The organism is Pseudomonas fluorescens (genome assembly GCF_902497745.1).
In the GTDB taxonomy this organism is placed as follows: domain Bacteria; phylum Pseudomonadota; class Gammaproteobacteria; order Pseudomonadales; family Pseudomonadaceae; genus Aquipseudomonas; species Aquipseudomonas fluorescens_BM.
In genome coordinates this window covers 1-115,343 of record NZ_CABVHJ010000002.1, presented here as the reverse complement: position 1 = coordinate 115,343, position 115,343 = coordinate 1, and the positions used below count along the sequence as shown (strand labels likewise).

Sequence of the window (115,343 nt, the reverse complement as noted above, 5' to 3'; positions counted from 1 at the left end):
CGTCGCACGACCGTACGGTGTCTGGCGCGATTGGCTGATGACGCGCGCCGGTCAGGGTCGGCTGTCGAGGTTGCTCTGGGACAGCATCGCCCTGGTCAGTTTTCAGGTGCCGATCTATGCGGCAATCATTGCCTTCAGTGGTGCATCGGGAGAAGGTCTGGTGCGCGGCACGCTGGGTGCGGCGGTGATGATGCTGGTGCTGGGTCGACCTTATGGGGCGTTTCTTAACGGGGTGCGGAGGCTGTTTGGCTTGCCTCCGGGTGGGGAAAAACCGATGTCGTTGAAGGGCTGAATCAACAGCCGAAAGCAGTCGCTCGAGAAATACCGCCGACGCAGCTTCTTGATGAGCAGAAAACATCTTGCCAGTCCTAAAATCGGGGCGGTGGTTCATGTCCAGCATTTATCTGTGAAAAGACATAGGCAGGGTCTGCCTGGCACCAATATCTGAACAGTAGGCGAGGTTCGGAATCTGCAAAATACTGACTCAGACTGCTTTCGGCGGGGATCGTCAATTGGGGTTCAGGCCATTGCTGAGCTAAAACACCTATGTGTTTGCCCGACGAGCAAATAATCCACGTCGCCTCGCCTCCACTGATGGCAGGCAAGTAACCCATACCTTGGATCGCTTCGAACAATGCGCGCAGTGTCAGAGTCGGATCAAGCCCGATTGTTGTCCTGTGACTGTCCAGATCATCCCCTGCATGCACGCTATCCCGATCAATGCCTATGACCAACATGTATGTTCCTTGCTAACGTTGTGCAGTTGCTTGAATGCTAGCCCCCCATCGACCTTATACCCCTTCCCCGGCGCGAACCTATGATTGTCCTGCAAGCTGCAAATGGCCATTTACTCATCGAGTTCGGTGAGTTGTCGGATGCCGACTGGAAGGCGCTGGAAAGCAAACTGGTTAATGTCTGGGGCTTTCGACGTGTTGGCGAAGTCGTTGTAGGCCTGGACGAAACAATTTGTCCCGACTTCGAGCGCGCAGATCTGACGCTTGCTGCAGGTTGGGACATCTGGTCAGGGTATCACCTGCTTTCCGAGTGCGCCGCCGGGGACGAGTTCTTGCAAAGAATGTGTGATGAGCTGCAGTTTTGAGACATCGATTTTTGAGGTTTCAGAGGAAATTTCAGGGACAGACCACATCAAGAAAACATTGGGCCAGACCATCAGAGTTGACGACCTTTGCCCCAGTGCTTATGCGCCATGCAGAGGACTGGCCCACTGCCCGATAAAGCCGCCAACTTTGCGCTCAATGTCACTCTCAACTGTGCGCAGCCGCAGAATGGGAATGCCACTTCTAGCCAGAATCTCATTTTTCATGGCGTCCCGAGCTGCCTGTACGGGGTGGTCGTGGTACCCGCCATCGACCTCGATCACTCCTATCGGTTGCTTGCCCACTTTGAAATAGATCACGAAATCGCAACTGGCACGCCGCATGAACGCCCGCTGGGGCTCCGTCCAGTCGAGGCCAGCCGGCGATGCAAGCTTATCCAGCTGGATCTGTGTGTGGTACTTCAATGCCTGGCACGCCGGGGCGCACAGCGCGTCGCGCAGCAACTGCGCCACGATCTGTTCGGACTTGTAGCGCGAATCCTCAGGCCGCAGGCGGGCGTCCAGGCGTGCCAGAGACTGATCGTACTCGCGGTATAACAAGTCGAATGCCGACACCACCGGCGCGCGCACGATGTGCTGGTCCTGCGCGTAATAGCTGATGTATCGGATCAACGCGGCGATGTGGCCATTGTTGTCAGTGAACACCTCGTCGCCGGTCACCAGGGTGAAGCGCTGTTTGGCCCGCGAAACGGCCACGTTGATCATGCGGGGGTCGTCGACGAAATCCAGGCGTGTACGCGCCTGGTTGTAGCGTTTCTTGTCCAGCACGGTGGAGAAAACGATCTCGTCGCATTCGCGCCCCTGAAACTTGTGCACGGTGTCCTTGACGAAGTCTGTCGGCAAGTGCGTGCCGGACAAGTTGACTTGTGCCCTGAACGGGGCAATGTAACCGCGGCCTTCGCCGTCCATTCCGACGGGCTGCCCCTCCTCCTCAAGCACCTTCAGCAGGGAGTCCAGCTCCCGAAGGTTGGTGTTCTTCCTGGCGTGGTTGCCCTTGGCGGTCACCACCAGGCGCAGAGGCTCTTCGCCGTTGTCCTCGGTCATCGGCACCAGTGCATTGTCGTAGAACTGCTGGTTGCAGAACTGGATGATCCGGGGGTGGCAGCGGTAATGCTCTTTCAGCAGGGTTCTGGGCACCGCGTCCTGAAACACGGCAATGCACGAATCCAGCAAGCTGTAGCGCTCGCAATCGTAGGCCTCGGCCGGCGCTTGAAGTCCCAGTGCCACGGGGATATGCGGCAACTGGCGGTTGTCACCTACGACGATCAGGTTCTTGGCGCAGCCCAGTGGCAGGATACCCGGCACGATGTCCTGCAAAGAGGCTTCGTCGATGATCACGTAGTCGAGGACCGCTCCCGGCGCGATCGAATTGACGATGGAGTGCGTGCCGCTGCCCAGGATAGGGAAGCGCTGCATGAAGGCATCGAAATGCTCGCGGTAGGTTTTGACATCAAAGCTGTCCGACTGCGGTACATGAAGTTGCAGATGGCGCTTCAGATGCTGCATCGATGCGACTGTCAGCTCTTTCAGCAGGGCCGTGAAGTTCGCGCGCGCCAACGAATCACGGCACGCCCGCAGCTGCGCTTCCTTGTCCCGCAGCGACTTGTCGTAATAATGCATTTGCAGTGCATGGAAAACGGCCATGCGCGCCTCGCCCCCGGCGAACGGCTTGGTGCGAAATATCCTGAATTTGAACAGTAGCTCGATCCGGTCTTTGAGATGAATGCGCTGCTCGCCGAGGTAAGCCAGGTAGGCCATGAGGTCCGCAGTCTTGCGCGGAGTCAGGCCGTACTTGTCGAGCGAGCCTGTGGCCTGCACATCGTTTTCTGCCTGCCACTGTTGCAGGTAGCGCCGCTCGATGACCAGCTCGTCCAGCTCGATTTGCAGTTGCGCCGCCCTGTTGTGGTCTTGCAGGTGCTGCTTCAAGCGGGCGAGCAAGTTCTGGATCTCATCCAGGGACGGTTCTGGCTCGGTCGCACTGGATGGCCACGCAGGGAGGTCTGCGAAGAAGGCCTTGCGTTTGTCCTGGTTGCCAAGCTTGGCGACCAAGTGGCCCAGGCCGTATTTCTCCAGCTTTTCGTAGACGTTTTCCACGGCAGCGTTGTTGTTGGACAACACTGCTACCGTCTGCCCGCGTAACAGAATATTGGCGAGGATGTTGAGGATCGTCTGGGTCTTGCCGGTCCCTGGCGGGCCTTCGATCACGCTGACTTGCGCGCTGAACGCCCGTTCGACTGCCTGAAGCTGACTCTCGTTGAGCCCGAACGGATAGATGAGTCCCTGACCCGGCGCCAGCGTGCTGTTGCGCCCCGCACAATAGGCTTGCAAGGCAGTGCCAGCGATGGCGGGCAGTGTTCCGAGCTGGCGCACCACATTCTCGGCAATTTCACGATCCGTCTGCGACTCAGCGTGATCCTGTCGGGCATTCGCCACGGTCGTGAAATAGCGGAAGACTGCCGTGTCCTTCATCAGTGTCGGAGCGCTAAAGCCAATGCTGTCCATCTTGTAGACATAGGGCTTTTTGCTGCCCGGATAGTGCACGACGGCATAGCGTTCGCCGTAAATCGTAGCGTTGGCAATGGGCTTGGTGCTGCCGCGCTTGTGCAGCAATACATTGGTCAACTCGCGGGTGGGCGAAACCAGACAATTACTGAGTGGGCGGGTGTATTTTTTCCTGGAGGGGAATTGACAGGTCAGTTGCAGAAATTCGTCCTTGTCGCTCCAGCGAATCGCCCAGTCGCTGATCTTTGCGGTCTTGTCCTCACCATCCACCTGAATCGAAACCATATTCCTCATCCCTGAATGCTATTTCTCCTGAAGTGGCCATATTGCCATCATTGCCTACAGGGTCGATAGCCGGTTCATGCGTTAAGTCATGCCGGAATCCTTCATTCTGGCTGTTATTGGACCGGAGACAAGATCAATGCAGTTGCCGCTGCCTCTGCAGTTCCCTCTTCAACCAGGTGCTCGCCGGCTCCAGGCTTTCCTGGCATCGCACTTCATAGGCGCGGCCACTCAGGCTGCTTTCGGTGGCTGCAAGATCGATGAAATCTTCCGCAGTGCTCACTCTGTTTTTGCCTTCCAGATATTCCAGCTTCTGCTGCAGATGCGCCCGAGCGCGGGATGCCGGGTATTCAAGTCCGTTGCGCACAAACTGGCACTCACTGCGTTCGACAAAATCCAGCAAGGCCTGTATCTCTTGGGTGGCTTGAGGGGTAGTTTGACTCAGCGCATCCGGGACGATGGCGATGAGGCCGCTGCCCGCAACCACTAGCAACAGGCTGAAAAGCCGCGTCGTGCACCTCATCGCCACACCCTCTTTCTGACCGTGAAAGCATCAGGATGACCGCCAACCACTGCCACGGAGCACAGCGGACATAGCCTTCACAACATCCGCTCCAACCCGATCGTGCCGCTCAGCCACGCATTGAAGTGCCGCCACCAACTCCCCGGTTCCTTGGTCAACGTATGCTGTTTGCCGTCATCCTCGGTGACCCAGACCATTTGATTCTCTTCCAGCACGGTGTGGTAACTGAGCGCCGGAGCCATACCTTCCAGGGCCAGTTCACGCACCCGTCCGGCGAGTTGCGGATCATCGACCAGCACCCCGACTTCGGTGTTCCACAAGAGTGAGCGCGAGTCGAAATTGAACGAGCCGAGGAATGCTTTCTGCTGGTCGAAAATCATCGCCTTGCTGTGCAGGCTGGAGTCGGAACTGTTGGAAGATCCGCTGTGAAACAGGCGCGGCCCGCCGCCTCTGTCGTCGCTGTCACCATTGGCGCCGGATTGGCGCCGTAGCTCGAACAACTGCACGCCATGCTCCAGCAAGGTTTGCCGATACGGGGCGTACGCACCATGCGCGGCGGGCACATCAGTGGCTTCGAGTGAGTTGGTCTGCAAGCTGATCGACACGCCGGCGTCGGCGCGGTCGGTCAAGTACACCACGCCCGGCTGACCGGGCACCATGTAGGCTGACACCATGATCAGCTCCTTACTGACCCCGTTGAGTTCAGGCGCCAACTGGGTGGCCAACAGCAAGTGCGGGGCGGGTTCGCCCTTCGCCAAGACCTTGCTCGGTGCATCCCACATCGCTGTGTTCCAGGCCCAGATCAGCTCCTGACGCCAGATATGCAGACGTGGATGCGTGGTGTAGGTCATCAGTTGCTGGTAAAGCGCATGATTCTGCTTGCGCGTTTCCTCCAGGGACTCGTCCAGCCGGGTGCGGCTGTTTTTCAGGTCCGTGATCGACGGTCTGATCGAGAGAAACTGCTCGATGGGCTTGCTCAGCGCACTGTTCCAATACTGGTCAAAACTGTGCCCCAGATGCTCTGCAACCGGACCAACACTGAGCATATCGATGTCTTTGAAATTCTTGTCGGGCTGCGCATCAAAATACTCGTCGCCCAGATTGCGCCCGCCGACGATGGCCACGCAGTTGTCCACCACCCACAGTTTGTTGTGCATGCGTCGATGTTGCTGCGACAGATTGAACAGTCGGCCCATCGTTCGTGTCACGACGGTGCTGCGGCCCAGGTGCAACGGGTTGAACACTCGAACCTGAATCAGTGGGTGCGCAGCCAGCGTCGCAATAATCCGGTCGAGGTCATCGCTGGTGGTGTCATCGAGCAAAATCCTCACGCGCACGCCGCGGTCGGCGGCGTTGAGCAACTCGCTCACCAGTATCCGCGTGCTGATGCCGTCGTGGACGATGTAGTACTGCAAGTCGAGGCTGCTTTGCGCGTTGCGAATCAATTCAGCGCGGGCCGAGAACGCCTCGGCACTCTCGGATAACAAGCGAAAGCCCGATTGCCCCTGATGAGGAGCGGCCTGGGCCTGGATAGAACGACCGAACGCCGAAACGCTCGCTGGCAGGGCCTGTTGGTTCCCTCCATCGTTTTGGTTGTCTCGACCGTGCGCATTGTTTCTTCGATCTGCGGGGTTGTTTCTGGAGCGTAGTTGATCCGCTGACAATCGCGGGAGCTGCCAAGATGGAAAACAGCGTGTCGACCGCAAGAGGGATGAAAAAAGCGCAACTGCCAAAGCTGATAAAAATGACACCGCGACTAATTTTCGTATCCACGAAAACTGCTCAGTGTGGGCTGCAAAGAGATTCCAGGTACAGACCACATTTATAAAACATTTTGGCTGACAGATTTATTTGCGGAAAAATGTATAGCCGATAATGTAAGAGCCTAGTTTATTAGTGCGAGCCGTGACCCATACGGCATATATACCGCGACCAATTCGCTCGTTCAGCTCTGTTTTGTTTGTGCAGAGTTCAATCCTGCGATGGGTGTTTGGATCGTTGATCCATAGACCTGCCTCACAATATCTGGACGGCCCCGGATAGGTAACTTCATACTCTGACTCATAACTAACAACTTTGCCAGGCAACAGATAGGCACAGACATCATAAAAATTTATAGAGAAAAACAAACTAATGCAAAACCCACCCCCAAAAGATTGTATTGCCCCTTTTGCTGTTTCGCCGGCGCGGATTGCCCGACCCGCAAAAACGATACCGACAAGAGCACCAAAAATCAGGCATGTCGTAAACTCGGGGAGTTCCGGCATTAAAATGGTTCGTGCTGAAATGCCAGCGGCCCAACAAAAATAATAAATCCAACCCCCCGCAAGCAAACACACAATAGCTGCAATCGCTTGCTTCCTAAATTTTTTCTTTGGTGAGCCAGTGTTCATTTCTTGCATGCTGTTCCACTTGTTACCTGGGTCGTTTGTTAAGCACTTCTATCAAATTACCTGAAGTTTCTCGACGCCGGAGAAGCGCCATATTAGCAGCTCTCCCGCTGGACATACATTCGGAAGTTGGCAATCGTCTTGAGGTTCGGCATTAACCGCCCGGCCAGGCTGGAGGACTTGAAAATAATGGAACGGGTGAAGGGAATCGAACCCTGGTTATCACCATGGAGACGGCACCCGACGATAGGCTATACGCTGAGCACCAGCTCCCGGTTGGCCCTGCGCAGAATAGCCTCTACGATTTCTCGGCGAACGTAGACTTTATTCCAGTGAGCGGTAAACATGGACTCGGTAGGGAATCCGCGGCGTTGCCACAGTTGCCTGCCATTGATCAACTGAATTTCAACATATTGTCCTTGAGGATCGTCCCGACGTTGCGAATTGACAATTCGGCCGGTCATCCGTGCAACACCGCTGAGTTCGTACTTCCAGTAAATATTTTCCAGGTTGTTAATATCCCAAGCGACGACAGGTTCACTTAGTTCAATGGTAGCGGACCCATCAACGGTTTCATGTGTCATAAACTTCAGGATCTTGTCCACCGAGTCACAAGCTTCAGCGGCAACGCGAATCGTATCGAATGTAGCGTTAAGTGCGGCATCTCCATTGACCACACCGAACATAAATCCCAGACTCGCCTCAAAACGATGCCGGATACGTTTGTAGCCACAAGCTTCGAGTGCAATAATTTCGCGTCCAAGAATGGTTGGCCTGCCGCCTCCCTTAGTGCTCCACAGAAAACTTTTATCCAGCCCGGTTTTATAAGCCAGATAAAATACGCAAAGGCGATGGACACCTCCCAGTAGCCAACAGTCATTCATCAGTGGCCACCAGAACTTTTCGGACAATATGCTGCCGACGTGCTGAATTTCCCAGCTTCCAGGCGTCGAAAAAAAATCGGCGGTGTGCTTGTCCGGGGTATAAGACGTCGTACCGAAATTGGTAAACAATGACGCACCACCCTCTTTCCTGAGTTTCTTCAAGCCGCCAAGAATTAATGCGTTGAGTGCGTTTTTGTAGGCATTCTGGTAGATCACCCAACCATACTGACTTGCGTAAGATTTCTGGTTTCCTTCCTTGAAATAGGAGTTCTTGTCCTCTACAGATAATCTCTTGTAGCCTTCGATGGCTCGAACTTGTCCGTAAAAATTATTCTCATAGTAGTTCGGTTGCAGTGTAGAAAAGTAGTCCCATCCTTGCTTAATGGCCTCGTCGAATTGGGCTTCGTTGTACATACCCTTTCCTCCTTGTATGAGTCGATTCAGCATAGCGATGGTTACGGGTTAGCGCCAATGACCGGTTCGACGGCCAAGCCGTTCCCAGCGCCTGATTTCGCGCCAACAATCGCGTTCATCCATCCCGCACCTCACAAATACCACCGATACTCCCTCGCCCCAATCTCCTGCATAAACGCCAAATGATCCTGGCGTTTATTCTCGCAATACACATCGACAAACTCCGCGCCCAGCCCCTCACGCAACTGCGGCTGATGCTGCATCGCACGCACGGCCTCGAACATCTCCTTGGGAAAATCGATCCCGCTGTTGCGATCTTCATTCAGCGGTGCAATCGGTTCCTTGCCAGACTCAAGTCCATGCTCCAGCCCCACCAGAATCGCCGCCAGCACCAGATACGGATTGGCGTCCGCGCCCGCCAAGCGATATTCAACCCGCAGATTCTGCGCGTCCGACTCCGGAATCCGCAAACACGCATCACGATCCTCAAAGCCCCAACTGGCGTTGGTCGCGGTGTTCACTGTACCGCCCAAGCGGCGCATCGAGTTCTGGTTCGGCGCAAAGATCGGCATGCTGTGCGGCAGCAATTCCAGGCACCCAGCGACCGCATGGCGTAGCGGCTGCTGCTGATTCGCGGCCAGCAGATTATTGCCCGCCGAATCGTAGAGGCTGACATGCACATGCATGCCACTGCCCGGATGCTGCAAGTACGGCTTGGCCATGAAACTGGCGCGATAGCCATGCTTGAGTGCCACCCCGCGCGTGCTGCGGCAGAACAACGCCGCCCAATCCGCCGCACGCAGGCCATCGTCGAGATGGCCGAAATTGATTTCAAACTGACCGGGGCCGAGTTCAGCCGTAATTACGGTGGCGTCGATACCCTGCGCCCGCGTCGCTTCGACCATGTCATCCAGCACCGGTGCAAAGCGTGAGAGGCGTTCGATGTGCAGGTTCGGTTGATCATCGACGTCGTCAGTCAGGTCGTCGCGGGGGAATTGCGGCAAGCCATCGCGCAGCTTTTTGTCGAACAGGTAGAACTCCAGCTCGAACGCCACCACCGGATAAATGCCTTTGCGCGCCAGGCGCTTGAGCACTTGCGCGAGGACTTCACGGGGTTCGAATTCGATCGGTTTTTCGGTGCCGTCCGACGTGATCAGCATCTGCCCCAGCGGGCTCGCTTCCCACGTCACCGGCTTCAGTGTGCCCGGCACGAGTCGGCGCACGGCATCCGGGTCGCCGTCGTTGAAGCAGTAATCGCCGATCGGGAACAAACCACCCTGCACGCCAAGCAATACGCAGTTCTGCGGCAGTTTCAGCACACTGCCCGCCGCGACTTTTTCGAGCATGTCGACCGGATAGCGTTTGCCATAAAAGTGCCCCGGTATGTCCAGGGAAATCAGGTCGACATAACGCACCTCGGGGTAGCGTTGGCGAAACGCTCGTACTTCGGCGAGCAGGTCAGCGCAGACAGCGTCCATCGTGTTCATCCTTTGTGGTTATCAGGTGTAGACCCAGAGCACGCGGGTGAGCTGCTCGGTGAGGTTGCCGTAGCGGCAGCGGGTATGGCTGTCGAACTGGAAGCTGTCGCCGGCCTTCAGCGTGACGGGTTCTTCATCGTCGCCCAGCCACAACGTCAGTTCGCCTTCGAGGACGTAACCGCCCTGCTCCGAGCTGTCGGTCAGATGCCGGTCGCCGCTGCTCGCGCCGGCGTTCAGATGGCTTTCGAGCATCGAGAACGACGCACGCATTTGCGGCGACACCAGAATGTCAGTGATGCCGTTGGCGTAATACAACGTGCGGCGCTCGTCCGGGCGCGTCACCCACGGCAGCTCCTTGGGCTTGGGCAGACTGTAAAAATAGGTGGTCGGCACGCCGAAGGTTTCGCTGATCGCGGTCAGGTCCGCCACCGTCGGCCGCGACATGCCGCGTTCGACTTGCGAGAGAAACCCCACCGAACGACCGATCTTGTCGGCCAGTTCTTTCAACGTCCATTTCTTATGCTTGCGCAGGTCGTGGATGAGGATCGCCAGCGCGGCGATTTCTTCTTGCTTGTTCATGGTCGCGATTCCGAAAAAAGTCTCATCAAATGCTGTCGCGCAGTCGATACCAGGCTTTGCCGATAGCTTCCAGCGGTGCCGCGAAGTGCTTGCCGCCGGGGAAACGGCCATTGCTCAAGCTCTGATACAACGCCAGTTCATCCGCCTCGCCGAGAATCGCGTCAGACACCGCGCGCGCAGCGGCCAGGGTCGGCAACACGCCGTGGCCCGAATAGCCTTGCAGCCAATAACGATTACCCTCGCCGCCAACATCCGGCGTGCGTTTGATCGTCAGGTCGATGTGCCCGCCCCAGGCGAACTCGATGTCCACGCCCTTGAGCTGCGGAAATACCCGCTCAAGAAACGGCCGCGTCGCCGCCGCAATGTCCTTGGGCATGCCGCCGAGATAAGTGCAGCCACCGCCGAACAACAAACGGTTATCCGGCGTGCAGCGGAAGTAATCGAGGACGAACTGGTTATCGGTGACGCAGACGTTGCGCGGCAATAGTGCGTTGGCTTGCTCGGGTGTCAGTGGCGCGGTGGCGACTTGATAAGTGCCCACCGGCAGAATGCAGCTGGACAGTTGCGGATCGAGATCATCGAGATAGGCGTTGCACGCCAGCACCAGCACATCGGCGCGCACCGAACCGCGCTCGGTGTTGACCCGCAAACCACCGCCCTGCTCCTGATAACTCAACGCCTTGCTTTGTTCATGAATGCGCCCGCCGGCGCGCTCGATGGCGGCTGCCAGGCCCAGCGCCAGTTTCAAGGGATTGAGGTGCGCGCCCTCAGGGTCGTAAAGCCCAGCCTGATAGCGATCGGTGGCCACCCATTCCGACAGTTGTTCACGAGGGATGAACTGCAACCCATCGTGGCCCCACTTGTGGCTGGCTTCGTGTTGCCATTCGCTGAGCAGGCTGACCCGGCGCGGCATCACCGACGTCCATAAATGCCCGGGCCGATAGTCGCAATCGAAACCATGCCGTCCGGGCAACTCGCGCAATTCGTCGGCCGCCCAGCGCATGCCGTCCCAAAGCCGTCTGGCCAGTTCATGGCCAAGCGCAGCTTCCAGCGGCGGCATATCGCACGACCAGCCGAGAATCGCCTGCCCGCCATTACGCCCGGAAGCCGCCCAAGCCACGCGACTGGCCTCCAGCACGATCACACGTTTGCCCGCCAGGGCCAGGCGCAGCGCCGTGTGCAGGCCACTGAAACCGGCACCGATGATCACCACGTCAGCGTCGTGCTCACCTTCCAGCCCCGGCCGATGGCTCAGAATTTCGGCGCAACTGTGGGCGTAATAGCTGTCGACGTGTTGGCTGGATTGCTGAAACATTCGCGACCTCATGAAATTTATTTCTTATAATTTCATGAAAATCTACAGAATAAATTTCACACAGGCAACTCCACGTTCGCTATCAACCCTCCGCTCCTGCGATTGCTCAGCGTCAGTTCACCACCCTGTTCACGGACTATCGCGCGTGCTGAGGAAAGACCTAGTCCCACGCCACCCGTGTCGCGATTGCGCGAAGCTTCCAGACGAAAAAACGGATCGAACACCTGCTCCAGCGCCGCTTCGGGAATACCGGGGCCTTCGTCGCTGACTTCGATGCGGATCGAATGGTCGTCGCGCCTCAACGTAATGACCGGACACTGCGCATATTTCAGCGCATTCTCCAGCAAATTGACGATCACCCGCTTGATCCCCAGCGGTCGACCTTCGTACACCAGATGCGCGGGGCCTTCGAAGTCGATGTGCAGGTGTTGATCGCGGTAATCGTCGACGATGGTCTGCAGCAGCTCCGACAGATCGAACGCGGTGGTCTGCTCGCGGTGCGTGTCTTCGCGGAAGAACGCCAGCGCGGCGTTGATCATCGACTGCATCTCTTCAACGTCGCGAATCAGTTTGCCCTGATGATCGAGGTCTTCCATGAACTCACTGCGCAAGCGCATGCGTGTCAGCGGCGCACGTAAATCGTGGGAGATCGACGCCAGCATGTGCGTGCGCTCGGCGATAAAGTGCTGGATCTGCGCCTGCATGGTGTTGAAGGCGATGATTGCCTGACGGATTTCGTCGGGGCCTTCGAGCTTGATCGGCGGTGCCCGTAGATCGGTGCCGAAGCGTCTGGCGGCGCGGGCGAAGCGCTGCAAAGGGTTGGCCAGTTGGTGGGTGGCGACCCAGGCAACCAGCAACGTGGCAATCAGTCCCAAGGCGATGACGATCGCGATACGCACGCCAAACTCCAGGCCCCAACTGCGCTCCGGCGGGATAAATGACAACCAGCTGCCATCGACCAATTGCACAACGGCGGCGTAATGCGCCTGGGGACTGCCGTTCGGCCAGTCGCCTGGGCTGAATACCTCGATTTTTCGATCATTGCCCAGCAGTTGTTGCAGCACCGGCACCCTGCTCGCTGGCAGCCGAAGGCCGTCATTGGGCAGGTCGAAGTCGGCGCGCTGCGCTTGCCACGACACATGCAGCATGGCGCTGCTCGCCGCCGCGGCCAGTTGCGGGCGCAGGCTGGCCGGGGCCGCTTCGATCACCCGCGAGGTCGCGGCGATCTGCTCCAGCAGGCCGGTGCGTTCGATCGGCGGCCGCGCCCAGATCCCGGCGACTTGTACGAACAGCGCATTCAACGCCAGCGAAGCGACCATCGCGGCAATGATGGTCAGGGCAATGCGCCGGCTCAGGGTGTCGCCGCGCAACAGTCGGCGGATCACGAACGGCTGACCTTGGCGGTGAACAGATAACCGCCATTGCGCACGGTGCGAATCAGGTCCGGGCGTTTGCTGTCGGGTTCGATCTTGCGACGCAGACGGCTTACTTGCACATCGATGCTGCGGTCGAAGGCGTCATGGCCATGGCCGTGAGTCAGGTCGATCAACTGCTCGCGGGTGAGGATGCGCTGCGGATGATCGAGGAACACCACGAGCAAATCGAACTCGCCGCCGGACAGCGGAATCATCACGTTTTCCGGGGAGCGCAGTTCGCGACAGGTAATGTCCAGATGCCAACCGGCGAAGCCGATCACCGGGCGTGAAGGCTCAACTGCCTGGCGCTGTTCACCGGCGCGACGCTGCAAGGCACGCACCCGGGCGAGCAATTCCTGCGGGGCAAAAGGCTTGGTCAGATAATCGTCCGCGCCCAGTTCCAGCCCGACAATGCGATCACTCAACTCGGCCATGGCCGTGAGCATGATGATCGGAATGCCCAACTGCGCGCGCACCTTCTGACACAGGCTCAGGCCGCTTTCGCCGGGCATCATCAGATCAAGAATGATCGTGTCCGGACGGTTCAGCGCGATTGCCGCCCACATCGCTTCGCCGTGGGACGCCACGTCGACTTCATAGGCGTGCTGCACGAAAAACTTCTTCAGCAGCGCGAGGATTTCCACGTCGTCGTCGACGAACAGCAGTCTGCTCACAGTTACAGATCCATGCGGCGAAAAAAAGCCAATCTAAAGCCATTTCGCCGCCCGGGTCATTTATTTCAATCGAGCAACATTTCTACGCGCCAGACATCAAGCGGACATTCTCTGGCAAAACCTCGCGGGCATTCTGCAGCTATTTCAAGCAGGGGGATTGGCATGAAGGTATTGAACAGCAAACCGGGGATCACTCAGCACAATGGCAATCGGCCGTTGATTCTCAGCCAGCGCACCGCCGCGCTCGGCCCGGATACACCGGTAGTGTTTCAGGAATCGTGCCTGGGGGTTTCCACTGATCAGAGCACGGTAGTGCTGCGCCGGTACTTCGAGCATTTCAGCCCGACCAATGCGCACTGGGTGGAATACGTGCATAGCGTCAACACCGCCGATCTCATGAACTGGATCATGGCCCACGGTCGATTGCACATCGAATGCTCGGACAACATGACGCAAAACAAGGAAGCCGTTTGATGTCGCGCATTCGTTCAATGTCGCTGTCCATTGTCGCCACGCTGAGCCTGGCGGCGTGCAGCAGCAAAACGCCGGAACACAGCGGCTTTCTGCGTGACTACAGCGTGTTGACCGAGCGCCGGTCGCCGTCCGGTCAGCCCGTGTTGGCGTGGGTCAGCCCGGCCCTCGCCCGGGGTCGATACACGCAGGTTTATCTGGCGCCGAGTCAGTTCTACCCGAGTGCCGAGCCGACGCAACGGATTCCGCTGAGCACGCTGTCTGGCGTTACTGACTATTACGACGCGGCGCTGCGTCTGGAATTGAGCAAAGTGATGCATCTGGTCAATCAACCCGGGCCGAACACCCTGATAGTGCGCCCCGCTATCACTCAGGTGGCGACCAGCACTCAGGGTTTGCGCTTTTATGAGTGGCTGCCGGTCACCCTCGTCGCTGCGGGCGTAAGCACGGCGACCGGAATCCGTGATCAAGACAGTGAGGTTGCCACCGAGGTGTCCTTCGAGGACGGTTCGACCGGCGAAGTGATTGCCGAAGTGGTGCGCAAAGGCACCGGCGTGCCACTGGAGAACGACAAGCAGGTACTGACTGCCGACGACGTCAAGGTCGTGCTGGATGGCTGGGCCAGTGACCTCGGCAAATCCTACGCCAGCCTTCGCCGGTAGCGGCATTCCCCTGTAGGAGCTGCCGAAGGCTGCGATCTTGTTGGGACGCGGAGCGTCCCCGGCTGCATTCCCACGCAGAGCGTGTGAATGATCAAGCAAGATCAAAAGATCGCAGCCTTCGGCAGCGCCTAAACAGGTGCGCTAGGAAAAAAAGCGCCGGGCAGTGAATTATTTCGTGTCCTCATGTATCTGAGCCAAAGAGTACGCGCCATCAAATAGATGGCATCTACGCGGCACGATGGATCAGCAAAGAGAAGACCCGGATGAAATCACGCAAGAAAACCGTCAAGCCGATCGGCCTGAAAGACATCACCATTGTCGACGACGCCAAGATGCGCAAGGCGATCACCGCCGCCGCACTGGGCAATGCCATGGAATGGTTCGACTTTGGTGTCTACGGCTTCGTCGCCTATGTGCTCGGCAAAGTGTTCTTCCCCGGCGCGGACCCCGGCACGCAGATGATCGCCGCGCTGGCGACATTTTCCGTGCCCTTCCTGATCCGGCCGCTGGGCGGCTTGTTCTTTGGCGCGCTGGGTGACAAGTACGGGCGCCAGAAAGTGCTCGCCGCGACCATCGTGATCATGTCGCTCAGCACGTTTGCCATCGGCCTGATCCCGTCCTATGCCTCGATCGGCATCTGGGCGCCGATCCTGCTGTTGCTGGCGAAAATGGCCCAAGGCTTCTCGGTCGGTGGCGAATACACTGGCGCGTCGATCTTCGTCGCTGAATATGCGCCGGACCGCAAACGCGGCTTCCTCGGCAGTTGGCTCGACTTCGGCTCGATTGCCGGTTTCGTCCTCGGTGCCGGTGTGGTGGTGCTGATTTCCACGACGCTCGGCGAAGCAAAGTTCGAAGAATGGGGCTGGCGTCTGCCGTTCTTCCTCGCCTTGCCGCTTGGCATGATCGGGCTCTACTTGCGTCACGCCCTGGAAGAAACCCCTGCATTCCAGCAGCACGTCGAAAAACTTGAGCAAGGCGATCGCGAAGGCCTCGCTGGTGGCCCGAAAGTCTCGTTCAAGGAGGTCGCGACCAAACACTGGCGCAGCCTGATGACCTGCATCGGCGTGGTGGCGGTGACCAACGTCACCTACTACATGCTGCTCACCTACATGCCGAGCTACTTGTCGCACAACCTGCATTACAGCGAAAACCGTGGTGTGCTGATCATCATCGCGATCATGGTCGGCATGCTGTTCGTGCAACCGGCGATTGGTTTTATCAGCGACAAGATTGGCCGCAAGCCGTTCATCGTCGTCGGCAGCATCGGTTTGTTCATTCTGGCGATTCCGGCGTTCATGCTGATCAACAGCGGCAAGATCGGTTTGATCTTCGCCGGCCTGTTGATGCTGGCGGTGTTGCTGAACTTCTTTATCGGCGTCATGGCCTCGACCCTGCCGGCGATGTTCCCCACGCACATTCGCTACAGCGCGCTGGCGGCAGCCTTCAACGTCTCGGTACTGATCGCCGGCCTGACCCCGACCGTAGTCGCCTGGCTGGTCGAGAGCACCAACAATCTGTACATGCCGGCGTATTACCTGATGGTGATTGCCGTGGTCGGTCTGGCCACCGGCTTAACCATGAAGGAAACCGCCAACAAGCCGTTGCGTGGTGCCGCGCCGGCGGCCTCTGACCTTGAGGAAGCGAAAGAACTGCTGCAAGAGCACCACGACAACATCGAGCAGAAGATCGAAGACATCGACGCCGAAATCGCCGCGCTGGAAGCCAAGCGCAAGGAACTGGTGCAGCAGCACCCGCGCATTAACTGAGCAGGATGCCCGGTCAGGCAAAGCGCCTGACCGCGGCATCGATGAACTGACGAACCTTCGCCGTCTTCTGCCGATGCGCCGTGTACAGCAAATGCATCGCTCTGCTCGGCGCCTCAAAGCCCTCCAACAACCTCACCAATTCCCCCCTGCGCAACGCCGGTTCAAGAAAATCGGCAGGCCCCAGCACAATCCCGAAACCATCGACCGCCGCTGACAACAACGCCTTGCTCTCGTTGACGTGCAAGCGACTGCTCACCGGCACGCGCTCGACCTGTGCGCCGTTGAAAAACGACCACTCGTGATCGGCGGGCCGTGACCAGTAGGCATAGCCCAGGCACTCATGCTGTTGCAGATCGGTGGGCACTTGCGGCGTGCCATGTTCGGCCAGATAGCGTGGCGCCGCACAGACGATCAAGCGGTACGCAGCCAACGGTCTGGCGGTCAGACTGGCCGTGGCCAACGGGCCAATCCGAAAAGCGACCTCAAACCCCTCCTCCACCAGATCCACGGCGCGATCGGTCAAGTGCAGGTCGATTTCCACCTCGGGAAACTCGCGCAAGAACGCGGTCACAAACGGCATCAGGGTGTAGGAGCCAAACGTCACTGGCGCACTGACCCTGAGCTTGCCGCGCGGCGTATCGTTCATGATCTGCGCCAGCGAATCAGCGGCCTGCGCCTCACTGACAATGTGCTTGCAGCGCTCATAGTAGGCTTGGCCCAGTTCGGTCAGGCTTTGCCGGCGCGTGGTGCGATTGAGTAGTCGTGCGCCGAGCCGCTGCTCAAGGGCAGCCACGTGTTTGGCGACCATTTGCGCGGACATGTCGAGGCGTTGCGCGGCGCTGGCATAGGAGCCGGCTTCGGCCGCCATCACAAAAGCCGCCATGCTGCTCAGCCGATCCATTCGAAACTCCTGTTAGCGAAAGTAAGTAACAGAGTGCGATTTATCTGCATCTGGTCAGCAATCATCATAGTGGCTTCCCACCTGACAGAGGAACACACCATGCGCATTGGAATCGTTGGAGCCGGCTTCATCGGGCGTGCCGTCGCGCAAATCGCCCTCGCTGCCGGGCATGAAGTGATGCTCAGTAACTCGCGCGGCCCGAAAACAATGAGCAGCGTGCTCGCCGGCATCACCGGCTGCCAGATAGGCACAGCCGAACAGGCCACGCAATTTGCCGACGTGGTATTGGTGGCCATCCCCTACGAGCACCTGCCGAGCCTGCCGCCAGCCTGGTTCGAGGGCAAAACCGTGCTCGATGCCAACAACTATTACCCGGATCGCGACGGCCATATCGCTGCGCTCGACACCTTTCAGACCACCACCAGCCGTTTGCTCGCCGAACATTTGCAGGGCGCCACGGTGGTCAAAGTGTTCAATGCCATCCTCGCGGCGGACTTGCTTACTGATGCCCGCCCGCACGGCTCCAGCGAGCGGCGTGCCTTGCCCATTGCTGCGGATGACGCGCAGGCCAAGGCGTTGGTCGTGGGTTTGCTGGACGAACTCGGCTTCGATGCGGTCGACGCCGGAGGCCTCGATGAGAGCTGGCGATTCGAGCGGGCGAAACCGGCTTACTGCGCGCCGCTGGACAAGTCCGGGCTGGAGATAGCCTTGGCGGCTGCCGAGCGCGAGGTCGAATTACCCTTGGGCAGCTGGCGGCGCTGATAAAGCCTGAACAGCGTCCAGCCAGTCGTGCTCCGGGTGCAACAGCGTCAAATGTCGAAGCAACCACACGCGCTCCTGCGCAGACATCAGCGGTAAAGCCATGGCGAAATCGCTGCGGTCTTTGGCGCGCGTGTGCTTGGCTTTGAACAAGAGAACGGCAGCAGGTCGCAGATACGGAATGCCGGCCGTGCTGCACAGCACCATGTCGGCGCGTGGACAGGTAATCGAAAGATCGCGTTTATAAACCCAGGTGTCCGGCGTGCCTGGTTCGATCATCACATCCACGCGCCACGCCTGTGCGGCGCGGTCGTATCCCCAGACCTGAAAAATGTCTGCGGCGGGCAAGCAATTCGCTGACAGAAACTGGAACTTACCGTCCTTCACCGCATAGAAATCGAGATCGCTCAGCGCCTGGCGAAAACAGGCGAAATCCGCCCGCAGCACGGTGAATTCCAGATCGCTGTGAGTCCGGGTTTGCCGCCCATGCCACAAGTCCAGCGCCCAACCGCCGACCACGCACCACGGGCGATTGACAGTACTCAGATGTGTCGCCAACTCCTCAGGTGTCCAGGGTCGCCATTGCTCTTGATCGGGCACCAGCGGCTGGGCTGTCGTCATGTATCTGGCTCGTTGTTCTATTGATGGATAACGGGAGTGGGCCATTCGAACCGCTTTCACCACCCGGCTCAAGATTTTTATCAGCTAGCCTTGAATCCGGTCCGGCTTACGCCGTGGCGGCCGTGGCATGCTCGTGCGGATGCAACCCTGGGTGGCGAAAGCCTGATCAAGGCGCGTTGACCACCACATACGTCACATCACTGCCCTGATACTGCGGCTGGTACCAGGTCGAGCCGCACTGCATATAGGCGACGTTGTACTGAATCACCTGCACACAACTGCTGGGCATTTGCGCCGGGGTAAAGATCGCCCCTACCACCGCCGCAGTGGCCGCGACGGTTGCCGTTACCGCCACTGCGGCCGCCACCGGATGGTAGTGATCGTCGTAGCCATAACGGCCATGGCCGTCGACATCAATGTCGACATCGCGACTGTTATCGATGTTGACGTTACGGTTGCTGTTATTGACGTTCGTGCGGTTGCCGACGTTATTGCCGGCATTGACCCGGTTGCCCGAATTGACCCGGTTGCCGGCACTGACATTGTTGGTGCGTTGCGGCGCATTGATCCGCTGCGCCCGTTGCGCATTCGGCGCCGGCGCGCGGTTGACGTTGGCGCGGGCATGTCCCTGAGCGCGTTGCCCCCGGGCATCAGCTTCGGCGACATAACCGGCGGTCAGCAGCGTGGCGGCGGCCAGCGACAACAACAGACTCCACGTCATCGACTTGTTCATGTCACTGCCCTCCCTGATCGCTGGCTTTTTTAAACGCAATCGCCACATCGCCCTTGCCTGGTTTGAAGGTGAATTGCGTGTCCGGGATGGTCGGTTTGAGGTTCCACTGATACACCGCGCTGTACTCGGGAAAGCTCTTATCGTCGGTGGTGGTGATCACCAGTTTGCACGGCAAGGGTTTGTCGGAGCGGGTGAGCCACAATTGCCAGTCGATACCTTCCTGGCGAAACGCCAAATGGTCGCAGAGCTGGCCCTTGATGACCGACGGGCCAACGTACAAGGCGGCTTTCAAGGCATCGATCTGCGCCTGATCACTGCCGAACAGAAACAGGTCCTCCATCGGCACCTGCACACCGTAGAAGTTCTCGACCTTGTGCAGGGTTTCCGCGACGGTGGCCGGCGCATCAACGGTGGTGTAGTACTTCAGATAAGGCGAATACTGGGTGAGTTTCTTGCCGTTGTAGAAGAACTCGCGGGTGCGCACGTCGCCTTCGCTTTTCGCATACAAACGATCGTGGCCGACCACTTTCAGGGTGTTGGCGGATTCGGTCTTGATCTTCTGCCCTGACTCCAGAACCGTGTCCCGCGAGACTTGGGCATCGACCTGGAATTTCGGCAGGCTGCGCAGGTAGTTGCCCATGTCGATGAGCTTGTCGACCACTTGCGGGTTGATCAACGGCGCATCGTCCGTGGACTCGGCAGCGGTCGCTACCGGCGGGTCTTCAGCACGGGCTCCCGGCGCGAGAACCAACGTGAACATCAGGCAGACAATACTGGCTGGGGCTTTCATCGGTTCCGCTCCTGTCCCTGCGTGGGCGTTGCGCCCGAAGGCGACTGACTGACCAGCCTAGACCTCAGTGTGGGGGTACGCCAATGCGTCAGCGAGAGGGATGAGTGTCACGGCAGATTTTCTTTGCGCTGGCTCTCCAGAAGCTCGGTGACATCTGCCGGTTGATACACCCAGCCGATAAACAACTCATAACCGACGGCGAGAATCACCGGCCCGGTGAACAAGCCGATAATGCCGCTGGTGACCATGCCCCCGAGCGCACCGATCAGCACGACCGGCATCGGCACCGCGACGCCGCGCCCCAGCAGCATCGGTTTGAGCACGTTGTCGGCAAGCCCGGCAATCGCCATCCACACCGCAAAGATAATCGTGCCAGCGCTGACCCCGTCCACGGCGAAGACATAAATCACGATGGGCAGCGTGATCAGCAGCACCGGCAATTGGGTAATGCCCAGCAGCAGCACCATCAAGGCGAGAATGCCGGCCGCCGGTACGCCCATGATCACCAACGCGACGCCCACCAGCAGCATCTGAATAAAGGCGATGCCAACCACGCCCTGCGCCACGGCGCGGATGGTTGCCGTGCACAGTTCGGCGATCTGCGGGCCGCGCACCGGCCCGGAAATACGTGTGGTGATGGCTACCGCTGTGCGGTGGCCGCGCTCGCCGTGGTGCATGATCAGCCCGGCGACGATCAAGGCAACCACGAACACCACAATGCCCGCTCCGACACCGGCGGCTTGATGCAACACCACTTTGCTCCAGTCCTTGAGGTGCGGCGCCAGTTCCTGAAACACCCAGCTCAGATCCTGTGACGCATGCGTCCAGATGCCGTACAGCGGCGCGCCAATCAGCGGCCAGCCTTCGACACTGGCCGGTGGCGGCGGTATCTCGAATTGCCCCGCTTCGAACGTGTGCATGCTGCCCTTGATCGAATCGGCGATCGAAGCACCCAGCAGGCTCAACGGCAGCATCAGAATCACCAGGCCCACCAGCACCAGAATGATTGCCGCCCAGCCGTAGCGATTACCGAGTTTCGCGCCCAGCAGCTGATTCAGCGGATACAGCGTGACGGCCAGGATCAGCGCCCAGAGCATGACATTGAGAAACGGATGAAAAATGTCGTAGCAGAACAGCACCAGAATAGTGATCAGACCTGCGCGTATGAGCACGTCCAGCAGCGCTCTGGAACTGTTAAACGTGATCAGCGGTTTGTCTTCCATGTCGGCGCTCCTGGGTGGGCCATCGATGAACCGCTCTGAGCCTAGTTCACTTCCGGCACATCGTCTTTTTGCCTTAGAGCTCCAGCATCCCGTGACACAACAGATTCAAAACCCCGCGCATGTGCAAGGCATGCGCGGGGCGGTCCGGATTTTCCTGCGTGGCCAGGCGAATAAACGCCATGTTCGCGTACTGGTTGAACAGCGTCGCCACCACGTCGATATCGATCGATTCGCGCACTTTTCCCGCTTGCTGAAAATGCAGAAGCAGCGCTTTGGTTTCTTCGATCACGGCCGCGTTCCATGGACTCATCGCCTCGGCCAATTCTCCGGTTAACAGAAACGGCGCCAGTTCCCGCCACAGCGACGCCGGCATCGCCTGTAGCTGGTAATCGGTCATCAACCCTTCGAACTCGCACAACGCCTCCAGCGGATCGCTGTCCTCGTCCAGATTCGCCCTCGCCTCGCGCATGGCTTGCTCGTCGGGTTGTTTGAGCAAGGCCAGCAGAATCTCCTGCTTGCCGCCGAAGTAATTCACCACCGTCGGTGCGGAAACCCCCGCCTGCACGGCGATCTGGTCCAGCGTGGTAGCCGCAAAGCCGTTGCGCTTGAACAACTCGAGCGCCGCCTCGGCAATCACCTGCCGGCGCTGTTCCTTCTGCCGCTCTCTGAGTCCGCTCATGTTGCCTCTGATGATACTTGCCAATGGTCCTCAGCCTACGGATATCTTTTTTCATCGACAAATATTTTCTTTACAAAAATATTTTTAGATGACAAAACTTTGTCCGTGCAGCGCTGCGACGAACGCACTCACTTGCCCTTTTCTCTGGAGATCCGCCATGTCCGCCGAATTCGATTCGACCCGCAGTACCAGCGATTACCAAGCCTCTGACGCCGCTCACCACATCCACGCGTTCGTTGATCAGAAGGCCCTCAACGAGGAAGGCCCGCGGGTGATGGTCAGCGGTGATCGTCTGGCGTTGTGGGACAACGACGGCAATCGCTATCTGGACGGCATGTCGGGTCTGTGGTGCACCAACCTCGGCTACGGGCGCAAGGATCTCGCCGCTGCCGCGACCGCGCAGCTGGAACAACTGCCCTACTACAACATGTTCTTCCACACCACTCACCCGGCGGTGATCGAGCTGTCCGAGCTGCTCTTCAGCCTGCTGCCCAAACACTACAGCCACGCGATCTACACCAACTCCGGTTCCGAAGCCAACGAAGTGCTGATCCGCACCGTGCGCAAGTTCTGGCAGGTGATGGGCAAGCCCGAGAAGAAAGTCATGATCGGCCGCTGGAACGGCTACCACGGCTCGACCCTGGCCGCGACGGCGCTGGGCGGGATGAAATTCATGCACGAGATGGGCGGCACCATTCCTGATGTGGCGCACATCGATGAGCCGTACTGGTTCGCCCATGAAGGCAACCTCAGCCCGGAAGAATTTGGCCTGCAGGCCGCGCGACAACTGGAAGACAAGATTCTCGAACTGGGCGCCGACAAGGTCGCCGCGTTCGTCGCCGAACCGTTTCAGGGCGCGGGCGGGATGATCATTCCGCCGGCGACTTACTGGCCGGAGATTCAGCGCATCTGTCGTCAATATGACGTGCTGCTGTGTGCGGACGAAGTGATTGGCGGGTTTGGCCGCACCGGTGAATGGTTCGCCCATCAGACGTTCGGTTTTGAACCGGACACGCTGTCGATCGCCAAGGGCCTGACCTCCGGTTACATCCCCATGGGTGGCCTGATTCTGTCGCGGCGCATGGCCGAAGCATTGGTCGAGAAAGGTGGCGTGTTTGCCCACGGCCTGACCTATTCCGGGCACCCGGTTGCGGCCGCCGTGGCGATTGCCAACCTCAAGGCCTTGCGTGATGAAGGTGTGGTCGCGCAGGTGAAATCCGATACCGGACCGTATCTGCAGAATTGCCTGCGCGAGGTGTTCGGCAATCACCCGTTGGTCGGTGAGATTCAGGGCGTTGGTCTGGTGGCGGCGTTGCAGTTTGCTGAGGACAAAGCGACGCGCAAGCGTTTTGCCAATGAAAACGATATCGCCTGGCGTTGCCGCACGATTGGTTTTGAGGAAGGGCTGATCATTCGTTCGACATTGGGGCGGATGATCATGGCGCCGGCGCTGGTTGCTACGCGTACGGAGCTGGATGAGTTGATCGACAAGACGCGGATTGCGGTGGATCGGACAGCGCGGGAGTACGGGGTTTTGTAAATGGAATGATGGGTTGTTTGGGCTGACGCCTTCGCGAGCAGGCTCGCTCCCACATTTGGAATGCATTCCACTTTGGCAGCCTGGTAGCCTGTTTGAAATGCGATCCCTGTGGGAGCGAGCCTGCTCGCGAAGAGGCCAGTCAGAGAGAAAATCGGTGGCAGATTGATCCCGCCGATTACTCCGCGCGCCGCTTGGTGTTAAATAGGCGCCAGTCTTAACCTTGTCGCTTATAGCTGTGCAACGAGAACCGATATGAACACCCATTCCAGGAAAAACACCCAAATTCAAACAGCGGTGAGCGCATGATCGAAGTCACCGAAGTTTCCATTGCCCAACTGCGTGCCGCGTTGGAATCCGGGCAGACCACCGCAGTCGAGCTGGTGCAGGCCTATCTGGCGCGTATCGATGCCTACGACGGCGCCGACACGCCAACGGCGCTGAACGCGGTGGTCGTGCGCAACCCTGAAGCGCTCAACGAAGCCAAAGCCTCCGATGCTCGCCGTGCCAAAGGCGAAACCCTCGGCCCGCTCGACGGCATTCCTTATACCGCCAAGGACAGCTATCTGGTCAAAGGCCTGACCGCCGCGTCCGGCAGCCCGGCTTTCGCCGATCTGGTCGCCCATCGTGATGCCTTCACCATCGAGCGCCTGCGCGCAGCCGGGGCGATTTGCCTGGGCAAGACCAACATGCCGCCGATGGCCAATGGCGGCATGCAGCGCGGCGTCTACGGTCGCGCTGAAAGCCCTTACAATACCGACTACCTGACCGCGCCGTTTGCCTCCGGCTCGTCGAACGGTGCTGGCACCGCCACCGCCGCGAGCTTTGCCGCGTTCGGTCTGGCTGAAGAAACCTGGTCGAGCGGGCGTGGCCCGGCGTCGAACAACGGTTTGTGCGCCTACACCCCGTCGCGCGGGGTGATTTCGGTGCGCGGTAACTGGCCGTTGACGCCGACCATGGACGTCGTCGTGCCTTACGCACGGACCATGGCCGACCTGCTCGAAGTCCTCGACATCGTCGTCGCCGAAGACCCGGACACCCGTGGCGACCTCTGGCGCCTGCAACCGTGGGTGCCGATTCCTCGCGTCAACGAAGTGCGCCCCGCCGCCTACGCCGATCTGGCCGCCGACGCCAAAGCACTCGCCGGCAAGCGTTTCGCCGTGCCGCGCATGTTCATCAATGCCGACCCTGAAGCCGGCACCAGCGAAGCACCGGGCATCGGTGGCCCGACCGGCCAGCGCATCAACACTCGCGAGTCGGTGATCGATCTGTGGAAGCAGGCGCGTCAGGCCCTCGAAGCCGCCGGTGCCGAAATCGTCGAAACCGATTTCCCGCTGGTCTCCAACTGCGAAGGCGATCGCCCCGGTGCGCCGACTGTATTCACCCGTGGTCTGGTCTCGAAAGAGTTCCTTCACCATGAGTTATGGGATCTGACCGCTTGGGCGTTCGACGATTTCCTGCAAGCCAACGGTGACCCGAAGCTGAATCGTCTGGTCGACGTCGACGGGGCAAAGATCTTCCCGCACGAACCGGGCACCCTGCCCAACCGTGAAGGTGATCTGGTGGCGGGCATGGATGAATACGTGCGTATGGCCGAGCGCGGCATCACGCCGTGGAATGAAATTTCCACAGTGCCCGACGGCCTGCGCGGTCTCGAGCAGACTCGACGTATCGATCTTGAGGACTGGATGGACACGCTGGGCCTCGACGCCGTGCTGTTCCCGACGGTCGCTGATGTTGGCCCGGCGGACGCCGATGTCAATCCTGAGTCAGCCGACATCGCCTGGAGCAACGGCATCTGGGTGGCCAACGGCAACCTCGCGATCCGCCACCTCGGCGTGCCGACCGTCACTGTGCCGATGGGCGTCATGGCCGACATCGGCATGCCGGTCGGCCTGACCTTCGCCGGCCGCGCCTACGACGACTCGAACCTGCTGCGTTTCGCCGCTGCGTTTGAATCGACCGGCAGCAAACGCCAGATCCCGCCACGCACACCGCCGCTGGCGTAACACGCTTAAAACTGTAGGAGTGAGCCTGCTCGCGATAGCGGTGTGTCAGCCTGAATAAACTTGACTGACACGCCGCCATCGCTGGCAAGCCAGCTCCCACAGGTTTCAGCTCCCGCCACAAAATCCTCATTCAACCCAAATCCCTGTGGGAGCGAGCCTGCTCGCGATGGCGATGTGTCAGGCTCGATAAATTTGACTGATACACCGCCTTCGCGAGCAGGCTCGCTCCCACAGGTTTTGTGTAAGCCCGTAAATTCAGCACATCCACTCAATCCCCTGTCCTGCAGTTCCTCGATCATCCCGGGCATCTTAATTGCCGCTGGCCACCGACCATGATCGACCGCAACCCCTCGCGCCTCACCCTGCTCGCGCTGCTCTGCGGTCTGACCACTACCGCCCACGCCAGCGGTTTTTTCGACGACGCCAAAAGTGAAGTGCTCAGCCGCAACTTCTACCTGAGCAACGATTACCGCTCGCCCTCAGCGTCCGGCAAAAACTACAAACAGGAATGGGCTCAGGGCTTTATCGGCACCTTCTCATCCGGTTTCACATCCGGAACGGTCGGCTTCGGCATTGATGCCCACGCTTTCGCCGGACTGAAACTGGACGGCGGCAAGGGCCATTCCGGGACGGGCCTGCTGCCGGTCGACAGCGATGGCCGCAGCGAAAACGATTACTCCAGTGCCGGCGGTGCGCTCAAATTGAAAGCCTCGCGCACCACCCTCGCCTTCGGTGAAATGACCGTGGAAACCCCGGTGTTCGACACCTCCGACAAACGCCTGCAACCGGAGTACGCCAGCGGTTTTCTGCTCAACAGCGCCGAGTTCGATCACGTCAATCTGGTCGCCGGGCATTTCACCGCGTTCAAGAATCAGGACAGCTCATCCGGCAGAGGCGACTTCTATGGTTATGGCGCCAATACCGAGGCTGGCGGGATCAGTTTTCTCGGCGCCGACCTGTTCACCGACAGCCCGGTCGGCGGCGCGTTGTACGCCTCGGAACTCACAGACACCTGGCATCAGTACTACGGCAATCTGCACTTCAAGCAATCCGGCGTACTGCTCGACGCCAACCTCTACCACACCCGCGACACCGGCCGAGCGCTGGCCGGTTCCATCGATAACACCGCGTTCAGCCTGTCCGGCAAATACGCCTTCGGCCCCCACGCGGTGATGCTCGGCTGGCAACGGATCAAGGGCGACACGCCATTCGATTTCGTCGGCGGCGACTCGATCTACCTCGCCAACTCGATCAAATACGCCGATTTCAACGGCGCCAACGAACGTTCCTGGCAAGCGCGCTACGACCTCGACCTCGGCGCCTTGGGCATTCCCGGCCTGACCTTCATGACCCGCTACGTCAGCGGCAGCCACATCGACGGCACCCACGCACCAAAGGGCGGCGCCTACAACCCGTTTGATCCTGACAGCGACAGTTATCAGCCGCAGCAAGGTGACGGCGGCAAGCACTGGGAACGCGATATCGATTTGAAATACATCGTCCAGTCGGGCGCGGCGAAGGATCTGTCGGTGCAGCTCTCGCATGTATCGCACCGGGCCAATGAAGCGCAAGCTGGCGATGACATCGACCGGATCTACGTGGTGATCCAGTACCCGCTGGGTTTCTAACCCACCGCCTATCCGATTTGAAACGCTATCCCCTGTAGGAGCGAGCCTGCTCGCGATGGCGTCTTTTCAGCAACATTCATGCTCACTGATGCACCGTTATCGCGAGCAGGCTCACTCCCACAGGTTTGAGTTTCAGCCAAACATCCGTGTACGCAACACACCTTTCACGGCTAGCCAAATGCCATCACCTCCCTTATTCTGCGCACCCGCCAAAAACGCCAAGCCAGGAAGGCATCAATTGACCTTCCTGTTTGCCGCTAATCAACACACGCAGATTCAGGGATGTACATGTTCCAGTTATTCAAACTCGGCGCCGCGCTTGTGCTGGCCGCGACGCTCAGCGGCTGCATTACCGAAAGCGCTTCATGGGTCAGCGAACCTCTGCAACCTAAAGCCAACGAGCCGGTCAGCTACCTCGTCGGCTCGATCGGGCCGCAGTCAGTCAAATTCCCTGCCGCTGACAACCAGCGCATTTTCTTCCGCAAACGCGGTTCCGAATACGGCGCCGCCGGTATCTGGAAACTGGCCGGTGCCTACTCGACGCCTCAGGACATTCAGGATGGTGTCGGCGCAGCGAGCGTATTCGTGCTGCCCCTGAAACCGGGCGACTACGAGTTCTATGACTTCCAGTTCTTTTCCGCCCGCTACCAGCCTGGGCTCGGCACGGTTTTCACCTCGGCCGAGGCGCGAGAAAAATTCAACCTGCCGATGCGCCTTGAGCGCGGCAAGGCTTACTACATCGGCGAATTTCGCTCGTTTTGCCTGACCGCCGGGTTCTGCGCGTTCCGCTGGAGCGATCAGAACGCCCGTGACGCAGTGATCGCTCAGCGCATGACCCCAGGGTTGCCAACGCTGCAACCGCTGAAACTCGATCTGAAACGCGCCGAACCCTACATCTTTACCGGCCCCACTCCGAGTGTGGCCGTGGACGTCAAACCATGAAAAAAATCATCGCCCTCAGTACCGCCGCGCTGTTAACCGGCTGCACAGCCACCAACACCTTGCCTGAGCGCACCCTCGCCGACGGTCAGGATTATCTGGCACCGATCCACGTCATGGTTGATGACCCGATGAACTCGTCGACCCTGCGCAACTATCTGCGCCAGACCGGCGTGTTCCGCGAAATCCAGACCGGCACCGCCAAAGGTGACGAGTACAGCGTGCAGATCAAACTGAACATGCAGCGTGAGTTTCCGCCGTTTCCGCTGGTGATGCTCAGCTGCCTAACCCTGTTCACACTGCCGTTGTCCAAGGAATACAACACTGAGGCGCAGTTCTCCGTGTATCAGGGCGACAAGCGTCTGAAGCAATACAGCTATCGCAACACCACGCAGAAATACACGTGGCTGCTGGATCAGGGTGGCGAACTGGAAGGCCAGAACCTGAGTCGCATCGCCCGCGCGTTTGCCCAGGACGTCCAGCATGATCGTCTGATCCCTGCCGACGGGGCTGCGCAATGAACCTCAACGTCATCAAGTCTGCCGCCTTGCTCTTCGCCCTGCTGACGCTGGGTGGCTGCGCCAACACCCTGCAACCGCTCGACTATAAGGCCAGCACCGCCTACGTACCGGTCACACTCGGACTCGGCCCGGCCTACAGCCGAATCGACGAACAGCATCAACGCGAAACCATCAGCGCCCTGAAAAACACCGGCGCCTTTTCCATGCTCGATGGTGGCTACAGCCGCAACGGCTACAGCCTGTTGATCACCGAACCCAACGACGGCAAGGTCAATTGGTTGGCATTGATGAACGTCTTCACCCTGTTCACCTTCCCTATGCCTTACCACTACAAGGACAACCTGCGCGGCTCCGTCTTCAAGGACGGCGAACTGCTCAAGACCTACAACTACTCGCGCGAAGGCTGGAGTGTCATCACCTGGTACGTGCCGATTCCAGCGTTTGAAAACAAGCGGCAGATGCTTGATCAGTTGCTAGTGGAAATGGACAAAGACAAGGTGATTCCGTATCAGCCGTGACGGGATGAACGCGGATTCAACTGGAACAACGCAACCCCCTGTGGGAGCGAGCCCTTTATCAGGGACAGACCCCGTTTGCTCCCAGAGAAAAGGGTAAAGATTTATTTAACCAGTGATTTAAACAGTGGGGCTTGATCGACGTTTTCTGCTGACCGGGATGGCCCTTTCGCGAGCAAGCTCGCTCCCACATCTGGAATGCGTTTCCCTGGGAGCGAGCTTGCTCGCGAAGGGGCCAGTGAAATCAGCGCAAATCACCTTTTAAACTCAGGTGTTTAAAAGACACCTCTGGACACGCCTTCAAGGCTACAAATTCTTGCGCCATTGCCTACAGCTACGCCAGAATCCGCCGGCTTGTGCGCCATGGGGGTGGGCTCTATTGTGGGTCGGTCGCTGACGAATCAGCGATCGGGTTTCGCAGCCCGGACCAATCAAGGCGCACAGCGCTCCCAATCGTTGCTATCAAGATTTATGCAACGGTGCTTCATGGCAGCTGTGCGCGGGATACCTTCGGGTATGCCGGGTACCTTGATTCCCGGTCTGCGAACCTGCGTACAGCTGCCACCTCTCTTCGTTTCGCAGCGAAATGTGTCAGCTCCAGCAATCAAGGAGCTTTACCCATGATCAAACCAACACCCAACCCGCCCGAAATCGACCTCGCTTCCCCCTACGAATCCCTCGATTCAAAAAAGCTCAACGACGCCGCCGAGCGCGCCCTCGATCACTACCTTTGCCCACCCGGCTCCACCCCTCCGCCACGCAAAACCCGCCGGATGTACGCCGTTACCGCCGACTTCAAAAACGAGGAACTGCTGGCCGATGCCAGCGAAACACTCGCCTCAGCCAGAACCATCGCCCATGACTTCGCTCACCTCATACCCGCGTCGCAGCGCAGGACGCTGCTGGGCATCGCGCAGCTGATCATGCTTGGCGAACTCGCGGTGAATCGGGTGATGGATAATCTGGAGTTGCCCCAGTAGCACGGGCTGTGACAAGCCTTGAATGAGTCGGTGCAGCGGCTGACGTCTTCGCGGGCAAGCCCACTCCCACAGGGAAACGCATTCCAAGTGTGGGAGTGAGCTTTCTCACGAAAGGGCCAGTGAGGTCAGCGCAAATCGGCTTTTAAACTCAGGCGTTTAAAAGACACCTTCAGACACGCCTTTCAGGCTACAAATTCTTGCGCCATTGCCTACAGCTACGCCAGAATCCGCCGGCTTGTGCGCTTTGGGGTCGGGTTCTATTGTGGGTCGGTCGCTGACGAATCAGCGATCGGGTTTAGCGATCCGATACCTTACAGACGCTCAATCCCCTGTCTCAATTGCAGCTTTGTCTATCTGCACTTGGCGTCATGGTGGCTGTGCGTGGGAGACCTTCGGGTCTACCCGGGGTTTCTGTGACCCGGATCGCTAACCTGCGTACAGCCGCCACCTTTACTTGTTTAGCGATGAGCCGTGGCGGCTAAATCAACCACGGAGTCTCACCATGATCAAACCAACACCCAACCCACCCGAAACCGATCTCACCTCCCCCTACGAATCCCTCGATTCAAAAAAACTCCACGAAGCCGCCGACCGCGCTCTCGATCACTACCTCTGCCCACCCGGCTCCACCCCACCACCCCGTAAAACCCGCCGTATGTACGCCGTCACCGCGGACTTCAAAAATGAGGAGCTGCTGGCCGATGCCAGCGAAACACTCGCTTCGGCCAGAACCATCGCCCATGACTTCGCCCACCTCATCCCCGCATCGCAGCGCAGGACGCTGTTGGGAATTGCGCAGCTGATCATGCTCGGCGAGCTGGCGGTGAATCGGGTGATGGATAATCTGGAATTGCCGCAGTAGCACGGTTCTGTGACAAGCCCTGAATGAGGCTTTGTGGCTGCTGACGTCTTCGCGGGCATGCCCGCTCCCACAGGGGATTTCTGTCGCTAACGCGGCTAAGGTTCTACCGCCAATTTTGTGGGAGCGAGCCTGCTCGCGAAGGCGCTAGGTCAGTCAGTGAGATGTTGACTGAAAAACCGCATTCGCGAGCAGGCTCGCTCCCACACTGGATCGCGGTCGTCCTGAACAAGAACTGGCGGAAGGCAGCCGGAGTCGAACCTGCCCGGGAACGGATGCCGTCCCCAACCGGGTTTGAAGCCCGGCCGCGCCACCGGGCGCGATTGCCTTCCTTGAACTCATTGGGCGTCGGCGTGGGCCAGCGCGTTGTCGGGGCGGATCTGGCGGGATTCGCCGAGGCGTCGGGTCAGGCCGACGCGATCAAAATATTCCAGATACTGAATACAGCGTTTGCGTCCCAAGCCTAGCGCATCGCGGAAGGTTGTCACCTGGATCTGCGGATTTTCCTTGGCCAGTTTGAGCAGCACGTCGGCCATTTGGCGCAGTTGCACGTCACTCAAAAACAGGTCGCGCACCACTTGATGCATCAGACCGAGCCGCGCCAGCTTGCGTAGCAGCAGGCGTACGACGGCGTCGTCCTGACCGAACATTTTCGCGATGTCGCGTACCCACGGCGGGTCGAATCCGGCGTTTTCGAACAGCGGTCGTAATGCCTGCCAGAGGGTTTCGTCCTCGGCATTCAGGCGTACCTGATGATCTGGCAGGTGCAGCCATGGGCCGCTTGCCTGAATCGATCCGGCCGCCAGCAATTCATCCAGCAAACTCACGAACGTCGGACGCTCCAGCATCAGACCACTGAAGCGCCGCAAGCGATCGCGATCCGGGCCCATCTGGTCGGGTTCCAGTTCATGGAACTGTGCGAGTTGTTCCAGCAGGGTGAACTTCAGTTGCGCCCAGCGCTGCACGTTGAACAGCACCGGGCCTTGGCGGGTATCGATCAGGCGCACGTTTTCCGCTAACGCCCAGGTTGAGCGCGGGCGATTGAACTGACGTTCTAGCCTTAGCGGATCGAGGCCACCGGCGCTGTAGTTGAGCAGCACGGCCAAGACGTGTTCGAGTTTGTCGCCAGAGTTCAAGGCGCGCAGTTGCGCCAGACGTTCGGGGCTGCGGCGTTGTCGCGCCGGGGCAAACGGGTCGAGGACCTGGCCGCCACCCAAGGTGCGTTGCGCGCTCTGGTCGCGCAGGATCAGTCGATCCCCCTTCACCGCGTGCACCGGCGCATTGATCAGCAGTTGCGCAAACATCCGCTCGCCAGGACTCAAGCGTGGGCCTTCGAGCAGAGCCACCCGAGCGATAACATCCTGCGTGCCGAGGTGCACGTGCACGGGATGGAAGTGTTCGAAGGTGCGCTCGCCGGGCAGCAGTTGAAATTCAATATCGACCCGTTGTGTCGGCGCATGCAGCCATTCGCTGAGCAGCCACTGCCCGCGATGGATCTGCGCCAGTTCGAGGCGTTCGCCGGTGAGGTTCAACGCCACCCGCTGGCCGGCGACGGCGTGTTCGGCGGGTTGATTCTGTGCATGCAGGCCGCGCACTCGCACCGTTTTCCCGGAAGGCGCCATAACCAGTTTGTCGCCAACCGCAACCGTCCCCGACAACGCTGTGCCCGTGACCACAATCCCCGCACCTGCGACGCTGAACGCCCGATCAATCGCCAAACGAAAACCGCCCTGAAAACTGCGCGCCTGCACCTCGTTTTGCACCTGCATCAGCGCCGCGCGCAATTCATCAACCCCCTTCCCGCTCACACTCGATACCGTAAAAACCGGCGCCTCGGCAAACGGCCCCGGGGCGAGCAGATCCAGCACCTGGCGTTGCACTTCTTCCACCCTGCCCGCTTCGGCGCGATCGCATTTGGTAACCGCCACCACGGCGCGCGGGATGCCAAGCAATTCAACAATCGCCAGATGTTCACGGGTTTGCGGCATCACGCCGTCATCCGCCGCGACCACTAGCAACACCAGATCGATGCCTTGCGCGCCAGCGAGCATGTTGTGGGTGAATTTCTCGTGACCGGGCACGTCGATAAACCCGGTCAACCCCGCGCCCGGTTCGAGTTCGGCATAGAGATAGCCAAGGTCAATGGTCATCCCGCGCTCGCGTTCCTGCGGGCGGCGGTCGCCGGTTTGTCCGGTCAGCGCTTGCAGCAGCGAGGTCTTGCCGTGGTCGATGTGCCCTGCCGTGCCGACGATCACGGGTCGACCTGCAGGTGGGGCAATTGCCCGAGCCACGCCGGTTCATCGTCGAGCTGACGCAGATCCAGCCAAAGCGCATCGTCGTCAATCCGCCCGAGCACCGGGATCGGCAAGGCGCGCAACGCCGCTTCCAGATTCAGCAGGCAACGCCCGCGCAAACGCTTGGAGACCTGCGGCCGCATACACAATGCCGCACTCGGCAAACGCGCCACCGGTTGGCTGCCGCTGCCGATCATGCCCAAGGCCTCGACTGCGCTGACCTGCCAGATCTCGCCTAATACTTGAGCCAGCATTGGTTGCAGGCGTGAAGCCTGGGCGAAGATGTCAGCCTGCGGGCGAGTCAATAGACGCAAACTCGGCAAACGTTCAGCCAGTCGATCCGGATCGCGATACAAACCCAGCACCGCCTCCAGTGCCGCCAAGGTCAACTTGTCCACCCGCAGCGCGCGTTTCAGCGGGTTTTTCTTGATCTTCGCGATCAGCTCTTTGCGCCCGACGATCAACCCCGCCTGCGGACCGCCGAGCAACTTGTCGCCGCTGAAGGTGACGATGTCCGCGCCATCCAGCAGCGCTTGCCGCACGGTCGGTTCCGCCGGCAAACCCCAACGGGTCAGATCCAAAAGGCTGCCACTGCCCAGATCTTCCAGCAACGGCAAGCCATGCCGATGCGCCAACTCCGCCAGTTCAGCGGTCGGCACGCGAGCGGTAAATCCTTCGATGCTGTAGTTGCTCGCATGCACGCGCATGATCAAACCGCTGCGTGGGCTGATCGCCGCTTCGTAGTCGCGAGCATGGGTGCGATTGGTCGTGCCGACTTCGTGCAGGCGCACACCGGCGCGGGCCATGATGTCGGGGATGCGGAAAGCGCCGCCGATTTCGATCAACTCACCGCGCGAGATGATGCCTTCCTTGCGCGCGCCCAGACTGTTGAGCGTTAGCAGCACGGCGGCGGCATTGTTGTTGACCACGGTGACGGCTTCGGCGCCGGTCAGTTCGCGGATCAGGCCTTCGATCAGGTCATCACGATCACCGCGTTTGCCACTGGCCAGATCGAATTCCAGATTGAGCGGATAACGCGCGGCCATTTGCACCGCTTCGATGGCTTCGTCGGGCAACAAGGCGCGGCCGAGGTTGGTGTGCAGGACGGTGCCGGTGAGGTTGAACACCCGACGAACCTGACTGCGCTGCTGTTGCGCCAAGCGTTCGCCGACTCGGCCGGCAAGGACTTCGGCGCCGATTTCAACGGCGGACAAGTGCCCGTTCAACACGCCGGGCCGCAGCTCATCGAGCAACTGACGCAGCCCCGTCAGTAACGAATCCCGGCCGTAACGCTCGGCCAACGGCGCGCACGCCGGGTGACGCAACAACCCGTCAATAGACGGCAAACGCAGGGCAACGCTGGAAGACATCAGCCACTCCTGATTCAACTGAAACAGCCCCTTCGGGAACAAGCTCCCTCCCACAAGGGTTTCAGAAGTGTAGACGCACTGTGGGAGCGAGCCTGCTCGCGAAAGCGGTAAGTCAGTCAAAGCTGATGTGGCTGAAATGGCCCCTTCGGGAGCAGGCTCCCTCCCACAGTTTTGCTCTCGTCAATCGTCTCCCGGTGCCAGCAACAGATTCGGTGCCAGCCGCTGATAACCGTCCTGCGCCAGTCGCATGTCCAGCAGCAAACTGGAGAGATCCGCCGACAAGGCTTCGGCGTCAGCATCGTTCTCCAGATACACCAGTTTCAGATAACTGTTACAGCCCGGACAGACCTCTGCCCTAAGCGGCGCCTGATTCGCAGCATGGCGATCGTCCTCAAGGCTCAGATAATCGAGGCCCTTGCTCGACTCGCAGTACACGCACTTGACCCGCACCACATGCCATTCACAGGCACACAGCGAGCAGACCAGATAACGCAAACCGTTGTGCTTGCCGCGATGGCGGATTACCCCGGCCATCGCCGGCGAACCACAGGCCGGGCATTGGCTGAGGCTGTCACCCGGTTTGAGTTGCAGATTCGGCGTGCTGAGCAGCCAGTGACTCCACGCCACTTGCAGCGCGGCGCCGAGAAACGGCACCAGTTGCGCTGGCACCATCGAATATTGCCCGCTGACCAACGCCACGGCCCACGCGCGCAACTGGCCGGGACTGGCGGAACGCAAGGTGTCCACTGCATCTACAACGGCGGGTTGTTCAACCGGCGCATAGCGTTTCAATAAAGCATCAAGATAAGCCTGCCAACCCTCTTCACGCACCAAGGTGTCAGCCGCAAACGGCGGCAAACCATGCTGCTGACAGGCCTCGATCCGTTGCTGATCAAACGGCGCCGTCAGCGGCGGATCGTCGAATACCTGTTGCTGAATCCGGCACAACCCGGCGATCAAGCGTAAGTACTCGGCCAACGGATGCCCTTGCGCCAAAAACTCTAGACGATCAGCGCGCAGGGTGAACAGGTTATGCGGTGGCAGATGCAGAAACGGCGGCGAACTCGCCGCCGCTTCGATTTCCCCAGGCTCAAGAATGGTTGGCAAAAGTCAGCCCTTTTTGGTGATCGGTCGCTCCGGCACGTCCGCTTGGCGTTCATCGCGGGTCACCTCGCGATACCAGAGTTCATGGTGTTTCTTCGCCCAGGCGCGGCTGACCCAGCCATGCATCATCGCGTCCACCGAGCCTTTGATCCACAGCCCGGCGTAGATGTGAATGATGATGCTCAGCACCAGAATGAACCCGGCCAGCGCATGCAACAGCATCGCCCAGCGAATCACGGTGATGTCGAAATACGCACTGAACCAGGCGCGCCAAATGACCAGTCCGGTGAACAGCAAACCGAGCATGCACAGCAGTAAAGTCCAGAACAGCAGCTTTTGCCCGGCGTTGTACTTGCCCACTGGCGGCACGCTTTCCTCGTCATTGACCAGCACCCGGTCAATGCGGCGCATCCACTTGCCGTCGTTGCTGATAAAGAAGTTGGCGCGCCAGAAACTCAGCACCAGACCGAGGAAAAACACGAACATGGCGATGCCCATGTACGGGTGCAGAATCCGCGTCCACGGCCCGCCGCCGAACAGGTTGCTCAGCCAGAACAGCGACGGGTGAAACAACGCCAGTCCGGACAGCCCGGCCATGAAAAACAGGATCGCCACCAGCCAGTGATTGGTGCGTTGGTTGGCGGTGTAACGCAGGATCGTCTTGTTGCTCATGGCCGCTCCTCCCCGCGTGGATCGAAGGTGTGCACGGCCGGATCGACAACGTGCACCGAGGTGTCAGGTGGAGTCGGATGTTCATCCTCCTCGACCCGGTTCGGCCCGATACGCACGTAATGGAAGAACCCGGCCAACACCGCCGCGCCCATGGCCAGCAGGCCCAGAGGTTTGCTGATGCCCTTCCACAGGCCCACCAACGGGCTGATCGCCGGATCCTGCGGCAGGTTGGCGTAGATGGTTGGTGTATCGGCGTGGTGCAACACGTACATCACATGCGTGCCGCCAACACCGGCCGGGTCATACAGACCAGCGTTTTCGAAGCCACGGCTTTTCAGATCGACGATGCGTTCGGCGGCGTGTTCCTTCATGTCTTCCTTGGTGCCGAAGACGATGGCGCCGGTCGGGCAGGTTTTCACGCAGGCCGGTTCCAGCCCTACAGCGACCCGATCCGAACACAAGGTGCACTTGTAAGCCTTGTGATCCTTCTGCGAAATGCGCGGAATATTGAACGGGCAACCGGTGATGCAATAACCGCAACCGATGCAGTGATCCTGATCGAAATCGACGATGCCGTTGGCGTGCTTGATGATTGCGCCGGGACTCGGGCACGCCGCCAGACAACCGGGCTCGGCGCAGTGCATGCAGCCGTCCTTGCGAATCAGCCACTCGAGGTTGCCGGCGTCGGTTTCGTGCTCGGTGAAACGCATCAACGTCCAGGTTTCGGCGCTGAGGTCTTGCGGGTTGTCGTAGGTGCCGTGGTTGTGGCCGACCTCGTCGCGCAGCTCGTTCCATTCCGAGCAGGCGACCTGACAGGCCTTGCAGCCGATGCATTTAGTGGTGTCGATCAGCTTGGCGACCGCCTCCTGATTCCTCACCGATGGCGGCACCGTGGTGGTGGCCGAGCGGGCAATAATGTCTTGGCTGGCCATTTACAGTTTCTCCACGTTGACCAGGAATGACTTGGATTCCGGGGTCTGTGTATTGCCATCGCCGAGGAACGGCACCAGGGTGTTGGTCAGGTAACCGTGACGCGTCAGGCCGGTGAAACCCCAGTGCAGCGGGATGCCGATCTGATGCACGACCTGGCCGTTGACCTGCAGCGGCCGGATCCTTTTCGTCACCACCGCCACCGCTTCGATAAAGCCGCGCTTGCAACTGACGCGCACGCGATCACCGGCAGCGATGCCCTTCTCTTTCGCCAGCACTTCACCGATTTCGACGAACTGCTCGGGTTGAGCAATCGCGTTTAACTTGCAGTGCTTGCTCCAGAAGTGGAAATGCTCGGTGAGCCGGTAACTGGTGCCGGCGTACGGGAAGTCCTTGGCCTCGCCGAGGGTTTCCCAGACCGAATCGAAGATCCGCGCCGCCGGGTTGCTGGTGGCTTTCTTGTTTTGCGGGTGCAGCGGGTTGATGCCGATCGGCGTTTCGAACGGCTCGTAGTGCTCGGGGAATGGCCCCTCGTTCATCTTGTCGACGGCGAAGAACCGCGCGACGCCTTCGGGATTCATGATGAACGGGTTCATCCCGGCTTCCGGCGGTACATCGGCTTTGTAGTCCGGTACATCGGTGCCGGTCCAAGCCTTGCCGTTCCACCACACCAGGCGTTTTTTCGGATCCCACGGTTTGCCGGCGACGTCCGCCGAAGCACGGTTGTAGAGAATCCGCCGGTTGGCCGGCCACGCCCACGCCCAGCCCAGATGCTGATGCATACCGAATGGGTCGGCGTTGTCGCGGCGGGCCATCTGGTTGCCGGCCTCGGTCCAACTGCCGGCGAAGATCCAGCAACCGGACGCGGTACTGCCGTCATCCTTGAGCAAGCCAAACCCGGCCAGTTGCGAACCGGCCTTGACCGCAACGCCCGCGGCATCGGTGAAATCAGCCACGGCACTGCCGTTGATTTCCTTGGCCAACTCTTCCGGCGAAGGCTCGTCGGGGATCTTGTACGGCCACGTCAGTTTCAGCAGCGGATCAGGGAATTTGCCGCCCTCGGCCTGATAGCGCTTGCGCAGGCGCAGGAACAATTCGCTCATGATGCGAATGTCGGTTTGCGCTTCGCCCGGGCCGTCGGCGCCTTTCCAGTGCCACTGCAGCCAGCGGCTGCTGTTGACCAGTGAGCCGTCCTCTTCGGCAAAACAAGTGGTCGGCAGGCGAATGACTTCGGTCTGGATTTCGTCGGTTTTCACATCGTTATACGGCCCGACGTTGTGCCAGAACTCCGAGGTTTCTGTCGCCAGCGGATCCATCACTACCAGCCATTTCAGCTTGGCCAGTGCGCCCATTACGCGGTTCTTGTCCGGTAGTGCAGCGATCGGATTGAAGCCTTGGCAGAAGTAGCCGTTGACCTTGCCCTGGCTCATCAGGTCGAACATCTTCAGGACGTCGTAGTTGGGGATGTCGAGTTTCGGCAAATGGTCGTAGCACCAATTGTTCTCGACGGTCGCGTTGGCGCCGTACCACGACTTCATCAGGCTGACGTGGAATTTGCTGTAGTTCTGCCAGTAGGACAACTGCCCCGGTCTAAGCGGAACCTGCGTGCGCTTGTGGATGAACTGACCGTAGTCCTGCTCGCTGTCGCTGCCCAGCGTCAGGTAACCCGGCAGTGCGTTGGAGAGTAAGCCAAGGTCGGTCAGACCCTGAATATTCGAGTGACCGCGCAAGGCGTTGACCCCGCCACCGGGCATGCCGACGTTGCCCAACAGCAGTTGCACCATCGCCGCGCTGCGAATGATCTGCGCGCCGATCGAGTGCTGGGTCCAGCCGAGGGCGTAGAGAATCGTCATGGTCTTGCCCGGAATCGAGCAGGTGGCGATCTCTTCCCAGATTTTTTGCATGGCGTCGACCGGCATGCCGCAGATCTGGCTGGCGAGGTCGATGTTGTAGCGGCTGTAATGCTGCTTCATCAATTGATAGACGCAGCGCGGGTCTTGCAGGGTCGGGTCGACTCTGACGAAGCCGTCCTCGCCCAACTCGTAACCCCAGCCGGATTTGTCGGTGTAGCTGCGTTTGGCCACGTCGTAGCCGCTGAAGATGCCGTCTTCGAAGCCATAGCCTGCTTTGACGATGAACGACACGTCGGTGTAATTGCGCACGTACTCGTGCTGGATCTTGTCCTCGGTCAGCAGGTAATTGATCAGCCCGCCCATGAAGGCGATGTCGGTGCCGGTGCGGATCGGCGCGTAATAGTCGGCCACCGAAGCAGTCCGGGTAAAACGCGGATCGACCACGATCAGCCGCGCAGCGTTGTGCGCCTTGGCCTCGGTCACCCATTTGAAGCCGCACGGATGCGCTTCTGCTGCGTTGCCGCCCATCACCAGGATCAGATTCGCGTTGGCGATATCGGTCCAGGTATTGGTCATGGCACCACGGCCGTACGTCGGGGCAAGACTTGCCACCGTCGGGCCGTGTCAGACACGCGCCTGGTTATCGAACCCCAGCATGCCGAGACTGCGAATCACCTTCTGGGTGATGTAACCGGCTTCGTTGGACGCTGCCGACGCGGCGAGGAAGCCGGTGGTCAGCCAGCGATTCACCGTTTGCCCATTGGCATTTTTCTCGATGAAGTTGGCGTCGCGGTCGGTTTTCATCAGGTCGGCGATGCGGTCGAGCGCTTCGTCCCAACTGATTCGCGTCCATTCGCTGCTGCCCGGTTTGCGCGTTTGCGGGTAGAGCAAACGGCCGGGGCTGTGAATGAAGTCGAGAAGGCCTGCGCCTTTCGGGCAGAGGGTGCCGCGGTTGACCGGATGGTCGGCGTCGCCCTCGATGTGAATGATGCTTTGCGCTACGTTCTTCGCGGTATCGCCCTGGCTGTACATGATCAAACCGCAGCCGACCGAGCAATACGGGCAGGTGTTGCGGGTTTCATGGGTGTGGGCAAGCTTGAAGTGGCGCACCTGCTCGGCGAAGGCCAGCGTCGGGGCCATGCCCAACGCGCCCAGGCTCGAGCCTGCAAGGCCGATACCGGCGACCTTGAAGAACTGACGACGGCTGAGATCCATCGTGCACTCCTGATCAGGTGGAACCCGGTACTTGTGCCGGGTTTTATCTGGACAATCACGGTTGCGGCAAACGTCTGCCGACCTTTTCACTGTAGACAATGACCACACGATCTGTGTGAAAACCGACCGTCGGCGACAATCGGTCATGCACTGGAAAACCTGTGGGAGCGAGCCTGCTCGCGAAGAGGCCCTGTCAGTTGAGACAAATATTGACTGACAGACCGCTTTCGCGAGCAGGCTCGCTCCCACAGGTTTTGTGTGCTCCAGCACGGCCATGGGCTTATCATGCCCGCAGGACCATTCCCGCCTTCACGAGACCGCGCATGACTTTCGATTTTGATCAGCTATTCGACCGCCACAACACCGGCAGCACCAAGTGGAGCCGCTACCCGGCCGATGTGTTGCCAATGTGGGTCGCTGATATGGATTTCGCCGCGCCACCGGTGATCATCGAGGCGCTGCAACAGCGCCTGCTGCATCCACTGGTGGGCTACAGCGTGGCGCAGGACAACCTGCGTGAAGCCATCGTTGCCGACCTGTGGAACAAGTTCGCCTGGAAGGTCAAACCGCAAGAGCTGATCTTTCTGCCAGGCGTCGAGTCCGGTTTCAACATGGCTTTGAAGGCGCTGGTGCAGCCGCAGCAAAACGTCGTGGTGCAAGTGCCTAACTATCCGCCACTGCGCCACGCGCCGGGCCACTGGGGTTTGAACAAGGTCGAGCTGGAGTTCATTGCGCAGGCCGACGGCACTTACCTGACGCCGCTGGATGTGCTGCGTGAATCGCTGAACGGTGGCGGCGCGCTGCTGTTGAGCAACCCGCACAACCCGATCGGCAAGGTGTTTGGCCGTGAAGAGCTGCAAGCAGTGGCGGATATCTGTGCGACGCAGGACGCGTGGATCATCTCCGACGAAATCCACGCCGAATTGTGCTACGACGGTCGCGTGCACATTCCGACCGCCTCCCTGAGCCCGGAGATTGCCAAGCGCACCATCACCCTGATGTCGGCGAGCAAGGCCTACAACATCGCCGGCCTGAAGACCTCGTTCATGATCATTCAAGATGCTGCCCTGCGTGAGCGCGTCAACCATGCCCGCTGCGGCATGGTCGACAGCGTCAACCCACTGGGCATGGAAGCCACCCGCGTCGCTTACAGCGAAGGCGCGCCGTGGCTGGCCGAATTGAAAACCTATCTGCAGGCCAACCGCGACTGGCTGGTTGAAGCAGTACGCAGCCGCTTGCCGGGCCTGACCATCAACGTGCCGCAGGGCACGTATCTGGCCTGGCTGGATTGCTCGGCGCTGGATCTGGACAACCCGCAGCAGTTCTTCCTCGAGCAGGGCAAGATTGGCCTCAGCGCCGGTCTGGACTTCGGCGATCAGCACCAGCAGTTCGTACGCCTGAACTTCGGCTGCCCGCGTTCGTTGCTTGAAGAAGGCATTGCCCGCATGGAGCGCGCCCTGACTACACGCAATACCTGAAACCTCAGATGATCCCCTGTGGGAGCGAGCTTGCTCGCGAAGGCGGTGGTTCAGTCAACATTGACGTTGGCTGACACTCCGCCTTCGCGAGCAAGCTCGCTCCCACATTGGTTTTGCATTTCCAAGTCGGAAAATGCGGCGTAAATCCGATCGAACTCACGGCAAACGCACCGGGTCAACCGCCCATACCTGCCATGAGACCTCGGAGACCCACGATGACTGACTATCCAAAACCACCCTTCCCCGCACAAGCCCAAGCCGTGCCCGGTTCGCAACGCAAAATGGAACCCTATCCAGATTGCGGCGAGCAAAGCTACGTCGGCTCCGGGCGACTGGCCGGCAAGATTGCCCTGATCACCGGCGCCGACAGCGGCATCGGCCGTGCAGTGGCGATCGCTTTCGCCCGTGAAGGCGCCGACGTTGCAGTCGCCTATTTGAATGAACACGAAGACGCCCAGGAAACCGCACGCTGGGTCGAACAGGCCGGGCGTCAGTGCATTCTGCTGCCGGGCGATATCGCGCAGAAATCCCATTGCCAGGCCTTGGTCGACAAAACCGTCGAACGCTTTGGCCGCATCGACGTGCTGGTCAACAACGCCGCGTTCCAGATGACCCATGAAAACTTCGAGGAAATTCCCGATGAGGAGTGGGTGATGACCTTCGACGTCAACATCACCGCAATCTTCCGCCTGTGTCAGGCTGCGATCAAGCACATGGGCCCCGGTTCGTCGATCATCAACACCAGTTCGGTCAACTCGGACATGCCCAAACCGACCCTGCTCGCCTACGCCACCACCAAAGGCGCAATTGCCAATTTCACTGGTGGACTGGCGCAGATGCTCGGCCCGAGGGAAATCCGCGTGAACAGTGTGGCGCCCGGTCCGATCTGGACGCCGCTGATCGTCTCGACCATGCCCGATGAAGAAGTGCAGAACTTCGGCGGCAACACCCCGCTCGGCCGCCCCGGGCAACCGGTGGAAGTGGCGCCGATCTATGTGCTGCTGGCCTCGGACGAAGCCAGTTACATCACTGGCCAGCGTTATGGCGTGACCGGCGGTAAGCCGATGCTCTAACTGCCAGCCTCCATATCTCTGTAAGAGCTGTCGAAGGCTGCGATCTTTTGATTTTGTTCTTCATTCAAGATCAAAAGATCGCAGCCTTCGGCAGCTCCTACTGGACGGTGTGAGCCCGTAAAATCCGTGGTGTGCAGAAAAACTGAACTGCCGTCCCCAAGACCTCTCCATACCTTTAAGAGCCCCAATAGGTCGTCAGGATCAGGAGGTCGTCATGTCTGCCCCTCTTATCAAGCTCTTCACCCAACCCAACTTCGCCTGGACCGATATCCGCCGCGAAGAAGAAGCCCATCCCCGGCATTACCTCGCCCATCTGCTGATACTGGCGCTAATACCGGCAGTGTGTCTGTTCATCGGCACCACCTATGTCGGTTGGAGTCTGGCGGCCGGTGAAACCGTGCGATTAAGCAGCGCCAGTGCTCTGCAGTTGAGCATTCTGCTGTACATCGCCATCGTTGCCGGGGTCGCGGTTATGGGTGGTTTCATTCGCTGGATGTCACGTTCGTTCGACACGCGCCCGACGCTCAATCAATGCATCGGATTCGCCGCATACACGGTCACGCCGTTCTTTGTTGCTGGCATCGCCGGGCTGTACCCGAGCCGCTGGCTGGCGATTCTCGTACTCGGCGCGGCCTCGGTGTATTCGACGTTCCTGTTGTTCGTCGGGCTGCCGACCTTTATGCATGAGCGCAAGGAGCAAGGCCTGCTCAACGCGGCGTGCGTCTGGGGCGTCGGTTTGCTGGTGATGGTGACCATTCTGGTGTCGATGATTCTGCTGTGGTTCAACGTGCTCATTCCTGAGTACCTGCGCACGACCGTGGGCTGACCCGGTGCGATTGCCGTCACATCGACCATTTGAGGGCGGCAGATCATGAGTTTTATCGTTTGGGTTGCCGTGCTCGGTGCTGTCCTGCTGACCCTCGCGCTGACCTCGTCGTACCTGCGCTGGATGCCAGTTACCACCTCGGCCGTGTGTTTGTTACTGGGGATCGGCATCGGCCCCAGCGGCCTCGACCTGCTGAAACTGTCTTTGGAAAACGCCTCGCTGTGGATGGAGCACCTGACGGAAGTCGCGGTGCTCTTTTCCCTGTTCGTCTGTGGCCTGAAGCTACGCTTGCCGTTGCGTGACAAGCGCTGGCGAATCGCCTTTGGCCTCGCCGGACCGGTGATGGTGCTGACCATCGCCGGGGTTTGTCTGCTGCTGCACTTCGCGCTGCGCTTGCCGTGGGGGCCATCGTTGTTGATCGGCGCAATTCTGGCGCCGACCGACCCGGTGCTGGCGGCGCTGGTGCAGGTCAACGATGCGCGGGATGTCGACAGTGTGCGTTTCGGGCTTTCCGGTGAAGCTGGGCTAAATGACGGCATCGCCTTCCCGTTTGTGATTCTCGGCCTGTTGTTACTGCACGGCGATGGCAGCGCCGCTGAATGGCAGGGATGGGTGTTGCGTAACGTCTTGTGGGCGGTGCCTGCCGGTTTGCTCACCGGTTACTGGATGGGCCGTGGTATCGGCCGCGTGACCCTGTCGCTGCGCATTCACAATGACGACAGCACGCTCAGCCCCAATGATTATCTGGCGTTGTCGTTGATTGCCCTGGCCTACGTCGTTGCCGAAGCCATTGGCGGTTATGGCTTTCTGTCGGTGTTCGCGGCCGGGCTGGGCTTGCGTCAGGTCGAAGTCAAATCCACCGGCGCCAGCCAACCGCCCGCCGAGCATTTGGTGCAACCGGTAGTCGGGCATCAGAACGTCGAACCGCAACACGCGGTGCACGGCGACACCGAACGACTGGAAAGCAGCCAGGTTGCTGCCGGGATCATGATGGGCGACATGTTGTCGTTCGGCAGCCTGGTCGAGCGCGCCATGGAGGTGTTTCTGGTGACCCTGCTTGGCGTGGTGCTGGTGGCGCACTGGGATTGGCGGGCGTTGCTGGTGGGCGGCGTGTTGTTCTGCCTGATCCGCCCGATCTGCGTCGCACTGATGCCTTGGGGTGCACTGATGGAGGGGCGGCAACGGCTGTTGATCGGCTGGTTCGGCATTCGCGGGATCGGTAGCCTGTTCTATCTGTTTTATGCCTTGAATCATGGGCTGACCGACACAGTGGCCACCTTGTGTACCGACCTGACCTTGTCAGTGGTGGCGCTGAGCATTTTGCTTCACGGTATCAGCACGCAACCGATCCTCGCTCGCTATGAGCAGCATAAGAAACAAAAATCCTGATTATTGGTAGCGATTTTTATCCAGCAATCGATCGAACTTTTTTCTATAAAAAAATGGATCCCTGCGCAATGGCCAGCAGTCACAAGCATAACCCCTCGCCGGAAACATCAGGCGGGGCCCGGCAGGTTCGGTTCCACTGCGGCTTTCAAGCCTTTTAAAGGAATCCTTGAAGAATAAGGTTACGGTCATGAAAGAATGCTCGACTCCGGCACAAATCAAGGCTTGCAGAGCACTGGCTCTGGAACGCAATCGTCAATTGTTCGATAACGCTCACACGCTTAATCGAGCGGCTAATGCGCTGCTTGACGTTAAGGATCTGGACATCGAACAGTTCGAGCGCTACCGCGCACTGCGCAAGAAAGCCGATTTGATGTTTGAAGATGCCATCGACCATTTGTGCGTGTTGAACGAAGATTTCCCGCCGATCCCGATGTCTTCGCAGAACTCGATGGCGCTGCGTCGAGAGCTTGAGACCGTGGAGTGAGCCAGAGCAGCCCCTCACCCTAGCCCTCTCCCAGAGGGAGAGGGGACTGACCGAGGTGAATGGTCGAGGTACGCCGACTTGAGATACCGAGTCGTACGCAGATTTTGACCGCGACAGAGATCGGCTCCCTTCCGAGTGAACCCTGACAGCCCCTCACCCTAGCCCTCTCCCAGAGGGAGAGGGACCTGACCGAGTGAATGGTCGGGATACGCCGACCTGAGATACCGAGGCGAACGCAGACTTTGACCTGAGATACCAAGTCGAACGCAGATTTTGAACTGCACGAAGATCTGCTCCCTTCCCCCTCGCCCCCTTTGGGGGAGAGGGCTGGGGTGAGGGGGATCGATCTAAAGTGCACCACAAAATCCAGCCAAAATGAAAAGCCCGGCTACATGTGCCGGGCTTTTACGTGAAGATCAATCATCCCCCCGGATTGGTCACCTGAATAAACACCGCATAACTCCCCAGCAACACCCAAAACGTCGCAAAGATCCAAGGCGTGCGCACCGAAAACAGCAGCGACTTGCGATAGCCCTTGTGGCTCGACTCCATCTCACTGAACAGCGGCGATTCGTCGTACGCCAGGCCCATCAGCGGCTCGCTGTGCAGCAAGTGGCTCTGCTTGAAATGCCAGTGATCGATGATGTCGTACGCCGCGCGAATCCCCGGCCAGGCATTCAGCGAACTTAGCAGCCCGAGCAGCGCCAGAAACGGCGGCACCACCAACGTGAACAACTTGCCCCACTCCGGGTTGAGGTTGGCCATGCACGAGGCAAAGGCAATCACCAGGAACGACTGCGCGGCCAGATAGGCATCGGTACGATTGGCGAGGATGCTGGTTTCGTACTGGATCTCCCGCCGATAGAAATCCAGCCGTTCCTTGGGTGAGCCGAACATCTTGGCGTCATGTTCGGTCAGGGTTTCTTCAGCCGTGGGCTCGGTCAGTATGCGAGACAAAAGATGCACGCTCCGGAGTGGGGAAACAGTTTAGAAGCCCCCCTCGGCGCGCAAGTTCAGACCGATTGACCGGTGCCTCACTTCATCGATTGGGCAATGATCGTCACCAGATTCATCTGCGTAAACGGCTTGGGCAACCGTGGCAGTTGCGCGGCAAAACCTTCCAGACGCTCGGCATAACCAGTGGCCAGAATGATCGGCAGATCCGGTTTGAGCACACGCACGGCATGGGCCAGTTGCGCGCCGCTCATCTTCGGCATGGCCATGTCGGTGATCATCAGGTCGATGACTTCGCCCTGATCGAACAGCGCCAGCGCCTGCGCACCGGATGTCGCACTGACCACCCGATGGCCAAGGTCTTCGAGCAGCAGACTGGTACTGGTCAATACCAGTGAGTCGTCATCCACCACCAGCACGCTGAGTCGTGGCACCACCACAGGCTCGGCGTGTGGCTGCAGCGGCTTGCTGACCGCACCCTCGCCGGCCATCGGAATCCACAGTTCTGCAGTGGTGCCCTGAGCTTTTTCGCTTTTGAGGACGAAACGCCCACCGAGTTGTTCCATGAAGCCGTGGACCATCGACAGGCCCAATCCAGTGCCCTTGCCCAGGCCTTTGGTGGTGAAGAACGGATCTCTGGCCGAGGCCAGGGTGTGCGCATCCATGCCCTCCCCGCTGTCGATCACGCTGAGGCAGACGTAGCGCCCTGCCGGAAGATCCGAATGCCCCAGCTCAAGGACCACTTGCGGTTCAGCAGTGATGCTGACCGTACCGCCGTCGGGCATGGCGTCGCGGGCGTTGGTCGCCAGATTGAGCAAGGCCAGTTCCAGCTGATTGGTGTCCGCCAGCACTGGCTCCAGATCTTCGGGGAACTGCGTTTCGACGCGGATGCCCGGCCCCAGGGAACTGCGCAACAAACCGGTGATGCCCTGCACCAGTTGCGGGATATCGACGGACTCGGTCTTCAGTTCCTGACGACGGGCGAACGCCAGCATGCGCTGGGTCAGCGACACGCCGCGCAATGCGCCCTGAGTGGCGTTTTCCAGCAAGCGGCTGATTTTCGCATCGTCACCCATGCGTTTTTGCACGATTTCCAGATTGCCGAGAATCACCGTCAGCAGATTATTGAAGTCATGGGCGATACCGCCGCTGAGCTGACCGATAGCCTGCATCTTCTGCGCCTGGAACAGCGCTTCACGGGTTTTCTCCAGCGCCTGCTGGGCCTGATGGGCTTCGGTGATGTCACGGGTGATCTTGGCAAACCCGAGCAATGTGCCGGTATCGCCACGAATCGCATCAACCACTACATGAGCAAGAAACCGCGTGCCGTCCTTGCGCATGCGCCAGCTCTTGTTTTCAAAACGACCTACGCGGGTGGCGATTTCCAGCGCCCGTTGCGGCTCGCCGAGTTCGCGGTCTTCGGGGGTATAGAAAATCGAAAAGTGCTGACCGATGATTTCTTCCGGCAAATAGCCTTTGATCCGCTGTGCGCCCTGGTTCCAGTTACTCACCCGGCCCTCGGGGCTGAGCATATAGATCGCATAGTCGGTGACACCCTGTACCAGCAAGCGGAATTGCTGCTCGCTTTGCTTGAGGGTTTCCTCGGCCATTTTGCGGTCGGTCAGATCGCGGGTGATCTTGGCGAAACCGAGCAGCTTGCCATTGGGGTCGATGATCGGATCGATCACCACGTGCGACCAGAAGTTGGTGCCGTCCTTGCGCACCCGCCAGCCCTCGCCTTCGAAGCGTCCTTCACGGATCGCCGTATCGAGCGCCCGTTGCGGCAGACCGGCGGCGCGATCGTCAGCGGTATAGAAACGGGAGAAATGTTCGCCGAGGATTTCCGCTTCTTCATAGCCCTTGAAGCGTTTGGCGCCGGAGTTCCAACTGGTGATGATGCCGTCGGGGTCGATCATGTAGATCGCATAGTCGACCACCGCATCGATCAATAGACGAAAACGCATCTCTTCGATCGCCGCGGTCTTGTTCTTTTCGCTCATCACACTCACCAGCCGTTGTCATGAGCAGAAGTATGCGGTAATCCAGCGAATTGGGAAGCGGCCGTCTCATGATTGATCGCCCACCAGCGCGGTAGCAGCTGTTTGATCCGGCTTTCGGCAAAGCGATCGTCAATCAGCAGCACCACGCCACGATCCTCGCGGGTACGGATGACCCGCCCGGCGGCCTGCACCACTTTCTGCACGCCGGGGTACAGGTAGGTGTAGTCATAACCGGCGCCGAAGATGGCCGCCATGCGCAGTTTGAGTTGTTCGTTGACCGGGTTGAACTGCGCCAGCCCCAGTGTCGCGATGAACGCGCCGATCAATCGCGCGCCGGGCAAATCGATGCCTTCGCCGAACGCACCGCCCAGCACGGCGAAGCCGACGCCCTGGCTGTGTGCGGTGAATTGATCGAGAAACGCCTGCCGCGCGCCTTCGAGCATCCCCCGCGATTGCTGCCACAGGGTGATGTGCGGGTACCGCTCAGCGAGCAGCGACGCCACTTGTTGCAGGTAATCGAAGCTGCTGAAAAACGCCAGATAGTTGCCCGGACGCTCACTGAACTGTCGCGCGATCAATTCGACGATCGGCTCCAGCGAGGCCTGACGATGGTTGAAGCGCGTCGAGATGCGGCTGACGATCTGCACCTGTAACTGCTCGGCACAAAACGGCGATTCGACGTCGATCCACACGGTGTCGGCGGGCGTACCGAGCAAATCGGCGTAATAGTGGCGCGGGCTGAGGGTTGCCGAGAACAGAACGCTGCTGCGCGCCGCTTTCAGGCGCGGGCCGATGAACGCGGCCGGCACCACGTTGCGCAGGCACAACTGCGACAGCGGCTTTTTGCGGTCGAGGTCGCGCTTGCTGATGTCGAACAGGTAATGCTCGTCGTACAGCTCCGCCACCCGGGCGAATTGCAGCAGGTCGAAGTAGAAGTTCTGCAAGGCGCTGTCGAGACCTTGCGGGTGGTCATTGAGGTAATCACCAATGGCCGCGCAACACAGCGAGATCGCCTGCAGGAGTTTTTCCGGAGCCTTGTCGTACGCCTGATAGGCCGCCAGTTGCGGCGCATGCAAGGCGTTCCATTCACGGCTGATCCGTTGCAGGGTGTTTTTCAGCGCGGCGGGCGCGGTTTTGCGCACGCTGCCCAGAGTGAACTGATCAAGACTGGCGCTGTACATCTGCCGGCCACGTTCGACGAGGTTGTGCGCCTCGTCCGCCAGCACCGCTACTTTCCATTGGTTGAGTTGCGCGAGGCCGAACAGCATGGCGCTGAAATCGAAGTAATAGTTGTAGTCGGCGATCACCACGTCCACCCAGCGGGCCATTTCCTGACTCAGGTAATACGGGCACACCGCGTGTTGCGCGGCGACCTCGCGCATGGCGGCTTGATCGAGCAGGCGAATTCGGCTGGCCGCTTCCCGCGCGGCCGGCAGGCGATCATAAAAACCTTGGGCCAGCGGGCAGGACTCGCCGTGACAGGCTTTGTCCGGGTGTTCGCAGGCCTTGTCCCGGGCGACCATTTCCAGCACCCGCAAGGGCAAGGCTGGCGACTGATCGAACAACACCTGACTGGCATCCAGCGCCAGTTTGCGCCCCGGTGTCTTGGCGGTGAGGAAGAACACCTTATCCAATTGCTGCGGCGCCAGAGCCTTGAGCATCGGGAACAGCGTGCCGAGGGTTTTGCCGATGCCGGTCGGCGCCTGGGCCATCAGGCAACGGCCGGTGCTGACAGCCTTGAACACCGACTCGGCCAAATGCCGCTGGCCCGGACGAAAGTCAGCATGGGGAAACGCCAGTTGTTGCGCGGCCAGATTGCGCGCCTCGCGATGGGCCATTTCCTGTTCGGCCCATTGCAGGAAGAGCGTGCATTGCTGTTCGAAAAAGGCCTTGAGGCTATCGGCGCTGAAAGCCTCGACCAGACACGTCTCTTTCTCGCTGACGATATCGAAATACACCAGCGCCAGATTGATCTGTTCCAGTTCGAGCTTGCGGCACATCAACCAGCCGTAGATCTTCGCCTGCGCCCAGTGCAACTGGCGGTGGTTGGCCGGTTGCTTGCTCAGGTCGCCACGGTAGGTTTTGACTTCTTCCAGGCAGGTTTGCGCCGGGTCGTAGCCGTCCGCCCTGCCCTTGACCTTCAATTGCCGGAACTCGCCTTCGAGCGCCACTTCGCTTTGGTATTTTTCGCTGCGTCGCGAGGCCACGGTGCGGTGGCCAGCGATGCCTTCCAGCGCCGTCGGTGATGGAGTAAAGCGCAGGTCGAGGTCGCCGGTCTTGGCGGTGAACTCACACAGTGCGCGCACGGCAATGTTGTAGCTCAAGCGCTCTGCTCCGCCCATTGCACGTAACACACCGCCACGGGCATCTGGTGCTGGTGGCAGAACTCCAGCCAGCGCAATTGGTTGTCCTGCAGGCGATCGCCGGGGCCTTTGACCTCGATCATTCGGTAGGTTTTGTGCTGTGGCCAGAACTGGATCAGGTCGGGCATGCCGGCGCGGTTGGCCTTGATGTCGAGCAGCAAGCGGCTGAACCAGTGCTTGAGGTGTTCGGCAGGCAAACAGGCCAGTGCTTGCTCCAGCAACGTTTCATTCAATGCGCCCCAGAACACGAATGGCGACTGGATACCCCACTTGTCAATGAAGCGCTGGCGAATGGTCGCCGCATAGCGACCGTCATCGAGTTCGCTCAGGCACGCCTGAAACAGCTCGGCGCGGCGTTGCTGGAAGTCTTCGTTGAGCAGGTCCACCGGGCCACGCTGGAACGGGTGAAAGAACGCCCCGGGCAACGGCGCGAAGATCGCCGGCCAGCACAACAGGCCGAACAGCGAGTTGATCAGGCTGTTTTCCACGTAATGCACCGGGCCATCGTCATCGTGCAGATGCGCCTGCACGTAAAACTCCACGGACAACGCAGGATCGGTACGCGGCAATTGCAGGTCCAGACGCTCGACCGGTCTGGCCGTCGCGCGTTTGAGCGGCGGGCCGCCGAGCTTGCGCCGCAATCGTGGCAATATCCGTTGCAGGCCTTGCTGTTCGGCGGCGCTTTCCGGCGCCTGTTCCGCCAGCGTCGCGAGTTCCAGCGCCAATGGGTATTCGCCGCTGCGCTCCAGCACGCGAATCATGCGCAAACGCGCGCCAGGATAGGCACAGTCGCGGTAAATGCTCAGGGCCAGGGCAAATTCGCTGATGCGCTCGCAATACTGGCCGATCTGGAACAACACCTTGCCGCGCCGGCGTTGTAGCCACGGGTTGTCGAAGTGCAACGCACTCACCTGCTCGACAATGGTTTGCAGCGGCTCGCCGGCCTCGAAACGCATTTGGCAGTGGTGCAGGAACAGACAGGCGTCGACGTCTTCGCGGCTGCGCAGGCCCCGCGAGTCGGCGCAGAACTCGACTTTTTCATAGGTGAAGATGCCAAGGTCAGCGAGGACGAATTCCGACCAGTCCTGATACAGATTGCCGAAGAACATCAGCCGCAAGCGGTCGCACAGGTCCATGAGGGTCAGGCTGAACAGCCGGTCATCGAGCTGCGGCGCCCAATCGCGCAGGCTGCGAGTGTCTGCAAACTGCTCGGCGAGTAGCGCAAGCCAATCGTCCTTGCGCCCCTTGGGCTGCTCGATGAAGGCTGCAAACGCTTGCAGGATCTCGGCCTTGAGCAACACGTCGAACAACTCGGCGAGGGCCAGCGGTGCGTGTTCGTCGATCCAGCCACGTTCCAGTAAGGGCTGCGCGGCGGCAGCGATGTCACCGATTTCAACGTAATTGAGTTTGCCGGCCCGAAAATGCACACCCTTGCGCATCACCATCCGCACCAGCAAACCTTGCGAAGCACGGGGCAAGGCCTTGAAGTCGCGGATGAACGCGTGTTCCGTTTCGCTCATCACATCGGCATAGCGAAGCTCAAGCCAATCAAGCACTTGCCGGAAGTTGTTAAGGTAATAGAACGGGTCGTCGAGGGGATTGGCAGTCACGGGAATTCTGGGGCCATGGCGAGCGAGTACTGGTTATGCGTACAGATAACAGCTGTGCCCTGCCCGGTGCAAACGGAAAATGATCAATGGCATTTTTTCGCCGGGCTATCGAACTTTTCTCACGGAGATAGCACCAACCGCGTTAGAAGGCCGACAATGCTCGGCATCACATCGAATGAGGATTTAGAAGTGGGTATGAAAATCAAGTCACTGGGCATCCCTTTCGCCGTCGTTGCCGCACTGGCGCTGGCCGGTTGCTCGACGCCGACGGTGGTCACCCTGCAGAACGGTACCCAGTATCTGACCAAGGACATGCCGAAAACCAAAACCAAGGACGGCTTCTATGAGTTCGAGGATATTTCCGGGGCCAAGGTGAAGGTCCGTGCCGATGAAGTCGCGACGGTCCGCGAGGAAGACTAGGTTTCGCTCGTTCCCACGCTCCGCGTCGATCGTTCCCACGCTCTGCGTGGGAATGCAGACCCGGACGCTCTGCGTCCCTTCAAAGCCGAACGCGGAGCGTCCGTTGAGGCATTCCTTTGCTGCGCGTGGGAACGATCATTGCGTGTTATTCGAAGGTTGGCATGCCCGGAATGCTGCCATCGCAAGGCATGTACTTGCCGCCCCGCTTGACCACTTCTCCCTGCAAACGCCGGCAGCGTTCCAGATCCTGCTGCGCCATGCGATCGATGCTCAGATTGCCGGTGGTTTTCGGCTGCTTGCCGTCACCCAGGCGCAGGGTCACGAACGGTTGTTCGGGCTGAATCTGAAAGCGGCTCTTCTCTTCAACCGGCTCGACCGCCTCGGTTTTCGCCGGGCTCGGCAGTTGGTCGGTGGTGATGCCGTAACGGCTCAGAATCGAACTTTGAGGCAGATCGGCGCAGACATTGGCTGAACACAGCGCCAGTGCGACGAACCCGACATACCCCTTGAAACCTTTCACGTTTGAATCTCCTGTACTCAATGGCGGCTAGCTATAGAACGTGTGTGCACGTGCTGGCTTTAGGCCGCATTTCCTGTTTGCAGGGGTTTGAGTCAGGGAATGGCTGTCGAGTCACTTTTAAACCGCGTTATCGTTCTTCGCGAGCAAGCTCGCTCCCACAGGGGATTTGTAAACGACACAGATCCAGTGTGGGAGCGAGCTTGCTCGCGAAGAGGCCCTTACAGGCGCCCCATCAACCTCAGGCGATCACAACACCGTCAGCACTCAGGCTATTCAGCGACACCCCCACCAACGTCACCGAATCGCTGCCAAACGTCAGTACCGTGTCCTGGCCCACTGAAGCGGCATGGGCGCGGAAGTCCTCCGCCGGCAACACACCCTGCACGCCGAGAAACACCAGTTTGTCGTTGGACGTGTAACCCACCACCCGGTCCTGGCCGAACGCGCCGTTGAACAGGAACGTATCCGCCCCGCCCCCCGACTCCATCAGGTCATTACCGGCGCCGCCAACAAACACGTCATTGCCGGCGCCGCCAATCAGGTGATCGTTACCGTCCAGCCCGAACAACCAGTCGCCACCGGCATGCGCCTTCAGCGTGTCGGCGCCAGCGGTGCCTTTGACGCTGGACTCGTAAGCAGTGACGTTGTTGCCGACCTTCAAACCGCTGGCCGTGACGCTGTGGGTCACATCATCCTTGAACAGGCCCCAGAGAAAGCCCGGCTCCTTGGTGACGATACTGCCGATGTCACGGGTGATGCTGATCCCGCCGTTGGCATCGCGCACGTACAGGTTGCCGGCGCCGTCATTGGCGAAGTCGAAGTTCTTCACCGCGCTTTGCAGATCGAGGGTATTGCTGCCCTGCCCGCCAAGAATGACGTTGTAGCCGCCGCTGTCGCGGAAGGTGTCGTTGCCGGCGCGACCTTCCAGATAATCGTTGCCGCTGCCGCCCTGGATCAGGTCATTGGCGTCACTGCCGATGATGAAAGTGCTGCCCTTGTGGGTTTCGGCGTTACGGTTGAGGTCCTGCACCCAGGTGTTGGCCCGCGCCGGGTCCGAGAGGTTGGCGACGATGATCGTCGAATCGCGGCTAGTCAGGTCGTAGAATTTTGAGTCGATCACGCGGTTCATGCCGTCGTCATACGCGGTCGGCAAGTGCGAGATCCAGGTGGGAATGTTGAGGATCGAGTACGGCAGCAGATTCCACGCGGTCGAGGCGTAGTGATCGTTGAAGCTGACGATGTTGTCGGTGGCCGATTCTTTCGGCGCATCGTGCACGCCGACGGAGGCGCCGGTGAAGGTCGAGCCGTCGAGGGCGCGGAACACCGGGTCGTTTTCATAGCCGACGTTGAGCACTTTGTCGGTGCTGCTCTGGGTCGGCGAGGCGTAGGCGATGTAGTTGGAATCGGCAAAGAAACCGCCCCACTTGCCACCACTCAAGTCGGCCATGCTGTTGACCGCCAAGCCACCGAGGCTATGGCCGCTGACCAGTACGTCCTTGCCGCTGAGGCCGTTGGCCTTGGCAAACGCCACCACATCATTGAGCAGATTGCCGAACGCTTCGCCGACGTAGTTCTTGGCGTAATCCTTGGGGCCGAACGCCGCGAGCAGGTCGTTGATCACGTCGCCGATGGAGTCGAGGATCAGATTCTCACGCGGGCCGCTGGTGCCACGAAAAGCTATGCCGAGCTCGGTGAGATGGCCCTGGGCGTCGTACTTGCCGAGAATTTCCACTTGGGCGGTGGTGTAACCGGCCTTCTCGCCGAAGAAGGTGCCGCGCGCATCGGTCTTGCCGTCGTAGCCCAGTTGCGAGGCGGTGATCGGCGTCCAGCCAGCCTTTTTCACCGCTTCGAGGGCGAGTTTTTCCGAGTCGGGGTTCCACGGAATGCCGGGAATCACTCCTTGCGAATCGGTGCCACCGAGCAGCGCCGTGACCAGCGTAGCGGGCAGGCCAAGGCCGAAACCGTTGTGCTGATAACCGGCGGCAAAACCGTTATCAAGGTTGTGGTAGGAATACAGCGTGATTGCCATGGCATCGCTGAACAACGCCTTGGAATCGGCTGTGCCGAAGTTCTTGTAGTCATACACACCCATTGCTATTGCCTCTCTCTTGTTGGAATTGTTAGAGATAGCTCACAGCCAGGGCGCCCCACGGGGACGCCCCGGAGCATTTCAGTACTACTTACTGCTGTTTACTGTGGGAGCGAGCTTGCTCGCGAAAGCGGTGCGTCAGGTACGAGTACTTCAACTGACACTACGCATTCGCGAGCAAGCTCGCTCCCACATTGGATCTACGCGAACATGAAACTGGAGTCCGACAGGTTAGCCACTCCCACCCCGATCAGGGTCACGGCAAAATCGCCAATCTTCAGCACGGTATCGTTGCCGGCCTGCGACGTGTGTTGCTTGTAGTCGTAGCCCTGCCCCGCGCCTTCGACGCCCATGAACACTAGTTTGTCGCTGCCCTGATAGCCGTTGATGGCATCGAAACCGAACGCGCCGCTGAACAGGAAGGTGTTGTTGCCACCTACCGCCGTCATCACGTCGTTACCGGCGCCGCCGACGAAGGTCACATGACCCTTGTCGCTGATCAGCTTGTCATCGCCACCGAGGCCGAATAGCCAGTCGCCGTCAGCCGTGGCGTGCAGCGCATTGCCGTAGCCATCGCCGCTGAGCGAGTGGTTGTACTGGGTCAGCTCGCTGCCGTTGGTCAAACCCTTGGCGGTGACGCCCCAGGTGATTTCCTTGCTGCCCCACCACGACCCCGACTCCTTGCTCACCAGCGCGCCGATGTCGCGGGTCATGCTGATGCCGCCGTAAGCGTCGCGCACGTACAGCGTGCCGTCACCGTCGTTGGCGAAGCTGAAGTTCTGCAGCGGTTTCTGCAGTTCAAAGGTGTTGTGGCCCTGGCCGCCGAGCAGGATGTTGTAGCCGCCGTCATCACGGAAACGGTCATCGCCGCCCAGGCCTTCAAGGAAGTCGTTGCCCGCGCCGCCCTTGAGCCAGTCGTTGCTCTGCGTGCCGATGATGAAGGTGCTGCCGGTGTGCGGTTCGCCGCTACGACCGAGATCCTCGACCCAGGTTTTGCCGCGAGAAGCTTCTTCCAGGTTGGAGACGATAATCGTCGAGTCTTTATGCGTCAGGTTGTAGAACTTCGAATCGATCACCCGATTCAAGCCATCGGCATAGCCCAGCGAGCTGTGGGCCGACCAGTTCAGCGGATTGACGATGCTGAACGGCACCAGGTTCTGCGCGGTGGAGGCGTAGTTGTCATTGAAGTTGACGATGTTGTCGGTGGTCGAATCGTGGGGTTTGTCGTGCTTGCCCATCGAGGCTGTGCTGAACGTGGTGCCGTCGAGCACACGGAACACCGGGTCGTTCTCGAAACCGATGTTCAGCACATTGTTGCCGGTGCTGCTTTGGGTTGGCGAGGCGAAGGTGATGTAGTTGGCGTCCTTGAAGAAGCCGCCCCAGTTGCTCGCGCTCAACTCGGCCACGCTGTTGACGCCGAGCCCGCCGAGGCTGTGGCCGCTAAGCAGCACGTCCTTGGCGCCTATGCCGTTGGCAATCGCGAACGCGGCGACAGCCTTGAGCAAATTGTCAAAGGCATTTTTCGCGTAGTTGCTCGCATAGTCCGATGGACCAATAGCCGCCAGCAGATTGTTTTTCAAGTCGCCGAAGGTGTCGCTGTAACCCAGCCCACCGGTGCCACGAAAGGCCACGCCGATGCCGATCAGTTTTCCGGCAGCGTCGTATTTACCGAGCACTTCGGCTTCGGCGCTGGTAAAGCCGTCCTTCTCGCCGAAGAACGTGCCTTGCGGCCCGACCTTGCCCTGATAGCCCAGCGCCGTCGCTGTGACCGGCGCCCAAGCGGTGGCCGGCAGAGGCTTGCCGGTCGGCGTGTAGGCATACAGCGTCAGTGCGATGGCGTCGCTGTACAACGCTTTGCCATCGGCATTTTTATAATCGAACAGTCCCATGTTGTGCTCTCTCTTCCTTCAAAAACCGGCAGTTCCTTGCAGAACTGCCGGTACGCCTTAGAACTGCCAGTCGAGGGTCAGACCCACACCGTGGTCTTTCTCGTTGCTACCGATCAGTCCGTTGTAATCCAGGTTCACCCGCACATCGCGGTTGAGCGCCAGACCCGCACGCACGCCGACCACCGCCGCATCGCGATCCATCGACACGCCCTGCACGGTGAACGCACTGTTGCCGTTGGCGAAGGCCAGATGGCTGTCGGCATCAACGTTGTTCAGGTTGTGCTGCCAGCCGAGGCTCGCGCCCAGTTCCAGTTGCTGCTGATCCGACAAGGCGAACGAACGCTTGGCGCGCACGCCGAGGGTCGACAGCACCACGTCGCGATTGTCCTCACCACCCTTCAACGCTGCCGCGTCACCTTTTTCGGTGAAGCTTTCAGTATTGAGGTGCACGTAAGCCAGATTGGCGAACGGCTCCAGGTTCATCGGTTGCAGGCCCAGATCATAAGCGGCCTCGGTGAACACTTGAGTGGTTGCGGCATCGTGCTTGGTCTTTTGTTTACTGCTCACGTCCCCGAACTGCAGGTCACGTTTGACGTCGACACGGTGCCAGCTGTAGGCGCCGCCGACGGTCAGACGCAGCGCATCGATCTGATGCCCCAGGTACGCACCCAAGTGGTAGCTGTCGACCGACGCCGACGAATGCGTGCCGCTGCCCATGCTCAACGAGCTGTCGCTATAACCGGTAACGAAACCCAGACGGGTATCTTCAGCAATCAAGCCGTCGACACCGGCGAGCAAGCCACCGATGGAGCTGTTGGAATCGGCATTGTCATGCCCGCCATCACTCTTGCCCCACGAACCCAAGACCTTGACCCAGGCGTTGCTGCGGTCATCAGTCGGTGCCCCTGCGTTGAACAGATCACGTTCACGCAGACGCTCGCCCACCGCTTCACGCAGGTAACGGCTGTCGTTGATCAGCATCGTGCCAATGGCCGGATGGATCTCGCCGGACAACTGTTGGAAGGCTTGCTGCGCCGACGCCGCATTCGGCGACAGCAACAGGGTTTCAAACAGCGCGTTACCCGCGCCCAGACGCTCAGCCGCAGCGCCCACGGCGCGCTGGTTCGGCGTCAAACCGACGCTGGCGAACGAGGCATCGTTACGCCCGACTGCCAACTGAATGCCAGTGGCCGAGTACGCCAGCGTGCCGCCGAGGAAGGCGTAATCCGGCAACACCTGACCGAAGCGCCCTTCGATGCCGCCCGCCGCTTGCAGGATGTTGTACTGAGTGCCGAGCAGGCTTTGCACTTCGTTGGTGGTCAACAGGGTCGGACTGTTTTCCAGCGACATGCTCACCGTCGCGCCTTCGATGACCGCTTTGCCAGTGGCGATGATCTGATCGCTGCTGGTCGGCGACAGCTCTACGGCGTAGGTCGAACCCGGTGCAAAGGTCACGTCACCAGCCACGTTCAGGGTGCCGATGGAGTTACCCGGTGCGACCGTACCGCCGCTGTTCACCGACAGCGCGCCGATGTGGCCATTGCCGCCGAGGATACCGCCGTCATTCACCGTCACCGCCGATTGCAGCGAACCGTTGATGGCCAGGCGGCCCTGATTGACCAGGGTCGGGCCGCTGTAAGTGTTGTTGCCGGTCAGCACCAGCGTGCCGATACCTTGCTTGGTCAAACCGCCGTGACCGGAAATGTCATTGCGCCAGGTATCGAGGCCGCAAGTGATGTCGGTGCACACGCGCTCGGTCGGTTTGCCCTGATCGATGATCGCGCCGATGCCCGGCAGATCCGCGACAAACTGGCCGGAACCGTAAGCGCCGTCGATGCGGAATTCCGCCGGAATGTCCTGCTCGGTAACGAACATCGACGGGCCATCGATGCCTTTGCGCAGGTTGATCATGCCCCAGCCGTACAAGGCGTCGATGCCCGGCGCGCCGAGGTCGGTGGCGGTGGTACGCAATACCGTGGCGACTTGATCGCCGGTCATGTACGGGAAGCGTTCCATCAGCACCGCCATGGAACCGGCGACGTGCGGTGCGGCCATTGAGGTGCCGTTGTAGTTTTTGTAGCCGGTGGTCAGGTTGTCGGCGTTGGTGCCTTCGATGATCGAGCTGAAGATCTTCGTGCCCGGCGCCGAGACGCAGAAACTCGCGGTGTAGCCGCAGCGCGAAGAGAACGTACTCATGATGTACGGGTTGGCACTGGCCAGGTCCGGGTTCTGCTGCAACGCGGCGACGGTAATCCAGTTCGGCGCGATGTCCGGAACGAAATAGCCGAGGCCGGCGATGGCGTCCGGGTTGTTGAGGTTGTAGTCGTTGCCGGCGGCGAAGATCGTCACGATGCCGCTGCGTGCGGCGGCAATTGCGCCGTCATAGGCGCCGCCGGGTTTGGTGCCGAGCAGTGTGCGGATTTCGTTGAACTGCAACTGCGCGTCATTGACGGTGAAATGCGGGTACGCCGGATCGCGGCCGCCGAGGTCGAAACGGTCAGTGATGCCGATGCCCCAACTGTTGTTGATGATCCGCGCGCCGCTGGCGATCAGTGCATCCCAACCGGCCTTGTACACCGCGCCGTCGTTACCGCGAACGATGCCGTCTTCCGGGCCCGGGTCGCCGTTGTCGGCGCTGATGATCTGCGCAGCGAACGCCACGCCGTGCATCGGCCCACCGTCGCGGCTGCCTGCGGCGATACCGCCGACGTGGGTGCCGTGGGCGCCGAGTTTGCCGTCGGAGCCGACCGAGGGCGAACCGTCATAACGGAACGCATCGCCGGCTTTGACCGGGATGTACGGGTCGGTGTATTCGCGGATCCCGCTGGTGACCAGAGTGACGACTTTATTGCTGCCGGAAAACTCCGGGTGCGCGGCATACACCGGCTGGTCAAAGATCCCCAGTTTCACGCCTTTGCCGGTATAACCGGCGGCGTAAGCGTGATCAGCCCCAATCGCGCCCAGACCCCAATCGGCCTTAAACTCGGCACTGCGCCAAATCGTCGGATCGCCCGTGCGACCGCTCTCCACGTAGGGCGCGGCATGGGCGGTGCCGATGGCACAGAGCACAGCGAGCGTGAGGGTTTTCAGGGCAAAACGGCCTCCCGTTTGCGCGGGGGTATTGTTGTTATTCATCCAGCGACCTTCCTTAGTGATGTTGCGAAAAATCCGTCTCTTTAGCTGTAAACACGCTGCACGCTGGTGTTCACATAACCTGTAGGAGCTGCCGCAGGCTGCGATCTTTTGATCTTGCCTTTAAAAAGCAAAGGCAAAAGATCGCAGCCTGCGGCAGCTCCTACAGGGACCGGGTTATCTTGCTTAAAACTGCCAGTTCAGGCTCAAGCCAACGCCATGAAGCTGTTCGCGATTGGCCAGTTGTCCGTTGTAATCAAGGTTGACGCGCACGTCTTTGCTGAGCGCGAGGCTGGCCTGCACGCCAACCAGCGCGGCATCGCGTACCAGCGCCGAACTCTCCACCGCGTACGGCGTACCGCCGCTGGCAAAGCGCAGATGCTGTTCGGAGTCGATGTCGCTCAGGCTGTGCTGCCAGCCGAGGTGGCCGCTGACGTCGAGTGATTGCGCAGACGAAAGATTGAAGGTCTTGATCGCCCGCACGCCGAGGGTGCTCAGTACGGCGTCACGTTGATCGCCCGAACTTTTCAGCGCGGCGGCGTCGCCCTTCTCGGTCAAGCCTTCAGTGTCCAGATGCACGTAGGCCAGGTTGGCGAACGGTTCCAGCGCCAATGGTTGCAGGTGCAAGCGATAAGCCGCTTCGCCGAACACTTGCGTGGTCGCTGCATCCACCTTGGCTTTCTGTTTGGCGCTGACGTCGCCGTATTGCAGGTCGCGTTTCACATCGGCGCGATGCCAGCTGTAAGCCGCGCCCGTGCTCAAGCGCCAGGCGCCGATTTCACGGCCGGCGTACGCGCCCAGGTGATAGCTGTCGACCTTGGCCGAGGAATGCGTGCCAGAACCCATGCTCAGCGAACTGTCGCTGTAACCGGTGACCAGACCGATGCGGGTCTGCTCGTCCAGCGCGCCATCGACACCGGCCAGCAATCCGCCAATCGAGGTGCTGTAGCCCGCCGTGTCGTGACTAGAATCGGTCGTGCCCCACGCCCCGAGGGCCTTGATCCAGCCGTTGCTTTGCGCAGCGTTTGTGTCATGCAGACGCTCGCCCACCGCGTCGCGCAACTGGCGGCTGTCATTGATCAGCATCGAACTCAACGCCGGGTAGATCTCGCCGCTCAACTGCTGGAAGGCTTGTTGCGCGGAACTCGCATCGGGTGAACGCAACAGGCTTTCGTACACCGAGTTACCCGCGCCCAGACCTTCAACGGCAACGGCGACCGAGCGCTGATTCGGCGTTTGCCCGACGCTGGCGAAGGTTGTCGCGTTACGTTCGATATCGAGCTGAATGCCGGTGGCGGCGTAGTCGAGGCTACCGCCGATAAACACATAATTCGGCAGCACCGCACCGAACTGGCCCTGAATGCCGCCAGCCGCTTGCAGGATGTCGTACTGGCGCCCGAGCAGGCTTTGCGCCTCGGTGGTGCTGAGCAGCGTCGGACTGTTTTCCAGCGAGAGGCTGACCGTGGCGCCGCTGACGCTGGCCGTACCGCCGGCAACGATGCGGTCGCTGCTGGTTGGCGACAGTTCAACGGCGTAGGTCGAGCCCGGCGCGAAGTTCACATCGCCAGCCACATTCAGCGTACCGATGGAGTTGCCCGGCGCCACGCGGCCACCGCTGTTGGCGATCAACGCGCCGATCCGCCCGGAACCACCGAGGGTACCGCTGTCGTTGACCGTCACGGCGGAAGTCAGCGAACCGTTGACCGTGAGCAAACCGCCATTGACCGTGGTTGCACCGCGATAGGTGTTGTCACCGGAGAGGAACAACTGCCCGCCGCCGGATTTGATCAGGCTGCCCTGGTACACCCGGCTCGCCGCCGCTGCATCACGGGCAGTACCAACGGCGTAATCGGTCTGATCCTGTTGGCTCGCGCCTGTAGGAACGCCATTCTGCCAGCCCTTGTCTTGCAGGGTTTGCTGCCAGGCGCTGTGCTCGGCAAGATCTTCGGCCTGACGTTGAATCAGCGCTTTGTCAGAGATGTCATTGCTCCAGACATCGCGCTGCCCTGCCCCCAGGTTGGCATCAAACGCACCGAGCAATTGCCCCGGCCCGCGCATCGCCCGGTTCAGATTGGCCACGCCCCAGCCGACTCGTTCGGTCGGCGCATCGGTGACCGAGCCATCCAGCTGCGTGGCGGTGGTCAGCAGCACTTCGAGCGCCTGCTGATTGTTCATGTACGGGTAGCGTTCCATCACCAACGCCAGCGCACCGGTCGCATGCGGCGCCGACATCGAGGTGCCGGACTTGATCGCATAACCGCCACCGGGAATGGTGCTGTCGATCTTCGCTCCCGGCGTGGTGATGCACCAGTATTTGGCGAGGCCGCACTGGTTGTACTTCTGCTGATTGCTCTGATCAAGGCCCGACACGGCCAGCCAGTGACCTTCCAGATCCGGCTGAAAATACGGCAACGCCGAACGCACGCTGGCATTCGGGTAGCCGCTGTTGCCGGCGCTGAACACGTTGATCACACCGCGTCGGGAGACATCGGCGGCGGCATCGAGCCAGGTGCCTTTGTTCCAGTGCTGCGCATAAGCGGCGTGCATATCAGCCAGTGTGCGGTAGCTGACATCCGGCGGCTGGCTGCCCCAACTGTTGTTGATCGCGCGCACGCCGGCATCGGCCAGGGCGTCATACACCGCTTTGAAATAGCGCGGATCGGGGTTGGGGCCGAACAGGAAACTGTCGTTCTTGTTGGTGTTGCCCACGTAGATCTGCGCGTTGTACGCCACGCCGTGCATGCCGCTGCCATCGCGTGAGGCGCCCATGGTGCCGACCACGTGGGTGCCGTGGGAATCGTTGTTGGGATTGAGGGTGCCGTCGACATTGAACAGTGCGCCGTCGATGTAGCTGCCGCTGGCCAGCACCGGGTGATAGCGGGCCGAAGCGAATTCCGGGTGGGCGGCATCGAAACCGGAGTCGAGCGCGCCGATTTTCACGCCTTGGCCGGTGATGCCGGCGGCGTAGGCTTGCTCGGCCTGCATGCGGCCCAAGCCCCAGTCGCGGAGGAATTCAGCGCTGCGCCAACTGGCGGGATCGCCGGGCTTGCCTGTTTCGAGGTACTGCGCCTGGGCCTGGGTTGCAGAAATCACAAGCAGCAGGGTGCCGACCGAAATCGGCTTGATACTTACTTCCATGTTCACCACTCACTTTTATTGTTTTATGCAGGGTCTTCTGCGGTGTTGCCTGTTCCCCTCACCCCAGCCCTCTCCCCCAGGAGAGGGAGCCGACCGCGATGTCTTGCGTCTTACATCGACCTGAAAAACCGGGTCGATTATGGATTCGGTAGAGCATTGCCTCGCCAAGGCAAACGGAGCTGATCGATGTTGGATTCAGTGACGCTCGTTCAAGTCGGTGTACTTCTGCAATATCCCCCAATCGGTCCCCTCTCCCCCTGGGAGAGGGTTAGGGTGAGGGCTGTTGAGCGACCACAAAAGCTTCATCCACCCGCGCCAGATCCTGCTCGTTCAGCGTCCCGGCGTAGTAATGCAACTTGGTCCAGGCCATCAAGTAGTCGTACCGCGCCTGCGCCAGATCGCGGCGGGTGGTAAACAGTTGCTGCTCGGCGTTCAACGCGTCGAGGTTGGTCCGTTCGCCACCAAGGATGCTCTGCTTGGTCGACACCACCAGCGCTTCCGCCGAGCTCAACGCTTTCTGATAAGCCCGCAGTTTGCTCACCCCGGACAGGCAAGCGCTGAACTGCCGACGCAGTTCGATCAGCGTCTCGCGCGTTTTGCCATCAAGCTCGTACTCGGCCTGCTCCATCGTGCGACTGGCCTGACGCGTCGACGCCGACACCCCGCCACCGGCATACAACGGCACGCTGACCTCAAAACCGATGGTGTTGGTTTCGTAGCGCTGGTTGTAGGTGTTGCCGCTTTCCGATTCGTTCTGGCGCATCGACGCGTAAGCACTGACTTTCGGCAGATGCCCGGCGCGATTGCGTTCCACTTCATAACGCGCAACTTCCACGGCCTGACGCTGCGAGGCCAGATTGGGGTTATTGCTCACCGCCATTTCGTGCCAGGTGTCGTAATTGGCTGGCATCAGCGCGAAGGTCTGGAAGTTTGGCCCCAGCGGTGCCAGATCGCCGATATCCACCGCGGGCGTGCCCACCAGCGCGCCCAGTTCCCGCAGCGCGGCATCCTGCTCATTGCGCGCCTCGATCTCCTCGGCGGTGGCCAGTTCATAGCGCGACTCGGCCTCGAGAATATCGGTACGGGTGCCCTCGCCCTGCTTGAACATGTGCTCGTTCTGCTGGAACTGCTGTTCGTAAGCCTTCTTCTTCGCCTGGGCGATGTCGATCTGGTCCTGCGCAAACAACGCCTTGGTATAGTTATCCAGCACGCGGACCAACAGCTCCTGGCTCTTGCCGCGAAAGTTCTCGTCGGCAAACAACGACTGCGCGACGCCTTTGCGATACGCGGCATAAGCCTCGTAGTCGAGCAGCGGTTGTTGCAGCGTCAAGGCCGAGCCGTAACTGCTGTAGTTGCGGTCATCAGTACGATTACGCGCACGCTCATCGAGCGACGTGGCTTTCGACGAGTTGCGGCCCTTGTTGTAGGTGTAACCGATGCGCGGCAGCAATCCGGCACGGCCAATCGCACGGTTTTCCAGGCCGGCGTCACGCTCCTTGATCGCCCCGAGGAACACCGGGTCATTGCGCAACGCCTGTTCGTAGATCTCGAACGGCCCCATGGCCGCTACTGCTGAGTGACTCGCGAGCAGCATCATTGCCGCGCCGAGCAGGGAAAGCTTATTCATACAGCCGAACATCCTTATTCCTCGGTCAACGCGGAGCCGGCCCGGTCGAGCAGCGGTTTGAACAGATAATTGAGGAGTGAACGTTCGCCGGTGCGCACGAACATTTCTGCCGGCATGCCGGGCTTGATCACCAGACCATTGAGTTTTTCCATGGCCTGGTCGCTGACGCTGCTGCGCAGGACGTAGTACGGCACGCCGGTTTTCTCGTCGACCATCTGGTCGGCGGAAATCAGGCTGACTTCACCCGGAACGCGCGGGGTTTTGCTCTGGTTGAACGCGGTAAACAGGATGTCCACGGGCAAATGCGCGCCGACCTTGTCGATCAGGTTGATCGGCAGGTGCCCTTCCACTTCCAGCCGGGTGCCTTGCGGGACGATTTCCAGCAGGGTTTCACCCTGACGCACCACAGCGCCTTCAGTGTGCACGCCGAGGTTGACTGCCACACCGTCAGCGGTGGCGATGATTTCGCTGTGTTGCAGGTCAAAACCGGCGGAAGTCAGTTGCTCCGACAGGGTCACGCTTTTCAGTTGCGCGTCGGCCAGTTGCGTGCGTACTTCCTTCTGATACTCCTCGGCGTGCTGTTGCAGTTTCAGGCGCGATTCAAGAATGCCCTGCTCGACCCGGCCACTTTCACCGGTGTTTTCCGCCAGTTGCTGCTGCACTTGCGACAGTTGCCGCTGGTATTCCATCAAGCGGTTGCGCGGGATGTAGCCGTTGTCCGCCAGCGGTTGCAGGTTGCTGAGCTGTTGTTGCAGCGAGTCGGCCTGGGCGTTGAGGTCGGTACGGGCGCGGCGCATGCCGGCCAGTTGCGCGGTGGCGCCTTCGATGCTCGCGCGCAGCCCGGCCTGCTCGCGGTAGTACGCCTCGCGGCGGCTGCTGAACAGTTGGCGCTGGCCTTCCAGCACCAGTGCCAGACGCGGGTCCGGATCATTGCTCAGCTCGGCCGGAAAGGTCACTTGCTTGAGGTTGTCACGTTCGGCCTGCCAGCGCGCGAGGCTGGCCCAGGCCATACGGTATTGCGCTTGCAGTGACTGCACATCAGCGGCAACTTGCGTCTGATCGAGACGGAACAGCGGCTGGCCCTGCTTCACGATTTCGCCTTCGCGCACCAGGATCCGGCTGACCACGCCGCTGCTCATCGACTGCACGGCTTTGCGTTTGCCCGAGACCACGACCGTGCCTTGCACCGGGATGCCTTGATCGAGCGGCGCCAGAGCGGCCCAGGTGAAGAAACTGCCGGCGCCGACGATCGCCAGAATCCAGCCCATGCGCGCAAAGAATTTCGCATCGCGCTCCGGGCGTTCAGTGATGTAGGCGTGTTCCATACTCGCTTCGTTTTCAGTGTTCATGCTGGCGCTGCTCATACACCCGTATTCCTTGTCGAGGGCTGATACTGTCGGCTCATGCTGAGCCCGCCCGGTGCTTGCGCAGGTTTCTCACGTTGTTGCTCCTGTTGGCCGGAGAGTGCCTTGAGCACGTCCTGACTCGGACCGAAGGCTTGCAGACGCCCGTCATTCAGGACCAGCAATTTATCGGCTTGGGCCAACACCGAAGAACGGTGCGTCACCAATACCACCGTGGTGCCTTGGGCTTTAAGCGCAGCGATGGCGCTGGCCAATGCCGCTTCACCGACGGTGTCGAGGTTGGAGTTCGGTTCATCCAGCACCACCAGACTCGGCGTGCCGTACATGGAGCGCGCCAGGGCCACGCGCTGTTTCTGGCCGCCGGACAAACCGCTGCCGTCCTCGCCCAGTTGCGTGTCGTAGCCTTGCGGCAGACGCAGGATCATTTCGTGCACACCCGCCTGTTGCGCGGCGGCAACGACCTTCTGCGGATCGGCCTCGCTGAAACGCGCGATATTCTCGGCGATGCTGCCGCTGAACAATTCGATGTCTTGCGGCAGGTAGCCGATGTACGGGCCAAGGTCATCGCGGTTCCAGCGATGAATATCCGCGCCATCGAGGCGCACAGTGCCGCCGAGGGTCGGCCAGACACCCACCAGCACACGGGCCAGCGTCGATTTGCCGGAGCCGGAAGCCCCGAGTACACCGAGCACTTCGCCGGCATTCAGATTGAAATTGACCATTTGCAGGGTCGCCGCACGTTGCCCCGGTGGGCCGGCGCTGACCTGTTCGAAGGTGATCTGGCCTTTCGGCGCCGGCAGCGCCATGGCGTCGTCACTCGGCGGGAAGGCTTGCAGCAGCGCATCGAGACGGCGGTAAGCCAGCTTCGCCCCGCTCCATTGCTTCCATACGGCAATCAACTGGTCGATCGGGCTGAGTACGCGGCCCATCAGGATCGAACCGGCGATCATCATCCCGGCGGTCATGTCGCCCTTGATCACCAGCAATGCACCCAGGCCCAACACCAACGATTGCAGGCACAGGCGCAGGGTTTTACTCAGCGAGCTGATCACCGCACCGGTATCACTCGCCTGGTTTTGCAGGCCGAGGAAACGCGAGTGCACCTGAAACCAGCGTTTACGCAGGGAACCGAGCATGCCCATCGCTTGAATGGTTTCGGCGTTATGCAAATGGCTGGTGGCCAACTGGCTGGACTTCTGCGAATAACCGGCGGCTTCGCCCAGCGGCTTTTTGGTCATGTATTCGTTCAGGCAGGCCAGCCCTATCAGCAACAGTGCGCCCGCAGTAGCGAGCACGCCGAGCCAGACGTTGAACAGGTAGATCACAAACAGATAGACCGGGAACCACGGTGCATCGAAAAACGCGAACAGCGCAGGCCCGGTGACAAATTGGCGAATGTGCGTCAGATCACCCAGCGACTGCCCGGCGTTACCTTCGCCCTTGAACAGGTTGCGTTCGAACGCCGCCTGATAAACACGCAGGTTGAAGCGGCGCTCCAACTGGCTGCCGATGCGGATCACGATAAAGCTGCGCACCACTTCCAGCAGGCCGATAAAGGCGAAGAAACCGACAACCATCAGCGACAGCATCGCCAGGGTCGTTTCGTTCTGCGACGACAGCACCCGGTCATAGACCTGGAGCATATAGATGGAGGGCACCAGCATCAGCACGTTAATCAGTGCGGTAAAGCAGCCGACGCTGATCAGGATGCTCTTATAGTCACCCAAAGCCTTGAATAACGGAGCGGTGGCTGGGGCCTTCGCCATCTTCATTGATTCTTCCTGAAATGTTCGGTCTCGCCACACTTGGGCGAGGCTTCAATTAATGTTCCGCTTACCTGCGAAAGATGACTTGCAAGTACCCGCTTACACTTTCATAACAACTTGCACAATTAACAGCGGTGCAGTTGTCATTCGCCGTCTCTTATAACCAGCTTGTGGCGCTTTATATTAAAACTTTGTCGCGGATTCGATAATCAAGGCTGTTTCGCTGTGTGCGTTAACGTGATCACCAGACCCGACTTCAAAGTAGTCAGGTAAAGCCCGTCACGTTGTCGGCTGAAGAACTGGATTCTTGAACCTTCCTTGCCGGTAATCGAGAGGCCGTCAGGATCGGGAAACCAGCCGATCGGAGTTTCTTCGAGCCATGCACCGAGGCAGTCGGCGCCCTTGCCCAGAGTCTGGTTCGGTTCAAGATCAATCAGACAGGTATTCGAGGGCTTGTCCTGCAACGCCTGCGCCTGTGGAGCGTCGTCACGTGCAGTCAGAACAGCTTGCCATTGCCCGGCAAAAAACGATGGGTCTTCGAGTCTGAGGCTGCTTGCCATGCTTGTTTCTCCAGTCATCAACAGCGCTGCTGTTATCCACGCCACGGTCTTGTAGGTAAAAACGTTTCGACTCATAGGAAATTTCACTCCGGCTCGTAGCCTTGCCCACCAGACAAGACGATGCAAGCAAAGAAAGCGGCGCATCACGCGCCGCTTCCACTTCTACATCACGCCACGATGTCGCTGGTCGCTGCCTGGCCAACGGTGCTGACCTGGAAATCAGCCACGCCGTGCCCGGAGAAGTCCACCGAGAGCAGGCTGTTGCCGCCCGACGACGTCAGGACTGCGTCACCGGCAGCACCGGTGAAGCTGCTGACGAAGTGCAGGCCCGCACCGTTGGTGATGCCGGTCAGGTCGATTTTGTCCAGACCGCTGACGAAATCGAGGATCTGATCGATCGCACCCGGCTTGGAATCGGAACTGGCTGCGAACACAAAAGTGTCCGAACCCGCGCCGCCCCACAGTTTGTCAGCACCACCGCCACCCCAGAGGATGTCGTTGCCAGCACCGCCCTTGAGCTCGTTGGCGACGCTGTTGCCGATCAGCAGATCGTTGCCGGAACCGCCAATGGCGTTCTCGATAATCGCGCCCTTGGCGATGGACACATTACCTACCATGCCGCCAACGTCAGAGAACGAGGCGTCTTTGAGGTTAATCTTCTGGTTCTGGGTGAAACCCGAGAAGTCCAGAGTATCCTTGCCGCCGGCATCCCACACCGAGAACACCACTTTGTCACTCGACGACGAAGCGCTGAGGAAATCGCGGCCAGTGTTGGAGTTGAAACCGTAGGTGGTGTCACCGGTACGGGTGGTGGTGTTGGCACCGTAGAGTTTCTGGATGGCAGCGATATCGTCCATCAGCGGGCCGGACGAATACGCTTCGACACCGCCCTTGCTGAAGTTCTGATTGGTGTTGCTTTCGCTCCAGTAGCTCATGACGCTGTAGCCGCGGGTGTCTTGCCCGTAGGACGCGTCGTTGTAGGTCGGGTTGCCATTACCGGCGTTGTAATCGCCAGGGTGAGCGAGACCCAGGCTGTGGCCGATTTCGTGAGTCAGGGTCTGACGACCGTAGTTGTTCAGATCCGGATTCTTGTTCTGCGTGTAGCCACTGTTGATCAGGTACCACGAGGTGCCGTCATAACCGGCGCCAGTGCCTGGCAGATACGCGAACGCTGCAGCGCCGTCCTGGCCACCGCTGTAGTTACCGAAGGTCATGTGGCCGTCACCACCCGAGGCTTTCTCGGTGAAGGTTACATTGGCCACGTCAGCCCAGGATTGCATGGCGAGCTTGGCCTGGGCTTGTTGTTGAGCACTGAATTGACTGAACCCAGTGATCCCGTGCTTGTTCATCGTGCTGGACGATGCCGAAGTCAGGAACGTGTAGGTGAGTTCGATCTTGCCGCTGCCGTCCTTGTCCTGGTAGGCAGCGCCGTCGCGCAGCAACTGGGTGGCGGCCTGGTCGACGGAGAAGGAGGGTTTGCCATTGACCGTGAGGTTGCCGCCACGATCGTACTGATGGCTGAAGCTATTGATCTGGTTGTACGCCGAGCTGAAGGCAGACAGCTGAAAAGCCTGTTCGGCGGCATCAATAGCATTCGCTTTAACTTTCGACATAAACACACTTCCTTGTTTAGCAATGGAACAGTTTTTGTCCGACAGGACGATCTCTGGCGAGGTCGTCCTATCACTCGCCCAATGAAGGCGTAAGAAACCTGACACAATTTGAAATCTGCCGTAAAGGATTTTTTTGAGATCAAATCGGACTGTTTCGTAAAACTGCCGTAAACAAAGCGTGCGGGGATCAAAGAATGTTTTAGTTGCGCGGCTTTTGCCTAATTGTCTGACGATTTTCTATTTAAATATTAAATATGGGTAAGTTGTTTTTTGTTAGGTGCTTCTCACTTTTCCGCACTTTATTAGTGCGATGCCAGTGTATTGATATCAACCAAATGGCTCACCCAAACTGTAGGAGCTGACGAGTGAAACGAGGCTGCGATCTTTTGACTTTGCCTTTCAAAAGCAAGATCAAAAGATCGCAGCCTGCGGCAGCTCCTACAGGGGAAAAGCGGGTCAGCTACCGGTACGAATCTTGTTCCACACCCGCGTGCGGATCCGGTCAATGTTCAACGGCATCGCTTCCAGCGCAAACAGCTTGCCCATCATCTCCGGACTCGGATAAACCTTGGTGTCGTTCTTGATCGCCGGGTCGATCAGGCTGTCGGCCTGCTCGTTACCATTGGCGTAATGTACGTAGTTGCTGATGCCAGCCATCACGTCCGGGCGCAGCAGGTAGTTCATGAACGCGTAACCGGCCTTCTCATCCGGGGCATCCGCCGGCATCGCAACCATGTCGAACCAGATCGCCGCGCCTTCCTTGGGAATCGCATAACCGATGTCAACACCGTTTTTCGCTTCCTTGGCGCGGTTCTCGGCTTGCAGGATGTCGCCGGAGAAGCCAACCGCCACGCAGATGTCGCCATTGGCCAGATCGCTGGTGTATTTCGAGGAATGGAAGTAGCTGACGTACGGCCGCACTTTCATCAGCAACGCTTCGGCTTTCTTATAGTCCTCGGGATTTTTGCTGTGGTGTGGCAGACCCAGATAATTGAGCGCCGCCGGGAGCAATTCCGGGCCGTTGTCGAGGATGGCTACGCCGCACTTCTGCAGTTTTTCCATGTACTCAGGTTTGAAGATCAAGTCCCAGGAATCCACCGGCGCGTTATCACCCAGCACGGCTTTGACCTTGGCGATGTTGTAGCCGATGCCGGTGCTGCCCCACAGATAGGGGAAGCCGTGTTCGTTGTTCGGGTCGTTGGTCTGCAGCGCCTTGAGCAGCACCGGATTGAGGTTTTTCCAGTTCGGCAGCTGACTCTTGTCGAGCTTCTTCAGCGCCCCGCCCTGGATCTGCCGGGCCATGAAGTGGTTGGACGGGAACACCACGTCGTAGCCGGATTTACCGGTCATCAACTTGCCATCGAGGGTTTCGTTGCTGTCGTAGACGTCATAGGTGACACCCACGCCCGTCTCTTTTTCAAAGTTCTTGGTGGTGTCCGGCGCAATGTAGTCGGACCAGTTGTAAACCTTGACCGTTTCCGCGGCCTGAGCAAGGGAAACGGCGAGCATCAGCGGTGCCAGAGCGAGGGTCTTGCGGATCATGGATCGATTCCTGTGTGGGTTTTCTTTTTTGTTGGCAGGCAATCAAAGGATCAAACAATCAGAAAATCAGCACGTAGCTCTTGCGCACGGTTTCCTGGACATCCCAGATACCGAGCGTGTTGGCCGGCAACATCAGTGCGTCGCCACCTTGTATGTGCAGGGTTTCGCCGCCACCGTCAGGGGTGAACGTGCAGCGCCCGGAAATGAAATGGCAGAACTCCTGCGCGGTGATCTGCCGACGCCAACGCCCGGGCGTGCATTCCCAAACGCCGGTTTCAACGCCGTCATCGCGCTCGACGCTGGTGGTCGAAGCAATCGCCACCGGTTCGCCGAGCGGCACGGCGACCGGGCTGGATTCGTCGAGTGGCAAGGTTGCGGTGTTTTTGAACTGGGTAATGCTCATGGTCTGACCTGTCTTTTGGGCTTTCTTCAAGTAAATCGGCGTTTAGTGCATGAAACCTTCCATGAAGCTCGCGACCTGGCTGGCGAGTTTGCGCCGCCATGGCGCGGTCGCCGGGTTGGCCAGGGTCTGGTCTTCGTGGACGAAGCTTTTGATGATCGCGTTGTAGCCGAGCCAGCGACACGGTTCCGGCTCCCACGCCCGCAGCGCATGAATACCGCCGTCCGGCAGCACCCAGGGCTGATGAACCAGCTCGGTGTCACGCTCAAGAATCAGATCGGCCAGGGTGCGCCCGCCGAGATTGCTGGCGCCGACGCCCTCCCCGCCATAACCGCCGGACAGCGCGATGCCGTTGGCGCGATCGCAAAGCATGTGCGGCTTGAAGTGCCGCGACATGCCGAGGTTGCCGCCCCAAGCGTGGGTGATCTGCACGTTTTTCAGTTGCGGGAACAGCTCGCCGAACAGATAGCGGCGCAGCTCGACCTCATCGCGGGTCAGATCGAAGTTATGGCGCAACTTGCCGGCAAACTGATATCCGCCGCGTGCACCGAAGATCAGACGGTTGTCGGCGCTACGCTGGCCATAAGTGACCTGCCGGCTGAATTCGCTGAAGGCTTGGCCGCGATTGAGGCCGATTTCATCCCAGGTCGCGGCAGACAAGGGTTCGGTGGCGACAATCAAGCTTTGCACCGGCAATTGATAACGGCCCAGCGGCGGCAAGGTCACCGAATAACCTTCGACGGCCGGCACGATCCAGCGACTGCGCACGCTGGCCTTGGCGGTGCGCAAGCTGCCCGACTGCCAGTGGGTGACCGGACTGTTTTCGTAGATCTTCACGCCCATGTTCTGCACGGTACGCGCCAGACCCCGCACCAGTTTCGCCGGGTGGACGGTCGCCACATGCGGCGCGTAAATCCCGCCATACGGTTTGGCCACGCGGATCTGCTGCGCCAGTTGCTCGGGGCTGAGCCAGCGGTAATCGTCGTCGGTCAGGCCCTGGGCGTGCAGCTTGGCCAGATATTCACGCAGCGTGGCTTCCTGCTCTGGATAGCGCGCCGCGCAATACAGCACGCCGCCCTTGCGGTAATCGCAATCGATGCCTTCGCGTTCGAGGACGATTTTCACTTCATCGGGAATGCTGTGCAGCAGATCGAAAGAAGAGCGGCGCTGCGCTGGCGACAGCCCGGCCAGCAAGCGATCATCGCCGAGCAGATTGCCCATCAGCCAGCCACCATTGCGTCCGGACGCGCCAAAACCGGCGGTCTGCGCCTCGACAATCGCAATGTCGAGCCCCGGCGCGAGTTTCTTCAGGTAGTACGCAGTCCACAGCCCGGTGTAGCCGGCACCGATGATCGCCACGTCGACGTCCAGATCTCGCTCAAGCTCGGGCCGTGCGGTCAGCGGCTCGTCGAGTTGATCCATCCACAAACTGATAGTGCGCCACGCCGGCATGCAAGACTCCGCCACTGAAATTCTTCGATGGCGTCGATCCTAGTGCGCGGGCTCAGGAGAAGTCTTGCGCGCGTGCCCGCAAAGAAATTTGTTTAACGTAAGCCTTCGGAGACTGGCCGGTGTGCTGACGGAAACAGCTGTAAAACGCCGACAACGAGTTGAAACCGGCAGCGAAGGCCAGCTCATCAATGCGCACCGGCGGCGCGGCGTTATCCAGTGCACGCAGCAAATGTTGCAGGCGCGCCTGATTGACGTAGCGATAGAAGCTTTGCCCGAGCACCTGATTGAGCAGGTAGGAAATCTGATTGCGGCTGTAGCCGCACTCCTTCGCCACACGCTGCAAGTCGAGTTCGGCATCGAGATACGGCTGCTGCTTTTCAAAGTACTGTTGCAGGTCTTCAGCCATGAAACTCAATTGACGCGGCGACAAGCCCAGGCGACTGACCGCCGGGCGCTGACTTGGCGGACTCTTGCCGTCGGTTTGTGTACGCACCAGTGATGCGTATTCGTTGACGCGCCAGATCAGCCCGTCCTTGACCGTGATCGCTTCGCTTGAGCGGAACGACACCAAACCGTCGCCACCGCGCAAAGTCACTTCGTATTGAATGAACGCAGTACTGCCGTCGACACGAATGCGGTCGCAATGCTCGAGCAGTTCGTCGGATTCACGCGGCATGCTGACGCGCACGTATTCGCGCAATTCGTCGAGGCCGAGCACGCGGTTCTGGAAGAAATCGTTGTACTGGATGTCCGGGTGATACAGCGCCATGACGCTGTCGAGGTCGCGGTGCTTCCAGCTCAGGTGATAGCGCATGACCGTGGCCGCCGTAGCTTTGGTCTGTTCTGGGCCGTCGTCGTCGGCGTGCATAAAGGGCTCGGCGAAAAAGAATCGAGCTTGCCGAAGTTCGGCGCGGGCTTCAATGGCTAATCCGTAGTGGCCATTTGGCGATGATTGCGTAGGCCGTGACTTACATCAAAAAATGCGAAGCAATCGCAAAATGAACTGAAAAATCTCACAGTAATTTCACATCCGAATGCTACTTTTAATGTCAGTCACCGGTTGAGCCAATGAAGGCTCTTCCCACCTAACATGAGCAAATGGAAGCGCTCGATGAAGAAGGCGGGCAACACATGAATAAAGGGTCAAGCAAAGTCACGTTCCCCAATGCATGCCAGCTGATGCGCTGGCATTTTCATCCCATGGGTTTCGAGGCAACGATGGACGCGCCGGGCAGCATGATCGCCCGACTGTTTGATCGCGCCAGTGGCGAAACCATGATCGCCATCGCGGGCATCCCGTGTGCGACGGTGATGAATGCAGCGGATGTCGAACGAATTATCGAGGCTGTGGAGGACGAGCTGGAAGCTTTCGTACCTCCGGAGTCCCTCAGGAATTACGCATAAGCTATTGATTTAAAACGAAAAGCCCACAGCGATGTGGGCTTTTTTGTGCTTATGCGGTTTGTTTGGCGATGCGATGATCAACGAAGAACGGCTTGCCCTTGGCCACCCGGTCAGACGCCCGGGGCATGTTCACCGCTTGCGCTTCCTGCGGTTCGACGTACCAATAGCAATGGCTGACCGCGCGGGTGATGCCGACATACGCCAGGCGCAGGATTTCATCTTTTTGCGCAGTGTCATACGGTTCGCTGTCGCCCGACTTGCCCAAACCTGCCATGCGATAGACCTGGTTCTTGTAGGGCGAACTGGTCAGGTGCTGACAGTCACCGAGCAGAAATACCGCGTCGGCCTGCAAACCTTTGGCGCTGTGGTAGGTCAGTTGCTTAAGCCGTCGCGCTTCGTATGGCAAGCTCGAATCAACATTAACTACAGACTGAATATGCTCTGCAATCAATGACTTATCACTGATTTTTCGATAAAGCATCAAGATTGAATGACCCTGCCGATAGTGTTCGGCGAGGCGCTGCGCCAATGCCTGATCATCGCGTTCCAGCACGTTGACCGGTTGCAGTGGCTTGACTGCGCCGCTGGCCTTGGCCTTCTTGCCGGGGATCGCCGGGGCGGCGCGAACGATGTGCTCGGCAGCGTCGATAATGTGCTGATGGCTGCGGTAGTTGTCGCTAAGCATCACCCGCGTGGTGCTCGGCGACGGGAATTCCTTGTCGAACGCCATGAAGTAGCTCGGCGAACTGCCGCGCCAACCGTAGATCGACTGCCAGTCATCACCGACGCACAACAGCGACGAGCGTTGCGCCCCCCGTCCGACATGCATCGCCGGGCCTCGACTGCGGATTTCCGTGAGGCTGGCGCGGATCCACGAAACGATCTGCGGTGAAACGTCCTGAAATTCATCGATCATCAGGTGCGACAGCGGCCTGAGCAGCTCATCGCTCAACAGCTTGAGGTTCTCCGGCGAATGCTCGCTGAACAACGCGAACATTCGATTGTAGGTCATGACCGGCGGTTTCTGATCGAGCAGATGATCTTCAAAGGCGCGCCAGAACAGACTCAACGACTCGAAGAAAAACCGGTCCGGGTCATCCTTGGCAAAGCTCATGCGACCGACCGCGTCAGGCACGTCCAGGCCAAGGTTCTCGATGAAGCCTGCTGCCGCGACAAAACAGTCGAGCAACGGCGCCGATGCCAACTCACCTTTGACCTTGTAATCGAAGCCCGGCCCGGCACTGGCATCGCCTGCCAAAGTCGCAAGAACACGCTTTGAAGCATCATAACTATCGAGCCAAATCAAAGGCTTGCGACAGAAAGCTTGAAACAGGGTGCGCTTCACCGCCCACTCTGCGCGCACGCTGAGCTTGGCGTTTGGCCGACTGACCTGCGGATTTTCCCGTGGATCGAAACCGAGTACCACCCAGGCATCCAGGCTCGGAATGTAGCCATGGCAATGAAACTTCGCGCCGTTGATATCGAAACTCTGCCGGTTCGGCTCGATGCCTTTGATCGGCCACGCTCCGGCGCGGAACCACAGATCTTCAATGGCATCGCACAGCTCTTCATCGCGCTGGGAGGCCAACTGCGTCACCGCTACGCGTTTTTGCACGTCCGGGTGATCGCGTTCCAGTTCCTTGAGCTGTAGACCGGCGCGGGACAATGGCTGAATCAGCTGACGGAAACGTTCGTCTTCGTTGAACAGGCGGTGATAACAGCCGTTGAGTTGCTGGCGCTGCGCGTCGTTGATACGCAAGTCGAACGGATTGCTGTCGACCTCCTCGTCAGCACCTTGTGGCCGATTGCTCAGGTTCTCAAACGCCTGCAAGCGTTCAAAACCCGGCAGACTGCGCACCATCGGCAGGATGCGCGAGTGGAAGGTGCGCACCAGTTCTCGCGCCTGGCGCAGGTTCAGCGCCAGACCCCAGAGTGCGAACAGTTCGATCAGTTTATTGATGAAATCCTTGCGCGACTCGCGGGTGAAGGTCACCACGGTCATCGAATCCAGCTCGAACCCCAGATAGTGGTTGAGCAACAGGATGCGCAGCACCAGCGTGGTGGACTTGCCCGCGCCAGCGCCGGCAACCACTGAAGTTGACGGTGTTTCGCTGAAAATCATCTTCCATTGCGCGGTGCTCGGCTGCGCGTGCTCGGGCAACAAACGGGCGACATCGGCCTTCATGCGTTTTTTCAGCTCGGCCGTCAGCGGCAGGCGCCAATCATCGAACAGATGGTTATCAACGCTCGGCGGGCGATGCTCAGTGTTACGACTGTCACGGATCAGCAGTACCTGACGGCCCTCTTCCAGCCCCTCAAGTTTGCCCTCGTTAAAGCCATATTCGACACCAGCGGTATGGCCGCTGCGAAAGCCATCGGCCTGACCATGCAGCCACGATGCACGGTGCTGCGCGCGCAAGCGGGTCAAACCATGGCCGAAGAAGCGTGCAGCCAGGCGTTTGAACCAAGGCATCTCGGCCAAGGGACGAAGTTCGGGAGGAAGATCGGGGGTGTGTTGCGCCACGCTGACGGGCTCCAGTGTGTGAGGCTGTTGCGGCTATGGTGTCTGTATTTGCCGCTCAGTTCTAGCGAAATGCTTACAGGTCATTGGTTTAGGCGATGAACTGAAGGTGAGATGAAACGCTTTCGAGCTGTTTTCCTATCTGAAATCTCGATCATAACGCCGCATTTTTTACGCTTTTTATCGATTATTAACTGATAGATGATGGCCGTCATAAACCACCGGTGTCGCGTCGGGTGTCAACCATTCACACCCTATGACGAGCCTTTTGAGGAGACGATCATGCTTGAACTCAGACCTTTCAGCTCGCTGGGCGGCGCCCATCACGGCTGGCTGGATGCCCATCACCACTTTTCGTTCGCCGAGTACTACGACCCGCAGCGCATGAGCTGGGGCAACCTGCGGGTGTGGAACGATGATGTGATTGCTGCCGGCACTGGTTTCCCACAGCATCCGCATCGCGACATGGAAATCATCACCTATGTCCGTGAAGGCGCGATTACTCACCAGGACAACCTGGGCAACAAGGGCCGCACCGAGGCTGGCGACGTCCAGGTGATGAGCGCTGGCACCGGCATCGCGCACAGCGAATACAACCTGGAAGCGAAAGACACCAAGATTTTCCAGATCTGGATTCTGCCGACAGAAACCGGCGCACCGCCATCTTGGGGTGCCAAACCATTCCCGAAAGGTGAGCGCGAAGGCTTTGTCACCTTGGCCAGTGGCAAGGATGGTGATGACCAGAGCCTGCGGATTCGCGCTGATGCGCGATTGGTCGCGGCCAATCTCAAGGCGGGTGAAACGGCGGAATATCATCTGGATGAAGGCCGTCGTGCGTATCTGGTACCGAGCACCGGCGTGATTGAAGTCAATGGCTTGCGCGCACAGGCTCGAGACGGTGTCGCGGTGGCACAGGAGCGCGTGCTGACCGTCACGGCCATTGAGGACAGCGAGATTGTGCTGGTGGATCTGGCTTGATTGCTTGAATGGCGGGCAAAAAAAAGGGGCAACCATTATGGTTGCCCCTTTTTTCATACGCTTGCGAACATCACTTGCTGGAGATGGCGCCATCCACCAAGGTCTGCGCTTCGACAACCAATTGTTTCAGATGGTCATCACCGATGAAGCTTTCGGCGTAGATCTTGTAGATGTCTTCGGTGCCCGACGGACGCGCGGCGAACCAGCCGTTTTCAGTCATCACTTTCAGACCGCCAATGGCCTGATCGTTACCCGGTGCATGACTGAGAATGCTCTGGATTTTCTCGCCGGCCAGTTCGGTCGAGGTGACCTGATCAGGTGACAGCTTGCTCAGCAGTGCTTTCTGCTCCGGATTGGCCTTGGCATCGACGCGCACCGAGAACGGCTCGCCCAGCTCATCGGTCAACGCTTTGTAAGCCTGGCTCGGATCGCGACCGGTGCGCGCGGTCATTTCGGCGGCGAGCAATGCCGGGATCAGACCATCCTTGTCAGTGCTCCACACGCCACCGTCCTTGCGCAGAAACGATGCGCCGGCGCTTTCTTCGCCGCCGAACCCCAACGAGCCATCGAACAGGCCATCGGCGAACCATTTGAAACCGACCGGGACTTCGTACAGACGACGACCCAGACGCTTGGCAACACGATCGATCAGACCGCTGCTGACCACGGTTTTACCCACGCCAGCGTCCGCGCGCCATTGCGGGCGGTTCTGGAACAGGTAATCGATCGACACCGCGAGATAGTTGTTCGGCGCGAGCAAACCACCGGACGGCGTCACGATACCGTGGCGGTCGTGATCGGGGTCGCAGGCGAAAGCGACGTCGAAGCGTTCTTTGAGGCCGATAAGGCCTTGCATGGCATGGCTGGACGACGGGTCCATGCGAATCTGGCCATCCCAGTCGACGGTCATGAAACGGAACGTCGCATCGACTTCCTTGTTGACCACTTGCAGATCGAGGCGGTAATGCTCGGCAATCGCCGACCAGTAGCGCACCCCTGCTCCGCCCAGCGGATCAACGCCCAGACGCAGCTTGGCATCACGAATGGCGTCGAAGTCGATCACGTTGATCAGGTCGGCGACGTAGGTGTTCACATAGTCGTGACGATGGGTCGTGCTGGCCTTGAGCGCCTGCTCGTAGCTGATGCGTTTCACTCCGGCCAGTTTGTTGGCCAACAGTTCATTGGCCTTGGCTTCGATCCACTTGGTGATGTGGGTGTCGGCCGGGCCGCCATTGGTTGGGTTGTACTTGTAACCACCGCTTTGTGGCGGGTTGTGCGACGGCGTGATGACGATGCCGTCCGCCAGGCCCGAGGTGCGGCCACGGTTGTAGCAGAGAATGGCGTGGGAAATGGCCGGTGTCGGCGTGTATTCATCACCTTCGGCGATCATCACGGTGACACCGTTGGCGGCCAGCACTTCCAGCGCGCTGGCACCGGCCGGGGTCGACAGTGCGTGCGTGTCGATGCCGACAAACAGCGGCCCGGTGATCCCCTGGGCTTCGCGGTACAGGCAGATCGCCTGGCTGATGGCCAGAACGTGCCACTCGTTGAAACTCAAGTCGAACGAGCTGCCCCGATGTCCGGATGTACCGAACGCCACACGCTGAGTGGAAATCGAGGCGTCGGGCTGTCCGGTGTAATAAGCCGTTACCAGTCGCGGGATATCGACCAACAATTCTGCCGGTGCCGGTTTGCCCGCAAAAGGACTGAGTGTCATGCAAAACCTCTGAAATAGAGTGGTTCAGGAATGGAGCGCAGTTTACTGGCAGTTTGACCGCAGTGCGATGGGATCTATCCGGAACTCTCCCGATGTTTTTTAACGTTAGTCAGCGGGTGCCAGCCGCAATGCGTCACCGATCAGCCCGACCACACTGGCCAGGTCATGATCGGCATGAGTCAGCGGACTTAAACGCAGATGGTGTGCATGCAGACCTTGCAGGCTGAACAGCTCGCCTGGCGCAATAACGATCTGCTGCCTGAGCAGGCGCTGAAACACATACCCCATGTTCACCGGTCGCAGTGAACGCACCCAGACGGTTGCGCCGCCCTGCGGTTCGACAATCTGCAACGCATCACCCAGGCGCTCGCGCAACAGGTCGATCAGTTGCGTGCGCCGCTCCTTGAGCATCCGCCGCAATATGGCCAGATGCTGATCCAGCCGACCACCGCCAAGCAGCCTGGCGATAGCCTTCTGGCGGATGGGCGACAAGCGGAACGCGCGCAACAGGAAATGCCTTTGCAATTCGTTGCGCCAATGACGCGACAGCAAAAAACCGAAAGGCGCTTCGGCACCGATGAATTTCTCGAACGTAGAGAACACCAGCAAACGATCAGGGTCCAGGCAGTCGCGCAATCGCTGGGCGACACCGCCTTCATGAAGTTCGCTGTAACAATCGTTTTCCAGCACCCATGTGCCATGATGCCCGAGCAGATGCGCGATTGCCTGCTGGTTGCTCAGTGGGCGCAAGCTGCCCCGGGGCATGCTCAACGCCGCTGACAAAAGAATCAAACGCACCGGTTCACTTTGGAGCAACGACTCCAGCCGCTGCGAATCGATCACGCCACCGGCGAGCAGGGGCAGCTCGATCACGCGCACTTCAGCGGCCTCCAGCAGACGCAGGATCACCCAGTCACAAGGCGATTCAACGATCACGGTGGCCCGCCGCAACTCGAGCACCGAAATCAGTATTTCCAGGACACCGCGCAGGTCGGCGCCGATATAGACGTCATCCGCGCGCCAGTAATTGGCGGTGGACGAGGTGTAGCGCGCGGCCAGCACCGTGCGCAGCTCCAGCTCTCCGCAAGGTTGCACCAGCGCTTGCGGCTGACGAGGATACTGGCGCAGCAGTTCACGCTCCAGCATCAGCAATGGACTGTCCAGTGGTTGCAGCGAGGCCGGTTCATCACTGCTCAACACACACATGCCGGGTCGTCTGGCGTTGACGTAAACGGTTTCCAGCAAATCACTGCCGCTGTCGGGCGAATCCATCACGTGCAGCGGCTGCGCGTAGTAACCGGACTTGGCAATCGAATAGACCCGCCCTTCCTTCTCCAGCAGCGAATAAGCGTACTGGACGGTCGAGATCGACACATTGAGCCGATCAGCCAATTGTCGCAGCGAAGGCAAGCGCACCGGTGAACTACTCCCCGCCTCGTCTATCAGTAACTTCAGATAGCGATAAACCGCCTGGTAAACGAAGTCATTCTCTCTCGATGTTTTCACGAGCCCGCGACCATGGACACAGGCTCACCTCCGGACAGGCAGCGCACAATCAACCTTCCGCCGATCGATCGGCGGGAGGCTCAGCCAGCGTGTCGTGCTCATTTTCGTTCTGCGCTGCACCCTCGCTGGATTCAGGCATGCGCACAGGCCCCATTGCATACAGACGCACAACCATCCTGACGGGCAGCCCGCTGACATCCGTCATCCATTTCAGTACCTGCTCCGGAGCATGCAGCCCTTGCATTGCCCGATGCAGATCCGGCAACGCCACCAGCATCCCCGGATGACAATTGCGCAGGAACCGCTCAAGCCCGGCACCGGCGTTGATAAAAGGCGCAAACAAAAGGCACGTCAGCTGGATTTCATTCAGCTCGAAATTGGCCTGCAGGGCGTTTGCCGCCTGCGACCGCAGATGCTCAGGCGCCTGCAGATCGCCGAAGCTCGCCAGCAATTGTTCGCAAACAGGCTCAGGAACCTGTTTTTGCCGCATTGTTATCAGCAGACTGGTCAGGTAATCACTGACGCCGGCCTCATAGGCCCGCCCCTCGATGAATTGCGCCTGCAAACCTCGCAAATGCGCGGCCACCACTGGCTCCACGTGTTCATCGTCTCCTTGATAGAGCGTCACGTCGTCAGCCTGAAAACCCAGAAAATCACTCAACAAAGGCCAGCGTTCTTCGAGTTTGCCGACAATCATGTCGTTGATATTGATAAAACTGGTGCGCCGACAGGCCTCGAAATGGCCTTCCGGGCGCCAGGTTACCCGCTCCTCTTCGGAGTAAAACTCGCGGTAATAATCGCCGCCCAGCCCGTCGAGCAGCGGGAACAGCATTTCAAAACCGGCGGTGCTCATCTGCGGCGCGGCAATCGCGGCTTTGTGCGTGGCGCGCTCCAGGCCGTCGAGGAAGTGCCGCTGACGACGTGCGGACTCACTGCCGATCATCGCGTCAACGCCATTGTTCCAGCGCGCAACCTGACCGTAGAACTCGGCGGTGGCCAGATAAGCGTCATCCCACAATTCAAGCGGTTCATTCCAGGCTCGACGATGTCCGATCAACAGCAGATTGATACGATTGGTCTCGCGACCTGCTTCGCCAATGGGAGCCTGATGATCAAATGGCAAAACCTCGCGGTGATCCACCATCACCAGCTCTACCCGAGGGTCGTCATACAGAAACAGTGCACTGTAGCTGCGGTGCATGTTTTGCAGGGACGTCTCACTGTTGCCGTTCCAGCGCAAGGTCGCCACCCGCAGCTGAAAGGTCGCAGGCGAACGGCCAGCAATGCTCAATTGCGCGGCCCGCAGCAACGCCAGGGTGTAACAACTGTCGCGCGACCCGGACTGGTTCACCAGCACCTTGAAATGACCGATGTTCTCCATGCCGCCCGCCGCGACTGCCAGTCGCTGGATCAGCAACTGCAGCGCCGTGCGCTCCGCGCGGGAAAAGAAACTCAGCAAACGTTGCAACACTTGCTGGTAGACATAGTTCATTGCCTGATCATGGATCGTGCTCATCGGTATTTACCCAGTATCGAAAGTTTCCTGCCGCACGCACTGAAACATCAGTCAGGCGACAATTCATCAATAAGTAATAGACGTTCGAATGCTAACACTTACAAGTTTGAAGTTATTTGAAACACTTGAGCTGACAAAACCCCTTCAGCCGCTGAATGACAGCCTCAACCCCTTGTAATTACTGGGATATTTTTTTCTTGACGCAGTCCTAGGAAACTTCCCACAAGGTCCCACGACAAGTGAGTACAAGAAAAAGAGAAGCGGTTTCCGAATAGGCCTACAACAATTAAACAGAAATAGGCACAACCAACAGATTTAGCCGATTTATATCGCACAGGGCAAATTGAATGCACAGACATGGCTCATTCCTTGAGATGAAAGTAATCATTCAATTATCAGGGCTTACATTGTGATTAGAAGATACAGATCGCGAGCAAAAACCAGTTCAGTTGCTGAACGGTCATGGGGCATTATCACAGTGCGCTGTTTTTTCAGGGGGGAAGCTAAACGCAGAAGAGTCCGTGGGGCCACGGACTCTGATGACAGGGCTTACGCCGGTTCGACTTGCAGGGCTACCCGCTCGCGGCACGGGCATTCGTCCATGTAGCGATGCGCTTCGACGAACTCGTTGAACGGAAATACACGCGTCTTCAGCGGCAGCAACACACGGTCAGCGGTCAACTGGTTGATGTCACGCAAGGCACGCTGCAAAGCGACGTGATCCTGGGTGATGCCCAATTCCGGCTTGCCGGTGAAGTTGCCAATACAGTGCACGAAGAACTGGATGTTCTTCTGGAACGCTGCGCAAGCCGGGAACGGCGTCTGGTTGCCGCCCTGCAAACCGTACAGCACCAGGCTGCCACGCGGTGCCAGCACGTCGCCAAGCAGCGACATCTGCGGGCCGCCGAGTCCGTCAAAGACCACGTCGACGCCACGGTTGTCGGTGATCTTGTTGATTCGCATCAACAGATCTTCCTCTTCGGTAACGATGACCTTTTCTGCGCCGAGGGACAGCAGGTATTCGCGCTCCTCTGCTTCTTTGGTCGCGGCGATCACACGTACGCCCATCGCCTTGCCCAACTGGACAAACGAAGGACCGGCGCAATGACTGGCGTCAGTGACCAGTGCAAACTGCCCCGGCTTGACCCGCGCCAGATCGGCGTAGGCAAAGTAGGCAATCAGCAACGGCGTGTAATGCACGCTGGCTTCGATCGGGCTAAGCACATCGGGATAACGGGTCAGCGCGGTACGCGGCAGCACGATCGACTCGCCGTAGACCGGGTAGTCGTTCGCACTCTCGGCCGGAAAGCTGGCAACCTTGTCACCCACTGCCAGATCATCGACACCGTCGCCGACAGCAGTGATCACACCGGCCATTTCATGGCCAAGGCCCGACGGCAGACGCGCCTGCGATGAGGCCAGGTTCTGACGCCAGAGAGTGTCGTACCAGCTGATGCCGATCGCCTCGACGCGCACCTGCACTTCGCCAGGACCTGGCTGAGCGGCCGCATGCTCTTCGCATTTGAGCACCTCGGCCGGACCAAACTTGTGAAAACGGATCGTGCGGGACATCGCAAACCTCGTCAAAGTAACCTCTAATGCCATGAACTCTATCTGGGCTTTTGACCCAAGACTATCAGTGGCTATTAATAGTCGACATGCCTGTCATTGATTCCGCAGCAGGGGCGGCATTGGCAAAATCCATGAAAAACTGCTGCCACCGTCTCAGTAAAGCTGAATTTTCCGGTGCAGAGTACCAGCCTTTCCCCGTAAGATTCATGCCGGCCATTGTTCTCATATGGCCGCTCTCGTCAAGCTTGATGACTCTGCCAGGACTCCAGATGAATCGTAATGACCTGCGTCGTGTCGACCTGAACCTGTTGATCGTATTCGAAACATTGATGCACGAACGCAGTGTGACCCGGGCGGCAGAAAAGCTCTTTCTCGGTCAGCCAGCGATCAGTGCGGCGCTCTCGCGCCTGCGCAGCCTGTTCGATGACCCGCTATTCGTACGCACCGGGCGCAGCATGGAACCGTCCGCCCGCGCAGTGGAAATCTTCGCCCTGCTCTCGCCGGCCCTCGATTCGATTTCGACCGCCGTCAGCCGCGCGGCCGAATTCGACCCGGCCACCAGCACTTCGGTATTTCGGATCGGTTTGTCCGACGACGTCGAATTCGCCCTGCTGCCAATGCTGCTCAAACGCCTGCGCGCTGAGTCGCCGGGCATCGTGCTGGTGATCCGTCGCGTCAACTACATATTGATGCCGGGCCTGTTGGCCTCCGGCGAGATCTCCATTGGCGTCAGCTACACCACGGACCTGCCGGCCAACGCCAAGCGCAAAGTCCTGCGTCGCAGCGCACCAAAACTGCTGCGCGCCGATACCGTACCGGGGCCGTTGAGTCTGGATGACTACTGTGCACGTCCACATGCGCTGGTGTCGTTTGCTGGCGACCTCAGTGGTTTTATTGATGAAGAGCTGGAGAAACTCGGGCGCAAACGGCATGTGGTGCTGGCCGTGCCGCAGTTCAATGGCTTGAGTACGTTGCTGGCGGGCACTGACATCGTGGCGACCGTGCCGGATTACACGGCTGATGCGCTGACGGCGGCTGGAGGGGTTCGGGCGGAAGATCCGCCCTTGCCGACGCGTACGTTTGAGCTGCATATGGCCTGGCGGGGGTCGCAGGATAATGATCCGGGTGAGCGGTGGTTGCGGTCGCGGATTCAGATGTTTTTTGGCGATCCTGAGAGTCTTTAGGCGTCGTCTGGCAGGCTGTTCGGCTGATCATTTCTGCCTTTCCACAAACCATGGAGCTCCATTCTCTTCCAATGGATTGCTACATTGGGGGCACATCTTGGGATGGTTTGAAAAGGATGCCCCCAGCCTGAGGCTCAACAATCTTCTTCTCGAAAAATCACCTGCGACAGTTCCCTACCGCCGTTGAATGCTATCAGATCACCTCAGTTCAAAGACTGACAGCGAAGCGTACGGTCGCTTGAAGTACATCCTGTGGAATTTGACCCAAAACGGCTTAACCAGGATGTCCGAGAAAGCTCCTGCGAATCGCTCATGCAGATGTGCTTCGAGAGCATGCTCGATCGCAAGCACAGGTGTCATGCCGGGCGCAGAGAGGTCTAGTGCAATTGATTCAACCACCGCGGGCAGGCAAAGTAGCCAGGGTTGCCTGTGACTGCAGGCTTGCAGGGGTTGGCTGTTCCCACAAGGGCTGTGGTCACTCACCACTTTTCACAGGCTATACAACGCACGCTCGATATCGACAGCACGCCAAGCGCGCAACTCGCCGTTACGCTCCTTCCAGTAAGCGCTTTCGCCCAGTTGGTTCTGCTTTTCTGCCTCGATGCAAAGTGCCTGGCAATAGGCTTGGTAGCGTGCAACGTTTTCTTTTACATCGCTCACATATCCTCCGCGCAATTTGAATCCGAAGTTCGGATGTTTTTCTGCGATGACAGAATCAATGACCCCACAAGTATCGGGGGCAAGGAAAGCGGCGACTTTGGATGCAAACGCAAAGCCCAATTGTGGCAAAGCACAAAGTAGCTTCACTGCTTCACCATACTGATGGTCGTCGAGAAGGCGCTTGGCATCTCTGATCAAGGCAACAGCCTTGCCACGACCAAAGTGATTGATACCGGGTCTCTGACAGACTTTTTCATTGCGCACGAAGCTGGACCCTACCAACGCCAACTGTACCCTAGATAACGCACGATTGGCGGTCGTGCGCCCAGCAGCACCTGCGTAATGCCCCCAGTAAAGGGTACTCAGATACCCAAGCAACACCTCGTCATCCACAGCCGAGCACATCAACCCGGCGTGATGCGCTTCGAGTTTCGAAGACGTATTGAACGCCACCTCACGATGCAACGCTAACGTGCCACAGAGGCCGACCATTGGATATGCATAGGCGTCTCGCTTCTGTTTGAAACTCACTGACTCGACCTTGATTTCAAAATGACACTATGCCACGAACGAATTCGAAATGATCAAGGTGGCCTGGTAGATTCCAACAGAAAACCAAACCTGACCCGATGTTCAGCAAGACCCTGTGGTCGCGGGCAAGCCAGCCCCCCCAGAAGTCGCCAGTCAGGGCCTGGGGCAGCATTTACTTTGCAGAATCTCACACACTCGGATCATAGGCCTCCAATGGAACTGACCCAGTTCCGAAACGCGCAGGAAACGGGTCCGTCGAATTCATCCCCTTCACTGGCTTTCGCAGGTATCGCTCCCAGTCATCCGCGACATGGCGCAGGTCGATTTCATCATTGAACGACGTATGTCGACAGGCATCCATGCGCGCCTCAACCGCATGTTTGAGAAGTACAAATGAAGCCAATTGCTCCTGATCGAACGACCGGGCGAGATAGGGATAGTGGATCGCGAGCTCAGCCTCGCCCTTTTCTTGCAATTGCCGGTTCACCCGACCGAACAGCCTGTCCACACGCCCTACACGCTGCTCGTTATCACCGGGTGTCCAGGCAATTCCGTAATGGTGCACCTTGCTGCATTGAAGGTGCAGGTTCACCCCCTCCTGGAAGACCGAAGTTGCCACCAGCACGTTGGGGTAAAACGGGCTGTTGAAACCGAGAATCAACCGTCTGCGATCGCCGGAATGACTACTGGCGTACCACGCAGGGCTTTGTAGGCTGGTCAGGATGCGCCAGTCCTTCTTCCAGTCAGATAGCCCGTGGGCGGTGATCTTTCCACAGATCTGCTCGAAGGAATCCAGCGCTGCAATGAAGTACTGCCGAAGCAGCGAATCGTGCAGGCGTGGTCTCAGCGACTTGATGAATTCCAGGTAACGACTTTGAACATCGCCCCCCTTATCCTTACGACGAAACTCGGTGAACCAACTGTAGAGTTCAATGATGACCGGGCTGGCAAACAGGAAACCGACCTTCACATAATTGCCAAAATTCTCGGCGATAGCTCGGCCCTGCGGCCCAAGGCCCAGCCACGTTTCCAGCCGCTGGCGTGTAGTTTCGGGCAATCCTTCATACATCAAGCCCCACAAAGTCGGCATCGTTTTTTCGTACTGTTCACCCGCTCCCCGCGTGCGCTCCTCGTGAAGAGCAAGACGAGCCCGCAGCGCTGCGCCCCCGTAATCGTCCCGATCCCGCTCGCCCACGCGCTTGCGGTCATATCCGGTATATCCGCCGCAGCGGTAGTCACTTGCAGGCTCCAGCAACAACGAAAACAGGCTCTCCGGCTTTCGCAAGCGCAAGCTGAAATTCGAGCAGTCCGTGGTCCGGTCTTTGCTCTGTTTCTTGACCACGAACAAGTCAGCAATGTGCGAGGCCAGCTTTTCATCGCCACCCAAGCCATCACGGACCTCAGTCAGATCTTCATCTTGAAGAAAATCATGGTAGCCCGATTCTTCAGCCACCTGCTGGGAGACATATCGAATGAAGAAGGCTCGCGACCAATTCTCCTTCCGCCACCCCTCCACCAACTTCTTCGGATCTCCCGGGTGCCAGGCCTGGACGATACGCCGCGCCAACATCAGGTCACTGGCTGCGTTCATGCGCTGGGTTATCTCCCGCACCGAAGCAATCCGCCTCACAAATACCAGGTGCTTGTGCTCATGCAACGGCATACGAGTGTCGAAGACATCCTCAGGCTGGCACTCGACCATCAGCGTGTCGTACTTGGGATGATCGGGATGGCTCTTGAAATACTCACGGTGCAATTGAGTGAGCTGAGTCAAAATCCCGGTATCCGGGGCACCGGAAAATGCCTGTGCAGAGTGTTCCTGTTCCAGTGATGCGGTCGCGCTGGCTGCGGTACCCGGCTGCGTGCCAACGGATTCGAACCCTTCGAGGTAGCCGTACAGGAATCTGCGGCCGCTACCCCTCTGGCCTAGTTGCTGCACCAGCTTCTTCTGGTACAACGCAAAAAACATCTCGGCCTCAGGATTGTCCAGAAAACTGGCCGGCAGCGTCTTTTCATGGCGGTAGTTGTATTTGTTGCGGTAACCCTCAGCGCCCTGCATAAGGCGCAAACGGCGCAATGCATACTTGGCGAGCAACTCATCCGGAGCAGGTTGTGGCCCGTCAGCAGACGGGTCGATGAAATACCCGAGAATGGAGGCTATATCCCGGAGCGAAGAATGGCTAGGCGTGGCGGTAAGCAACAAGACTTTCTGCCCGAGCCGGCCGCCTACTTCCCCGAAGAACTTCCGTGCGGCCTTGGCGCGTTGAGAGCTGCCATCGGCGTTACGGAAATAATGAGCTTCATCCACCACGACCAGGTCAAAGCCCTTGTTCCCCAACGATGACTTGAGCGCACGGTGAATCCTGCCAGCCTCTTCTTGGGCTTTGACGGACACATCACCCGATTGCTTATCCTCCCGCTCAACCAAGTTGCTGAGCGAATGGATAGTGGTGAAGTAAAACTGCCCGCTACCCTGCGCCACTGCATCACTCAGATCATTGAGCCGCTTGTGAATCTGCGCCTCGTGCAGCGGGCTTTTTTCAGGCCCGTCGCAGGTGAGGTGCGTACCGCCCTTGTAGTGGTCGCGCAGGAACGCGGCATACTCACGCGCCCACTGGTGGCATATGTCTTCCCGGGGTGCCATGACCAGCACCTTGGCGTCGGGCTTCAGCTTCCACAGCAACGCGATGACGCCCAATGCCTGGAACGTCTTGCCCATGCCGACCTCGTCGGCCAGCAATGCCACATTGTGCATGGACAACTTGTTCCACAAGCCAGCAACACCCTCGATTTGCCGGGTGGGCATGGAGATGTCGTTAGGCGAGTATTGCCACGCCTCATTGCCAGCGTCGAAGTTGATCCAGTTCGCGACCTGTTCCGGCTTCAACCCACCCCAACCAGTGTCACGCATAACCACATTCCTTCTGAACACGGCGAACATAAGCCAGCTTCCTTTGCAGTTCCTTCGGCAAGCGTGGCGTCGGCACCTGTAGTGTCGACCACAACTCGTCTCCCGCCGTACGGTGGCCGGCCTTGCGGTACAGCCCGGCTGCCAGTTGGTGAAGAGAATTGACCTCCTGGGCGAGGAACCAGTTGAACACGCTGGGCGGGCTGCCGTTAATCTGCTGTCGTGCCTTGGCCGCCAGTTCCTGGAGACAGCCCGGATGACCGAATACCCACAACTCGAGCTGGACCGTATCGGAAGCTGCACGCAAACGCTCGCGATACTGTTCGACTGCGTGGAACAACCGGAAGTAAGACAACGCGTCCTGTTCGATAACGGTTGAGGGCGCTGTCAGGTCCTCATCCGGCCCGGCACCATTGCGCAGGCAAGAGCGCAACACCGTGTTGGTGTCGCTGTTCGGATCGACTCCGGCCAACAGACTGTCGAGCAGGTCCTTCAGTGACTCGAAACTTTGTGCGCGTCGGAAAGACTGACCGCTCTCAACAATGATGCCCCTGAACACCGCAGGGGTGTTCTTGCGCAGAAGAATGCCGTAGCTATGGTCGGCGAGCATGGCTTCGTTATCGGGTGTCACCTGCTTGATCGGTATCAGCAACCACATACCCTCATGGCGCCGTGTGCGCCACTGCAGCGGAATCGGTTCGCTCACACCCGGTAACTTCAGCCAATAACCATCACGGGGTTTGCCTACCCACCAGTTGCCTGATACTGAAAAACAGGCACGCTTCCAGTCATAGAGCACCTGCAGGTCGAAAGGCAGCTCTTCCGGCACATTCAGACGATCGTCGGACAACAACTGCTCGCTGGCAAAATCGGCTTCGGTGACGTCAATGCGCGCTCCCAGCATGTCTGCATCACGCTTGAAGTTCAGCACGATACCGGCTTCGATATTGCGCTGCTCGAAACTGCTGGTACCGGCATGGGTGAAATTCCATGAGCCGATTGCCAGGCAGCTCCCCTGGGGGGCGCGACACAGCCAGGCCTTGGCATGGGTGATTTCGGTGAGCAGATCAGGCGGAGACGGGTTTTTGTGGAACGCCAGCGTTTCCGTCTCTATGCAGGCCGCCAACGCCTCACTCCAAGGCGTCCGGAAGTACCGCCCCTCTAAGCGGTCCGCGACCAGAGCCACCTTCAAATCAGGATTACCTGATTGCTCCTGGAGCCGCTCTAGCAAGTTGGGCACGTCGGCCGCCAGGTAGGGGGACCAAATCTGCAGTGAGGTGATGCGGTCCTGTGCCATGAGATGCTCAAGGAAGGTGCGATTGTCGAAACTGTGCACAAATTGCCAATCAGGCCCTTCGGCCAGGCGAGGCCGGGTGCGCCAGCGGAGCTCCAGTTCCAGAGGCTCGGCCAAGGCATCGAAGAACTTCTGAATCTGCCTATATTGGTCGTTACTGCAGACGCGCTGGAAGGTGAACACCTCCTGATTGCGTCCCCAGCCGCCGACAGTCAGGTTCGCGCTGCCTGCCCCCAACACCATCTCCCCATTCTTGCTCTCCAGAAAGATGAGCTTGGGGTGAAACAACGTCTGATCGGTAAAACCATGGTAAGAATTCAGAGCGCGAGCAGACACACAATGAACGTTTATGGCCGTGCGCTTGTACTGGTCGGCGCCCAGCATCCGCTTGTCGCAGAACACCCGGAAGTCAATATCTTTCTCCACTAGGTGTGCCTGAAAGCCTTCGAAGTCCATGCGGTTGCGCGGCGGGTCCATGTTCAGCACTGCCGGAAGCAGGTGGGATTCGACAAAACCGAGGTTGAGGTTGAACGTGGTCAGCCAGACCCGTTTGAGCTCGCCCATTTCCTTCAGTTGCTGCTTGAAGGCTCCGATCAGCTTCATGCGGCCACCCCATGCAAGCCCGCAAGAAAGTGCCGAAACTGGGGAATGTAGTACTGGTGCACCCAGCCACCCAACGGACGCTCGGCAAGGGTCGGCTCACTGCGGGGCCGCACATGGATCTTCAGCTGCTTGCTATCGGCCCGGGTCACCCACGGCGACTGGCCGCGGTTTTCCATGATAAACGCGTGATAGCTCAACAATGCGTCCATCTGTGCGTCGGCGTCGCCTTGGCCTGCCACGTTCAACAAACCCTGGAGGCGTGCTTGCCCAGTAGTGGAAAGCACCGTCGTCATGGAGCTGTCGGCTTTGATGGCAGCCGCACAGGCGGCCAGGGTCGAGGCATTACGCCCCAGGGCTTTCCAGCGCTGCCAGACCGTTTTGACGGGCTGGGATTTCTCGGCCAGCATCAGGTGGAACAACAGATCCAGCTCGCTGAGGAGCGGTTCCAGCAAGCGCACGTGCACGAGTTTTCGCTGTGCGTCTTTCGGCAGCGGCTGCTTCATCGCCTCCTCAAAGACATTCGCAACCGCCCCGTCGCCGTGCTTGGGCGAAGACAACACGTTATACAAGGCTCCCGGGGCACCCCGATCCAGGTCCGTGGTGGACAACCAGAAACCGCATGTTCTGGCACCTACCGCCGCCGATGACGGAAAGGCCTCGACCAGAGCCTCGGGAAGCGTTGCCGGTATGTCCTGGAAGTTTATCTTCGGCTGGCTGCGACTGTTTGCCAGCAGGTCTTGCAGGTGAGGACGCAGGAGGTTGTAGAGGCGGGAAAGCGTCGGGGTGATCCTGATCAACGCGTCTGCGTCTTTCCACAGTACCGTCGCCGTGGGCAGGTTGTAGCGATAGTGACGGTCGAAGAAGCCCATTTCTACCAACGGCGTCTTGTAGCGGCCGCTTACGCCTAGCAGGGTTTGCCGAGCCAGTACCTGCGCTTCCGGGACATGGCTGAAGGTGAGCGAAGGGTTCCCTGTACTGTCGAACCACCCTCTTCGCGCCTTGCTGATCCCCAGCACGCCGGTGCTTTCCAGACCCGCGGTATTTTCATGGGCGATGACGCTGTAGACGTAGAGATTTTCCAGGTACACCAAACAGGCATGTTTGAACCTGAGATCGTGTTTGCCATCGTAGACCCTCTTCAATCCGCTGCCTAGCGCAATTGAGTCGTCCTCGACTAGGCTCTTGATCAAGAAGTGATTGAACAGGTTCAGGGTGAAATTACGGATATCGTTGGAAATGGAGCTGATTCGGTTCTGGAAAATCTGCTGGCCGAATCCAGACCAGATCACCTGCAACCCCAAGGGATCGATATTCAGTTCATTACCGAGGCTTTCGTCGTACTCGGTCAGAAAAGCATTTAGCAACACACCCGGACACCTCTAAAACGGACAATTCCTTTGTATCCGCCCTTGAAGCTGGCTGGATCCAACCCGACCCGAAAAATTGCATTTCGCCACTATCACTGTCAAGGGCGGCGCCGTCGTCGCTGGAACGGCAAGTTCAAGCCAGCCATCGACGAATGTTTATCAATGATCCGCGCTTCAGCTGCTGGATCCATAGGACTAAGTCCATCTCTCCTCCTATTCGAAGTACTCGGGGTAGTTACCACACAGTCAGGGTGGATATAGCTACCGCTGAGACAAGCGGCCCCCTTAAGACACGGCCTCGCCCTGCTTCTGACTATCCCGCCATGGAGCTACTCTGACGTCCAGAGTGCACCACCACGACAGCTGTCAGGAATCGCCATTCACGATCGCTAGCACAGCCGGTGCAAGTGGAGCACAGCTTGGGGCACAACTCTTTTTTATCTGCCTGAAATAACCGTCTTAGAGCCCAGTCAAAATGTTTTTCGGCTACCCTGAGAGTCTTTAGCTTTCGTCGGGCAGGCTGTTCAGGCGATCATTTATGCCTTTTCATAGACCATGGAGATCTACCCACCTCCAGAGGATTCCCACACTCGGGGCATATCTGAAGGCATGCTTTGGATGATTTGAGAAGGATGCCCCTACCAGAAATGCTGGTGGTGATGGAATGATACTGCTTCGCGGATACATCTCAGGGAAGCACCTAACCCCCTCACCTGCTCTCCAGCACCTGCTTGCCCACCCCATAAGCCGTCCCGCTGATCCCCAGAAAAATCAACCAGGTCGGATCGAACACCGGATAGCTCAACTGCTGCTGTACATGGAAGATTCCCACCACCAGCAGCAGGATATTCACCACCACCGCCTGGTAGCGATGCAGTTGCTTGCGCTCGTCGAAGCCGGTTAGAAGGTCGTACCAGAACCCACGACTTGGCACGTAGCTGCGGCCGCTCGGGGCATTGCGGTCAGTGATCCAGGACAGGCCCGCCGTGCCGATACTGATGCCGAGCAGGACCAGCAGCGATCCATCTATCCGACGCAGGTCCCCATACAACAGCCACAGGAACAGCCCGGTGGCAACGGCGAAAGTGAACCACAGTGCCATCTGAGTGCGGCTAAGGCTGAAGGACGCGCGCACGGGTTTCCAGTCGGGCTTGCGCAGCGCCAGGCCAAAGCATGTGGCATCGACGTCCGCCGCCTCGACCGGCTCCCCAGCAAGTGCCTTGCTGGCCAGGTCGTCGTAGCGCAGGACATCGGTTCCGTCGTAGCCGGGGTATTCCTTGAGGTACTGGTTCCGGGTCGTATCGTCCCGAAACTGCGCCAGCCTGGTCCGGAGCTTGCGTGCTTCCTTCCACCACGGTGGGATCGTCGAGTCCGGCTCGTCACGCAGGGTGTCCGTCGCCCTTCCGACATATACGATGGCGGCGATGGCCAGCACGACCAGCAAAAGCGCAAGCGCCAGCCTGGCTCCGGTGGTGATGCTCACTGATGTGGCCTGGCCACGTGATGGAATCATCGCCAGCGCGGCATCGTTGCTGGACTGCCATCCGAGTGCCGCATACAGGTCCGTCGGGGCAAACAGGGCCCCGTCGGCATACAGCATGGACCACAGGCGTTGGGTTTCCGGCCCCTGGCGGATCCGGAACCTGAGCTGGACATATTGATCCACCGTTTCTGAGGCGATCAGCACGGCATCGTCGGGCAAGGGCACGCCATTGAGATACAGCACGAATGCCCCGTTCAAGGCTTCCTGCGACGTCTGCAAGGCAGTGAACGCCGCCTTGTCCACGGCAATGACCAAGTCGCCGGTGCCGACCAACGGACGAGCGTCGCTACCCAGGGTGGCACAAGCCGGTTCGCGGTTGCTCTCGCCTGTCTTGAGTGTCGCGTTCTTTTTGTCGGCCAATCTGCTTTCAAAAAGCCCTGAATCTCTTACCACTATGCATTTTGTCGCCAGTTGCGGCGTTTCCGTGGCCGCCGCGCCGGCGGCAAACAGATTCAGCGCCAGCAGTGCGCCCGTGAGTCCCCACAGCTTTTTCATCATCGCAATCGCCCTCCTCTTTCGATGAGCCGCAGGCAATGCGCCCGCGACCTGCATGTCCCTTTGCCCCACCTCAACCGTTCATGGAAATCAGTGGTGATACCGAGATGATCCTTGCTTGAACCTCATGCAATCCACGCAGCGCGTCTTCGCTTGCGGCGGTGTCGGGCGACAGCGGGTCGGCCCCGAAGAACCAGTCCAGATCCAGGGTGCTATTGAAACCGTGGCGAGCGCTGTTGCCTTCGGTCAGCGAGGTGGCGAGCATCGCGACCTCTAGCCAGAGCTCACGGTCCAGCCCGTCCTTGAATTTCGCCGGCTCGACGGTCATGACCAGCCCCTGCATCGCGTCGGTGTTCCATGGGATTCCGAGCCACTGAGCGTCCACCGCCTGCCGCATACCGTCGCGGTCGACGGCCCACGCTGCCAAGACCTGGACCTTTCCGGTACCATCGACACTGAGATCCACGCCGAACGTAGCCCACTCGCTGACGGAGGTGCTCTTCAACTCTAAAACACCGACCTCGCTGGTCTTCGTGCTCTCGGGACGCAGGCCCAGGCGAAGCTCCACCACTCTGGAGCGCGCCTCCAGATTTGCGACCAGCCGCATATTCAGGGACAGCAGCGTTCGTGCCCCGGACGCCGGCGGTACTGCGATACCCGGTGCGACCAGGTCCAGATAACCGAACTTGTATTGATCCGGTATGCTCACGGCACCACGGCCAATAATGATGGCCGGGGTCTCGAATTCGACCACCCGCACCCGCCCGTTTTTGACGTCAGGCACGACGCCAGAAATCCCTTGGAGGCTGTTCGAGCCAAGCATGTACAGTGCCGTCGGCCGCTCCAGCGGCCGACCTAGGCCTGAACGCACCTCACTGAATAACAAGGCAAGATGACGCTGGGTGTGGGTTGGGAACGGCTGCATCCCTTGAGCGGGCCTGAGCCACAAGCGCCCGTTGGCAGATTCCCTGGCGTTGAACTTCAGTGCACCATCCTCCAGACGCGCCTGCAAATCCTTGACCTGCCGGGGCTTGCCCATTTCCAGTGGATTGCCATCCGCAACGAAAACGGTGGCGAAGTTGCGGTTGGTTCTAGCCCAGTGCATTGACGTGCTCTGGCTGAGGCAGATTTCGCACGTCCACATGTGCTTGTCCTGCGCAGGGACCTGCACGTCAGCGAAGCCATGACCGGCCGGCAACGTCCATTCGATACTTGCCAGCAACTTCGGAGCATTGCCGGCGCCTCGCTCCTCGGCCGTCGGCGGCACCAGGAAGACCGAAAGCAATGCTCGCCGCTCGCTCATTGGCGCATGCAGTAGCGCGCACTGCCAGCCGGTGAATGCTTTGGCCGTGGGCAGCCGCAGCAACGACATGCGCTGGTCCCCGGTCGCCGTGATGTCCATTATCCGCCAATCCAGGGTCACCTCCCATGCCGTTGCGGACATGTCGATTTTTACAAGGTCCATGGCGCCTCCCCCTGAGCCTAGAGAGAGAGAGCCTTGCATGCCCGGCAGTTGAATCCAGCAGTTGCGGGTCAGGTCCGGCGGGTTCTGCCAATCGATGCCACTGACCAGCCAATGCGGATGTAGGTAGCGCCGCAAGCCGACGCTGAGGAAATGTTCCTCCAGTTCCAGTGACTGCATGGTCGGTACGCCGTGGGTGTCGACCTCTAGGCTCACCGGATCGAGCACCAGCGCGGTATTGGGGAATGCCGGCGCCGAGACCGCATCTGATTCAAAGGTGAGACCGATCGGCCCCTCAATGGAGAGCAGCGTGTTCTTCCCCTTGGCCTCGTCATAGGCTTCATAGGCAAGGCGTGGATCGCGGCCGATTTCCTTGCGTACGTCGGCTGGGTGGACAACTCCGCTGGCGCCGGCAGACATGGCATACCCGACACCCGAGCGAACCTCAGCGATGACACGGTCCGCCAGCCCGCCATGGGCGAAGGGCCGCTCTTGCAGGATGGCCATCAGCGGCGGCGTGCGTCCCTCGCCCTCCTCCGGCGACTGAGTCAGCGGAATCAGGGCGCGCAACTGCGGCCGGGTCAGCTCGATTCGGGCCGCTTCGGCAAGCATCGCCACGCGCAGCCAGGCCCGCTCGAGGTCGTCGGACCACGCCTGGCACCACCCGTCAGTCTCGCGCTGGAACGCAGCGGTGTAGCGAGAATGCAGAGTGAAGCGATGACGGAACACGGTAGCCGAGGGCTTTTCCCAATGAACGGTGCGCAGGGTGGTGCTGGCCGGCGCGGGCAGCAGGTTGATCGTGGACGACTGACCATCCCTGTCGCGCCCGGCAAAGGCCTGTATCTCGAAATTGGCCAACTGGCTGTTGCCGGTGAGCAAACGCGAAGCGCGCCCGGGTTTTTCGACCCTGACGTCGTTCTCCTTGGGGTTGATCCAGGCATAGATCGGCCGACCGTCGAAGCGCCAGCGTTGGGTCAGTACGGTGATCGCGCCCAGTTGCCGCCATTGCCATGCCCTGGCGTAGGAGGGGTCGGCCTTGAGCATATAGCTGCGCGCGGTTCCGGCTGCCTCATAGTGGATATCGGAGTGAGCCAGTGTTGTCCATTCTTCACGACTCGCTGACAACACCTGCATGCTTTCGATCAGTACCCTTGCGCCATCGAACACCACGAGATTGCCATTTCTGCCTATGGCCAATGTCTCCAGGCGGCTGTCGAGCACTCCCGATTGAGCGCTGAACAGTCCGGATTCGACTTGTGGTCTTGCGAGCAACTGGACACAGGTACCAGCGGGGACATGCAATACGCGGCCATCGAACGAAAGTGCCTGGCCGGTGTTCGCGGCGAAGCTGCGGACGCTCAGGGAGTGCCGGCATTCCTTGTCTACCAGCGTCAGGATATCTTTGATGCGACCCTTATCGAGTAGCGTACCAAGGCGGGCTCCAAGACTCGCGAGGATCTCGCCCAGTGATGGAATCTTCTTCTGATAGACCGTCTGGGGCTTGAGCTCCGGCCGCTGACCCAGCCGCTCGGTGGAATCCATCAGCCCATCCAGTACCACCACGTCCAGGCGCAGACTGCTTACTGCGGGATCGAGCAGTGCGTCCAGTAATTTGCCAAGCTCCAGATCGCGCGAACGGTCGATGTTGGCGGCTTCGAGCAGACATAAGAAGAGTTTGATCTGCTGGTCATCCTGCAGGCCTGTGAACACATTACGGCGAAGGTCCGGATTGGCGATCCAGCGCACGAAGTCGCTGTAGGGCACCCGTGGGAAGTTGACCTTGAGGGCGGCGTCATTGCCGAAAGGAGCCCGCCATCCACCGCCGGCGAGCCCCGTGAACGACGCCCCCAGCAGGAGCAGGTTCTCCGCTTTTGGGCCCTGCCCCGTGGCCCGTTCTACCGACGCGGCAGGATCGGCGAAACTGACGGTTGCCAAGCCTGGTGAGGTCAAACCCAGGCGTAACGACAACGAGTCGACTCCGTGCTCCTTCGCAATGCTGATTTTTTTACCTTCGAAATCGATCTGGAACGTGTCGCCCTCCAGCACAATCGACAGTGCCTTCTTCGCTGATGTACCCGAGATCGGTACTGCCGGAACTGTGTGGAGGGTGGCACCATGGTAAATACTCAGCGTTAACTTGCCGCCGTCCGGCCCCGAGTAGCGGAAATCCTCCAGATAGATTTCCCTGGACGGTTGAGCCGCATCGAAATGCAACGCACCGCTGCCATCCACCTGGCGGAACAGATCCAGCGGCAGACTCGCATCGCTGTGCAGGCCCAGTCGTGGATAGTCCGCCGACAAGGGTTGCAGGCCTGCAGGGATCACGCCGAGGCGCTGGACAGTTTCACTGTCGTTGATGGTCGTGCGACCAATCGCCGTGCGGCGCGAATACATCAGGCTCAGTTTCGGTTTACCGTCGACCTCGATCTTCGCTGCGGGCAACCAGGGGGCGCTACCCTGCATGCACCTCGGCAAGCTTCCACTACGCCCGACGACATGGGCGCAGACCTCATACCGCGCACCGTAGGCGAGCGTTGGCAAAGGCTGGAAGCCATTTAGCAGTGTCGCCGGATAGTCCGTACCAAAAAACGCCTTGCCCAGGGGATCGAAGCCGGCACCCGGCAGGCTTTCGTCAAAAGCGCTGCAGGCCAATGGGAGTCCGTCATAGTGCAGGAACAAGGATCGACGGCCATCATTGATGGTTGTAGGGACCGGCTGTACGGTAATCGCTTCGGCCAGTGCGGCGGGTGACGGGCTGGCCGGATGATGGAAATCGGCGAGGTTGGCGTAAGCCCACGGCGTATAAGTCTGGCCATCAATAGTTCGTCGCAGGGCCAGCGCCATCCCGGAAAAGGCGGCGGAGAATTCGTCCTGCTCCAAGTCGTCGACCACCGGGTCAACGGTGAGCGGAATCGCCAGGGGACCGGGAGCGAGGTCAGGGGAAAAGCGGGTACTGGCCGGAACGAACAGTTCTCGCTGCACGGTCCTCTGCATATGTTCGCTGACCAACGCCAGGGCCGCCAATGCCTCCTTATCTGCCGGAAGTTCCGTGGGCTGGCCCTTGGGGAGGTCTGTGAAAAAATCTTCGGGAGCGGGGATGAACGCCAGACAATCGAGCATTGATTGTGTGGCGTCCGGCGTCGGCCCGGCTCCACGGCCGCCCAGCCGCCAATTCCAGAACTCAAGCCCTTCGGCTGCTTTTTCCAGCGTCTGGGTAGTCGCTTTCGACTGATGCAGCACCGTGTCACAGATCAGCTTGCCTACCGATTGACGGGCGGCATCGGCGCCGTTGAGTCCTGTGTTCAGCAGTCCTTCGAAATCCAGCACTGCCTGATCGTAAACCTTCAGGGCCTTTTCCGGGTCACCATCGACGTACTGCTTGAGACTATCGGAAACTGTCTTGCGAATCTGGTGCAACAGGCGCAGCACCGTCGATTCGAAACCGTTTTCACTGAGAACCGCATCCTGCAGGGGTGCCAATTCGGCGCTGAGCGTCTCAAACGGGAGTGCCTCCAGTTCTTTCCATTTCTGCGCAGCCGGTTGGACGCAGGCCTGCAGTAATCGATACAGCATCGAGTCAGTAGCGGCAAACGATGATGTCCCCTGTCCGCCTTGCGGCCGGCAGATGTCCAGCAACACATCGATATAGGCTTTCATGTCCACCGATATCAGGTTTTGCTGAATTCCTCCTCGGATGGCCTTGCGCAGCACAGAGCGAGGGGTGTCGGAGGGCATGCCGTCCTTTTTCAGGCGCTCTATCAGCACATCAAGCAAAGGCCCGAGTAGGCCCCCCTCCCGTGGACTGTCCGCCACTTGGCCAACGTGAGGCATCATCAGCGCCAGCAGCAGGGTGTCCAGACTGGTGGCCAGTGTGGCCAGGGCACGCCAGGACTCGCGACGCACCCTTTGCACCAGCGAGGGTTGATCCTTCCACTGCACCTCACTGACCGCAAAAAAACCGGTGAATAGCGAGCCCGCCCGCTGCTCGATCCTTGTCAGCGTTCGATAGGCAGCCTGTTCAGAGTCATCTTTTCCGAAGTTAACGAAACCCGTCTCCGGATCGATCAGCATGTCACCCATCGCCGGGCGTATAGCGCGGTTAGAACTACAGAAATCCGCTATTCCAGATGCATAGGCAAACTCCACATCATCCGCCTCGAGCCGACCTTCGGTGTCCCCAGGTGAAAGAGCGTCATCGATAAGGGGCTGGAATACCACATCCTCACTACCTGCGTAGTCGATGTGCAGGACGTACGCGAGCCCCAGGCACTGCGGGACCGGAGCAACCCAACTGGATGCGCCCACCAGCACGGCATGGGCATCGAGACTTGCGGTGTTATCGATGCCATTGAGATACAGATTGCGCAGGGCCCAAAAGCCTGGCGCATTGAGGTTGGCTGCGGCTTGGGCGTGGCTCTCGAACCAGCGCCTGAAATCATCAAGAAGAGCCGTGGTCACGCCGGATGGCTGAAGGTCCGCAATCGCCTGGGGAGGCTGGCCGTTAACGACGGTATAGGCACGAAACTTCAAGCCTCCGCCCTTCAGCATATCGAAGAACGCCTGGTACGCCTGTCGGGCCTGTTCCTCCGTTTCTCCTTCCTCTGTCTCGGCCTTAAAAGCGAGCCGAACTGAAAACCCGCGTTGTAGTTCGTCCTGGAATCCCTTGAGCTCTTCCTCGGTCATGCAGATGATGGTCCGCTTCATCCTTTCAGCCTCCCCTGTCCATCAATCAGTTTTCGGGCCTTCTCAAGGCTCTCGGAACGCACCTGGCTTTCACTGTTGCTCGTAACCTCCCTACGCCCTCCGGTCATGCGATAGCGCACCTGCCCTCCAGCGCTCACGGTGAAGAATCGCGAAATCCGAATGCTCACCCTGAAGGACCCGGTAGCATCGATATCGCTGTTGTCTTGGTAACTCAGGCGCAGGGCCACCGATAGGTAGGCGCTGGCGATACGAAGTACATCGACCACGCCGACGATGACCACCACCATCGATACGGTCAGCCCGCCGCCGGGCTGGCCGATCAACTTGCGATAGGTCAGCGCGACGTTGAGCGAAATCGAAACCGTCCCCGACACACCGCAGAAGGAAAATCCCAGCGAGCCCGAGCCGCCAGCCGCCGCGTCCACCACTACCGCCAGCTCGTTCTTGAACGGCCGGTAGTTCAGGTCGACGGTGAGCCAGCCGCTGCCGCCGATGATGAATACCGAGAACAAGAACGGCAGGTCGGCGCGGGCCAGGGCGAAGCTGTTGCTGATGAGAAAATCGGGAAACGCCAGCAGGCGGAAAGCGTTGCTGATCTGGATGTTCTGCACCCCGCTTGTGCCGAACATCATGCCCATCGGGGGCAGCGCGAACAGGTGTTCCAATCCGACGGGAATGCCGTTGTCCTTGATGATCTTGAGCCCGCCGATCTCGTCGCCAAAGATCGACTGGAAGGTGTTCTGAATGAACTGGAAGCTTGGATTGAGACGGATCTGGCGCGGGTCGAAATCGACCTTGAGGCCTCCCCTCTTGTCGAAACGCACGGCCACTTGGCTCAGCGTGACCATGGATGTACCGGCCACCACTGCATCGAAGTCGGTCAACAGCGTCGCAGTGCCGCTTTGCTCGACTTCGGCGCTGTCCTTCGAGGCCTCCAGGCGTACAACCGCAGAGATCTTCGTGTTGAGCAGGTCCAGAGTCACCGGCCCGACGCTGAACAGAGAGCGACGCTCAGGCAATGGCAGGTCGACATCGACCTGGACCCAGGCTCGCAGGTTCTTCTTGTCGAACTCATGGGTGACGCGGATGGCATCCTTGGCCGCGGCCGGTAGCGTGTATCCGGGCAGGAGTTTGCGCAGGTCGAGCCCAGCCAGGTTCTGCAGGACCTTGCCGATGTCCTGCTTCGACAGGTCGACCGGGATCAGGCGTTCACCGAGTCCGTCGATCTGCATGTCCAGGCCCAGTGCCTTGAGATCATCCCCCAGTCGACCGAACCAGGCATTGATCTGCGGCATGTCCACCCGATCCTCGACCCAGCCGAAGAAGTACGATGAGTTCAGGCGCGAGAAATCCAGGTAGGGCAATTCAGGCGTGGAGCCAAAGGCCGCCATGGCCCGCAGGATGTTGTTGGGGACAGCCAGCAGGCCGCCCTCACCCAGGCGGCCGACGGCGTCGATCACTCGGTCGCCGTAGCCTTCGACCAGGTTGCGGGTTGCGGCGAGGTCGTTGCACAGGCCGCGGACGTCGTGGCCGAAGGTCTCGACCTGATTCAGCAGTGTCTTGTACTTTTCGTCATCACCCAGCATGTCGTCGAGGCTGTCGAACAGTTCTGTCTTTGCCTTTTCCAGGCGATCTTTAAGAGGCTGCAATGTGACTGTAGTTTCCTGGACAAGTCGATCCCGCAACCCACTGATTCCGCTAGCCACGTTTCGGCAAGCGTCCTGGACCGCATCATTGACGCCCCCGAACAACGCCGCCGCGTTGTCTAGACTGCTGATCAGTTCGTCGGTGCAAGTGTCAATTAGGTCGATGGCCGCTTTACGACGATTCTCGATCGCTTGCGCAGTGTCGAACACCGGAGGCCCCACCCGGTCCAGAACCAGTACGACTGCCGGCAAACCCAGTAGGCCCTTGACCAGTTGCTCTACCAGCACTTTGCTGCCTAAAGAGTTCTCCGCCTCCTTCACTTTTCCAAGGGTTGTCTCGATAACCTTTTCGAGCTCCTCATTCAACGGCCTGGTCTGGCCTGTAAGCCATTGCTCGGCGTCATCAAGGGAAATCCTGGCCTGCTCGAACAGATGGTCGGCCCACTTCTCTGCCTGCGGAAATACCGAAAGCAATTTCTCGACCTCGGCCGGAACGGAAATCGACACCGAGGTCAGCGCCGTGTCGAACGCCTGAAGCAAATCATCGCCGACGTCGGAAACCGCCTTCTTCAGATCGTCGCTCAGGGTGTTCGCCCCCGTTTTAAGACGCTCCCGCGCATCCACCAGTTGGCCGGCGATTGCCACTGTCTCTTGCGAGAGCAGTTTGCCCGACACAGAAGCTTCCTTGGTAAGCTTCCTGGCGAGCTCCTCGAAAACCTTTACAGCGTTGTCCAACCCTTCGCCAATCGACTTCAATGCGCTGCGGACCGGTTTGAGCGCCTCGACCCGCTCGGGCGTCGTCTCGATTTTCAGCAGTACGTTTTCGACGTTCGCCACGTATGCCGTCACGACGGCTGCGTCAGGCAAAACGCTTTTCACGCTAGCCAGGAACCGGGCCAACAATTGCAGTTGCATTGCCCCCTTGAGAGCCTGTTCGATCATCCGGGTAGCGACCGCCCCGATACGCTGGGCAAAGTCGTCGAGCTCCACGGACAGACGCTGCCGGGCACTGTTGAGTTCTCCCCGAAGCACCTCGCTTATGCGCGTCAGCGCACAAGCGATCTGTTGCTCCAGGTCTTGCCCTCGGCTGGCTGACCAAGGTTTGGCCTGGTCGATGGTCTTACTCAGGGCATCGAGTTCGGCGCGTGCCCGGTCAAACCCGTCATGCCCGGCAGCTATTGCCCCGTTCACGGTGAGACGGGTGATTTCGATACCGCGCCGCAACTTGCCCAGTTCTGCCGTGGTCGACTCGAACAGGGGCAGCAGCAGCTTTTTCAGTTCACTTTGCAGGTACAAGTCAAAGTCGCTACGGAGGGCGAACTCGCCGGGTAACGCCTGGGACAGCATCTGAATCTGTTCCTGCCGCCAGGCATCCAGTTCCTGAACCATGGCCATGCGCCTGGCTGTGATAGCGCTGCCGAGGTTCTGCTGCAAGGCGGCGCAGGGCGAAGGTACCGAACCGTCCAGTTGTACGAATTGCGAGTCAAGAGCCTTGAAGACTTTGTCGCAACCGGTTTTCAGTTTATCGAAGTGCTGCTCAATGCCACTTTGGGCGATGGCATCCTGTGTTGCCGCAGCACCCAGCGCAACCAGGCGCGCCTTCAGGGCGTCCCGTTCCGCAGCATCCGTCGGACGTTTCGCCGGCAGATCGCCAACGTTCGCCAGGCAGCTGGACAACTCCCTCAACGGCCCCGTAACCACTCTCCCCTTACTCAGCACCCCTTCGAACAATTCCTGGGTAAGGTCGCCTTGCTTCAGGGCGGTGGGCAGCTTATCCAGCAGTATCCGCGTAGCGTTCTCCGGCAGGTTCAGTGGGCTTTCCTGCCGCCCGGCACGCATGAAGGTCAGTGTTTCCAGTCCGACATACACCGGTTTGTCGGCCCGTCCGGCATTGATCGTGGTGCGTTGCGTCGCCGCTGCCAGACGCCAGGTGAATCGGGCAAAGCCTGTCGGCACCTTGATCGTGGCGTCATCGTTCCGTGGCGGAGGCAGGTCGGCGTAGTCGATGCCCCGACGCACGGCCCAGGCGTTGGTATCGTCGGTCTGCTCCGGGGTGGTATCGGCAAAGAAGTACAGGTTGTCGGGATTGAGGCACTCCTGGGCAGCCAGGGGATTGTCTCCATCGCCTTCGGCGGCGGTGACGAAAGCGATGTCAGGCATCGCATAGACCTGCGGCCGCTGCCTGGCGGCATGGCGGTTCCACAGCGGGACGATCCAGCCACTGGTGCCCACGTCCTCGGCCCAGAAGCTGTCCACCGGAATGATCCGCTTGTTGAAGCGCAATGCCCGTAGGAAGCTGCTGGTGTGCGCGGCGGCAGTGGGCATGTCCGGATACTGCCGCTCTGGCTCGAGGATCTCAATGTATTCGCTGATCTTGCGCAGCACCGGCCGGCGGGTCCGGGTTCCCAACCCGCCTTCCGGGGTGAACTGCGCCGAAGGGTTGACCGTGCGTTCGTACACCACCACATGCTTGGCGCGGTGCCAGAACACCGCGATACGCCCGAGCACCTCGACCTTCTGGCGCTGGACGAAGCCGCCGCGGGTCTCGCTGATGATCGACACGCGGTTGTTGTTGAATTTGACCGTCTGGTCGGCATCGCCACCGAGGGGCGACAAGGCGATGGTTTCGATCGAGCCGCCGCTGGCTCGTGGCTGGGCCAGAACCAGCCGCAGCACGTTGGCTGATTCGATCGGCCACAACGCGCCCCCGGACAATCCGTTCGGGTGCAGGCGCGGCGACAGGTCGGGCGTTTCCTGGGTTGGCGAACCCGGCACTGTGTCCGCGTCGACCGGTGCCTCCAGCGCTGCCAGGGCGGCCCGGTGCAGCGCCGTCGTGCGCAAGGCGAAGCGCGCGCCAGCGCTGAAGCGCACCGGCGCGAACTGCATTTGCTGCGTAGGATTGTCCGCCCACAGTTCAAGGCGCTGGGGGCGTGTCTGCATCGCCTTGTGCAGCAGGTTCCAGCGGTCTTGATCGCGCTCTTCGTAGAGGGGCACCGGACGCCCGGTCAGTGCCTCGATTTCCGCGACCCGGGTGCGTCGCGCTGTGCCTTGCTCCAGTCTCGGCGTCACGCCGAAGGCGAGGCCATAAAGGAACTCCCCATGCAGCGAGGTCAGCGCGCAACCCAGACCCAGCTCGCCGCGCTGGTTGAACAGATCGCCCGCGGCCCACTCCGGCAGCACGTAGTTACGCTCCACATCCGCCGGCTGGATCCACAGGTGGGCGGCGGGCGTCAGGCGGAATTCGACGGCGCGCCGGTGTGACCGGGTGACGGTCGGGTCCTGGTCTGCATCGATCGGGCGAACGAACCCATTGGCGGCAAATTCTGTCTCGACCTTGGCATCCTGCAGTTCGAGCCGGCGCGGCTTGTCCATGCTCTCGCCAATGACCTGCGGGGGCAGCACGTAGTGATAGAGCCCGGTGGACTGCCTGAACTTCCAACCCCGGTCGTCGCTGTCGTAGCTGGCGATGGTCGCGCTGTCCTCGCCTCCGAGCATTTCCAGCGGCGTGGAATAGAAACGCTGGATGGTGAAGGGTTGCTCGCCGATCAGCAGGCTCTTCTGCGCCCCCGAGTTGCTCTCGATGTCTTCATCCAGATTGGCCAGCAGGCGCCATTGGCGATCGCCGCGGATTTCTTCGGTGCACTTGAGCAGGTATTGGCCGCTGCCGGCCGTGGCACCGGGCTCGCGGTACAACAATGGCTGGGCACGCCCGCTGCGGTCCCCACGCAGGACGTCCACGGCCAACGGATCGACTCTCGCCACAGCGAGGGTCAACGCTACCTTGATACCCAGCATTGCGGGGGTGCCGCTGACGCCCGGATCGTCGCGCAGACGTATGCGGATCGAGGTCGATTCGATGAAAACGGGCTTGTCGTGGACCAGTTCCAGGCCGCCCAGCGAGGCGGTGAGTGGGACCTTGCCGGTGAGGTTTTCGATTTGTACCAGCTTCAAACAGATACCGCGAAGATCGTCTCCCTTAACGTCTGTCTCATGAGCCAAATAGCATCCCAATGAAATGGATTGCCGATGCAATGAAGGCCAACTGACCCGCAATGGAATACGTGTCTGCTTCTCGGCCATTACGCGGTCATTGAAGATGCTCGTGTCTTCGGGATTCGACAGCATCGCCGACCAGATCCACGGTTTCTTCTCGAGTTCAAGCCTGCCATCGGACAGGGAACCGCTGCGTTGTCTGGCGTACAGCCCGAAATGCATCAGCCCGTTGCCTGAGGGGGACGCCACTTCAAGCTTTGGCAGACTCGACTGGGGCTGGTCCGGCGCTAGTTGGTGTAGTGAAAACCGTGCACGGTTCATGGAGGAAATGGAGGCATGGATCAGTTCCAGAAAGCCCGTGCCCTGAGTTCTTGGGGCAAAGTTGCCGCTCACCTTCCCCAAATCGATGGAGTTGTACTCCGTGATACCGCCAATGCTCGCTTGCACGGAGATTTCGTGCTTTTCGCTCCAGACATCAGTAACTGTTCCGGTAAGGACCACGGTGATATGCAACTGCTTGCCAAAGCTGAGCCAGGTACCATCCATGCCTTCAGCACGCAGCTCGATAAGTCTGCTTCTTACCCGGATATCTGCAACTTTGTCGTTATCTGTAGATGGAAGCTGGGAGTTCAAGGCAAAACGTTGTTCGATGCGATAACCAAGGCGGTCACCGTTCCCTGAACTTCTGATCGCAATGCCGAGCGCGGGCAACAGCGGCCCGATATCGCCCTCTTCGAAGCGAACGTCGAAACTAGCACTATCGGGGGGTGTACGCACACCCAGGGCAGGTAGCAAATGCCCCAGGATCGATTTCGCAGAGGGCCAATAATCCGGTTTTCTAATTTCGACCCAGGACTCTACGTTCCTGGTTTTCGGCCAGGTGTCCCACGCGAAGCCGAAGCGGCCAATAGCCTTCATCGAAGGTGGTCGCAACGAGCTGAATGAAATGCCGTTCTCTCCAACACTACCGGTCGAGCGGTCCTGGCGACCGAACTCCATGTTTTCCACGAGCAACGGTTGCGCAATCGCTGTGAAACTGGACATGGCCACCCGGGGGCTATACAACGCGGAAAACGCGACAAACGCTCGCTCCGCCTTGAACTGCTCATCATCCTGGGGGGACAGCAGAGGCAGCGCCAGGTCGAACCGCAAAAGAGGATTGCTGTCCTGACCTATCAGTACCCGGCTCTTGTAGTGACTCGTAGAACCGGAAGGAAAATGCTCTCGGACCACAGGAACCCGCAGGTCCAGTTCCTGATGAAATGCCCCTGCCTGGTCTTTGCGCACCGCATACTGCTCGAATACCTGCACGCCTTCGAACGCCAGCACGGCACTCGATTGATCGAAACGCCACGAAAGAGTCTTGTCGGCGGCATGTTTCAACACGGCCTTGGCAGCATCAGAGCTCTTCGGCACGGGTTGAATGTTGGTGAGTGAGTCCGTGAATTCCAGATCTGGCTTCCAGGCGTCCTTGGGTACCCAGCGCGCGCATCCCACCATTGCGGCCTTCTTGGCATCGAGAACGTAATGAATCTCGACCACCCCCTCCGCTGCCGGTACTTCGGGCTTGACCGACCTCAATGGCGGCCATGAGAACGTACCGAAACAACGAAACGCCAGAAATCGGTCAGACATTGTCCACCTCCCTGTGAGCCCGGAAAATTGCCAAAGAACGGCGTGTTCGGGCGCCTCGGCTGTTTGCTGGAACAGACGCTGCATTGATAGCACAATGCTAGTCGTCGTTTTCTTTCGCGCTATGCAAGCAAACAAATTTTTTTTGGCTACATTTCCTGAACGTGTCGACTTTCAAGGAATGATCCCGTGGCCAACAACATCGCCGTCAAACTCACCATCGGCATCCCCAGTGAAATCGTTTATTACCTTACATATGCCTACAATGGCGGCACCAAGTGCAGCCCAAGTGTGACCTTGGACCTCGACCAGGCGGGCCCGACATCGTTGAAGGTTCCCGCGCTGGCCTGGGGCACCACCCGCGAGTACGACAGTGACGATGTACTGGCTGCCAGCGCAGGAAAGCCGGCGTGGTTCCGCTCCCTGCGCCCGGGCGCGCAGCCAATCGGGACGGCAACCCTGGCGCGAACGACGGACAACCTGAACGCGGTCTGGACGCCTTTCGACGGCGCCAGCCATGCTGTGAAATTCATCATCGACGGTGGCAATCCATTGGCCGTGGCACCCCATATCGATGCCACGATCATTGTCGGCCTGCGCAAGGCCGCAGGTGACGTGCAGTTCAGTGTCGACGGCATACATGACGGATTTCCCAACTACACGCTGCAGATCAATGGCAAAACGGTCTACGAGTGGGATGCCGTAAAACAGGGTGAAGATCCATCTGCCCTGGGAGGTGCAGGCGATCAAAGTATAAAGATCGCCTGGAAGACACTATGACGATCTGATGGTCGAACTCGAGATTGCGCCCGGAAATTGCTTGAACTTGGCTGGAGATTATTCAACTTGCAGAGATGTATGCCGTTCGAATGGCCTCTGGATAACCGCGCAGCCGTAGAAAGCTCGGCGCGGAGTATCCTGCTAGCTCGGATCTGCGGGGTTCCATGTTGCGTTGATGCGTTGATGCGTTGATGCGTTGATCGTCCGTGGGCTCCACCAGGGGGGCAAAAACACTTACTTTTGCAGCCTTCCAATCGATTACAACACTCGGTGCGACGCAAGGTTACAGTTCAGGCAAGACGATCGGTGCCCTCCTCGCTCAAATCACGCGAAACAATCCATCAATGACCTGCGTCTTCGCCAGTCGCGCCTTCAAATCGGAATCGAGATAGTGGTCGTCATCGCGGTACTCCTGAATCGCCTCTGGTTTCGTAGACACCTCCAAGCCCAGCAAACCAATTACGCGGATGCAAATATTGGGTCGAACACAGCCGATCGGAGTTGCTGCTCTCGACCGAGAGAGGATTAGCTTGTCCTTGATGAGCCCTGCACCCTCCCTCCAGATGCAATAAGAAGTTACACTGAAAGCCATCTGAATCCATCTTGGTCTCTATCAGAAAACGCCACTCGCGATCGCTCGTAAACCTTATGCAGTTGGGGGCAAAATTGGGGCATATTTGAAATTTTTCTGCCTGAAAATGTTGTTCTAGAGCGTAGTCAAAATGTTTTTTGGCGATCCTGAGAGTCTTTAGGCGCCGCCGGATAGGCTATTCGGCTGACCATTTCTGCCTTTCCACAAACCATGGAGCTCCATTCACTTCCAGAGGATTGCTACATTGGGGGCATATTTGAGGGCATGCTATGGATGGTTTGAAAAGGATGCCCCCAGCCTGAAGGCCCACGTAAGCAAGCGTCCAACTCACCTTTTGTAAGTCAGGTGTCCACTGATGCGGCAGCAGTTGCCCGGTTTCGCTGGTCTTCTGGATAGGCAACTGCGTTAGCACATCCTTACTTCAAGACAAACCAAAAACCATGATCTACCGCAGCCATGGTCAGTCTACTGAGCGCATCTGTGCCGCACAGCACTGCCCCTCGGGAATATTGCATGTACAAATATGTACTTTCCATAATACCTGTGGATTGGAGAATATTTGTCTATCAAAAACCACCTGGCCCTGGACACACGCTGTGTGAATGGAATAAGCGGACGACAGCAGCGCTGCCACCGCTTGTATTTCTGGCGACACTGCCGTCCAGCCGCCAACTCAATGCTCTGCTAAGATTTGCCGCTCAGATTGATTTCAAGGAGAAAAGTCATCAGCCGTATTAAGGACACCGAGGCTTTCATCGCCAAATCAAAGGCGAAATTTGGCCAGCAGTTCAGTTACTCCGAGACCCTCTGGCACTCGGCGCGCGCACCTGTAGTTCTTCATTGCCTGAGGCACACCCCCCCCGAAAAAGTTGAGATAAATCCCGATCAGCATCTGAGCAAGAAGGGCGGCTGCAGGCAATGCAAGGCTGACAGCGTAAGGGCTCGACATGGCAAGACTCGGGAGGTCTTCGTCGCCGAGGCCAAAGCCAGGCACGGGGACGCCTTTGATTACGGCAAATTGGTATATCTCAATGCCAAGACAAAATTACTCATATACTGCCTTGAGCACTGCATCGAGTTCTGGCAACTTCCCGAGGTCCATTTGAAGGGCAGTGGCTGCCCTGCCTGCAAGAGTGCAAAGTTAAAAAAGAGCAATGCGGAGTTGTACAGCCAGCGGAGCGTCAAATATGAGGAGTTCCTGACTAGGGCAAATTTGACGCATAACGGTTACTACCAGTATCAGCCCGAAAGCTATGTAGGCTTTAGCAAGAATATTCGCATCATTTGCCCCAAGCACGGCGTGTTCTCTCAACGCGCCGAGCGACATGCGAGCGGTAGTCAGTGCAAGAAGTGCGTGGCTGATAACCTCAAGATCACCGAGCCAGTACTTCGGGCGCGTATCGAGCAGAAATTTGGCTCGATTCTTTCGGTCCGATTCGGTGTCTGGTCAGGCTTCAAAACGATTGTCCAGGCATTCTGCAGTCGACATAGACATAGCTGGAGCTTGACTGCGAGTGCCCTGCTCTCGGGCGGTGGTTGTCGTCACTGTGTAAACGAACTTAAAAATCGGCCTGCTTTAGCAGCGCTGGTGAGCAGCTTGCCCCCCGAACTACGTTATTTGGAAACCAGTCGAAACCCTGATTTTCTGAGATTTAGCATCGACGCCACGCGCAAACACCGAGCTCAGTACCGCTACGAGGAAAACCTCTTTATCTCGTTTTCCCGACCGTGCCAAGTGATCTGCCACACCCACGGAGCCTTCAAATTAAAGCCTGAAGAGCATCTGGGCGGCACGGGTTGCCATATTTGCGCCTACCAAGACCAGTTCATCAGGTCGGCACGCCAACGCTTCGCTGACCGTTTCGATTATGGCCAAACGAATTTCAGCCAAGCCAGTGGCCAAGAAAAAATCAGCATCCTCTGCGTTGAGCATGATGTTCGCGGCAGTATCAGCGCCGAACTACATCTGCGTGGCACGCCGTTTTGCGGGGTTTGCAAGAGCCAATCGCGGGCGTTGACCACCGAACAAAACCGCCGTGCTAAACACCATGCCTTGCTCCAAGCCTTTAGAGAGGCGGCTTTCGCGGCCCACTCTGGAAAGTACGAATATCCTAACTTAGAGGAGGAGCTAGTCACACGTGTCAGCAAAATCACTGCCTACTGCAAGCAGCATGATTTTACGTTTACACCGTCTGCAGCGGCGCACGTACAAACAGGCAACCGAGCACCCTCAGGATGCCAGCGTTGCAAGGGAGACGTTTCTCGACTGCGCTACCGTAAACCTTACATCGAAGTCCAAGCAAAATTGGCCAAACATGGTTTTAGCCTCCTCACCCCAGAGCATGATTACAAGAACCAAGGTGAACCCATGTTGGTTCGCTGCAATGAAGGCCATGAGGTAAACGTAGTCCCGCAGAAGATTTTTAGTGGTCGAAGCTGCCCAAATTGCTCTCCTTTCGTTGGCGAGGCAATTACCCGCAGTATTCTTGAAGAGGGCTTCGGATTTTCGCTACAGAAACGGCGATTTAAGCAGAAAGATCATCCTCACTTGATTCAGCCCCACGCCAGCCTCGAACTGGATGGATACAATGCGCAGTACAAAGTTGCGTTTGAATACCAAGGCGCATGGCACTCCCAAAGGGCTCGGCACCGTACGGAGGCGAGCTACCAGCGCCAAATTCAGCGAGATGAGCAGAAGGCTGTGATGTGCGAAGAGCTGGAAATCAAACTAATTGTAATAAACGAGTTCATGTACCCGTTTGAGGCTGCAGATGTAAGAAAGAAGATTCTGGAAGGCCTTGATAAGGTTTTTCTGAAACAGCAGTGTGTTGTTCAAGAGCCTTTGCTGCTATCTCACATCCCATTGTTCAACCTGAATGGCCAAAAAAAGCTGCTTGCACTGGCTGATGAACATAACCTCAGTGTGAAAGAAACGGCATGGTACGGAAAATGGCATAGCTACTCATGGCAATGCAACATATGCGACAACGAGTTTAAATGTAAGCGCTCCATGAACCCCACATTCAAAGCGGCCAGATGATCCCGGATGCTGTGCTCCCGATCCCTTCCGGAGCCAGCAACTCATGATGCGACCCGACGCCAAAGTCGAAAAAGTCTATCTCTACCCCAAACCCGTGGACTTCCGAAAATCCATTGATGGTCTGGCCGCGCTGGTCGAATTGGATATCAAGGTCGCCGTGTTCGACCCTGTGCTTTTCGTTTTCCTCAACAAGTCCCGAAACCGCGTGAAGATTTTGTATTGGGAACGCAACGGCTTCTGCCTTTGGCTCAAGCGCCTGGAGTCCGAGCGATTCAAAACATCGCCCGAAGCCCGCGACGAGGCGATTGTCCTGACAGTCCAGGAACTGAACTGGCTACTCGACGGCTTCGACCTCTGGCGCAACCGCCCTCATCAGGTTTTGACGCCTCGATACGTCGCCTGATTCGGTATAATCCGCGGCATGATTTCCATGCCCAAAGACCTTCCTGATGATCCTGTTTTGCTCAGGCAATTGCTTGAGCAAATGATCAGTGAGCGGGCGTCTGACAAAGGCAAGATTGTTCATCTTGAAGAAGAGAACGCGCTGTTGCGCCAAAGATTGTTCGGGCGTAAGTCCGAGCAAACGACTGATCCGGCAACGCCGCAGCTGGCGCTCTTCAATGAAGCAGAAAGTGTTGCAGAGCCTGTCGATGAAGCCTGCGAAGAAGAAGTTGTCGTGCCGACCAAACGTCGCGGCAAACGTAAGCCGCTGCCCACCGACCTGCCCCGAATCGAAGTCATCCATGAACTTCCCGAGCATGAGCTGACGTGTGCCTGCGGCTGCCGTAAACACGCCATCGGCGAGGAGGTCAGCGAACAGCTTGAAATCATCCCGATGCAGATCCGCGTGATCAAGCATGTACGCAAGGTCTATGGCTGCCGCGATTGTGAGTCGGCACCGGTGACGGCGGATAAACCCGCCCAACTGATTGAAAAAAGCATGGCCAGTCCGAGCGTGCTGGCCATGTTGCTGACGACCAAATACGTCGACGGTCTACCGCTTCACCGTTTCGAAAAGGTGCTGGGCCGTCATGGCATCGATATCCCGCGCCAGACCCTGGCCCGCTGGGTCATCCAGTGCGGTGAGCACTTTCAGCCGCTGCTCAATTTGATGCGCGATAGCCTGTTGGCCAGCCGCATCATCCACTGCGATGAAACGCGCGTGCAGGTGCTCAAAGAGCCGGATCGGGAGCCAAGCAGCCAGTCCTGGATGTGGGTGCAAACCGGTGGCCCGCCTGACAAGCCGGTGATCCTTTTTGACTATTCCACCAGCCGGGCGCAGGAGGTGCCGACGCGCCTGCTCGATGGTTATCGCGGCTACGTGATGACTGACGATTATGCTGGTTACAACGCGCTGGGCGCACAGGCCGGGGTTGAGCGTTTGGGCTGCTGGGCGCATGCA

78 protein-coding genes, 1 tRNA gene and 1 pseudogene (1 of these 80 running past the window's edge) are annotated in these 115,343 nt (G+C 59.2%); 27 read left to right on the top strand and 53 right to left on the bottom strand.

Translation table 11 applies throughout. The features are described 5' to 3' along the window. Together alaE and F8N44_RS03245 are read left to right on the top strand one after the other, a co-directional pair. Positions 1-292: the 3' portion of an L-alanine exporter AlaE gene (gene alaE / locus F8N44_RS03255; protein WP_150649292.1), read on the top strand. Its footprint begins 170 nt before the window's first position; 292 of the gene's 462 nt are visible here — the last part of the coding sequence; the start codon falls outside the window, past its left edge; its stop codon occupies positions 290-292. Positions 293-817: 525 nt separating this feature from the next. Continuing rightward, positions 818-1,099: a hypothetical protein gene (locus tag F8N44_RS03245; RefSeq protein WP_150649290.1), complete on the top strand. Its 282-nt coding sequence runs from the start codon at positions 818-820 to the stop codon at positions 1,097-1,099. Positions 1,100-1,198: 99 nt separating this feature from the next. On the opposite strand, the gene F8N44_RS03240 is transcribed toward F8N44_RS03245, so the two are convergent. From F8N44_RS03240 to F8N44_RS03195, 10 genes and pseudogenes are all read right to left on the bottom strand, one after another. Beyond that, positions 1,199-3,904 (bottom strand): AAA domain-containing protein, encoded by a 2,706-nt coding sequence (locus F8N44_RS03240; RefSeq protein WP_150649289.1) that lies wholly within the window; start codon positions 3,902-3,904, stop codon positions 1,199-1,201. A 133-nt stretch (positions 3,905-4,037) separates the two neighbouring features. Then, a complete protein-coding gene (locus tag F8N44_RS03235; protein ID WP_150649569.1) occupies positions 4,038-4,424 on the bottom strand; it encodes a DUF5329 domain-containing protein in 387 nt (128 codons plus the stop codon). Positions 4,425-4,501: 77 nt separating this feature from the next. Next, positions 4,502-5,995, bottom strand: a pseudogene (locus tag F8N44_RS03230) (phospholipase D family protein); the annotation flags it as partial. 276 nt (positions 5,996-6,271) lie between these two features. Beyond that, positions 6,272-6,826: a hypothetical protein gene (locus F8N44_RS03225; protein ID WP_150649287.1), complete on the bottom strand. Its 555-nt coding sequence runs from the start codon at positions 6,824-6,826 to the stop codon at positions 6,272-6,274. Positions 6,827-7,065: 239 nt separating this feature from the next. After that, a complete protein-coding gene (locus F8N44_RS03220) occupies positions 7,066-8,112 on the bottom strand; it encodes a hypothetical protein (protein ID WP_150649286.1) in 1,047 nt (348 codons plus the stop codon). A 131-nt stretch (positions 8,113-8,243) separates the two neighbouring features. Beyond that, entirely contained in the window at positions 8,244-9,590 is a 1,347-nt protein-coding gene (locus F8N44_RS03215; protein ID WP_150649285.1) for a glutamine synthetase family protein, read from the bottom strand. A gap of 21 nt (positions 9,591-9,611) precedes the next feature. Beyond that, on the bottom strand, positions 9,612-10,169 hold the full coding sequence (locus tag F8N44_RS03210; RefSeq protein WP_150649284.1) for a helix-turn-helix domain-containing protein: 558 nt from the start codon (positions 10,167-10,169) through the stop codon (positions 9,612-9,614). A gap of 25 nt (positions 10,170-10,194) precedes the next feature. Continuing rightward, on the bottom strand, positions 10,195-11,484 hold the full coding sequence (locus tag F8N44_RS03205; RefSeq protein WP_150649283.1) for an NAD(P)/FAD-dependent oxidoreductase: 1,290 nt from the start codon (positions 11,482-11,484) through the stop codon (positions 10,195-10,197). Between the two features lie 56 nt (positions 11,485-11,540). Next, positions 11,541-12,869, bottom strand: a complete 1,329-nt coding sequence (locus F8N44_RS03200) for an ATP-binding protein (RefSeq protein ID WP_150649282.1) — start codon at positions 12,867-12,869, stop codon at positions 11,541-11,543. After that, the gene (locus tag F8N44_RS03195; protein ID WP_150649281.1) at positions 12,866-13,573 is read right to left on the bottom strand and encodes a response regulator; all 708 of its coding nucleotides are present in this window, start codon (positions 13,571-13,573) and stop codon (positions 12,866-12,868) included. Before F8N44_RS03195 ends, F8N44_RS03200 begins: the two co-directional genes overlap by 4 nt. A gap of 162 nt (positions 13,574-13,735) precedes the next feature. Between F8N44_RS03195 and F8N44_RS03190 the strand changes: the two genes are divergently transcribed. The 3 genes from F8N44_RS03190 to proP all read left to right on the top strand — a co-directional run bounded on the left by F8N44_RS03190 (position 13,736) and on the right by proP (position 16,472). Further along, positions 13,736-14,047: a hypothetical protein gene (locus F8N44_RS03190; protein WP_150649280.1), complete on the top strand. Its 312-nt coding sequence runs from the start codon at positions 13,736-13,738 to the stop codon at positions 14,045-14,047. Next, positions 14,047-14,706: a DUF3313 domain-containing protein gene (locus F8N44_RS03185; RefSeq protein WP_150649279.1), complete on the top strand. Its 660-nt coding sequence runs from the start codon at positions 14,047-14,049 to the stop codon at positions 14,704-14,706. Before F8N44_RS03190 ends, F8N44_RS03185 begins: the two co-directional genes overlap by 1 nt. A 263-nt stretch (positions 14,707-14,969) precedes the next feature. Beyond that, positions 14,970-16,472, top strand: coding sequence for a glycine betaine/L-proline transporter ProP (gene proP, locus F8N44_RS03180; protein ID WP_150649278.1), 1,503 nt, complete (start codon positions 14,970-14,972; stop codon positions 16,470-16,472). A 13-nt stretch (positions 16,473-16,485) separates the two neighbouring features. On the opposite strand, the gene F8N44_RS03175 is transcribed toward proP, so the two are convergent. Beyond that, on the bottom strand, positions 16,486-17,373 hold the full coding sequence (locus F8N44_RS03175; protein ID WP_150649277.1) for a LysR family transcriptional regulator: 888 nt from the start codon (positions 17,371-17,373) through the stop codon (positions 16,486-16,488). Between the two features lie 99 nt (positions 17,374-17,472). Here F8N44_RS03175 and F8N44_RS03170 point away from each other — a divergent pair, with 99 nt between their 5' ends. Further along, positions 17,473-18,135 (top strand): NADPH-dependent F420 reductase, encoded by a 663-nt coding sequence (locus tag F8N44_RS03170; RefSeq protein WP_150649276.1) that lies wholly within the window; start codon positions 17,473-17,475, stop codon positions 18,133-18,135. Here the strand turns inward: F8N44_RS03170 and F8N44_RS03165 are convergent. The 5 genes from F8N44_RS03165 to F8N44_RS03145 form a co-directional block, all read right to left on the bottom strand. Continuing rightward, positions 18,109-18,753, bottom strand: a complete 645-nt coding sequence (locus F8N44_RS03165) for a nucleotidyltransferase domain-containing protein (RefSeq protein ID WP_150649275.1) — start codon at positions 18,751-18,753, stop codon at positions 18,109-18,111. The genes F8N44_RS03170 and F8N44_RS03165 overlap by 27 nt on opposite strands. A 166-nt stretch (positions 18,754-18,919) precedes the next feature. Continuing rightward, positions 18,920-19,486, bottom strand: coding sequence for a hypothetical protein (locus F8N44_RS03160; protein ID WP_150649274.1), 567 nt, complete (start codon positions 19,484-19,486; stop codon positions 18,920-18,922). Between the two features lies 1 nt (position 19,487). After that, a complete protein-coding gene (locus F8N44_RS03155) occupies positions 19,488-20,276 on the bottom strand; it encodes a DUF2092 domain-containing protein (protein WP_150649273.1) in 789 nt (262 codons plus the stop codon). 107 nt (positions 20,277-20,383) lie between these two features. After that, positions 20,384-21,499: an AI-2E family transporter gene (locus F8N44_RS03150; RefSeq protein WP_150649272.1), complete on the bottom strand. Its 1,116-nt coding sequence runs from the start codon at positions 21,497-21,499 to the stop codon at positions 20,384-20,386. A gap of 73 nt (positions 21,500-21,572) precedes the next feature. Continuing rightward, entirely contained in the window at positions 21,573-22,178 is a 606-nt protein-coding gene (locus tag F8N44_RS03145) for a TetR/AcrR family transcriptional regulator (RefSeq protein ID WP_150649271.1), read from the bottom strand. 157 nt (positions 22,179-22,335) lie between these two features. Between F8N44_RS03145 and F8N44_RS03140 the strand changes: the two genes are divergently transcribed. From F8N44_RS03140 to F8N44_RS03100, 8 genes are all read left to right on the top strand, one after another. Continuing rightward, positions 22,336-23,718 carry an aspartate aminotransferase family protein gene (locus F8N44_RS03140; protein ID WP_150649270.1) on the top strand — a complete coding sequence of 461 codons (1,383 nt, stop codon included), beginning with the start codon at positions 22,336-22,338 and terminating at the stop codon, positions 23,716-23,718. Positions 23,719-24,020: 302 nt separating this feature from the next. Next, positions 24,021-25,724 (top strand): amidase, encoded by a 1,704-nt coding sequence (locus F8N44_RS03135; RefSeq protein WP_150649269.1) that lies wholly within the window; start codon positions 24,021-24,023, stop codon positions 25,722-25,724. 332 nt (positions 25,725-26,056) lie between these two features. Then, positions 26,057-27,352 carry an OprD family porin gene (locus F8N44_RS03130; RefSeq protein WP_150649268.1) on the top strand — a complete coding sequence of 432 codons (1,296 nt, stop codon included), beginning with the start codon at positions 26,057-26,059 and terminating at the stop codon, positions 27,350-27,352. A gap of 288 nt (positions 27,353-27,640) precedes the next feature. Next, complete coding sequence (locus F8N44_RS03125; protein WP_150649267.1) at positions 27,641-28,294, top strand: hypothetical protein; 654 nt, start codon at positions 27,641-27,643, stop codon at positions 28,292-28,294. Continuing rightward, a complete protein-coding gene (locus F8N44_RS03120; RefSeq protein WP_150649266.1) occupies positions 28,291-28,812 on the top strand; it encodes a hypothetical protein in 522 nt (173 codons plus the stop codon). Before F8N44_RS03125 ends, F8N44_RS03120 begins: the two co-directional genes overlap by 4 nt. After that, entirely contained in the window at positions 28,809-29,330 is a 522-nt protein-coding gene (locus F8N44_RS03115) for a hypothetical protein (RefSeq protein WP_150649265.1), read from the top strand. Before F8N44_RS03120 ends, F8N44_RS03115 begins: the two co-directional genes overlap by 4 nt. Positions 29,331-29,947: 617 nt before the next feature. Further along, the gene (locus F8N44_RS03110; RefSeq protein ID WP_038361600.1) at positions 29,948-30,307 is read left to right on the top strand and encodes a DUF6124 family protein; all 360 of its coding nucleotides are present in this window, start codon (positions 29,948-29,950) and stop codon (positions 30,305-30,307) included. Between the two features lie 502 nt (positions 30,308-30,809). After that, on the top strand, positions 30,810-31,169 hold the full coding sequence (locus F8N44_RS03100; protein WP_150649264.1) for a DUF6124 family protein: 360 nt from the start codon (positions 30,810-30,812) through the stop codon (positions 31,167-31,169). Between the two features lie 233 nt (positions 31,170-31,402). Here the strand turns inward: F8N44_RS03100 and F8N44_RS03095 are convergent. From F8N44_RS03095 to fdnG, 7 genes are all read right to left on the bottom strand, one after another. Next, positions 31,403-31,498, bottom strand: a tRNA-Sec gene (locus F8N44_RS03095). 6 nt (positions 31,499-31,504) lie between these two features. Further along, complete coding sequence (gene selB, locus F8N44_RS03090) at positions 31,505-33,421, bottom strand: selenocysteine-specific translation elongation factor (protein ID WP_150649263.1); 1,917 nt, start codon at positions 33,419-33,421, stop codon at positions 31,505-31,507. Beyond that, positions 33,418-34,830, bottom strand: coding sequence for an L-seryl-tRNA(Sec) selenium transferase (selA, locus tag F8N44_RS03085; protein ID WP_150649262.1), 1,413 nt, complete (start codon positions 34,828-34,830; stop codon positions 33,418-33,420). The genes selB and selA overlap by 4 nt, the downstream gene beginning before the upstream one ends. A 180-nt stretch (positions 34,831-35,010) precedes the next feature. Continuing rightward, positions 35,011-35,937, bottom strand: a complete 927-nt coding sequence (gene fdhE / locus F8N44_RS03080) for a formate dehydrogenase accessory protein FdhE (RefSeq protein WP_150649261.1) — start codon at positions 35,935-35,937, stop codon at positions 35,011-35,013. Positions 35,938-35,940: 3 nt separating this feature from the next. Beyond that, a complete protein-coding gene (locus F8N44_RS03075) occupies positions 35,941-36,606 on the bottom strand; it encodes a formate dehydrogenase subunit gamma (protein WP_150649260.1) in 666 nt (221 codons plus the stop codon). Next, entirely contained in the window at positions 36,603-37,538 is a 936-nt protein-coding gene (fdxH, locus tag F8N44_RS03070; RefSeq protein WP_034154153.1) for a formate dehydrogenase subunit beta, read from the bottom strand. The genes F8N44_RS03075 and fdxH overlap by 4 nt, the downstream gene beginning before the upstream one ends. Beyond that, positions 37,539-40,604, bottom strand: coding sequence for a formate dehydrogenase-N subunit alpha (gene fdnG, locus F8N44_RS03065; RefSeq protein ID WP_150649259.1), 3,066 nt, complete (start codon positions 40,602-40,604; stop codon positions 37,539-37,541). Positions 40,605-40,927: 323 nt separating this feature from the next. Here fdnG and F8N44_RS03060 point away from each other — a divergent pair, with 323 nt between their 5' ends. From F8N44_RS03060 to F8N44_RS03040, 5 genes are all read left to right on the top strand, one after another. Then, positions 40,928-42,082, top strand: a complete 1,155-nt coding sequence (locus F8N44_RS03060) for a MalY/PatB family protein (RefSeq protein ID WP_150649258.1) — start codon at positions 40,928-40,930, stop codon at positions 42,080-42,082. A 215-nt stretch (positions 42,083-42,297) separates the two neighbouring features. Further along, positions 42,298-43,155 (top strand): glucose 1-dehydrogenase, encoded by an 858-nt coding sequence (locus F8N44_RS03055; RefSeq protein ID WP_150649257.1) that lies wholly within the window; start codon positions 42,298-42,300, stop codon positions 43,153-43,155. 214 nt (positions 43,156-43,369) lie between these two features. Then, positions 43,370-43,981, top strand: a complete 612-nt coding sequence (locus F8N44_RS03050; RefSeq protein WP_150649256.1) for a Yip1 family protein — start codon at positions 43,370-43,372, stop codon at positions 43,979-43,981. Between the two features lie 45 nt (positions 43,982-44,026). Further along, positions 44,027-45,370, top strand: a complete 1,344-nt coding sequence (locus F8N44_RS03045; RefSeq protein ID WP_150649255.1) for a cation:proton antiporter — start codon at positions 44,027-44,029, stop codon at positions 45,368-45,370. Positions 45,371-45,557: 187 nt separating this feature from the next. Then, a complete protein-coding gene (locus tag F8N44_RS03040) occupies positions 45,558-45,854 on the top strand; it encodes a hypothetical protein (protein ID WP_150649254.1) in 297 nt (98 codons plus the stop codon). 420 nt (positions 45,855-46,274) lie between these two features. On the opposite strand, the gene F8N44_RS03035 is transcribed toward F8N44_RS03040, so the two are convergent. The 4 genes from F8N44_RS03035 to F8N44_RS03020 all read right to left on the bottom strand — a co-directional run bounded on the left by F8N44_RS03035 (position 46,275) and on the right by F8N44_RS03020 (position 52,781). After that, on the bottom strand, positions 46,275-46,811 hold the full coding sequence (locus tag F8N44_RS03035; protein ID WP_016983364.1) for a hypothetical protein: 537 nt from the start codon (positions 46,809-46,811) through the stop codon (positions 46,275-46,277). A 77-nt stretch (positions 46,812-46,888) separates the two neighbouring features. Beyond that, the gene (locus tag F8N44_RS03030) at positions 46,889-48,808 is read right to left on the bottom strand and encodes a PAS domain-containing sensor histidine kinase (protein WP_150649253.1); all 1,920 of its coding nucleotides are present in this window, start codon (positions 48,806-48,808) and stop codon (positions 46,889-46,891) included. Between the two features lie 5 nt (positions 48,809-48,813). Continuing rightward, positions 48,814-51,132, bottom strand: coding sequence for an ATP-dependent DNA helicase (locus F8N44_RS03025; RefSeq protein ID WP_150649252.1), 2,319 nt, complete (start codon positions 51,130-51,132; stop codon positions 48,814-48,816). Next, a complete protein-coding gene (locus F8N44_RS03020) occupies positions 51,129-52,781 on the bottom strand; it encodes a VRR-NUC domain-containing protein (protein WP_150649251.1) in 1,653 nt (550 codons plus the stop codon). Before F8N44_RS03020 ends, F8N44_RS03025 begins: the two co-directional genes overlap by 4 nt. Before the next feature lie 195 nt (positions 52,782-52,976). Here F8N44_RS03020 and F8N44_RS03015 point away from each other — a divergent pair, with 195 nt between their 5' ends. After that, positions 52,977-53,201 (top strand): YgdI/YgdR family lipoprotein, encoded by a 225-nt coding sequence (locus F8N44_RS03015; protein ID WP_077572987.1) that lies wholly within the window; start codon positions 52,977-52,979, stop codon positions 53,199-53,201. Positions 53,202-53,346: 145 nt separating this feature from the next. Here the strand turns inward: F8N44_RS03015 and F8N44_RS03005 are convergent, their stop codons facing one another. The 14 genes from F8N44_RS03005 to F8N44_RS02935 all read right to left on the bottom strand — a co-directional run bounded on the left by F8N44_RS03005 (position 53,347) and on the right by F8N44_RS02935 (position 75,161). Further along, positions 53,347-53,721: a hypothetical protein gene (locus F8N44_RS03005; protein ID WP_150649249.1), complete on the bottom strand. Its 375-nt coding sequence runs from the start codon at positions 53,719-53,721 to the stop codon at positions 53,347-53,349. Positions 53,722-53,959: 238 nt separating this feature from the next. Then, positions 53,960-55,813 (bottom strand): polyurethanase, encoded by a 1,854-nt coding sequence (locus tag F8N44_RS03000; protein WP_150649248.1) that lies wholly within the window; start codon positions 55,811-55,813, stop codon positions 53,960-53,962. A gap of 197 nt (positions 55,814-56,010) precedes the next feature. Further along, positions 56,011-57,699: a polyurethanase gene (locus tag F8N44_RS02995; RefSeq protein WP_150649247.1), complete on the bottom strand. Its 1,689-nt coding sequence runs from the start codon at positions 57,697-57,699 to the stop codon at positions 56,011-56,013. 57 nt (positions 57,700-57,756) lie between these two features. Further along, positions 57,757-60,834, bottom strand: a complete 3,078-nt coding sequence (locus tag F8N44_RS02990; protein WP_150649246.1) for an autotransporter serine protease — start codon at positions 60,832-60,834, stop codon at positions 57,757-57,759. A 183-nt stretch (positions 60,835-61,017) separates the two neighbouring features. Continuing rightward, positions 61,018-63,969: an autotransporter serine protease gene (locus tag F8N44_RS02980; RefSeq protein WP_150649245.1), complete on the bottom strand. Its 2,952-nt coding sequence runs from the start codon at positions 63,967-63,969 to the stop codon at positions 61,018-61,020. A gap of 268 nt (positions 63,970-64,237) precedes the next feature. Then, positions 64,238-65,608, bottom strand: a complete 1,371-nt coding sequence (locus F8N44_RS02975; protein WP_150649244.1) for a TolC family outer membrane protein — start codon at positions 65,606-65,608, stop codon at positions 64,238-64,240. A 2-nt stretch (positions 65,609-65,610) separates the two neighbouring features. Then, complete coding sequence (locus F8N44_RS02970) at positions 65,611-66,960, bottom strand: HlyD family type I secretion periplasmic adaptor subunit (protein ID WP_116255491.1); 1,350 nt, start codon at positions 66,958-66,960, stop codon at positions 65,611-65,613. After that, positions 66,957-68,732, bottom strand: a complete 1,776-nt coding sequence (locus tag F8N44_RS02965; protein WP_150649243.1) for a type I secretion system permease/ATPase — start codon at positions 68,730-68,732, stop codon at positions 66,957-66,959. The genes F8N44_RS02970 and F8N44_RS02965 overlap by 4 nt, the downstream gene beginning before the upstream one ends. Before the next feature lie 203 nt (positions 68,733-68,935). Then, positions 68,936-69,361, bottom strand: a complete 426-nt coding sequence (locus F8N44_RS02960; protein ID WP_191630855.1) for an AprI/Inh family metalloprotease inhibitor — start codon at positions 69,359-69,361, stop codon at positions 68,936-68,938. Between the two features lie 92 nt (positions 69,362-69,453). Further along, a complete protein-coding gene (locus F8N44_RS02955) occupies positions 69,454-70,899 on the bottom strand; it encodes a serralysin family metalloprotease (RefSeq protein ID WP_150649242.1) in 1,446 nt (481 codons plus the stop codon). A gap of 456 nt (positions 70,900-71,355) precedes the next feature. Continuing rightward, positions 71,356-72,441, bottom strand: a complete 1,086-nt coding sequence (locus F8N44_RS02950) for a polyamine ABC transporter substrate-binding protein (protein ID WP_007914896.1) — start codon at positions 72,439-72,441, stop codon at positions 71,356-71,358. Positions 72,442-72,499: 58 nt separating this feature from the next. Then, entirely contained in the window at positions 72,500-72,844 is a 345-nt protein-coding gene (locus tag F8N44_RS02945; RefSeq protein WP_150649241.1) for a cupin domain-containing protein, read from the bottom strand. A gap of 42 nt (positions 72,845-72,886) precedes the next feature. After that, on the bottom strand, positions 72,887-74,293 hold the full coding sequence (locus tag F8N44_RS02940) for an NAD(P)/FAD-dependent oxidoreductase (RefSeq protein WP_150649240.1): 1,407 nt from the start codon (positions 74,291-74,293) through the stop codon (positions 72,887-72,889). 52 nt (positions 74,294-74,345) lie between these two features. Beyond that, positions 74,346-75,161, bottom strand: a complete 816-nt coding sequence (locus F8N44_RS02935; protein ID WP_150649239.1) for a helix-turn-helix domain-containing protein — start codon at positions 75,159-75,161, stop codon at positions 74,346-74,348. Between the two features lie 263 nt (positions 75,162-75,424). Between F8N44_RS02935 and F8N44_RS02930 the strand changes: the two genes are divergently transcribed. Beyond that, positions 75,425-75,697, top strand: a complete 273-nt coding sequence (locus F8N44_RS02930; protein WP_122605514.1) for a DUF1652 domain-containing protein — start codon at positions 75,425-75,427, stop codon at positions 75,695-75,697. Positions 75,698-75,746: 49 nt separating this feature from the next. Here the strand turns inward: F8N44_RS02930 and F8N44_RS02925 are convergent, their stop codons facing one another. Further along, on the bottom strand, positions 75,747-78,221 hold the full coding sequence (locus tag F8N44_RS02925) for a UvrD-helicase domain-containing protein (RefSeq protein WP_150649238.1): 2,475 nt from the start codon (positions 78,219-78,221) through the stop codon (positions 75,747-75,749). Between the two features lie 279 nt (positions 78,222-78,500). On the opposite strand from F8N44_RS02925, the gene F8N44_RS02920 reads away from it, so the two are divergent. Beyond that, entirely contained in the window at positions 78,501-79,196 is a 696-nt protein-coding gene (locus tag F8N44_RS02920) for a pirin family protein (RefSeq protein WP_150649237.1), read from the top strand. A gap of 70 nt (positions 79,197-79,266) precedes the next feature. On the opposite strand, the gene pgm is transcribed toward F8N44_RS02920, so the two are convergent. From pgm to F8N44_RS02900, 4 genes are all read right to left on the bottom strand, one after another. After that, positions 79,267-80,913: a phosphoglucomutase (alpha-D-glucose-1,6-bisphosphate-dependent) gene (gene pgm, locus F8N44_RS02915; RefSeq protein ID WP_150649236.1), complete on the bottom strand. Its 1,647-nt coding sequence runs from the start codon at positions 80,911-80,913 to the stop codon at positions 79,267-79,269. Positions 80,914-81,018: 105 nt separating this feature from the next. Continuing rightward, on the bottom strand, positions 81,019-82,419 hold the full coding sequence (locus F8N44_RS02910; protein WP_150649235.1) for a PLP-dependent aminotransferase family protein: 1,401 nt from the start codon (positions 82,417-82,419) through the stop codon (positions 81,019-81,021). A gap of 49 nt (positions 82,420-82,468) precedes the next feature. Continuing rightward, the gene (locus tag F8N44_RS02905) at positions 82,469-83,935 is read right to left on the bottom strand and encodes a hypothetical protein (RefSeq protein WP_150649234.1); all 1,467 of its coding nucleotides are present in this window, start codon (positions 83,933-83,935) and stop codon (positions 82,469-82,471) included. A gap of 549 nt (positions 83,936-84,484) precedes the next feature. Beyond that, positions 84,485-85,507, bottom strand: a complete 1,023-nt coding sequence (locus tag F8N44_RS02900) for a zinc-dependent alcohol dehydrogenase family protein (protein WP_150649233.1) — start codon at positions 85,505-85,507, stop codon at positions 84,485-84,487. 269 nt (positions 85,508-85,776) lie between these two features. Here F8N44_RS02900 and F8N44_RS02895 point away from each other — a divergent pair, with 269 nt between their 5' ends. Further along, positions 85,777-86,691 (top strand): LysR family transcriptional regulator, encoded by a 915-nt coding sequence (locus tag F8N44_RS02895; RefSeq protein WP_077573006.1) that lies wholly within the window; start codon positions 85,777-85,779, stop codon positions 86,689-86,691. A 489-nt stretch (positions 86,692-87,180) separates the two neighbouring features. Here F8N44_RS02895 and F8N44_RS02890 read toward each other — a convergent pair whose 3' ends face one another. The 7 genes from F8N44_RS02890 to F8N44_RS02860 form a co-directional block, all read right to left on the bottom strand. Continuing rightward, positions 87,181-87,882, bottom strand: coding sequence for a hypothetical protein (locus tag F8N44_RS02890; RefSeq protein ID WP_150649232.1), 702 nt, complete (start codon positions 87,880-87,882; stop codon positions 87,181-87,183). A gap of 187 nt (positions 87,883-88,069) precedes the next feature. Then, the gene (locus F8N44_RS02885) at positions 88,070-90,823 is read right to left on the bottom strand and encodes a DEAD/DEAH box helicase (protein ID WP_224794725.1); all 2,754 of its coding nucleotides are present in this window, start codon (positions 90,821-90,823) and stop codon (positions 88,070-88,072) included. Next, entirely contained in the window at positions 90,786-92,687 is a 1,902-nt protein-coding gene (locus F8N44_RS02880; RefSeq protein ID WP_150649231.1) for a hypothetical protein, read from the bottom strand. Before F8N44_RS02880 ends, F8N44_RS02885 begins: the two co-directional genes overlap by 38 nt. Then, entirely contained in the window at positions 92,684-94,054 is a 1,371-nt protein-coding gene (locus tag F8N44_RS02875) for a hypothetical protein (protein WP_150649230.1), read from the bottom strand. The genes F8N44_RS02880 and F8N44_RS02875 overlap by 4 nt, the downstream gene beginning before the upstream one ends. A gap of 709 nt (positions 94,055-94,763) precedes the next feature. Further along, positions 94,764-96,095, bottom strand: a complete 1,332-nt coding sequence (locus F8N44_RS02870) for a hypothetical protein (RefSeq protein ID WP_150649229.1) — start codon at positions 96,093-96,095, stop codon at positions 94,764-94,766. A 70-nt stretch (positions 96,096-96,165) separates the two neighbouring features. Further along, positions 96,166-102,258 carry a hypothetical protein gene (locus F8N44_RS02865; RefSeq protein WP_150649228.1) on the bottom strand — a complete coding sequence of 2,031 codons (6,093 nt, stop codon included), beginning with the start codon at positions 102,256-102,258 and terminating at the stop codon, positions 96,166-96,168. Beyond that, entirely contained in the window at positions 102,255-109,532 is a 7,278-nt protein-coding gene (locus F8N44_RS02860) for a hypothetical protein (RefSeq protein ID WP_150649227.1), read from the bottom strand. Before F8N44_RS02860 ends, F8N44_RS02865 begins: the two co-directional genes overlap by 4 nt. Before the next feature lie 186 nt (positions 109,533-109,718). On the opposite strand from F8N44_RS02860, the gene F8N44_RS02855 reads away from it, so the two are divergent. From F8N44_RS02855 to tnpC, 4 genes are all read left to right on the top strand, one after another. Continuing rightward, positions 109,719-110,309, top strand: coding sequence for a hypothetical protein (locus tag F8N44_RS02855; RefSeq protein WP_150649226.1), 591 nt, complete (start codon positions 109,719-109,721; stop codon positions 110,307-110,309). A gap of 1,283 nt (positions 110,310-111,592) precedes the next feature. Further along, on the top strand, positions 111,593-113,941 hold the full coding sequence (locus F8N44_RS02850) for a hypothetical protein (protein WP_150649225.1): 2,349 nt from the start codon (positions 111,593-111,595) through the stop codon (positions 113,939-113,941). A 43-nt stretch (positions 113,942-113,984) separates the two neighbouring features. Beyond that, positions 113,985-114,344, top strand: coding sequence for an IS66 family insertion sequence element accessory protein TnpB (gene tnpB, locus F8N44_RS02845; RefSeq protein WP_224794724.1), 360 nt, complete (start codon positions 113,985-113,987; stop codon positions 114,342-114,344). Positions 114,345-114,362: 18 nt separating this feature from the next. Next, positions 114,363-115,343, top strand: a 981-nt coding sequence (gene tnpC / locus F8N44_RS02840) for an IS66 family transposase (protein WP_150649224.1), incomplete at its 3' end; no start/stop codon positions are given.

Bases quoted from the DNA above. Each gene is read 5' to 3' on its own strand.
- F8N44_RS03245 (WP_150649290.1), top strand. From the start codon at position 818: ATGATTGTCCTGCAAGCTGCAAATGGCCATTTACTCATCGAGTTCGGT.
- F8N44_RS03240 (WP_150649289.1), bottom strand. From the start codon at position 3,904: ATGGTTTCGATTCAGGTGGATGGTGAGGACAAGACCGCAAAGATCAGC.
- F8N44_RS03235 (WP_150649569.1), bottom strand. From the start codon at position 4,424: ATGAGGTGCACGACGCGGCTTTTCAGCCTGTTGCTAGTGGTTGCGGGC.
- F8N44_RS03225 (WP_150649287.1), bottom strand. From the start codon at position 6,826: ATGCAAGAAATGAACACTGGCTCACCAAAGAAAAAATTTAGGAAGCAA.
- F8N44_RS03220 (WP_150649286.1), bottom strand. From the start codon at position 8,112: ATGTACAACGAAGCCCAATTCGACGAGGCCATTAAGCAAGGATGGGAC.
- F8N44_RS03215 (WP_150649285.1), bottom strand. From the start codon at position 9,590: ATGGACGCTGTCTGCGCTGACCTGCTCGCCGAAGTACGAGCGTTTCGC.
- F8N44_RS03210 (WP_150649284.1), bottom strand. From the start codon at position 10,169: ATGAACAAGCAAGAAGAAATCGCCGCGCTGGCGATCCTCATCCACGAC.
- F8N44_RS03205 (WP_150649283.1), bottom strand. From the start codon at position 11,484: ATGTTTCAGCAATCCAGCCAACACGTCGACAGCTATTACGCCCACAGT.
- F8N44_RS03190 (WP_150649280.1), top strand. From the start codon at position 13,736: ATGAAGGTATTGAACAGCAAACCGGGGATCACTCAGCACAATGGCAAT.
- F8N44_RS03185 (WP_150649279.1), top strand. From the start codon at position 14,047: ATGTCGCGCATTCGTTCAATGTCGCTGTCCATTGTCGCCACGCTGAGC.
- proP (WP_150649278.1), top strand. From the start codon at position 14,970: ATGAAATCACGCAAGAAAACCGTCAAGCCGATCGGCCTGAAAGACATC.
- F8N44_RS03175 (WP_150649277.1), bottom strand. From the start codon at position 17,373: ATGGATCGGCTGAGCAGCATGGCGGCTTTTGTGATGGCGGCCGAAGCC.
- F8N44_RS03170 (WP_150649276.1), top strand. From the start codon at position 17,473: ATGCGCATTGGAATCGTTGGAGCCGGCTTCATCGGGCGTGCCGTCGCG.
- F8N44_RS03165 (WP_150649275.1), bottom strand. From the start codon at position 18,753: ATGACGACAGCCCAGCCGCTGGTGCCCGATCAAGAGCAATGGCGACCC.
- F8N44_RS03160 (WP_150649274.1), bottom strand. From the start codon at position 19,486: ATGAACAAGTCGATGACGTGGAGTCTGTTGTTGTCGCTGGCCGCCGCC.
- F8N44_RS03155 (WP_150649273.1), bottom strand. From the start codon at position 20,276: ATGAAAGCCCCAGCCAGTATTGTCTGCCTGATGTTCACGTTGGTTCTC.
- F8N44_RS03150 (WP_150649272.1), bottom strand. From the start codon at position 21,499: ATGGAAGACAAACCGCTGATCACGTTTAACAGTTCCAGAGCGCTGCTG.
- F8N44_RS03145 (WP_150649271.1), bottom strand. From the start codon at position 22,178: ATGAGCGGACTCAGAGAGCGGCAGAAGGAACAGCGCCGGCAGGTGATT.
- F8N44_RS03140 (WP_150649270.1), top strand. From the start codon at position 22,336: ATGTCCGCCGAATTCGATTCGACCCGCAGTACCAGCGATTACCAAGCC.
- F8N44_RS03135 (WP_150649269.1), top strand. From the start codon at position 24,021: ATGATCGAAGTCACCGAAGTTTCCATTGCCCAACTGCGTGCCGCGTTG.
- F8N44_RS03130 (WP_150649268.1), top strand. From the start codon at position 26,057: ATGATCGACCGCAACCCCTCGCGCCTCACCCTGCTCGCGCTGCTCTGC.
- F8N44_RS03125 (WP_150649267.1), top strand. From the start codon at position 27,641: ATGTTCCAGTTATTCAAACTCGGCGCCGCGCTTGTGCTGGCCGCGACG.
- F8N44_RS03120 (WP_150649266.1), top strand. From the start codon at position 28,291: ATGAAAAAAATCATCGCCCTCAGTACCGCCGCGCTGTTAACCGGCTGC.
- F8N44_RS03115 (WP_150649265.1), top strand. From the start codon at position 28,809: ATGAACCTCAACGTCATCAAGTCTGCCGCCTTGCTCTTCGCCCTGCTG.
- F8N44_RS03110 (WP_038361600.1), top strand. From the start codon at position 29,948: ATGATCAAACCAACACCCAACCCGCCCGAAATCGACCTCGCTTCCCCC.
- F8N44_RS03100 (WP_150649264.1), top strand. From the start codon at position 30,810: ATGATCAAACCAACACCCAACCCACCCGAAACCGATCTCACCTCCCCC.
- selA (WP_150649262.1), bottom strand. From the start codon at position 34,830: ATGTCTTCCAGCGTTGCCCTGCGTTTGCCGTCTATTGACGGGTTGTTG.
- F8N44_RS03075 (WP_150649260.1), bottom strand. From the start codon at position 36,606: ATGAGCAACAAGACGATCCTGCGTTACACCGCCAACCAACGCACCAAT.
- fdxH (WP_034154153.1), bottom strand. From the start codon at position 37,538: ATGGCCAGCCAAGACATTATTGCCCGCTCGGCCACCACCACGGTGCCG.
- F8N44_RS03060 (WP_150649258.1), top strand. From the start codon at position 40,928: ATGACTTTCGATTTTGATCAGCTATTCGACCGCCACAACACCGGCAGC.
- F8N44_RS03055 (WP_150649257.1), top strand. From the start codon at position 42,298: ATGACTGACTATCCAAAACCACCCTTCCCCGCACAAGCCCAAGCCGTG.
- F8N44_RS03050 (WP_150649256.1), top strand. From the start codon at position 43,370: ATGTCTGCCCCTCTTATCAAGCTCTTCACCCAACCCAACTTCGCCTGG.
- F8N44_RS03045 (WP_150649255.1), top strand. From the start codon at position 44,027: ATGAGTTTTATCGTTTGGGTTGCCGTGCTCGGTGCTGTCCTGCTGACC.
- F8N44_RS03040 (WP_150649254.1), top strand. From the start codon at position 45,558: ATGAAAGAATGCTCGACTCCGGCACAAATCAAGGCTTGCAGAGCACTG.
- F8N44_RS03030 (WP_150649253.1), bottom strand. From the start codon at position 48,808: ATGAGCGAAAAGAACAAGACCGCGGCGATCGAAGAGATGCGTTTTCGT.
- F8N44_RS03015 (WP_077572987.1), top strand. From the start codon at position 52,977: ATGAAAATCAAGTCACTGGGCATCCCTTTCGCCGTCGTTGCCGCACTG.
- F8N44_RS03000 (WP_150649248.1), bottom strand. From the start codon at position 55,813: ATGGGTGTGTATGACTACAAGAACTTCGGCACAGCCGATTCCAAGGCG.
- F8N44_RS02995 (WP_150649247.1), bottom strand. From the start codon at position 57,699: ATGGGACTGTTCGATTATAAAAATGCCGATGGCAAAGCGTTGTACAGC.
- F8N44_RS02990 (WP_150649246.1), bottom strand. From the start codon at position 60,834: ATGAATAACAACAATACCCCCGCGCAAACGGGAGGCCGTTTTGCCCTG.
- F8N44_RS02980 (WP_150649245.1), bottom strand. From the start codon at position 63,969: ATGGAAGTAAGTATCAAGCCGATTTCGGTCGGCACCCTGCTGCTTGTG.
- F8N44_RS02975 (WP_150649244.1), bottom strand. From the start codon at position 65,608: ATGTTCGGCTGTATGAATAAGCTTTCCCTGCTCGGCGCGGCAATGATG.
- F8N44_RS02970 (WP_116255491.1), bottom strand. From the start codon at position 66,960: ATGAGCAGCGCCAGCATGAACACTGAAAACGAAGCGAGTATGGAACAC.
- F8N44_RS02965 (WP_150649243.1), bottom strand. From the start codon at position 68,732: ATGAAGATGGCGAAGGCCCCAGCCACCGCTCCGTTATTCAAGGCTTTG.
- F8N44_RS02960 (WP_191630855.1), bottom strand. From the start codon at position 69,361: ATGAGTCGAAACGTTTTTACCTACAAGACCGTGGCGTGGATAACAGCA.
- F8N44_RS02955 (WP_150649242.1), bottom strand. From the start codon at position 70,899: ATGTCGAAAGTTAAAGCGAATGCTATTGATGCCGCCGAACAGGCTTTT.
- F8N44_RS02950 (WP_007914896.1), bottom strand. From the start codon at position 72,441: ATGATCCGCAAGACCCTCGCTCTGGCACCGCTGATGCTCGCCGTTTCC.
- F8N44_RS02945 (WP_150649241.1), bottom strand. From the start codon at position 72,844: ATGAGCATTACCCAGTTCAAAAACACCGCAACCTTGCCACTCGACGAA.
- F8N44_RS02940 (WP_150649240.1), bottom strand. From the start codon at position 74,293: ATGCCGGCGTGGCGCACTATCAGTTTGTGGATGGATCAACTCGACGAG.
- F8N44_RS02935 (WP_150649239.1), bottom strand. From the start codon at position 75,161: ATGCACGCCGACGACGACGGCCCAGAACAGACCAAAGCTACGGCGGCC.
- F8N44_RS02930 (WP_122605514.1), top strand. From the start codon at position 75,425: ATGAATAAAGGGTCAAGCAAAGTCACGTTCCCCAATGCATGCCAGCTG.
- F8N44_RS02920 (WP_150649237.1), top strand. From the start codon at position 78,501: ATGCTTGAACTCAGACCTTTCAGCTCGCTGGGCGGCGCCCATCACGGC.
- pgm (WP_150649236.1), bottom strand. From the start codon at position 80,913: ATGACACTCAGTCCTTTTGCGGGCAAACCGGCACCGGCAGAATTGTTG.
- F8N44_RS02905 (WP_150649234.1), bottom strand. From the start codon at position 83,935: ATGAGCACGATCCATGATCAGGCAATGAACTATGTCTACCAGCAAGTG.
- F8N44_RS02900 (WP_150649233.1), bottom strand. From the start codon at position 85,507: ATGTCCCGCACGATCCGTTTTCACAAGTTTGGTCCGGCCGAGGTGCTC.
- F8N44_RS02895 (WP_077573006.1), top strand. From the start codon at position 85,777: ATGAATCGTAATGACCTGCGTCGTGTCGACCTGAACCTGTTGATCGTA.
- F8N44_RS02885 (WP_224794725.1), bottom strand. From the start codon at position 90,823: ATGTTCGCCGTGTTCAGAAGGAATGTGGTTATGCGTGACACTGGTTGG.
- F8N44_RS02880 (WP_150649231.1), bottom strand. From the start codon at position 92,687: ATGAAGCTGATCGGAGCCTTCAAGCAGCAACTGAAGGAAATGGGCGAG.
- F8N44_RS02870 (WP_150649229.1), bottom strand. From the start codon at position 96,095: ATGATGAAAAAGCTGTGGGGACTCACGGGCGCACTGCTGGCGCTGAAT.
- F8N44_RS02865 (WP_150649228.1), bottom strand. From the start codon at position 102,258: ATGAAGCGGACCATCATCTGCATGACCGAGGAAGAGCTCAAGGGATTC.
- F8N44_RS02860 (WP_150649227.1), bottom strand. From the start codon at position 109,532: ATGTCTGACCGATTTCTGGCGTTTCGTTGTTTCGGTACGTTCTCATGG.
- tnpB (WP_224794724.1), top strand. From the start codon at position 113,985: ATGATGCGACCCGACGCCAAAGTCGAAAAAGTCTATCTCTACCCCAAA.